Origin of the sequence: Klebsiella pneumoniae subsp. pneumoniae HS11286, assembly GCF_000240185.1 — a bacterium.
Taxonomy (GTDB): Bacteria; Pseudomonadota; Gammaproteobacteria; order Enterobacterales; family Enterobacteriaceae; genus Klebsiella; species Klebsiella pneumoniae.
This window is the reverse complement of record NC_016845.1, coordinates 4540318-4652361: the sequence shown is the minus strand read 5'-3', so window position 1 is coordinate 4652361 and position 112044 is coordinate 4540318. Positions and strand designations below refer to the sequence as shown.

General features: G+C 56.9%; 116 protein-coding genes and 1 tRNA gene (2 of these 117 cut by a window edge). 65 read left to right on the top strand and 52 right to left on the bottom strand.

From position 1 onward, the window contains the following. The 3 genes from KPHS_46280 to KPHS_46260 form a co-directional block, all read right to left on the bottom strand. Nucleotides 1-294 carry the beginning of a dihydroxyacetone kinase ADP-binding subunit gene (locus KPHS_46280; RefSeq protein YP_005228928.1) on the bottom strand. Its footprint begins 339 nt before the window's first position, so the window shows 294 of its 633 coding nt (coding positions 1-294); its start codon is at nt 292-294; the stop codon falls past the left edge of the window. A gap of 10 nt (nt 295-304) precedes the next feature. Next, nucleotides 305-1375 carry a dihydroxyacetone kinase subunit DhaK gene (locus KPHS_46270; RefSeq protein YP_005228927.1) on the bottom strand — a complete coding sequence of 357 codons (1071 nt, stop codon included), beginning with the start codon at nt 1373-1375 and terminating at the stop codon, nt 305-307. A gap of 155 nt (nt 1376-1530) precedes the next feature. Further along, nucleotides 1531-1716, bottom strand: a complete 186-nt coding sequence (locus KPHS_46260; protein ID YP_005228926.1) for a hypothetical protein — start codon at nt 1714-1716, stop codon at nt 1531-1533. Nucleotides 1717-1985: 269 nt separating this feature from the next. On the opposite strand from KPHS_46260, the gene KPHS_46250 reads away from it, so the two are divergent. Together KPHS_46250 and KPHS_46240 are read left to right on the top strand one after the other, a co-directional pair. Further along, nucleotides 1986-3083: a putative glycerol dehydrogenase gene (locus tag KPHS_46250; RefSeq protein YP_005228925.1), complete on the top strand. Its 1098-nt coding sequence runs from the start codon at nt 1986-1988 to the stop codon at nt 3081-3083. Nucleotides 3084-3184: 101 nt separating this feature from the next. Then, nucleotides 3185-5110 (top strand): glycerol metabolism operon regulatory protein, encoded by a 1926-nt coding sequence (locus KPHS_46240; RefSeq protein ID YP_005228924.1) that lies wholly within the window; start codon nt 3185-3187, stop codon nt 5108-5110. On the opposite strand, the gene KPHS_46230 is transcribed toward KPHS_46240, so the two are convergent. The 4 genes from KPHS_46230 to KPHS_46200 are packed head-to-tail and all read right to left on the bottom strand — an operon-like array spanning nt 5088 to nt 7726. Beyond that, a complete protein-coding gene (locus tag KPHS_46230) occupies nt 5088-5618 on the bottom strand; it encodes a cob(I)yrinic acid a,c-diamide adenosyltransferase (RefSeq protein YP_005228923.1) in 531 nt (176 codons plus the stop codon). The genes KPHS_46240 and KPHS_46230 overlap by 23 nt on opposite strands. After that, the gene (locus KPHS_46220; protein YP_005228922.1) at nt 5619-5972 is read right to left on the bottom strand and encodes a glycerol dehydratase-reactivation factor; all 354 of its coding nucleotides are present in this window, start codon (nt 5970-5972) and stop codon (nt 5619-5621) included. A gap of 20 nt (nt 5973-5992) precedes the next feature. Next, complete coding sequence (locus KPHS_46210; protein ID YP_005228921.1) at nt 5993-7156, bottom strand: 1,3-propanediol oxidoreductase; 1164 nt, start codon at nt 7154-7156, stop codon at nt 5993-5995. Between the two features lie 21 nt (nt 7157-7177). After that, nucleotides 7178-7726: a DhaG protein gene (locus tag KPHS_46200; protein YP_005228920.1), complete on the bottom strand. Its 549-nt coding sequence runs from the start codon at nt 7724-7726 to the stop codon at nt 7178-7180. A gap of 293 nt (nt 7727-8019) precedes the next feature. Between KPHS_46200 and KPHS_46190 the strand changes: the two genes are divergently transcribed. From KPHS_46190 to KPHS_46150, 5 genes are read left to right on the top strand one after another with little or no spacing between them, the layout of a single operon-like run. Then, nucleotides 8020-9687: a glycerol dehydratase gene (locus KPHS_46190; RefSeq protein YP_005228919.1), complete on the top strand. Its 1668-nt coding sequence runs from the start codon at nt 8020-8022 to the stop codon at nt 9685-9687. A gap of 12 nt (nt 9688-9699) precedes the next feature. Next, nucleotides 9700-10284 carry a glycerol dehydratase gene (locus KPHS_46180; protein ID YP_005228918.1) on the top strand — a complete coding sequence of 195 codons (585 nt, stop codon included), beginning with the start codon at nt 9700-9702 and terminating at the stop codon, nt 10282-10284. A gap of 2 nt (nt 10285-10286) precedes the next feature. Next, complete coding sequence (locus KPHS_46170) at nt 10287-10712, top strand: glycerol dehydratase small subunit (RefSeq protein YP_005228917.1); 426 nt, start codon at nt 10287-10289, stop codon at nt 10710-10712. 12 nt (nt 10713-10724) lie between these two features. After that, nucleotides 10725-12548: a glycerol dehyrdratase activator gene (locus KPHS_46160; protein ID YP_005228916.1), complete on the top strand. Its 1824-nt coding sequence runs from the start codon at nt 10725-10727 to the stop codon at nt 12546-12548. Between the two features lie 53 nt (nt 12549-12601). Continuing rightward, nucleotides 12602-13405, top strand: coding sequence for a putative major Intrinsic protein channel, glycerol diffusion (locus KPHS_46150; protein ID YP_005228915.1), 804 nt, complete (start codon nt 12602-12604; stop codon nt 13403-13405). Between the two features lie 51 nt (nt 13406-13456). Here the strand turns inward: KPHS_46150 and KPHS_46140 are convergent, their stop codons facing one another. Together KPHS_46140 and KPHS_46130 are read right to left on the bottom strand one after the other, a co-directional pair. Beyond that, nucleotides 13457-13762 carry an acid-activated periplasmic chaperone HdeB gene (locus KPHS_46140; RefSeq protein ID YP_005228914.1) on the bottom strand — a complete coding sequence of 102 codons (306 nt, stop codon included), beginning with the start codon at nt 13760-13762 and terminating at the stop codon, nt 13457-13459. 26 nt (nt 13763-13788) lie between these two features. After that, nucleotides 13789-14364: an HdeD family acid-resistance protein gene (locus tag KPHS_46130; protein ID YP_005228913.1), complete on the bottom strand. Its 576-nt coding sequence runs from the start codon at nt 14362-14364 to the stop codon at nt 13789-13791. Nucleotides 14365-14604: 240 nt separating this feature from the next. Here KPHS_46130 and KPHS_46120 point away from each other — a divergent pair, with 240 nt between their 5' ends. Further along, a complete protein-coding gene (locus KPHS_46120; protein YP_005228912.1) occupies nt 14605-15276 on the top strand; it encodes a YfdX like protein in 672 nt (223 codons plus the stop codon). Nucleotides 15277-15366: 90 nt separating this feature from the next. On the opposite strand, the gene KPHS_46110 is transcribed toward KPHS_46120, so the two are convergent. Together KPHS_46110 and KPHS_46100 are read right to left on the bottom strand one after the other, a co-directional pair. Beyond that, nucleotides 15367-18609, bottom strand: coding sequence for a putative sensor protein EvgS1 (locus KPHS_46110; RefSeq protein ID YP_005228911.1), 3243 nt, complete (start codon nt 18607-18609; stop codon nt 15367-15369). Between the two features lie 4 nt (nt 18610-18613). After that, nucleotides 18614-19228 carry a DNA-binding transcriptional activator EvgA gene (locus KPHS_46100; protein ID YP_005228910.1) on the bottom strand — a complete coding sequence of 205 codons (615 nt, stop codon included), beginning with the start codon at nt 19226-19228 and terminating at the stop codon, nt 18614-18616. 301 nt (nt 19229-19529) lie between these two features. Between KPHS_46100 and KPHS_46090 the strand changes: the two genes are divergently transcribed. Further along, nucleotides 19530-19895 (top strand): hypothetical protein, encoded by a 366-nt coding sequence (locus KPHS_46090; RefSeq protein YP_005228909.1) that lies wholly within the window; start codon nt 19530-19532, stop codon nt 19893-19895. Between the two features lie 68 nt (nt 19896-19963). On the opposite strand, the gene KPHS_46080 is transcribed toward KPHS_46090, so the two are convergent. Both KPHS_46080 and KPHS_t00550 read right to left on the bottom strand, forming a co-directional pair. Further along, complete coding sequence (locus KPHS_46080) at nt 19964-20236, bottom strand: hypothetical protein (RefSeq protein ID YP_005228908.1); 273 nt, start codon at nt 20234-20236, stop codon at nt 19964-19966. 535 nt (nt 20237-20771) lie between these two features. After that, nucleotides 20772-20847, bottom strand: a tRNA-Met gene (locus KPHS_t00550). Between the two features lie 124 nt (nt 20848-20971). On the opposite strand from KPHS_t00550, the gene KPHS_46070 reads away from it, so the two are divergent. Beyond that, on the top strand, nt 20972-21478 hold the full coding sequence (locus tag KPHS_46070; protein YP_005228907.1) for a G/U mismatch-specific DNA glycosylase: 507 nt from the start codon (nt 20972-20974) through the stop codon (nt 21476-21478). Nucleotides 21479-21577: 99 nt separating this feature from the next. On the opposite strand, the gene KPHS_46060 is transcribed toward KPHS_46070, so the two are convergent. The 3 genes from KPHS_46060 to KPHS_46040 all read right to left on the bottom strand — a co-directional run bounded on the left by KPHS_46060 (nt 21578) and on the right by KPHS_46040 (nt 25710). Next, nucleotides 21578-23419, bottom strand: a complete 1842-nt coding sequence (locus KPHS_46060; RefSeq protein ID YP_005228906.1) for an RNA polymerase sigma factor RpoD — start codon at nt 23417-23419, stop codon at nt 21578-21580. A gap of 218 nt (nt 23420-23637) precedes the next feature. Further along, complete coding sequence (locus KPHS_46050; RefSeq protein ID YP_005228905.1) at nt 23638-25383, bottom strand: DNA primase; 1746 nt, start codon at nt 25381-25383, stop codon at nt 23638-23640. 111 nt (nt 25384-25494) lie between these two features. Beyond that, complete coding sequence (locus KPHS_46040; RefSeq protein YP_005228904.1) at nt 25495-25710, bottom strand: 30S ribosomal protein S21; 216 nt, start codon at nt 25708-25710, stop codon at nt 25495-25497. A gap of 237 nt (nt 25711-25947) precedes the next feature. Between KPHS_46040 and KPHS_46030 the strand changes: the two genes are divergently transcribed. Continuing rightward, nucleotides 25948-26961 carry an O-sialoglycoprotein endopeptidase gene (locus tag KPHS_46030; RefSeq protein YP_005228903.1) on the top strand — a complete coding sequence of 338 codons (1014 nt, stop codon included), beginning with the start codon at nt 25948-25950 and terminating at the stop codon, nt 26959-26961. Nucleotides 26962-27005: 44 nt separating this feature from the next. Here KPHS_46030 and KPHS_46020 read toward each other — a convergent pair whose 3' ends face one another. The 8 genes from KPHS_46020 to KPHS_45950 form a co-directional block, all read right to left on the bottom strand. Then, nucleotides 27006-28613, bottom strand: a complete 1608-nt coding sequence (locus KPHS_46020) for a permease, cytosine/purine, uracil, thiamine, allantoin family (RefSeq protein ID YP_005228902.1) — start codon at nt 28611-28613, stop codon at nt 27006-27008. A gap of 153 nt (nt 28614-28766) precedes the next feature. Continuing rightward, the gene (locus KPHS_46010) at nt 28767-29384 is read right to left on the bottom strand and encodes an urease accessory protein UreG (RefSeq protein ID YP_005228901.1); all 618 of its coding nucleotides are present in this window, start codon (nt 29382-29384) and stop codon (nt 28767-28769) included. 8 nt (nt 29385-29392) lie between these two features. Next, nucleotides 29393-30067, bottom strand: a complete 675-nt coding sequence (locus KPHS_46000) for an urease accessory protein UreF (protein YP_005228900.1) — start codon at nt 30065-30067, stop codon at nt 29393-29395. 1 nt (nt 30068) lies between these two features. Further along, on the bottom strand, nt 30069-30545 hold the full coding sequence (locus KPHS_45990; protein ID YP_005228899.1) for an urease accessory protein: 477 nt from the start codon (nt 30543-30545) through the stop codon (nt 30069-30071). A 9-nt stretch (nt 30546-30554) separates the two neighbouring features. Next, on the bottom strand, nt 30555-32258 hold the full coding sequence (locus KPHS_45980) for an urease subunit alpha (protein ID YP_005228898.1): 1704 nt from the start codon (nt 32256-32258) through the stop codon (nt 30555-30557). Further along, nucleotides 32251-32571 carry an urease subunit beta gene (locus KPHS_45970; protein YP_005228897.1) on the bottom strand — a complete coding sequence of 107 codons (321 nt, stop codon included), beginning with the start codon at nt 32569-32571 and terminating at the stop codon, nt 32251-32253. The genes KPHS_45980 and KPHS_45970 overlap by 8 nt, the downstream gene beginning before the upstream one ends. Before the next feature lie 9 nt (nt 32572-32580). After that, the gene (locus KPHS_45960) at nt 32581-32883 is read right to left on the bottom strand and encodes an urease subunit gamma (protein ID YP_005228896.1); all 303 of its coding nucleotides are present in this window, start codon (nt 32881-32883) and stop codon (nt 32581-32583) included. 9 nt (nt 32884-32892) lie between these two features. Then, nucleotides 32893-33717: an urease accessory protein UreD gene (locus KPHS_45950; protein YP_005228895.1), complete on the bottom strand. Its 825-nt coding sequence runs from the start codon at nt 33715-33717 to the stop codon at nt 32893-32895. Between KPHS_45950 and KPHS_45940 the strand changes: the two genes are divergently transcribed. Continuing rightward, nucleotides 33707-33853, top strand: coding sequence for a short-chain dehydrogenase (locus KPHS_45940; protein ID YP_005228894.1), 147 nt, complete (start codon nt 33707-33709; stop codon nt 33851-33853). The genes KPHS_45950 and KPHS_45940 overlap by 11 nt on opposite strands. A gap of 10 nt (nt 33854-33863) precedes the next feature. On the opposite strand, the gene KPHS_45930 is transcribed toward KPHS_45940, so the two are convergent. Together KPHS_45930 and KPHS_45920 are read right to left on the bottom strand one after the other, a co-directional pair. Further along, nucleotides 33864-33983, bottom strand: a complete 120-nt coding sequence (locus KPHS_45930; RefSeq protein ID YP_005228893.1) for a hypothetical protein — start codon at nt 33981-33983, stop codon at nt 33864-33866. Nucleotides 33984-34114: 131 nt separating this feature from the next. Then, nucleotides 34115-34732 (bottom strand): glycerol-3-phosphate 1-O-acyltransferase PlsY, encoded by a 618-nt coding sequence (locus KPHS_45920; protein YP_005228892.1) that lies wholly within the window; start codon nt 34730-34732, stop codon nt 34115-34117. 107 nt (nt 34733-34839) lie between these two features. On the opposite strand from KPHS_45920, the gene KPHS_45910 reads away from it, so the two are divergent. Together KPHS_45910 and KPHS_45900 are read left to right on the top strand one after the other, a co-directional pair. Next, a complete protein-coding gene (locus tag KPHS_45910; protein YP_005228891.1) occupies nt 34840-35223 on the top strand; it encodes a dihydroneopterin aldolase in 384 nt (127 codons plus the stop codon). A gap of 140 nt (nt 35224-35363) precedes the next feature. Beyond that, nucleotides 35364-36242, top strand: a complete 879-nt coding sequence (locus KPHS_45900) for an undecaprenyl pyrophosphate phosphatase (RefSeq protein YP_005228890.1) — start codon at nt 35364-35366, stop codon at nt 36240-36242. An 11-nt stretch (nt 36243-36253) separates the two neighbouring features. On the opposite strand, the gene KPHS_45890 is transcribed toward KPHS_45900, so the two are convergent. Both KPHS_45890 and KPHS_45880 read right to left on the bottom strand, forming a co-directional pair. Then, complete coding sequence (locus KPHS_45890) at nt 36254-37495, bottom strand: tRNA nucleotidyl transferase (RefSeq protein YP_005228889.1); 1242 nt, start codon at nt 37493-37495, stop codon at nt 36254-36256. A gap of 61 nt (nt 37496-37556) precedes the next feature. Further along, nucleotides 37557-38177, bottom strand: a complete 621-nt coding sequence (locus KPHS_45880; RefSeq protein ID YP_005228888.1) for a putative signal transduction protein — start codon at nt 38175-38177, stop codon at nt 37557-37559. A 214-nt stretch (nt 38178-38391) separates the two neighbouring features. On the opposite strand from KPHS_45880, the gene KPHS_45870 reads away from it, so the two are divergent. The 3 genes from KPHS_45870 to KPHS_45850 are packed head-to-tail and all read left to right on the top strand — an operon-like array spanning nt 38392 to nt 44040. Next, complete coding sequence (locus KPHS_45870; RefSeq protein YP_005228887.1) at nt 38392-39690, top strand: inorganic triphosphatase; 1299 nt, start codon at nt 38392-38394, stop codon at nt 39688-39690. 20 nt (nt 39691-39710) lie between these two features. Then, entirely contained in the window at nt 39711-42548 is a 2838-nt protein-coding gene (locus tag KPHS_45860) for a bifunctional glutamine-synthetase adenylyltransferase/deadenyltransferase (protein ID YP_005228886.1), read from the top strand. 58 nt (nt 42549-42606) lie between these two features. Next, on the top strand, nt 42607-44040 hold the full coding sequence (locus tag KPHS_45850) for a bifunctional heptose 7-phosphate kinase/heptose 1-phosphate adenyltransferase (protein ID YP_005228885.1): 1434 nt from the start codon (nt 42607-42609) through the stop codon (nt 44038-44040). A gap of 77 nt (nt 44041-44117) precedes the next feature. Here KPHS_45850 and KPHS_45840 read toward each other — a convergent pair whose 3' ends face one another. After that, on the bottom strand, nt 44118-44267 hold the full coding sequence (locus KPHS_45840; protein ID YP_005228884.1) for a hypothetical protein: 150 nt from the start codon (nt 44265-44267) through the stop codon (nt 44118-44120). Between KPHS_45840 and KPHS_45830 the strand changes: the two genes are divergently transcribed. Beyond that, a complete protein-coding gene (locus tag KPHS_45830; protein ID YP_005228883.1) occupies nt 44259-44456 on the top strand; it encodes a glycogen synthesis protein in 198 nt (65 codons plus the stop codon). The two genes, KPHS_45840 and KPHS_45830, sit on opposite strands and share 9 nt — an antisense overlap. A 35-nt stretch (nt 44457-44491) precedes the next feature. On the opposite strand, the gene KPHS_45820 is transcribed toward KPHS_45830, so the two are convergent. Next, entirely contained in the window at nt 44492-44764 is a 273-nt protein-coding gene (locus KPHS_45820) for an accessory factor UbiK family protein (protein YP_005228882.1), read from the bottom strand. A gap of 377 nt (nt 44765-45141) precedes the next feature. On the opposite strand from KPHS_45820, the gene KPHS_45810 reads away from it, so the two are divergent. Continuing rightward, entirely contained in the window at nt 45142-45795 is a 654-nt protein-coding gene (locus KPHS_45810; protein YP_005228881.1) for a 3,4-dihydroxy-2-butanone 4-phosphate synthase, read from the top strand. 61 nt (nt 45796-45856) lie between these two features. Here the strand turns inward: KPHS_45810 and KPHS_45800 are convergent, their stop codons facing one another. After that, the gene (locus KPHS_45800; RefSeq protein YP_005228880.1) at nt 45857-46627 is read right to left on the bottom strand and encodes a Zinc transporter zupT; all 771 of its coding nucleotides are present in this window, start codon (nt 46625-46627) and stop codon (nt 45857-45859) included. Nucleotides 46628-46813: 186 nt separating this feature from the next. Between KPHS_45800 and KPHS_45790 the strand changes: the two genes are divergently transcribed. Then, nucleotides 46814-47605, top strand: coding sequence for a putative enzyme with dioxygenase domain (locus KPHS_45790; RefSeq protein ID YP_005228879.1), 792 nt, complete (start codon nt 46814-46816; stop codon nt 47603-47605). Nucleotides 47606-47649: 44 nt separating this feature from the next. On the opposite strand, the gene KPHS_45780 is transcribed toward KPHS_45790, so the two are convergent. The 3 genes from KPHS_45780 to KPHS_45760 all read right to left on the bottom strand — a co-directional run bounded on the left by KPHS_45780 (nt 47650) and on the right by KPHS_45760 (nt 51124). After that, complete coding sequence (locus tag KPHS_45780; RefSeq protein ID YP_005228878.1) at nt 47650-48810, bottom strand: putative glutathione-like synthetase; 1161 nt, start codon at nt 48808-48810, stop codon at nt 47650-47652. Between the two features lie 5 nt (nt 48811-48815). Continuing rightward, a complete protein-coding gene (locus KPHS_45770) occupies nt 48816-49487 on the bottom strand; it encodes a DUF1190 family protein (protein ID YP_005228877.1) in 672 nt (223 codons plus the stop codon). A 167-nt stretch (nt 49488-49654) separates the two neighbouring features. Continuing rightward, nucleotides 49655-51124: an outer membrane channel protein gene (locus tag KPHS_45760; RefSeq protein ID YP_005228876.1), complete on the bottom strand. Its 1470-nt coding sequence runs from the start codon at nt 51122-51124 to the stop codon at nt 49655-49657. A 196-nt stretch (nt 51125-51320) separates the two neighbouring features. On the opposite strand from KPHS_45760, the gene KPHS_45750 reads away from it, so the two are divergent. The 5 genes from KPHS_45750 to KPHS_45710 are packed head-to-tail and all read left to right on the top strand — an operon-like array spanning nt 51321 to nt 55725. Continuing rightward, complete coding sequence (locus KPHS_45750; RefSeq protein ID YP_005228875.1) at nt 51321-51953, top strand: adenosine diphosphate sugar pyrophosphatase; 633 nt, start codon at nt 51321-51323, stop codon at nt 51951-51953. Further along, complete coding sequence (locus tag KPHS_45740) at nt 51950-52372, top strand: DUF1249 family protein (RefSeq protein ID YP_005228874.1); 423 nt, start codon at nt 51950-51952, stop codon at nt 52370-52372. The genes KPHS_45750 and KPHS_45740 overlap by 4 nt, the downstream gene beginning before the upstream one ends. Nucleotides 52373-52396: 24 nt before the next feature. After that, nucleotides 52397-53224 (top strand): cyclic 3',5'-adenosine monophosphate phosphodiesterase, encoded by an 828-nt coding sequence (locus KPHS_45730; protein ID YP_005228873.1) that lies wholly within the window; start codon nt 52397-52399, stop codon nt 53222-53224. Next, the gene (locus tag KPHS_45720) at nt 53224-53799 is read left to right on the top strand and encodes an esterase YqiA (RefSeq protein YP_005228872.1); all 576 of its coding nucleotides are present in this window, start codon (nt 53224-53226) and stop codon (nt 53797-53799) included. The genes KPHS_45730 and KPHS_45720 overlap by 1 nt, the downstream gene beginning before the upstream one ends. Before the next feature lie 30 nt (nt 53800-53829). After that, the gene (locus KPHS_45710) at nt 53830-55725 is read left to right on the top strand and encodes a DNA topoisomerase IV subunit B (protein YP_005228871.1); all 1896 of its coding nucleotides are present in this window, start codon (nt 53830-53832) and stop codon (nt 55723-55725) included. Between the two features lie 72 nt (nt 55726-55797). Here the strand turns inward: KPHS_45710 and KPHS_45700 are convergent, their stop codons facing one another. From KPHS_45700 to KPHS_45670, 4 genes are all read right to left on the bottom strand, one after another. Next, nucleotides 55798-56112 (bottom strand): antibiotic biosynthesis monooxygenase, encoded by a 315-nt coding sequence (locus tag KPHS_45700; protein ID YP_005228870.1) that lies wholly within the window; start codon nt 56110-56112, stop codon nt 55798-55800. Between the two features lie 80 nt (nt 56113-56192). Continuing rightward, the gene (locus tag KPHS_45690) at nt 56193-56774 is read right to left on the bottom strand and encodes a modulator of drug activity B (RefSeq protein YP_005228869.1); all 582 of its coding nucleotides are present in this window, start codon (nt 56772-56774) and stop codon (nt 56193-56195) included. A 106-nt stretch (nt 56775-56880) separates the two neighbouring features. Beyond that, complete coding sequence (locus tag KPHS_45680) at nt 56881-58230, bottom strand: integral membrane sensor signal transduction histidine kinase (protein YP_005228868.1); 1350 nt, start codon at nt 58228-58230, stop codon at nt 56881-56883. Then, the gene (locus KPHS_45670) at nt 58227-58886 is read right to left on the bottom strand and encodes a putative 2-component transcriptional regulator (RefSeq protein YP_005228867.1); all 660 of its coding nucleotides are present in this window, start codon (nt 58884-58886) and stop codon (nt 58227-58229) included. The genes KPHS_45680 and KPHS_45670 overlap by 4 nt, the downstream gene beginning before the upstream one ends. 150 nt (nt 58887-59036) lie before the next feature. On the opposite strand from KPHS_45670, the gene KPHS_45660 reads away from it, so the two are divergent. The 7 genes from KPHS_45660 to KPHS_45600 all read left to right on the top strand — a co-directional run bounded on the left by KPHS_45660 (nt 59037) and on the right by KPHS_45600 (nt 68075). Continuing rightward, nucleotides 59037-59432: a YgiW/YdeI family stress tolerance OB fold protein gene (locus KPHS_45660; protein YP_005228866.1), complete on the top strand. Its 396-nt coding sequence runs from the start codon at nt 59037-59039 to the stop codon at nt 59430-59432. A gap of 77 nt (nt 59433-59509) precedes the next feature. Then, nucleotides 59510-60379, top strand: a complete 870-nt coding sequence (locus tag KPHS_45650) for an AraC family transcriptional regulator (protein YP_005228865.1) — start codon at nt 59510-59512, stop codon at nt 60377-60379. A gap of 121 nt (nt 60380-60500) precedes the next feature. After that, nucleotides 60501-62759, top strand: coding sequence for a DNA topoisomerase IV subunit A (locus KPHS_45640; protein ID YP_005228864.1), 2259 nt, complete (start codon nt 60501-60503; stop codon nt 62757-62759). 191 nt (nt 62760-62950) lie between these two features. Further along, a complete protein-coding gene (locus KPHS_45630; protein YP_005228863.1) occupies nt 62951-63688 on the top strand; it encodes a 1-acyl-sn-glycerol-3-phosphate acyltransferase in 738 nt (245 codons plus the stop codon). Between the two features lie 83 nt (nt 63689-63771). Beyond that, nucleotides 63772-65184: a repressor protein for FtsI gene (locus KPHS_45620; RefSeq protein ID YP_005228862.1), complete on the top strand. Its 1413-nt coding sequence runs from the start codon at nt 63772-63774 to the stop codon at nt 65182-65184. 33 nt (nt 65185-65217) lie between these two features. Continuing rightward, on the top strand, nt 65218-67548 hold the full coding sequence (locus tag KPHS_45610) for a radical SAM domain-containing protein (RefSeq protein YP_005228861.1): 2331 nt from the start codon (nt 65218-65220) through the stop codon (nt 67546-67548). Beyond that, nucleotides 67548-68075: a GNAT family N-acetyltransferase gene (locus tag KPHS_45600; protein YP_005228860.1), complete on the top strand. Its 528-nt coding sequence runs from the start codon at nt 67548-67550 to the stop codon at nt 68073-68075. Before KPHS_45610 ends, KPHS_45600 begins: the two co-directional genes overlap by 1 nt. Nucleotides 68076-68110: 35 nt before the next feature. On the opposite strand, the gene KPHS_45590 is transcribed toward KPHS_45600, so the two are convergent. Beyond that, nucleotides 68111-68938, bottom strand: coding sequence for a 2,5-diketo-D-gluconate reductase A (locus KPHS_45590; protein YP_005228859.1), 828 nt, complete (start codon nt 68936-68938; stop codon nt 68111-68113). A 145-nt stretch (nt 68939-69083) separates the two neighbouring features. Continuing rightward, a complete protein-coding gene (locus KPHS_45580) occupies nt 69084-70247 on the bottom strand; it encodes a putative alcohol dehydrogenase (protein YP_005228858.1) in 1164 nt (387 codons plus the stop codon). A 196-nt stretch (nt 70248-70443) separates the two neighbouring features. Here KPHS_45580 and KPHS_45570 point away from each other — a divergent pair, with 196 nt between their 5' ends. Continuing rightward, nucleotides 70444-71343: an AraC family transcriptional regulator gene (locus tag KPHS_45570; RefSeq protein YP_005228857.1), complete on the top strand. Its 900-nt coding sequence runs from the start codon at nt 70444-70446 to the stop codon at nt 71341-71343. Nucleotides 71344-71393: 50 nt separating this feature from the next. On the opposite strand, the gene KPHS_45560 is transcribed toward KPHS_45570, so the two are convergent. Together KPHS_45560 and KPHS_45550 are read right to left on the bottom strand one after the other, a co-directional pair. Next, the gene (locus tag KPHS_45560) at nt 71394-72053 is read right to left on the bottom strand and encodes a DedA family protein (RefSeq protein ID YP_005228856.1); all 660 of its coding nucleotides are present in this window, start codon (nt 72051-72053) and stop codon (nt 71394-71396) included. A 131-nt stretch (nt 72054-72184) separates the two neighbouring features. After that, nucleotides 72185-73372 carry a cystathionine beta-lyase gene (locus KPHS_45550; RefSeq protein ID YP_005228855.1) on the bottom strand — a complete coding sequence of 396 codons (1188 nt, stop codon included), beginning with the start codon at nt 73370-73372 and terminating at the stop codon, nt 72185-72187. 42 nt (nt 73373-73414) lie between these two features. Here KPHS_45550 and KPHS_45540 point away from each other — a divergent pair, with 42 nt between their 5' ends. The 8 genes from KPHS_45540 to KPHS_45470 all read left to right on the top strand — a co-directional run bounded on the left by KPHS_45540 (nt 73415) and on the right by KPHS_45470 (nt 79922). Continuing rightward, the gene (locus KPHS_45540; RefSeq protein ID YP_005228854.1) at nt 73415-73630 is read left to right on the top strand and encodes a hypothetical protein; all 216 of its coding nucleotides are present in this window, start codon (nt 73415-73417) and stop codon (nt 73628-73630) included. After that, nucleotides 73623-74354: a TonB-system energizer ExbB gene (locus KPHS_45530; protein ID YP_005228853.1), complete on the top strand. Its 732-nt coding sequence runs from the start codon at nt 73623-73625 to the stop codon at nt 74352-74354. Before KPHS_45540 ends, KPHS_45530 begins: the two co-directional genes overlap by 8 nt. 6 nt (nt 74355-74360) lie before the next feature. Further along, nucleotides 74361-74786 carry a biopolymer transport protein ExbD gene (locus KPHS_45520; RefSeq protein YP_005228852.1) on the top strand — a complete coding sequence of 142 codons (426 nt, stop codon included), beginning with the start codon at nt 74361-74363 and terminating at the stop codon, nt 74784-74786. A gap of 204 nt (nt 74787-74990) precedes the next feature. Beyond that, nucleotides 74991-76409: a putative permease of the Na+:galactoside symporter family gene (locus KPHS_45510; RefSeq protein YP_005228851.1), complete on the top strand. Its 1419-nt coding sequence runs from the start codon at nt 74991-74993 to the stop codon at nt 76407-76409. Between the two features lie 13 nt (nt 76410-76422). After that, nucleotides 76423-77946, top strand: a complete 1524-nt coding sequence (locus KPHS_45500) for a putative glycoside hydrolase (RefSeq protein ID YP_005228850.1) — start codon at nt 76423-76425, stop codon at nt 77944-77946. A gap of 106 nt (nt 77947-78052) precedes the next feature. Continuing rightward, nucleotides 78053-78547, top strand: coding sequence for a TIGR00645 family protein (locus KPHS_45490; RefSeq protein YP_005228849.1), 495 nt, complete (start codon nt 78053-78055; stop codon nt 78545-78547). Nucleotides 78548-78668: 121 nt separating this feature from the next. Further along, nucleotides 78669-79556, top strand: a complete 888-nt coding sequence (locus KPHS_45480; protein YP_005228848.1) for a dienelactone hydrolase family protein — start codon at nt 78669-78671, stop codon at nt 79554-79556. A 78-nt stretch (nt 79557-79634) separates the two neighbouring features. Continuing rightward, nucleotides 79635-79922, top strand: coding sequence for a DUF2623 domain-containing protein (locus tag KPHS_45470; protein ID YP_005228847.1), 288 nt, complete (start codon nt 79635-79637; stop codon nt 79920-79922). Between the two features lie 72 nt (nt 79923-79994). On the opposite strand, the gene KPHS_45460 is transcribed toward KPHS_45470, so the two are convergent. Both KPHS_45460 and KPHS_45450 read right to left on the bottom strand, forming a co-directional pair. After that, nucleotides 79995-80861: a putative S-transferase gene (locus KPHS_45460; protein ID YP_005228846.1), complete on the bottom strand. Its 867-nt coding sequence runs from the start codon at nt 80859-80861 to the stop codon at nt 79995-79997. A gap of 47 nt (nt 80862-80908) precedes the next feature. Continuing rightward, nucleotides 80909-81469 (bottom strand): thioredoxin domain-containing protein, encoded by a 561-nt coding sequence (locus tag KPHS_45450; protein YP_005228845.1) that lies wholly within the window; start codon nt 81467-81469, stop codon nt 80909-80911. A gap of 20 nt (nt 81470-81489) precedes the next feature. Between KPHS_45450 and KPHS_45440 the strand changes: the two genes are divergently transcribed. The 3 genes from KPHS_45440 (at nt 81490) to KPHS_45420 (ending at nt 84881) form a co-directional block, all read left to right on the top strand. Further along, on the top strand, nt 81490-81612 hold the full coding sequence (locus KPHS_45440; RefSeq protein ID YP_005228844.1) for a hypothetical protein: 123 nt from the start codon (nt 81490-81492) through the stop codon (nt 81610-81612). A gap of 232 nt (nt 81613-81844) precedes the next feature. Next, nucleotides 81845-83554, top strand: coding sequence for a bifunctional glutathionylspermidine amidase/glutathionylspermidine synthetase (locus tag KPHS_45430; protein YP_005228843.1), 1710 nt, complete (start codon nt 81845-81847; stop codon nt 83552-83554). A 145-nt stretch (nt 83555-83699) separates the two neighbouring features. Continuing rightward, nucleotides 83700-84881: a putative aminotransferase gene (locus tag KPHS_45420; protein YP_005228842.1), complete on the top strand. Its 1182-nt coding sequence runs from the start codon at nt 83700-83702 to the stop codon at nt 84879-84881. A 176-nt stretch (nt 84882-85057) separates the two neighbouring features. Here KPHS_45420 and KPHS_45410 read toward each other — a convergent pair whose 3' ends face one another. The 3 genes from KPHS_45410 to KPHS_45390 all read right to left on the bottom strand — a co-directional run bounded on the left by KPHS_45410 (nt 85058) and on the right by KPHS_45390 (nt 86479). Further along, a complete protein-coding gene (locus KPHS_45410; RefSeq protein YP_005228841.1) occupies nt 85058-85246 on the bottom strand; it encodes a hypothetical protein in 189 nt (62 codons plus the stop codon). Between the two features lie 199 nt (nt 85247-85445). Beyond that, nucleotides 85446-85790 (bottom strand): hypothetical protein, encoded by a 345-nt coding sequence (locus KPHS_45400; protein ID YP_005228840.1) that lies wholly within the window; start codon nt 85788-85790, stop codon nt 85446-85448. 86 nt (nt 85791-85876) lie between these two features. After that, a complete protein-coding gene (locus KPHS_45390; RefSeq protein ID YP_005228839.1) occupies nt 85877-86479 on the bottom strand; it encodes a short chain dehydrogenase in 603 nt (200 codons plus the stop codon). Nucleotides 86480-86576: 97 nt separating this feature from the next. Between KPHS_45390 and KPHS_45380 the strand changes: the two genes are divergently transcribed. Further along, on the top strand, nt 86577-87488 hold the full coding sequence (locus KPHS_45380) for a LysR family transcriptional regulator (RefSeq protein ID YP_005228838.1): 912 nt from the start codon (nt 86577-86579) through the stop codon (nt 87486-87488). Here the strand turns inward: KPHS_45380 and KPHS_45370 are convergent, their stop codons facing one another. Together KPHS_45370 and KPHS_45360 are read right to left on the bottom strand one after the other, a co-directional pair. Beyond that, nucleotides 87489-88637, bottom strand: a complete 1149-nt coding sequence (locus tag KPHS_45370; RefSeq protein YP_005228837.1) for a cystathionine-gamma-lyase — start codon at nt 88635-88637, stop codon at nt 87489-87491. A 10-nt stretch (nt 88638-88647) separates the two neighbouring features. Then, the gene (locus tag KPHS_45360; protein ID YP_005228836.1) at nt 88648-90024 is read right to left on the bottom strand and encodes a cystathionine-beta-synthase; all 1377 of its coding nucleotides are present in this window, start codon (nt 90022-90024) and stop codon (nt 88648-88650) included. 644 nt (nt 90025-90668) lie between these two features. Here KPHS_45360 and KPHS_45350 point away from each other — a divergent pair. The 9 genes from KPHS_45350 to KPHS_45270 all read left to right on the top strand — a co-directional run bounded on the left by KPHS_45350 (nt 90669) and on the right by KPHS_45270 (nt 99695). Next, the gene (locus KPHS_45350) at nt 90669-90962 is read left to right on the top strand and encodes a putative CopG family helix-turn-helix protein (protein YP_005228835.1); all 294 of its coding nucleotides are present in this window, start codon (nt 90669-90671) and stop codon (nt 90960-90962) included. Between the two features lie 65 nt (nt 90963-91027). Beyond that, nucleotides 91028-91444 (top strand): GNAT family N-acetyltransferase, encoded by a 417-nt coding sequence (locus KPHS_45340; RefSeq protein YP_005228834.1) that lies wholly within the window; start codon nt 91028-91030, stop codon nt 91442-91444. Between the two features lie 703 nt (nt 91445-92147). Beyond that, a complete protein-coding gene (locus tag KPHS_45330) occupies nt 92148-92741 on the top strand; it encodes a hypothetical protein (protein YP_005228833.1) in 594 nt (197 codons plus the stop codon). A gap of 96 nt (nt 92742-92837) precedes the next feature. Continuing rightward, the gene (locus KPHS_45320; RefSeq protein YP_005228832.1) at nt 92838-92990 is read left to right on the top strand and encodes a transposase; all 153 of its coding nucleotides are present in this window, start codon (nt 92838-92840) and stop codon (nt 92988-92990) included. 669 nt (nt 92991-93659) lie between these two features. Beyond that, entirely contained in the window at nt 93660-94532 is an 873-nt protein-coding gene (locus KPHS_45310; protein ID YP_005228831.1) for a chromosome partitioning ATPase, read from the top strand. Between the two features lie 375 nt (nt 94533-94907). Continuing rightward, nucleotides 94908-96275, top strand: coding sequence for a replicative DNA helicase (locus KPHS_45300; protein YP_005228830.1), 1368 nt, complete (start codon nt 94908-94910; stop codon nt 96273-96275). Beyond that, nucleotides 96272-97894 (top strand): transcriptional regulator, encoded by a 1623-nt coding sequence (locus KPHS_45290; protein ID YP_005228829.1) that lies wholly within the window; start codon nt 96272-96274, stop codon nt 97892-97894. The genes KPHS_45300 and KPHS_45290 overlap by 4 nt, the downstream gene beginning before the upstream one ends. After that, entirely contained in the window at nt 97894-98478 is a 585-nt protein-coding gene (locus tag KPHS_45280; protein ID YP_005228828.1) for a DUF2857 domain-containing protein, read from the top strand. Before KPHS_45290 ends, KPHS_45280 begins: the two co-directional genes overlap by 1 nt. Continuing rightward, the gene (locus tag KPHS_45270; protein YP_005228827.1) at nt 98478-99695 is read left to right on the top strand and encodes a helix-turn-helix domain-containing protein; all 1218 of its coding nucleotides are present in this window, start codon (nt 98478-98480) and stop codon (nt 99693-99695) included. The genes KPHS_45280 and KPHS_45270 overlap by 1 nt, the downstream gene beginning before the upstream one ends. 84 nt (nt 99696-99779) lie before the next feature. On the opposite strand, the gene KPHS_45260 is transcribed toward KPHS_45270, so the two are convergent. Next, entirely contained in the window at nt 99780-100655 is an 876-nt protein-coding gene (locus KPHS_45260; protein YP_005228826.1) for a hypothetical protein, read from the bottom strand. A gap of 181 nt (nt 100656-100836) precedes the next feature. Here KPHS_45260 and KPHS_45250 point away from each other — a divergent pair, with 181 nt between their 5' ends. Continuing rightward, complete coding sequence (locus KPHS_45250; RefSeq protein YP_005228825.1) at nt 100837-102165, top strand: WG repeat-containing protein; 1329 nt, start codon at nt 100837-100839, stop codon at nt 102163-102165. A 660-nt stretch (nt 102166-102825) separates the two neighbouring features. Then, nucleotides 102826-103311: a hypothetical protein gene (locus KPHS_45240; RefSeq protein ID YP_005228824.1), complete on the top strand. Its 486-nt coding sequence runs from the start codon at nt 102826-102828 to the stop codon at nt 103309-103311. A 75-nt stretch (nt 103312-103386) separates the two neighbouring features. On the opposite strand, the gene KPHS_45230 is transcribed toward KPHS_45240, so the two are convergent. Next, a complete protein-coding gene (locus tag KPHS_45230; protein YP_005228823.1) occupies nt 103387-104088 on the bottom strand; it encodes a nucleotidyl transferase AbiEii/AbiGii toxin family protein in 702 nt (233 codons plus the stop codon). A gap of 164 nt (nt 104089-104252) precedes the next feature. Next, nucleotides 104253-105338, bottom strand: coding sequence for a hypothetical protein (locus KPHS_45220; protein ID YP_005228822.1), 1086 nt, complete (start codon nt 105336-105338; stop codon nt 104253-104255). 393 nt (nt 105339-105731) lie between these two features. Between KPHS_45220 and KPHS_45210 the strand changes: the two genes are divergently transcribed. The 9 genes from KPHS_45210 to KPHS_45130 all read left to right on the top strand — a co-directional run. Continuing rightward, complete coding sequence (locus KPHS_45210) at nt 105732-106454, top strand: TIGR03761 family integrating conjugative element protein (RefSeq protein ID YP_005228821.1); 723 nt, start codon at nt 105732-105734, stop codon at nt 106452-106454. Continuing rightward, nucleotides 106447-106584: a hypothetical protein gene (locus KPHS_45200; protein YP_005228820.1), complete on the top strand. Its 138-nt coding sequence runs from the start codon at nt 106447-106449 to the stop codon at nt 106582-106584. Before KPHS_45210 ends, KPHS_45200 begins: the two co-directional genes overlap by 8 nt. A gap of 586 nt (nt 106585-107170) precedes the next feature. Further along, nucleotides 107171-107623 carry a DUF3577 domain-containing protein gene (locus KPHS_45190; RefSeq protein ID YP_005228819.1) on the top strand — a complete coding sequence of 151 codons (453 nt, stop codon included), beginning with the start codon at nt 107171-107173 and terminating at the stop codon, nt 107621-107623. 123 nt (nt 107624-107746) lie between these two features. After that, on the top strand, nt 107747-108316 hold the full coding sequence (locus tag KPHS_45180; protein YP_005228818.1) for a type IV B pilus protein: 570 nt from the start codon (nt 107747-107749) through the stop codon (nt 108314-108316). Further along, nucleotides 108316-109056 carry a hypothetical protein gene (locus KPHS_45170; protein ID YP_005228817.1) on the top strand — a complete coding sequence of 247 codons (741 nt, stop codon included), beginning with the start codon at nt 108316-108318 and terminating at the stop codon, nt 109054-109056. The genes KPHS_45180 and KPHS_45170 overlap by 1 nt, the downstream gene beginning before the upstream one ends. Before the next feature lie 113 nt (nt 109057-109169). Beyond that, the gene (locus KPHS_45160) at nt 109170-109787 is read left to right on the top strand and encodes a TIGR03759 family integrating conjugative element protein (RefSeq protein ID YP_005228816.1); all 618 of its coding nucleotides are present in this window, start codon (nt 109170-109172) and stop codon (nt 109785-109787) included. After that, nucleotides 109766-110335 carry a transglycosylase SLT domain-containing protein gene (locus tag KPHS_45150; RefSeq protein YP_005228815.1) on the top strand — a complete coding sequence of 190 codons (570 nt, stop codon included), beginning with the start codon at nt 109766-109768 and terminating at the stop codon, nt 110333-110335. The genes KPHS_45160 and KPHS_45150 overlap by 22 nt, the downstream gene beginning before the upstream one ends. Continuing rightward, nucleotides 110332-110844: an integrating conjugative element protein gene (locus KPHS_45140; RefSeq protein ID YP_005228814.1), complete on the top strand. Its 513-nt coding sequence runs from the start codon at nt 110332-110334 to the stop codon at nt 110842-110844. The genes KPHS_45150 and KPHS_45140 overlap by 4 nt, the downstream gene beginning before the upstream one ends. 37 nt (nt 110845-110881) lie before the next feature. Beyond that, on the top strand, nt 110882-112044 hold the 5' portion of the coding sequence (locus tag KPHS_45130; protein ID YP_005228813.1) for a TraG-family protein. 937 nt of this gene lie beyond the right edge of the window; the window shows 1163 of its 2100 coding nt (coding positions 1-1163); it begins with the start codon at nt 110882-110884; the stop codon falls past the right edge of the window.

Below are 112044 nucleotides of genomic sequence, written 5' to 3'. Positions count from 1 at the left end.
GTGGGCCTGGGTCACCTGCGCGGCGCGAATGAAGAAGGTGCCGAACAGCGGGCCGCTGGCGCCGCCGACGTTGGAGAGCAGCGTCATGCCGGTGTTTTTGAGGATAAAGCCAATATCTTTATCGGCAATCGACGGCAGCTTTTCGACCACTTTACTGAAACCGCGGTGCATATTGAGACCGTGGTCGGCGTCGCCAATCTCTTTATCGAGGCCGGTGAGAAAATCGCTCTCTTTGGTGAAAATATCGCCGCAGCGGTACAGCCAGTCGACGATTTGCGTTCTGTTCAGTGACATGTCGTGCTCCTTAGTTTCCCCAGTTCAGCGCCGGGGTGTGAACCGGGGCGTCCCATAGCGTCAGCGTCTCGTCATCCACTTTCAGCAGAGTGATGGAGAAGCCCGCCATATCCAGCGAAGTACAGTAGCTGCCGATGAGGTTGCGTTCGATGATGATGCCGGACGCTTCGCAGCGCTGGGCAAGGCGGTTATACACGCCATACAGTTCGGAAAGCGGAGTGGCGCCGAGGTTATTAACCAGCGCGATAACCCGGTCGCCGTTTTGCAGCGCGGTTTTGCTCTGCTGCACTTCCTGCCACGCGCCCTTGACGGTATCCCACTGGCGCAGCGTGCGGCTGTAAGCGCCGTTTTCCAGCAGGGTATCGAACATCTCATCGACGGTTTGGTCCAGCGAGCTGAAGCGGCGGCGGTCGATGCCCGGCTCGCCGTGAATGCCGACGCCGAACTCCATCTCGTCATCTTTCAGCGTAAAGGAGGGCTGCCCGGCAGCCGGTACGGTGCAGGCGCCGAGGGCGATACCAATCGAGTGGCCGAGATTGTTCAGGCGGCGGCCCAGTTCAGCGCAGGCTTCCAGCGAGTCGCCGCGCTCGGCGGCGGCGCCGACCAGTTTTTCGATCAGTACGGTGTTGGCGACGCCGCGACGACCGGCGGTATAGAGGCTGTCTTTCACCGCCACGTCGTCGTCGACCACCACGGTGGTGACTTTAATGCCGCTCTCATGCAGCAGCTCGGTGGCGGTCTCAAAATTCAGGATGTCGCCGGTATAGTTTTTGATAATTAGCAAGACGCCTTCGCCGCCGTCAATTTGCATCGCGCATTCAAACATTTTGTCCGGCGTCGGCGAGGTGAAGATTTCTCCCGGACAGGCGCCGGAGAGCATGCCCTGGCCGATATAGCCGCAGTGCATCGGTTCATGTCCGCTGCCGCCGCCGGAGAGCAGGGCCACCTTGCCAGCCACCGGCGCGTCGGTGCGGGTCACATACAGCGGGTCCTGATGCAGGGTCAGCTGCGGATGGGCTTTAGCCAGCCCCTGTAATTGTTCATTCAGTACATCTTCAACACGGTTAATCAGCTTTTTCATTATTCAGTGCTCCGTTGGAGAAGGTTCGATGCCGCCTCTCTGCTGGCGGAGGCAGTCATCGCGTAGGGGTATCGTCTGACGGTGGAGCGTGCCTGGCGATATGATGATTCTGGCTGAGCGGACGAAAAAAAGAATGCCCCGACGATCGGGTTTCATTACGAAACATTGCTTCCTGATTTTGTTTCTTTATGGAACGTTTTTGCCGAGGATATGGTGAAAATGCGAGCTGGCGCGCTTTTTTTCTTCTGCCATAAGCGGCGGTCAGGATAGCTGGCGAAGCGGGTGGGAAAAAATTTTTTGCTGATTTTCTGCCGACTGCGGGAGAAAAGGCGGTCAAACACGGAGGATTGCAAGGGCATTATGCGGCAAAGGAGCGGATCGGGATCGCAATCCTGACAGAGACTAGGGTTTTTTGTTCCAATATGGAACGTAAAAAATTAACCTGTGTTTCATATCAGAACAAAAAGGCGAAAGATTTTTTTGTTCCCTGCCGGCCCTACAGTGATCGCACTGCTCCGGTACGCTCCGTTCAGGCCGCGCTTCACTGGCCGGCGCGGATAACGCCAGGGCTCATCATGTCTACATGCGCACTTATTTGAGGGTGAAAGGAATGCTAAAAGTTATTCAATCTCCAGCCAAATATCTTCAGGGTCCTGATGCTGCTGTTCTGTTCGGTCAATATGCCAAAAACCTGGCGGAGAGCTTCTTCGTCATCGCCGACGATTTCGTAATGAAGCTGGCGGGAGAGAAAGTGGTGAATGGCCTGCAGAGCCACGATATTCGCTGCCATGCGGAACGGTTTAACGGTGAATGCAGCCATGCGGAAATCAACCGTCTGATGGCGATTTTGCAAAAACAGGGCTGCCGCGGCGTGGTCGGGATCGGCGGTGGTAAAACCCTCGATACCGCGAAGGCGATCGGTTACTACCAGAAGCTGCCGGTGGTGGTGATCCCGACCATCGCCTCGACCGATGCGCCGACCAGCGCGCTGTCGGTGATCTACACCGAAGCGGGCGAGTTTGAAGAGTATCTGATCTATCCGAAAAACCCGGATATGGTGGTGATGGACACGGCGATTATCGCCAAAGCGCCGGTACGCCTGCTGGTCTCCGGCATGGGCGATGCGCTCTCCACCTGGTTCGAGGCCAAAGCTTGCTACGATGCGCGCGCCACCAGCATGGCCGGAGGACAGTCCACCGAGGCGGCGCTGAGCCTCGCCCGCCTGTGCTATGATACGCTGCTGGCGGAGGGCGAAAAGGCCCGTCTGGCGGCGCAGGCCGGGGTAGTGACCGAAGCGCTGGAGCGCATCATCGAGGCGAACACTTACCTCAGCGGCATTGGCTTTGAAAGCAGTGGCCTGGCCGCTGCCCATGCAATCCACAACGGTTTCACCATTCTTGAAGAGTGCCATCACCTGTATCACGGTGAGAAAGTGGCCTTCGGTACCCTGGCGCAGCTGGTGCTGCAGAACAGCCCGATGGACGAGATTGAAACGGTGCTGGGCTTCTGCCAGCGCGTCGGCCTGCCGGTGACGCTCGCGCAGATGGGCGTCAAAGAGGGGATCGACGAGAAAATCGCCGCGGTGGCGAAAGCTACCTGCGCGGAAGGGGAAACCATCCATAATATGCCGTTTGCGGTGACCCCGGAGAGCGTCCATGCCGCTATCCTCACCGCCGATCTGTTAGGCCAGCAGTGGCTGGCGCGTTAATTCGCGGTGGCTAAACCGCTGGCCCAGGTCAGCGGTTTTTCTTTCTCCCCTCCGGCAGTCGCTGCCGGAGGGGTTCTCTATGGTACAACGCGGAAAAGGATATGACTGTTCAGACTCAGGATACCGGGAAGGCGGTCTCTTCCGTCATTGCCCAGTCATGGCACCGCTGCAGCAAGTTTATGCAGCGCGAAACCTGGCAAACGCCGCACCAGGCCCAGGGCCTGACCTTCGACTCCATCTGTCGGCGTAAAACCGCGCTGCTGACCATCGGCCAGGCGGCGCTGGAAGACGCCTGGGAGTTTATGGACGGTCGCCCCTGCGCGCTGTTTATTCTTGATGAGTCCGCCTGCATCCTGAGCCGTTGCGGCGAGCCGCAAACCCTGGCCCAGCTGGCTGCCCTGGGATTTCGCGACGGCAGCTATTGTGCGGAGAGCATTATCGGCACCTGCGCGCTGTCGCTGGCCGCGATGCAGGGCCAGCCGATCAACACCGCCGGCGATCGGCATTTTAAGCAGGCGCTACAGCCATGGAGTTTTTGCTCGACGCCGGTGTTTGATAACCACGGGCGGCTGTTCGGCTCTATCTCGCTTTGCTGTCTGGTCGAGCACCAGTCCAGCGCCGACCTCTCCCTGACGCTGGCCATCGCCCGCGAGGTGGGTAACTCCCTGCTTACCGACAGCCTGCTGGCGGAATCCAACCGCCACCTCAATCAGATGTACGGCCTGCTGGAGAGCATGGACGATGGGGTGATGGCGTGGAACGAACAGGGCGTGCTGCAGTTTCTCAATGTTCAGGCGGCGAGACTGCTGCATCTTGATGCTCAGGCCAGCCAGGGGAAAAATATCGCCGATCTGGTGACCCTCCCGGCGCTGCTGCGCCGCGCCATCAAACACGCCCGCGGCCTGAATCACGTCGAAGTCACCTTTGAAAGTCAGCATCAGTTTGTCGACGCGGTGATCACCTTAAAACCGATTGTCGAGGCGCAAGGCAACAGTTTTATTCTGCTGCTGCACCCGGTGGAGCAGATGCGGCAGCTGATGACCAGCCAGCTCGGTAAAGTTAGCCACACCTTTGAGCAGATGTCTGCCGACGATCCGGAAACCCGACGCCTGATCCACTTTGGCCGCCAGGCGGCGCGCGGCGGCTTCCCGGTGCTACTGTGCGGCGAAGAGGGGGTCGGGAAAGAGCTGCTGAGCCAGGCTATTCACAATGAAAGCGAACGGGCGGGCGGCCCCTACATCGCCGTCAACTGCCAGCTATATGCCGACAGCGTGCTTGGCCAGGACTTTATGGGCAGCGCCCCTACCGACGATGAAAATGGTCGCCTGAGCCGCCTTGAGCTGGCCAACGGCGGCACCCTGTTTCTGGAAAAGATCGAGTATCTGGCGCCGGAGCTGCAGTCGGCCCTGCTGCAGGTAATTAAGCAGGGCGTGCTCACCCGCCTCGACGCCCGGCGCCTGATCCCGGTGGATGTGAAGGTGATTGCCACCACCACCGTCGATCTGGCCAATCTGGTGGAACAGAACCGCTTTAGCCGCCAGCTGTACTATGCGCTGCACTCCTTTGAGATCGTCATCCCGCCGCTGCGCGCCCGACGCAACAGTATTCCGTCGCTGGTGCATAACCGGTTGAAGAGCCTGGAGAAGCGTTTCTCTTCGCGACTGAAAGTGGACGATGACGCGCTGGCGCAGCTGGTGGCCTACTCGTGGCCGGGGAATGATTTTGAGCTCAATAGCGTCATTGAGAATATCGCCATCAGCAGCGACAACGGCCACATTCGCCTGAGTAATCTGCCGGAATATCTCTTTTCCGAGCGGCCGGGCGGGGATAGCGCGTCATCGCTGCTGCCGGCCAGCCTGACCTTTAGCGCCATCGAAAAGGAAGCTATTATTCACGCCGCCCGGGTGACCAGCGGGCGGGTGCAGGAGATGTCGCAGCTGCTCAATATCGGCCGCACCACCCTGTGGCGCAAAATGAAGCAGTACGATATTGACGCCAGCCAGTTCAAGCGCAAGCATCAGGCCTAGTCTCTTCGATTCGCGCCATGGAGAACAGGGCATCCGACAGGCGATTGCTGTAGCGTTTGAGCGCGTCGCGCAGCGGATGCGCGCGGTCCATGGCCGTCAGCAGGCGTTCGAGCCGACGGGACTGGGTGCGCGCCACGTGCAGCTGGGCAGAGGCGAGATTCCTCCCCGGGATCACGAACTGTTTTAACGGGCCGCTCTCGGCCATATTGCGGTCGATAAGCCGCTCCAGGGCGGTGATCTCCTCTTCGCCGATCGTCTGGCTCAGGCGGGTCAGGCCCCGCGCATCGCTGGCCAGTTCAGCCCCCAGCACGAACAGCGTCTGCTGAATATGGTGCAGGCTTTCCCGCAGCCCGGCGTCGCGGGTCGTGGCGTAGCAGACGCCCAGCTGGGATATCAGTTCATCGACGGTGCCGTAGGCCTCGACGCGAATATGGTCTTTCTCGATGCGGCTGCCGCCGTACAGGGCGGTGGTGCCTTTATCCCCGGTGCGGGTATAGATACGATACATTCAGTTTCTCTCACTTAACGGCAGGACTTTAACCAGCTGCCCGGCGTTGGCGCCGAGCGTACGCAGATGATCGTCGCTATCGGTGACGTGTCCGGTAGCCAGCGGCGCGTCCGCCGGCAGCTGGGCATGAGTGAGGGCTATCTCGCCGGACGCGCTGAGCCCGATACCCACCCGCAGGGGCGAGCTTCTGGCCGCCAGGGCGCCCAGCGCAGCGGCGTCACCGCCTCCGTCATAGGTTATGGTCTGGCAGGGGACCCCCTGCTCCTCCAGCCCCCAGCACAGCTCATTGATGGCGCCGGCATGGTGCCCGCGCGGATCGTAAAACAGGCGTACGCCTGGCGGTGAAAGCGACATGACGGCCCCCTCGTTAACACTCAGAATGCCTGGCGGAAAATCGCGGCAATCTCCTGCTCGTTGCCTTTACGCGGGTTCGAGAACGCATTGCCGTCTTTCAGAGCCATCTCCGCCATGTAGGGGAAGTCGGCCTCTTTTACCCCCAGATCGCGCAGATGCTGCGGAATACCGATATCCATCGACAGACGCGTGATAGCGGCGATGGCTTTTTCCGCCGCGTCGAGAGTGGACAGTCCGGTGATATTTTCGCCCATCAGTTCAGCAATATCGGCGAATTTCTCCGGGTTGGCGATCAGGTTGTAGCGGGCCACATGCGGCAGCAGGACAGCGTTGGCCACGCCGTGCGGCATGTCGTACAGGCCGCCCAGCTGGTGCGCCATGGCGTGCACGTAGCCGAGGTTGGCGTTATTGAAAGCCATCCCGGCCAGCAGAGAAGCATAGGCCATGTTTTCCCGCGCCTGCAGATTGCTGCCGAGGGCCACGGCCTGGCGCAGGTTGCGGGCGATGAGGCGGATCGCCTGCATGGCGGCGGCGTCCGTCACCGGGTTAGCGTCTTTGGAGATATAGGCCTCTACGGCGTGGGTCAGGGCATCCATCCCGGTCGCCGCGGTCAGGGCGGCCGGTTTACCGATCATCAGCAGCGGATCGTTGATAGAGACCGACGGCAGGTTGCGCCAGCTGACGATCACAAACTTCACTTTGGTTTCGGTGTTGGTCAGGACGCAGTGGCGGGTGACCTCGCTGGCGGTGCCGGCGGTGGTGTTGACCGCGACGATAGGCGGCAGCGGGTTGGTCAGGGTCTCGATTCCGGCATACTGGTACAGATCGCCCTCATGGGTGGCGGCGATGCCGATGCCTTTGCCGCAATCGTGCGGGCTGCCGCCGCCCACGGTGACGATGATGTCGCACTGTTCGCGGCGAAACACGGCGAGGCCGTCGCGCACGTTGGTGTCTTTCGGGTTCGGCTCGACGCCGTCAAAGATCGCCACCTCGATCCCGGCCTCCCGCAGATAATGCAGGGTTTTGTCCACCGCGCCATCTTTAATTGCCCGCAGGCCTTTGTCGGTGACCAGCAGGGCTTTTTTCCCCCCCAGCAGCTGGCAGCGTTCGCCGACTACGGAAATGGCGTTGGGGCCAAAAAAGTTAACGTTTGGCACCAGATAATCAAACATACGATAGCTCATAATATACCTTCTCGCTTCAGGTTATAATGCGGAAAAACAATCCAGGGCGCACTGGGCTAATAATTGATCCTGCTCGACCGTACCGCCGCTAACGCCGACGGCGCCAATTACCTGCTCATTAAAAATAACTGGCAGGCCGCCGCCAAAAATAATAATTCGCTGTTGGTTGGTTAGCTGCAGACCGTACAGAGATTGTCCTGGCTGGACCGCTGAAGTAATTTCATGGGTACCTTGCTTCAGGCTGCAGGCGCTCCAGGCTTTATTCAGGGAAATATCGCAGCTGGAGACGAAGGCCTCGTCCATCCGCTGAATAAGCAGCGTGTTGCCTCCGTGGTCAACCACGGAAAACACCACCGCCACGTTGATCTCAGCGGCTTTTTTTTCCACCGCCGCCGCCATTTGCTGGGCGGCAGCCAGGGTGATTGTCTGAACTTGTTGGCTCTTGTTCATCATTCTCTCCCGCACCAGGATAACGCTGGCGCGAATAGTCAGTAGGGGGCGATAGTAAAAAACTATTACCATTCGGTTGGCTTGCTTTATTTTTGTCAGCGTTATTTTGTCGCCCGCCATGATTTAGTCAATAGGGTTAAAATAGCGTCGGCAAAACGTAATTAAGGGCGTTTTTTATTAATTGATTTATATCATTGCGGGCGATCACATTTTTTATTTTTGCCGGCGGAGTAAAGTTTCATAGTGAAACTGTCGGTAGATTTCGTGTGCCAAATTGAAACGAAATTAAATTTATTTTTTTCACCACTGGCTCATTTAAAGTTCCGCTATTGCCGGTAATGGCCGGGCGGCAACGACGCTGGCCCGGCGTATTCGCTACCGTCTGCGGATTTCACCTTTTGAGCCGATGAACAATGAAAAGATCAAAACGATTTGCAGTACTGGCCCAGCGCCCCGTCAATCAGGACGGGCTGATTGGCGAGTGGCCTGAAGAGGGGCTGATCGCCATGGACAGCCCCTTTGACCCGGTCTCTTCAGTAAAAGTGGACAACGGTCTGATCGTCGAACTGGACGGCAAACGCCGGGACCAGTTTGACATGATCGACCGGTTTATCGCCGATTACGCGATCAACGTTGAGCGCACAGAGCAGGCAATGCGCCTGGAGGCGGTGGAAATAGCCCGCATGCTGGTGGATATTCACGTCAGCCGGGAGGAGATCATTGCCATCACTACCGCCATCACGCCGGCCAAAGCGGTCGAGGTGATGGCGCAGATGAACGTGGTGGAGATGATGATGGCGCTGCAGAAGATGCGTGCCCGCCGGACCCCCTCCAACCAGTGCCACGTCACCAATCTCAAAGATAATCCGGTGCAGATTGCCGCTGACGCCGCCGAGGCCGGGATCCGCGGCTTCTCAGAACAGGAGACCACGGTCGGTATCGCGCGCTATGCGCCGTTTAACGCCCTGGCGCTGTTGGTCGGTTCGCAGTGCGGCCGTCCCGGCGTGTTGACGCAGTGCTCGGTGGAAGAGGCCACCGAGCTGGAGCTGGGCATGCGTGGCTTAACCAGCTACGCCGAGACGGTGTCGGTCTACGGCACGGAAGCGGTATTTACCGACGGCGATGATACTCCGTGGTCAAAGGCGTTCCTCGCTTCGGCCTACGCCTCCCGCGGGTTGAAAATGCGCTACACCTCCGGCACCGGATCCGAAGCGCTGATGGGCTATTCGGAGAGCAAGTCGATGCTCTACCTCGAATCGCGCTGCATCTTCATTACCAAAGGCGCCGGGGTTCAGGGGCTGCAAAACGGCGCGGTGAGCTGTATCGGCATGACCGGCGCTGTGCCGTCGGGCATTCGGGCGGTGCTGGCGGAAAACCTGATCGCCTCTATGCTCGACCTCGAAGTGGCGTCCGCCAACGACCAGACTTTCTCCCACTCGGATATTCGCCGCACCGCGCGCACCCTGATGCAGATGCTGCCGGGCACCGACTTTATTTTCTCCGGCTACAGCGCGGTGCCGAACTACGACAACATGTTCGCCGGCTCGAACTTCGATGCGGAAGATTTTGATGATTACAACATCCTGCAGCGTGACCTGATGGTTGACGGCGGCCTGCGTCCGGTGACCGAGGCGGAAACCATTGCCATTCGCCAGAAAGCGGCGCGGGCGATCCAGGCGGTTTTCCGCGAGCTGGGGCTGCCGCCAATCGCCGACGAGGAGGTGGAGGCCGCCACCTACGCGCACGGCAGCAACGAGATGCCGCCGCGTAACGTGGTGGAGGATCTGAGTGCGGTGGAAGAGATGATGAAGCGCAACATCACCGGCCTCGATATTGTCGGCGCGCTGAGCCGCAGCGGCTTTGAGGATATCGCCAGCAATATTCTCAATATGCTGCGCCAGCGGGTCACCGGCGATTACCTGCAGACCTCGGCCATTCTCGATCGGCAGTTCGAGGTGGTGAGTGCGGTCAACGACATCAATGACTATCAGGGGCCGGGCACCGGCTATCGCATCTCTGCCGAACGCTGGGCGGAGATCAAAAATATTCCGGGCGTGGTTCAGCCCGACACCATTGAATAAGGCGGTATTCCTGTGCAACAGACAACCCAAATTCAGCCCTCTTTTACCCTGAAAACCCGCGAGGGCGGGGTAGCTTCTGCCGATGAACGCGCCGATGAAGTGGTGATCGGCGTCGGCCCTGCCTTCGATAAACACCAGCATCACACTCTGATCGATATGCCCCATGGCGCGATCCTCAAAGAGCTGATTGCCGGGGTGGAAGAAGAGGGGCTTCACGCCCGGGTGGTGCGCATTCTGCGCACGTCCGACGTCTCCTTTATGGCCTGGGATGCGGCCAACCTGAGCGGCTCGGGGATCGGCATCGGTATCCAGTCGAAGGGGACCACGGTCATCCATCAGCGCGATCTGCTGCCGCTCAGCAACCTGGAGCTGTTCTCCCAGGCGCCGCTGCTGACGCTGGAGACCTACCGGCAGATTGGCAAAAACGCCGCGCGCTATGCGCGCAAAGAGTCACCTTCGCCGGTGCCGGTGGTGAACGATCAGATGGTGCGGCCGAAATTTATGGCCAAAGCCGCGCTATTTCATATCAAAGAGACCAAACATGTGGTGCAGGACGCCGAGCCCGTCACCCTGCACGTCGACTTAGTAAGGGAGTGACCATGAGCGAGAAAACCATGCGCGTGCAGGATTATCCGTTAGCCACCCGCTGCCCGGAGCATATCCTGACGCCTACCGGCAAACCATTGACCGATATTACCCTCGAGAAGGTGCTCTCTGGCGAGGTGGGCCCGCAGGATGTGCGGATCTCCCGTCAGACCCTTGAGTACCAGGCGCAGATTGCCGAGCAGATGCAGCGCCATGCGGTGGCGCGCAATTTCCGCCGCGCGGCGGAGCTTATCGCCATTCCTGACGAGCGCATTCTGGCTATCTATAACGCGCTGCGCCCGTTCCGCTCCTCGCAGGCGGAGCTGCTGGCGATCGCCGACGAGCTGGAGCACACCTGGCATGCGACAGTGAATGCCGCCTTTGTCCGGGAGTCGGCGGAAGTGTATCAGCAGCGGCATAAGCTGCGTAAAGGAAGCTAAGCGGAGGTCAGCATGCCGTTAATAGCCGGGATTGATATCGGCAACGCCACCACCGAGGTGGCGCTGGCGTCCGACGACCCGCAGGCGAGGGCGTTTGTTGCCAGCGGGATCGTCGCGACGACGGGCATGAAAGGGACGCGGGACAATATCGCCGGGACCCTCGCCGCGCTGGAGCAGGCCCTGGCGAAAACACCGTGGTCGATGAGCGATGTCTCTCGCATCTATCTTAACGAAGCCGCGCCGGTGATTGGCGATGTGGCGATGGAGACCATCACCGAGACCATTATCACCGAATCGACCATGATCGGTCATAACCCGCAGACGCCGGGCGGGGTGGGCGTTGGCGTGGGGACGACTATCGCCCTCGGGCGGCTGGCGACGCTGCCGGCGGCGCAATATGCCGAGGGGTGGATCGTACTGATTGACGACGCCGTCGATTTCCTTGACGCCGTGTGGTGGCTCAATGAGGCGCTCGACCGGGGGATCAACGTGGTGGCGGCGATCCTCAAAAAGGACGACGGCGTGCTGGTGAACAACCGCCTGCGTAAAACCCTGCCGGTGGTAGATGAAGTGACGCTGCTGGAGCAGGTCCCCGAGGGGGTGATGGCGGCGGTGGAAGTGGCCGCGCCGGGCCAGGTGGTGCGGATCCTGTCGAATCCCTACGGGATCGCCACCTTCTTCGGGCTAAGCCCGGAAGAGACCCAGGCCATCGTCCCCATCGCCCGCGCCCTGATTGGCAACCGTTCAGCGGTGGTGCTCAAGACCCCGCAGGGGGACGTGCAGTCGCGGGTGATCCCGGCGGGCAACCTCTACATTAGCGGCGAAAAGCGCCGCGGAGAGGCCGATGTCGCCGAGGGCGCGGAAGCCATCATGCAGGCGATGAGCGCCTGCGCTCCGGTACGCGACATCCGCGGCGAACCGGGCACTCACGCCGGCGGCATGCTTGAGCGGGTGCGCAAGGTAATGGCGTCCCTGACCGGCCATGAGATGAGCGCGATATACATCCAGGATCTGCTGGCGGTGGATACGTTTATTCCGCGCAAGGTGCAGGGCGGGATGGCCGGCGAGTGCGCCATGGAGAATGCCGTCGGGATGGCGGCGATGGTGAAAGCGGACCGTCTGCAAATGCAGGTTATCGCCCGCGAACTGAGCGCCCGACTGCAGACCGAGGTGGTGGTGGGCGGCGTGGAGGCCAACATGGCCATCGCCGGGGCGTTAACCACTCCCGGCTGTGCGGCGCCGCTGGCGATCCTCGATCTCGGCGCCGGCTCGACGGATGCGGCGATCGTCAACGCGGAGGGGCAGATAACGGCGGTCCATCTCGCCGGGGCGGGGAATATGGTCAGCCTGTTGATTAAAACCGAGCTGGGTCTCGAGGATCTTTCGCTGGCGGAAGCGATAAAAAAGTACCCGCTGGCCAAAGTGGAAAGCCTGTTCAGTATTCGTCACGAGAATGGCGCGGTGGAGTTCTTTCGGGAAGCCCTCAGCCCGGCGGTGTTCGCCAAAGTGGTGTACATCAAGGAGGGCGAACTGGTGCCGATCGATAACGCCAGCCCGCTGGAAAAAATTCGTCTCGTGCGCCGGCAGGCGAAAGAGAAAGTGTTTGTCACCAACTGCCTGCGCGCGCTGCGCCAGGTCTCACCCGGCGGTTCCATTCGCGATATCGCCTTTGTGGTGCTGGTGGGCGGCTCATCGCTGGACTTTGAGATCCCGCAGCTTATCACGGAAGCCTTGTCGCACTATGGCGTGGTCGCCGGGCAGGGCAATATTCGGGGAACAGAAGGGCCGCGCAATGCGGTCGCCACCGGGCTGCTACTGGCCGGTCAGGCGAATTAAACGGGCGCTCGCGCCAGCCTCTCTCTTTAACGTGCTATTTCAGGATGCCGATAATGAACCAGACTTCTACCTTAACCGGGCAGTGCGTGGCCGAGTTTCTTGGCACCGGATTGCTCATTTTCTTCGGCGCGGGCTGCGTCGCTGCGCTGCGGGTCGCCGGGGCCAGCTTTGGTCAGTGGGAGATCAGTATTATCTGGGGCCTTGGCGTCGCCATGGCCATCTACCTGACGGCCGGTGTCTCCGGCGCGCACCTAAATCCGGCGGTGACCATTGCCCTGTGGCTGTTCGCCTGTTTTGAACGCCGCAAGGTGCTGCCGTTTATTGTTGCCCAGACGGCCGGGGCCTTCTGCGCCGCCGCGCTGGTGTATGGGCTCTATCGCCAGCTGTTTCTCGATCTTGAACAGAGTCAGCATATCGTGCGCGGCACTGCCGCCAGTCTTAACCTGGCCGGGGTCTTTTCCACGTACCCGCATCCACATATCACTTTTATACAAGCGTTTGCCGTGGAGACCACCATCACGGCAATCCTGATGGCGATGATCATGGCCCTGACCGACGACGGCAACGGAATTCCGCGCGGGCCGCTGGCGCCGTTGCTGATTGGCTTGCTGATCGCCGTGATCGGCGCGTCGATGGGGCCGCTAACCGGCTTTGCGCTGAATCCGGCGCGCGACTTCGGTCCAAAACTGTTTACCAGTCTGGCCGGGTGGGGCTCGATCGCCTTTACCGGTGGGCTGGCGATCCCTTACTTTCTGGTGCCGCTGCTGGCGCCGGTGGTGGGGGCGATTATCGGGGCGTTTTTGTATCGCAAGCTTATCGGCCGCCATCTGCCGTGCGAATGCGGTATCGATGAGTAAAGCGGGACCCGCCGCAGCGCGGCGGGTTTCCCCGGCCTGATGCCGGGGGGGTTATTTTTTGATGACCGCGCTGAGATCGCCAAGTTTAGCGGCGGGGTTCTTGTGGCACTCCTGCAGCATTTTCGGTACCGAAACGGTCTCGACTTCATGCCAGTCAACATAGTCGCCGCCGCTAAAGTCGGTGTTGCGATTCACTACCCAGAAGGCCACCGGGGTCATGCTTTTTGGGTTCATATCCATAAATTCCTGACAGGTCATATTCTGCGGCGTGGTTTCCTCAACCGCGAACGCCGGGCTGGTCATCAGACAGAATGTGGTAGCCGCCACGGTCAATACGAGTGCTTTAGGTAAATTCATTTTCTTCTCCAGTGACAAAATAGGGCTTAAGCCTGAGCGTGCTTCATTTTATTGCGCAGGACCAACAAGCCGATGGCGCTAAATATCATTTCAACGCCGATAAAGGCGGTAATAAATAACCAGCTTTGCTGCGGGTTCATGGCCAGCCACAGGCAGGCGATAAGTAAATCCAACAGGCCGATAAAAATATTCCAGCCAGCGCCGCTTTGTTTGCGGGTTTGACATCCGTTAACGATGCGGGAAATACCGCCGAGAACAAATAAAAAGCCAAATAAAATGGCCAGACTGCTCATACCGTTGAGAGGATTGACGACAAAGCTCAGGCCGAGCACGATCCAGGCGATGGCGAAGATCAGCGCCACCAGGCGTGATTTCCAGTGCTGCTGGCGGAAGACAATCAGGCTGTACAGCGAATAGAAGCCGCAGATCATCAATAACATGCCGGTTACTGTGGCGAGATACCAGCCGGCGACCAACGGCCAGGCCAGACAACAGGCTCCGCAGATAAACAGCAATACCGCCATCAGGCAGGCATGCCGTTTATATCGAATGAAGACGCGTGGGCTAAACGCATTTAAGGTGTAATGGCTAAACATAAACATAATTGCTCCGCAGATCCCGGTTGGCGGCCTGACGCTGAATAAAAAGCGTGAGGGTTTATTCAGCGGGCCAAAAGAAAGGTCTGAGGAAAATAGTAGGCCGCGCGATCGGCAGGCGTAAATAAGAGCGCCGAGGCCACTTTATACGCCTGGTCTGACAGCTGTCAGACCAGGCCCGCAATATTACTTCCGGGCTCTGATTCTCAATGCCCGCGATATTTTTTAAGCTGGCTGCGTTTGGTGATGCTTACCGATTTTAATCAGGAGTCAACGATGAAAAAAGTCATTCTGGCGAGCCTGCTGGCAACCATGATGAGTACCTCTCCGGTATGGGCAACAGATAGCGCGACGGCAGCGCCAGCCGCGCCAGCCGCGGCAGCCACGACGCAGGTACAGAAAGAAGCCGCCGATGTGCTGCAGGTGGCGGTGCAGGGCGCGAATGCGATGCGCGACATCCAGTTCGCCCGTCTGGCGCTGTTCCATGGCCAGCCGGATAGCGCCAAAAAACTGACAGACGACGCCGCCGCGCTGCTGGCCGCCGATGATGCCAGCTGGGCGAAGTTTGTGAAAACTGATGCTAAAGCCAAAATGATCGCCGATCGCTATGTGATCATTAACGCCTCTATCGCCCTGTCTGAAGACTATGTGGCCACGCCGGAAAAAGAGAGCGCTATCCAATCCGCCAACGAAAAGCTGGCGAAAGGCGATCAGAAAGGGGCTATCGATACCCTGCGTCTGGCCGGTATTGGCGTGATTGAGAACCAGTATCTGATGCCGCTTAACCAGACCCGTAAGGCGGTAGCGCAGGCGCAAGAACTGCTGAAAGCCGGTAAATATTACGAAGCGAATCTGGTGCTGAAGGGCGCTGAAGAGGGCATTGTGGTGGATAGCGAGATGCTGGTGGCAGGCAACTGATACTTGTTCCACCCTGAGAGAGCGCAGAGGAAAAAACTGACAAGGATGTCCCCTTAACGCTCGGGCAGGCGGACTGCCCGAGCGGAACGGCTAGCGGCCGATCAGGGCGTCGATTTCGCCATCGATCTCGCGCATGACGCCGGTGATGCGCTGTACCACCTCCAGACAGCTTGCCGGCGTCAGCGAATCAGGCCGCTTTGCCTCAAAAGGGGCGCACAGTTGTTGTAGCGCAGTAATCCCCAGAATTTGTGCTGAACCGTGCAGACGGTGCAGCGCCCGCAGAAAAATCTGCGGCTCATGCCGGGCGATTGCCTGTCCGGCAGCCTGTAAATCCGCGGCCGACGCATCGCGGAACGTCTCCAGCATCTCATTCATCAGCGCCTGGTCTCCCCCCGTATTCTCGCTCAGCACGCTGAGCTTCAGGTGCCGGGTAGCGTGAGGTGATGCGCGGCCCACCGCTAAACGGCTGAGCTCATGACTCAGCGTCTGGACCGACACCGGCTTAAACAGACACATATTCATGCCGCTGGCCAGACACGCCTCCCGCGACTGCGGCAGCGCGCTGGCAGTCACGCCCCAAATTACCAGGCCCGGATAGCGACGGCGTAGCGAGGCCGCCAGCGCCAGGCCATCTTTCTTCGGCATATTGAGGTCTGTTATCAGCAGATCGTAATGTTTGCTGGCGAGCTTATTCTCTGCCTCTTCACCGTCGCAGGCTTCATCGACGCTATAGCCGATAGTGCTGAGCTGGCGCTTGAGCAGTAGCCGGTTGGTGGGGTGATCGTCCGCTATCAGTATCGCCAGCCCGGGTAGAGCCTGCGGTCTGGCGGGCGACGCCTGCGGCGCGTGGATCGCGCAGCGGCTCGCCTTGACCGGCAGCGTGATGGTGAAAGTGGTCCCCACGCCCGGACGGCTGACCATCTCCAGGCGACCCTGCATCAGCGCAACCAGCTCTTTGCAAATGACCAGCCCCAGTCCGGAGCCGGTCTGCTGGCGTCCCTGGCGCGCCTGGGCATAGCGGTGGAAGAGGGTGGCCTGCTCTGCTTCACTGATCCCGCAGCCGCTGTCGCTAACCATGAGGGCCAACTCTCCCTGTGTCTCATTCGCCGGCGTCAGCCGGCAGGAGACCTGAATTGCGCCTTCGACGGTAAACTTCAGCGCATTGCCAATGAGATTATTGAGGATTTGCCGTAGCGCCTGCGGGTCGACCCACAGCATGGTCCCTTCCTGCAGCGCGTTATGGTAGTGCAGATCGATGCCCTTTTGCTGCGCCAGCGCGTCGAAGGTATGACACTGCTGCGACACTAACTGTGCGACATCGCTCCACTGCGGGGTAACCTGGTATTTTCCCGATTCAATCTTGTCGATATCAAGAATATTGCCGATAAGTCCCAGCAGGGTTTGCGCCGTCGACCCCGCCAGCTCGATCGCCTCTTTACGCTGGCCGCCGTTCAGCTCCGGTTTCGCCAGCAGCTCCAGAAAGCCGACGATGGCGCTCACCGGCGTGCGCAGCTCGTGGCTCATGCTGGCCAGAAAGCGGCTCTTGGCTTTTGTCGCCTGAATCGCTTTGTCTTTTTCGCGCTCCAGCGCACAGGAGAGGGCCTCCTTCTGCGCCAGCTCCTCCTCGAGCCGCTGCTGGGAGTCTTTACGTTTGCGCACTTCCCGACACAGGGAGAGTCCCCAGCCGAGGCTGATGGCGATCAGCACCAGCGCAAAGGCGATCAGCTGGTAAAACTGGCGGCTGTACTGGCTCCAGTTCTCTATTTGCTGACTGGAGATTTTCGACCACTTCTCGGTCATCTGCAGAATATCCCGTGGCGGAATAACCTGCAGCGCTTTGTTAAGAATGGCGGCCAGCACCGGTTCATCGCGCGGGATGGCCAGCCGAATGGCCGCGACGGGGAGTCCATCAATGCGGGTGTAGTGCAGACCCTGTGGATAGTAGTGGTCGATCATATAGCGGGCGGAAAGCTCCGAGGCTACGGCGGCATCCACTTCGCCTTCCTCTACCATCTTCATGGCGACGCCAACGTTATCCGTTTCCACCCAGTTAATCAGCGGAAAACGCGCTTTCAGATCATGGGCGGCGATAGGCCCGACCGGCAGGGCGATCCGTGCCGAGCGCGTCAGCAGATGCTGGTCGGGGGCGCTGCCGCGGGCGACCAGCACAAAGGCCACGTTAATAAGCGGATCGCTGAGGGTGACGTAGGCCTGCGGCTGTGGGGTCAGGGTGGCGGCGGGCATGATCGCCCAGTCCTCTTTTTCCATGCGCTTTGCCAGAGCCTGACGGTTGCGCACCAGAATAGGGTCAAACTGCAGGCCGGTCTGGAGTGAGACAATATTCAGCATATCGGCCATGATGCCGCGCAGTTCATCCTCGTTATCCACCAGGGTAAATGGCGGAAAATAGGGGTTCACCAGCAGGCGGACGCGACGATGCTTCTGCACCCAGCGCTGTTCTTCGGGGCTAAAGGTAAGCGGGGTATTGAGAAACGACAGATCGCCACGGTTGAGCCAGTTTTGCATGATCCGCATCGCGGTGTCGCTGTCGACGGCATGGATAAAACGGTCGAAGAGTTGATGCAGCTCTGGCCGATCGTCACGGGTGACAAAGCGGTTGTGTTGCTCCTGCTGACGAAAATAGTGCGCGATAACCAGCGATTGCGAGAAATATTTCGAGATGCAGTGGCCAGTGGTGATGTTGTTGCCGATAAAATACTGATTCTCGCCGCTGACCACCGAGGCGAGAGCCTGATAGTCGCTATCATAAAGGGTGATTTTGGCGTTGGGAAACGCCTGCTGAATAATATCGAAAAAAGCGCAATCGCGGGTGCAGGCCAGCGTGACGCGGCGGTCAGTGGTCAGCGGCGGCAGAGGGGATTTCAGCGAGGTGACCAGCGTCGGCCAGGTTTTAAGCAGCGGCGCGGATTGATCCAGGCCCGGGGCGAGCGCATCCCGGTGCGCCACCTGAGTGAGCAGGGTATCCACCTGGCGGTCGGCCAGGGCGGTGAGCGCCTGCTGCTCGGTGTCATACTGGCGGATAATCACCTTCAGTCCGAGGCTGTGCGCCATCAGCGCCAGATAGTCGGCGTTAATGCCCTGATAACTTTTCTCGTCGCCGTCATAGACGATGGGCGTCCTCTCGGGAAGCCAGGTCCCGACGGTCAGCGTCGGCTGCGCCGCCAGCCATGCTTTCTCCTTACCGCTAAGCGGGATATCGATCGCCGCGATATGAGAATGGCTCTTCAGCTCCAGCTGTTTCATGGCATACGCGGCAGGCGAGAGGCTCAGCGCCAGCCCGACAACGACGGATAAAATAAGACGAACCGCCATGCCATCACCCTATTTTATTGCGTTGCGCAAAGTCATATAGCTCAAGCAGGGTGCTGCAGCCTAATTTATCCATCAGACGGACCTTATAGGTACTTACCGTTTTATTGCTGATATTCATTTTGCTGCCGATGGTGGTGTAGTCGACGCCGCTGAGAATATAGCGGAACACCTTCATCTCCTGCGTTGACAGCGTATCCAGCCGGTTCTGATCGGTGATGCCGTGGGTGCAGAAGCGTTCCAGTGAAAAGGGGAAATAGCTGTAGCCATTATTGGCTGCGTCGATTGCGGCGAGGATATTATTCATTCCCTCTTTTTTACTCACAAAACCATTTGCTCCGCAGTCGGCGCTGCGTTTGCCGTAGAACAGTTCATTCTTAGCGGAAATGATGATGATTGTTCCCTGGTAGCGGCGTTTGCGCAGCTGCTCCAGCACCTCGATACCGCTGAGCTCTGGAATATCGACGTCGACGATGAGCAGGTCAGGCTGCATGCTTTCCGCGGTCTGCACGGCATGAGCGCCGCTGTCGAGCTCTGCCGCGACGGTAATACCGTTGCTGTCGAGAAGGTTGCGAATGGCGATACGTGCCAATGGATGATCGTCAATGATTATCGCATTCATGGGGGCGTAAATCCTGATATGAAAAAAGAAGGGCGATGCCTGGTGCAGGTGCGGCGGGGGTTATTTTTATCGATGCCGTTATAAGGCGTAATTGTAACACAAATCGTTTTGGGCCAGGGGAATATTGTGGAGCTGAGCCAGACGAATATATTTGCATAGCTGGATGACAGCTGTAGGAACGGGCGTTCACTTGCTTCAGCGCGGTCTGCTGTTAAAAAAAATGCAAACGATTAATCTGCTCTTATTAAGGTGAGTTCTCGGGAATATCGTCCGGCGACAACTGGCAGGTAAAATAATAACAATGGCGAAAGAAAAACGCGCCTTCTGGCGAAAATGGGTTTGGAAACATCTGATGGCAGGAATAACAGTACTGGCAATGAGTAGCGCCGCGGTGGGAAAGGATGTCGTCCCCGATGAGGCGCGGACCCGAGATATGATGCGCTGTCAGGATTATCTGCAACTGGATCCGCGCGCCTGGACGCCGATGGTGATTTGGCTGATGAACGATCCTTTTTCACTGGAGCCGCCGGAGTGGACCGACTTCCATGAAGCCGAGCTGGTGCTGACGCCGATCCTCACCGAAATCTGCCGTCAGGAGCCGGATGTCTGGCTCACCTCGCTGCGGGAACGGCTCAATTCTTATCAGCAGGTGCGGTCGCTGAACTAAGCGACCGCGGTAAAACGGCAGAAAAAGTGACTAAATGCGCAGTTAGCGGCCTTCTTCTGCGCAAAGGCTCAGCAGCGGCCCGCTTTTTGCGACAGGGCGTCGCAGGTTTTGCTCGCTAGCGTCGGGTTGGCGCCGGCGCAGATGGCATCCGAGACGGTGCTACCGCCGCCCAGCGGGATCAGCCTGTAAAGCTTCGGCTCGGCGGCCTTCGTCACATAGCAGCGATGGCTGGTTTTGCCGATGGTGACTACAAAGTTGGTTTTCACATCCTGCTGCCTCGCATCGGAAATTGACACCTGCGAAGCATCGACATTAAAAGCAAACGCGGCGGCCTCTTTCATTTTCCGTCGTCATGGGTGGTTTAGCTACGCAATTCATTAATAACAGTGCCAGACAGGTACTGATTGATATATCCCGTATTTTCATCATTTCATCCTTTTTGTAAGTCAGCGGGTTATATATAAGAGCGGGGGGAGGAACGCGTTGATTTCGATCAGCTGGCGCAGGCTATGGTTATTTTTCGGAAATTGACCTGTGTTGTTACATTTATCGTGAGTAGTATGAATTCCAGCATTGCAGGAATGAAAGATATTTCAAGACTACGTTGCGTAGTTAGACAGAAGTCAACAGGAGTGCGGCGGTTATGGGCTGCCCGAGATGCTCTGAGCAATATTTTGCTAAGGCAGAATGCTATCTGTTTTAGCGTAAGCGCAAATTTTCCCTGCGTTATAACGGACTTTTTATCCTCTTAATGGGATAGCGACAACACGCTAAGCCATGCGCGCTGCTCAGCGGTTTGTGGTGCCATTTTAAAATTCAGGAACAAAAAAGCCACTCTTTCGAGTGGCTTAATTATATGATTTTAAAGCTAAAATTTGGTGGCCCCTGTTGGGTTTGAACCAACGACCAAGCGATTATGAGTCGCCTGCTCTAACCACTGAGCTAAGGGGCCGTGGCGAGGGATTATAAAGTAACTGGCGATTGCAATCCAGCGTAAAGCGCGCAGCTGCTGTTTTTATAAACAATGCATTTTCAATCCTTTATAATCATGTTTTAGCCATACAGCCGGAGAAAACATGATTAGCGATATCCTTGCGCCGGGCCTGCGCGTTGTCTTTTGCGGTATCAACCCGGGGAAGTCCTCCGCCCATACCGGCTTTCATTTTGCCCATCCTGGCAATCGCTTCTGGAAGGTCATCCATCAGGCCGGGTTCACCGATCGGCAGCTCAGGCCGGAAGAGGAGCTGCAGCTGCTGGATACGCGCTGCGGCATCACCATGCTGGTAGAGCGTCCGACGGTGCAGGCCAGCGAGGTCGCCTTGCAGGAGCTGCGCAGCGGCGGCCGTGAGCTGGTGCGGAAAATTGAGGAGTATCAGCCGCAGGCCCTGGCGGTGCTCGGCAAGCAGGCCTTCGAGCTGGCCTTTAACCAGCGCGGCGCGAAGTGGGGGAAACAGGCCATGACCATCGGGACGACCCAGGTGTGGGTGCTGCCTAATCCCAGCGGCTTAAACCGGGCGACGCTCGATAAGCTGGTGGCGGCCTATCGTGAACTGGACGATGCCCTGGCAACCCGCGGCCAGTAGCGGAGAGAGGCGACTTTCCCCGGATGGCCACCTGAACGCCATAAAAAAAGCTCCCCGTAGGGAGCTTTTTAACAGGCTGTAGACGATGCCCCGCGACGATTAATCGTCGAGGAAGCTACGCAGCACTTCAGAACGGCTCGGGTGGCGCAGTTTACGCAGCGCCTTCGCTTCGATCTGACGGATACGTTCGCGGGTAACGTCGAACTGTTTACCCACTTCTTCCAGCGTGTGGTCGGTGTTCATGTCGATACCGAAACGCATACGCAGCACTTTCGCTTCACGAGCGGTGAGGCCGGCCAGCACGTCATGCGTTGCCGCGCGCAGGCTCTCGGTGGTCGCAGAATCCAGCGGCAGCTCGAGGGTGGTATCCTCGATGAAATCCCCCAGATGCGAATCTTCATCGTCGCCGATCGGCGTTTCCATGGAGATAGGCTCTTTGGCGATCTTCAGCACTTTACGGATTTTGTCTTCCGGCATCAGCATACGCTCAGCCAGCTCTTCCGGGGTCGGTTCACGGCCCATCTCCTGCAGCATCTGACGGGAGATACGGTTGAGCTTGTTAATGGTCTCAATCATATGCACCGGAATACGGATGGTGCGCGCCTGGTCCGCGATAGAGCGGGTGATGGCCTGACGGATCCACCAGGTGGCGTAGGTCGAGAACTTGTAGCCGCGACGGTATTCGAACTTATCGACCGCTTTCATCAGACCGATGTTGCCTTCCTGAATCAGGTCGAGGAACTGCAGACCGCGGTTGGTGTATTTCTTGGCGATAGAGATAACCAGACGCAGGTTCGCTTCAACCATCTCTTTCTTCGCACGACGGGCTTTCGCTTCGCCGATGGACATGCGACGGTTGATATCTTTAACCTGCTCGATGGTCAGGCCGGTCTCTTCTTCAATCTGCTGCAGCTTCTGCAGGCCGCGCTGCACATCTTCTTTCACTTCCAGCAGCTTCTCAGACCACGGCTTGTTCATTGCCACCGCGGCGTTGAACCAGGTTTCGCTGGTTTCGTTGCCGGTGAACAGGGTGATGAAGTTTTTCTTCGGCATTTTGCACTGCTCAACGCACAGCTTCATGATGATACGTTCCTGAGTACGAACGCGATCCATCATGCTGCGCATGCTGTTGACCAGGTAATCGAACTGCTTCGGCACCAGGCGGAACTGCTTGAAGACTTCAGACAGCTTCAGGATCTCTTCCTGGGCGGCGGCATGGCTACGACCTTTGGCTTTGATGGTGTCGCGCGTCAGCTCGTACTGGGTACGCAGCTCGGCGAATTTCTCACGGGCCAGCTCTGGGTCGATGCTGTTGTCGTCATCGCTGTTGTCGTCGGCGTCTTCATCTTCGTCTTCGTCTTCGTCGTCATCCATCTCTTCCTGAGACAGCTCGGAGCCAACGTGGGTGGCGGTTGGCGCCATATCTTCTTCGGCGTTCGGATCGACGAAACCGGTGATCAGATCGGACAGACGGGCTTCTTCCGCTTCAACGCGGTCGTACTGCTCAAGCAGGTAGGTGATCGCTTCCGGATATTCGGCAACGGAGCACTGCACCTGATTGATGCCGTCTTCGATGCGTTTGGCGATGTCAATTTCGCCTTCACGGGTCAGCAGCTCTACGGTACCCATTTCACGCATGTACATACGCACCGGGTCGGTCGTGCGCCCGATTTCGGATTCCACGCTGGAGAGCACCTGCGCGGCGGCTTCGGCAGCATCTTCATCCGCGGTGTTTTCGGCAAGCATCAGATCATCGGCATCCGGTGCTTCTTCCATCACCTGAATACCCATGTCGTTGATCATTTGGATGATGTCTTCGATCTGATCGGAATCGACGATATCTTCCGGCAGATGGTCATTGACCTCGGCATAGGTCAGATAGCCTTGCTCCTTACCACGTTGGACAAGAAGCTTCAGCTGTGACTGCGGGTTTTGCTCCATAAGACGGTATCCACACTTAATTCGTTTGATTGGTGTCGGCAGACGGGCTGTCGACATTTAAAGCGAGGGCGTACTTATATTATTGCCGCTGCGCCTCTGCGCGGCTGTCGGGGGCTTCCCGATCGATACTCGGCACTTAAGCCGTTAAATACTTTTCCTTCACGTTGTTCTGCGTTTTCTTACTGCTTTGATACAACGTGAAGGATATTGTCTGTCATTTATTTTTTCGCCAGCTCCTGGCTGATGGTCCAGAGCTCCCGGCGTTCTTCACTGCTTAAACCGTGTGTGCGATCGCGAGCTATCAACTCTTCCTGTCGCAGTTCCAGCAGTGAATCAAACATATGGTTGAGCGAGTCGGTGAAGGTTTGTTCAGCGATGTCTTTATCTGCTATATCGTCCCACATCGACAGTTTTTCAAGGGTTGCCGCCTCTTTTGTGCCGCGATATTGCTCTAAAAGTTGCCCGGTTGTCAGACCAGGCTGCGCCAGACAGCTCTTCACCAGTTCGTTGAACAGGCTCAGTCCCGGCATTTTGCGCGAGTCCAGTCCCTCCAGCGGCGGGACTAACGGCGCCAGATCCGGGTTTTGCACCAGCAGTCCTATCAGTATACGCATGGTCGTGCGTTTTAGCTGCGGTGCGGGACGCGGCGCGCCATTTTCCGCCTGTTTTGGCATTAATCGTTCAAGCTGCGCGTCATCTAAAATGCCCAGCTTATTGCCCAACTCCTGACGCAAATAGATGCGCAGCGTTTCGCCCGGGACCTGGGTTATCAGCGGCAGCGCCAGCGTGCTCAGCTGCGCGCGCCCGTCCGGAGTACTCAGATCGACCTGCGGCAGCAGGCTGTTAAACAAGAACGTGGAGAGCGGCTGAGCCTGCTCCATCCGCGCCTCGAACGCCGCTTTGCCCTCTTTACGCACCAGCGTATCCGGGTCTTCGCCGTCAGGCAGAAACATAAAGCGTAGCTGGCGACCATCGGTCATGTACGGCAGCGCCGTCTCCAGCGCGCGCCAGGCGGCATCGCGGCCGGCCCGGTCGCCGTCGTAGCAGCAGATGACGTTATTCGTCACCCGGAACAGCAGCTGGATATGGTCGGCCGTGGTCGAGGTACCCAGCGAGGCCACGGCATAATTAATGTCGTACTGCGCCAGCGCCACGACGTCCATATACCCTTCGACAACCAGCAAACGCGGTGGTTCGGGGTTATCCTGCTGCGCTTCATACAGGCCATACAGCTGGCGGCCTTTATGGAATATGTCGGTTTCCGGGGAGTTCAGATACTTCGGCAGGGCATCGCCCAGCACCCGTCCGCCAAACCCAATCACCCGGCCTCGCTTATCGCGGATGGGGAACATCACCCGTTCGCGGAAGCGGTCGTAACTGCGTCCCTGATCGTTGGTGACCAGCATGCCGGCATCAATAAGCGACTGGCGGTTTTCCTGATTGCCGCCAAACCGTTTTAAAACGTTATCCCAACCTGGGGGAGCATAGCCGATGGCAAAGCGCGTAATCACCTCGCTGCTTAACCCCCGTTTCGCCAGGTACTGGCGCGCAGGATCGGCGGCGGGCTGCATCAGAGACTGTTGATAAAACGCATTCAGACCATCCAGTAACTGGTAGAGGTTCTGCCGTTGATGGCGCTCTATCTGGCTGGGTCCGTTGCCTGCTTCATAAGGCACTTCGAGGTTGTGCATGGCGGCCAGCTCTTCGACCGTTTCCACGAACTCGAGCTTGTCGTAGTTCATCAGGAAGTCGATAGCATTGCCGTGCGCCCCGCAGCCGAAGCAGTGGTAAAACTGTTTTTCACCGTTGACGGTGAAAGAGGGGGTTTTTTCGTTATGGAACGGACAGCACGCGTGAAAATTTTTGCCCTGCTTTTTCAGCTTTACCCGCGCATCGATCAGATCGACGATGTCGGTTCTGGCAAGCAGATCGCTAATAAATACACGTGGAATTCGTCCAGCCATAAGCCCCGTTATTTCTGATGACTATAAACGAAAATAAGCCGCGCATTCCTTTCGGAAGCACGGCCTTACAACTACAACTCGGTCTGAATTGAGAGCGTCGCTCTCAACAGATTAGTACAGACGAGTACGGCGTGCGTTTTCGCGAGCCAGTTTCTTCGCGTGACGTTTCACTGCAGAAGCTTTAGCGCGCTTACGTTCGGTAGTCGGTTTTTCATAGAACTCACGACGACGAACTTCCGCCAGAACACCTGCTTTTTCGCAGGAACGCTTGAAGCGACGCAGAGCTACGTCGAACGGCTCGTTTTCACGTACTTTAATTACCGGCATGTGCCTCTCACCTTTGATTAATTCGGTTTGCCGCTGGCCGCAATGCCAGCTTATTTCAAAATGGTGCGGAATTTTACTGCAACTACTGCTGCTTTGTAAAGCACCGGCGCCTTTTTTGAAAGGGACTTTTATAAGGGTGAGGAGTATACACGAAGAGAGCACCAGGGGTGAGCAAAGTTTTACATCGCCGGTCATTGGACCTACACTGCGCGGTATTGAAGCGAGGTAAAACAACTCATGCGTGTACTGGGCATTGAAACATCCTGCGATGAAACCGGCATCGCGATTTATGACGACCAGCAAGGTCTGTTAGCCAACCAATTGTATAGTCAGGTGAAACTGCATGCGGATTACGGCGGCGTGGTGCCGGAGCTGGCATCGCGCGACCACGTGCGCAAAACGGTGCCGCTGATCCAGGCGGCGCTGAAAGAAGCCGGTCTGACGGCGAAAGATATCGACGCCGTCGCCTATACGGCGGGTCCAGGCCTGGTCGGCGCGCTGCTGGTCGGGGCGACCGTTGGCCGGTCGCTAGCCTTCGCCTGGAACGTGCCGGCGATCCCGGTACACCATATGGAAGGGCATCTGCTGGCGCCGATGTTGGAAGATAATCCGCCGGCGTTCCCGTTCGTCGCGCTGCTGGTTTCCGGCGGCCACACCCAGTTGATTAGCGTCACCGGTATTGGTCAGTATGAACTGTTGGGCGAGTCGATTGACGATGCGGCGGGCGAAGCCTTTGATAAGACGGCGAAGCTGCTGGGACTGGATTATCCCGGCGGGCCGATGCTGTCGAAAATGGCGTCCCAGGGCACCGAAGGCCGCTTTGTCTTCCCGCGGCCGATGACCGACCGTCCGGGGCTGGACTTCAGCTTCTCCGGCCTGAAGACCTTCGCCGCCAACACCATTCGCAGCAACGGCGACGATGAGCAAACCCGCGCCGACATCGCCCGGGCGTTTGAGGATGCGGTCGTCGATACACTAATGATTAAATGTCGCCGCGCGCTGGAGCAAACCGGCTTTAAGCGTCTGGTGATGGCGGGAGGCGTGAGCGCCAACCGTACCCTGCGGGCGAAGCTGGCGGAGATGATGCAAAAACGCGGCGGCGAGGTGTTCTACGCCCGCCCTGAGTTCTGTACTGACAACGGCGCGATGATCGCCTACGCCGGCATGGTGCGTCTGCAAACCGGCGCCAAAGCCGAGCTCGGCGTGACGGTTCGCCCGCGCTGGCCGCTGGCCGAGCTGCCTGCCGCCTAACGCATCCTGAAACAGGCCGACGTCACGTCGGCCTGCCTTCCTGACTACTCCATACTTTTACACAGCGAGCAGATGGCTCCCTGATGCTTGTGCGAGTGCATCACGTCCGGGCGCTCGTACTCTTCCTCACAGCTAACGCATTGATACACGGTGGTGGAGGCGTTCCCCGCCGCGTCATAGCGCGGCTCGGCGATGCCGTCATCCACCTGCTTAATATAGTAGCGCCCGCGGGTAAGGAGCCCCATCAGCGGGGTCATGACAAAGGCAACGACCAGCGCAATCAGCGGCGAGAACGGCGCCAGCGTCGCCCCCAGCAGACCGAAGAAGGCGCAGATCGACAGCCCGGCGGCCAGACCAAAGGAGACCACGCCCACCGGGTTAACGTTGTAGATCATGCCGCGGCGATACTCCGGCTGCGCCGGCGCCAGCTTGAGCAAGCCTTTATTAAAGGAGATGTCGGTCGCCACCACCACGACCCAGGCGATAGCGAAGTTGGAGTAAAAGCCGAGGATCCACGACAGGGCGCTGAACATATCGCCTTCCATCAGCGCCAGGGCAATCGCCAGGTTGACCACCACAAAAATAATCCGTCCCGGATAGCGTTTGGTGGTGCGGGTCCAGGCGCTGGTCCACGCCAGCGAGCCGGAGTAGGCATTGGTGACGTTAATTTTGATCTGCGAGATCACCACCAGCACCACCGCCAGCGTCAGGGCCAGCCAGCCGGGCACCAGGTTATCGAAGACGCTGACGAACTGCTGCACCGGTTCGGTATTGTGCACCGCCGGGAAACGGGTCAACAGATAGAAGCCGAGGAAGGCGCCGATGATCTGTTTGATCGCCCCTAACACCACCCAGCCCGGACCGGCGGAAAAGACCGCCAGCCACCAGCTTTTACGATTCTCCGCGGTCTTAGGCGGCATAAAGCGCAGGTAATCAATTTGCTCGCCAATCTGCATGATCAGCGACAGGCATACCCCAGCGCCGAGCATGATGGCGGTAATATCCACCGTCGACGCGCTGTTTTTACCGGCGAAATGCAGGAAGCCGTCCACCAGCTGCGGATCTTTGACAATCAGCCACACCACCGGCACCACCATCAGCACCAGCCACAGCGGCGTGGTCCACACCTGCAGGCGGGTCAGGGCTTTCATGCCATAGACCACCAGCGGGAGCACCATCAGGGTGGCGATCAGATATCCCATCCACAGCGGGATCCCGAGGCCCACCAGCAGGCCCTGGGCCATGATCGAGCCTTCGAGGGCGAAGAAGATAAAGGTGAAGCCGGCAAAAATAATGCTGGTGATCACCGAGCCGAAATAGCCGAAGCCAGCGCTGCGGGTGATCAGGTCAAGGTCAATGTTGTAGCGCGCGGCGGTGATCGCCAGCGGAATGCCGGTGAGGAAGATCACCAGCGCCGCCACCAGGATCGAATAGATGGCGTTGCTGGTGCCCCAGGCCATACCGATGCTGGCGCCGATGGAAAAGTCGGCCAGATAGGCGATGCCGCCCAGCGCGGTGACCGCGACGACGCCCGGACCCCAGCGGCGGAAGCTCAGCGGGGCGTAACGTAAGGTGTAATCTTCTAAGGTTTCCCGGGTACCGGAAGTCCGCGTTGTCGCGGGTAATTCAGGGTTAAGATCCAGTGATGACATAGTCATTCCTTAATGGTTAGGCATGACTTGAATTAGCAAACCTTATGCCATATTGCAGGGCAGGCGTGGCGCGGAGGTGGAGGCAGGATGATATAAAGAGAGAGCAGAGGCTGCACCATCCGGACGCGCTTGCGCCCGGCTGGTGCAACAGGCCTATTTGCCAAGCATGCCTTTGTCTTCGAGGAAGGCGATAATGGTGCTCAGGCCGTCGCCCTGCTTCAGATTGGTGAAGGTCCATGGGCGATCGCCGCGCATACGCTGGGTATCGCTCGCCATCACCTCCAGCGACGCGCCCACATAGGGGGCAAGGTCGGTTTTATTGATCACCAGGAAATCGGATTTGGTGATCCCCGGTCCGCCTTTGCGCGGGATCTTCTCCCCTTCGGCCACATCGATGACGTAGATGGTCAGATCCGCCAGCTCCGGGCTGAAGGTGGCGCTCAGGTTATCGCCGCCGCTTTCCACGAAGATAAGGTCGAGGTTACCGAACTTTTCACTCAGCGCTTCCACGGCGGCGAGGTTCATTGAGGCATCTTCGCGGATCGCCGTATGCGGGCAGCCGCCGGTTTCCACACCGACGATGCGTTCAGGCGCCAGCGCGCCCGCTTCGGTGAGGATGCGCTGATCTTCTTTGGTATAGATGTCGTTAGTGACCACCGCCAGCTGCCAGGTATCGCGCATCGCTTTACACAGCGCTTCCAGCAGAGCGGTTTTACCGGAGCCGACCGGGCCGCCGACGCCGACGCGCAGCGGGTGTTTATAAGAGTTCATGGCTTCTCCTAGGAACGGAATAATCGAGAGTATTGGGTTTCATGCCGGGCAGAGGCGATGGCGGCGAGCGGGGTGGCCGATCCGATATCGCCGTCCGGCGCGGCCAGCGCGCGGGGCATCTCGGCCGCGTAGTGGTCACAAAGACGTAAAATCAGCTGCTGGGCGGCCTGCTGGCCGAAGGGGACCAGCTTGACGCCGGCCATCACGGCGCTCTCAATCCAGCTATAGCCCAGGCTGAGGGCCATCTCGGGCAGGGCGATACGCCAGCGCACGCCGAGCCAGGCCATCCCGGCGAGCTGGCTTTGCTGGCACAGGGAGCGCCACGGCGGCGGACAGTCCGGCTGCCAGTCGCTCAGCAGACGGGCAAACGCCGCGCCGCGGTTGCGCTCTTCCTCCCGCAGTTCACGAGTTTCCCGGCAGGCCAGCAGATAGGCGGTCCAGCGCTGGGCCGCAGCGATATCGCCTTGTTCGCAGGCGCGGTACAGGCGGGCGAACAGCGGCAGGTCAACGGTAAAAAAGCCTTCCGTCATCTGGCGTCGCTGCCAGCGCTCGAAGGCCGCGACGTCCAGCACCCAGCCGGCTTCCACAGCCCACTCCAGCCCCTGGGACCAGCTGTAACCCCCTACCGGCAGGTTGCTGCTGGCCAGCTGCATCAGCCGCAGGCGTTGTTCCGCTGTCGACATGCTAGTGGCTGTGAGCGTGGTGGTCATGATGAGCATGATGATGACCGTGGCTCTCGCTGGCGTAAGCGCCGGCTTCCGGCTCGAACGGCAGCTGGCCAAAGGTCACCGTCAGGCCGAACTGGCGCAGCATATCGTCCAGCACGTGATCGTGATGGTAGCGCAGCTCGCCCGGCATAATCTGCAGCGGCACGTGACGGTTGCCGAGGTGGTAGCAGGCCTTCGCCAGCATAAAAGGATCGTCGCAGCGCACTACCGACACCCCTTCATCAGCGGCAATCACCTGCACAAACTCGGTGCCTTCTTCGTTGCTGAGCACATCGCCGCCGCGCAGCAGCAGGCCGCGGGGCAGCAGCAGGCCGGCTTCCCGGCCATCGTTGAGGGTGACCTTAACCCGGCTTTTGACGCGAACATCAATCGGCAGCGTAACGCTGGCGGTCGCGGCGGCGGGGATCTCCAGACGTTGAGTTAAATAAAGCATCCGCTCTCCTTAAAACAGAAAATATCGTTGCGCCATCGGCAGAACGTCTGCCGGCTCGCTGGTGATAAGTTCGCCATCCACCCGCACCTCATAGGTCTGGGCGTCGACGGTGATGTTAGGCTGCAGGCTGTTGTGCACCATGTCGGCTTTCTGCACCGTACGGCAGCCTTTCACCACGGCGATCGCGCTGCGCAGGTTCAGCCGCTCGGCAACGCCATTGGCTGCCGCCGCCTGCGACAGGAAGGTGAGGCGGCAGTGATGGCGGGCGCTGCCCAGCGCGCCAAACATCGGGCGGTAGTGCACCGGCTGCGGGGTCGGAATAGAGGCATTGATATCGCCCATCGGCGCGATGGCGATCATGCCGCCTTTGATCACGGTGGCCGGTTTCACGCCGAAGAAGGCTGGTGACCAGACCACGAGGTCAGCCAGCTTACCCACCTCAATGGATCCGACTTCGTGTGCGATGCCGTGGGTCAGCGCCGGGTTGATGGTGTATTTGGCGATGTAGCGCTTCACGCGGAAGTTGTCGTTATCCCCGGTCTCCTCCGCCAGCGCTCCGCGCTGCACCTTCATGCGATGCGCCACCTGCCAGGTGCGGAGAATCACTTCCCCGACGCGGCCCATGGCCTGCGAATCGGAGGAGGTGAGCGAGAAGGCGCCGAGATCGTGCAGCACGTCTTCCGCAGCGATGGTTTCCCGGCGAATGCGCGACTCGGCAAAGGCCACGTCCTCAGCGATGTCCGGGTCCAGATGGTGGCAGACCATCAGCATATCGAGATGTTCATCGATGGTGTTGAGGGTGTAGGGCAGCGTTGGGTTGGTGGACGACGGCAAAATGTTCGGGTGGGCGCAGGCGGTGATGATGTCTGGCGCATGGCCGCCGCCGGCCCCTTCGGTATGGAAGGTGTGGATGGTGCGCCCGCCGATGGCGGCGAGGGTGTCTTCCACAAAACCGGATTCATTCAGGGTGTCGCTGTGCAGGGCGACCTGGATGTCCATTTCATCGGCGACGGTTAACGCACAATCGATCGCCGCCGGGGTGGCGCCCCAGTCCTCATGGATCTTCAGGCCAATAACGCCCGCCGCCACCTGCTCGCGCAGGGCATCCGGCTGAGAAACGTTGCCCTTGCCCAGCAGGCCGATATTGACCGGCAGGCTGTCGGCCGCCTGCAGCATGCGTGAGATATACCACGGGCCCGGGGTGCAGGTGGTGGCATGGGTGCCCGCGGCCGGGCCGGTGCCGCCGCCGACCATGGTGGTCACGCCGGAGACCAGCGCCTCTTCCGCCTGCTGCGGACAGATCCAGTGAATATGGGTATCGATCCCGCCGGCGGTGACAATTTTTCCTTCGGCGGCAATCACTTCCGTCGAGGCACCGATGGGGATGGTGACGTTGGGCTGGATGTCGGGGTTACCGGCTTTGCCGATGGCGAAGATCCGGCCGTCCTTCACGCCGATATCGGCCTTAACGATCCCCCAGTGATCGACGATCAACGCGTTGGTGAGCACCAGGTCGACACAGTCGGCGGCCAGCATCTGCCCCTGGCCCATGCCGTCGCGGATCACTTTGCCGCCGCCGAATTTGACCTCTTCCCCGTAGGTGGTCAGATCGTCCTCCACCTCGATCCACAGCTCGGTATCCGCCAGGCGCACCTTGTCGCCGACGGTGGGGCCGAACATATCGGCATAGGCCTGGCGTGAAATATTACTCATCGTTTACCTCCAGAGGGCCCATGACCTCGCCGCGGAAGCCGAAGACGGCGCGGTGACCGGCGAAGGCCACCAGCTCGACCTCGCGTTTCTGGCCGGGTTCAAAGCGTACCGCCGTGCCCGCCGGGATATTCAGGCGATAGCCGGCGGCCTGCTGACGGTCGAACTTCAGCGCCGGGTTAACCTCGGCGAAATGGTAGTGCGAACCGACCTGAATCGGCCGATCGCCGTGGTTCTCAACGACCACGCGACAGGTTGCCCGGCCGGTATTCAGGGCTATCTGACCGGGCTTAACGTGATATTCACCGGGGATCATGGCGCTACCTCAGATAATCGGGTTGTGAACGGTGACCAGCTTCGAGCCGTCCGGGAAGGTGGCTTCGACCTGGATATCCGGGATCATTTCCGGGACGCCCTCCATCACCTGCTCGCGGGTCAGGACATGACGGCCTTCCTCCATCAGCGAGGCCACGCTTTTGCCGTCCCGAGCGCCTTCCATAATAAAGGCGCTGATCAGGGCCACGGACTCCGGATAGTTGAGCTTCAGGCCGCGGGCCAGGCGACGCTCCGCCACCAGCGCGGCGGTAAACAGCAACAGCTTGTCTTTTTCTCGGGGGGTCAGTTCCATAACGTTCTCTTAAGTCAGCCAGATTCGGGGAAGTACGGGAGATTTACCGGTGAGATGAGGGCGCAGAAACTGCCATACGTCGCGCATCACCCGCTGGCAAATCAGATTATCGTCACTGAGGAAACGCACCGTCAGCAGGCGGTCGGTCAGGCTGGCGCCGGCGTAGAGGCCGAGCGGCGCCAGCGCGTCGCGCACCCCGTCGAGCAGGGCATCGGTAGCCGGATAGCACAGCAAAGTGCCGACCCAGGGACGTTCGGCGACGCTGGAGAGCTCTCCCTCCTGCAGCTGCAGGCGCTCGACCAGCAGCGGCTCATCGTCCACCCATACCTCCAGCCGGTTGCTGAGGGTGCCGTGGCTGAAGGTTTCGCCAATCACCGGGCGGCCAAGGCAGAGCAGATCCCAGGCCAGCAGCCTGCTGGAGGCGCAAAGATGAAAGGTAGTAAACAGCCGGGCATTCGCCCCGGGAAAGAAGATGGCATCCTGCGGGAGCCACTCCAGGGTCGCCTGCGGGGCAAGGGTCAACTGCTGGCGAACTAGCGCTTGCGCGCCGCTGCTGCGGTAAAACTTGCTGGCGCCAGGCATGGTTATCAGCGTATGGCAGCCGGGGGCAAGGTGCGCGCTAATTGTCAGCTCATCACCGCCGACGATGCCGCCGGGCGGGTGAAGCAGATAGAGGTGACAGGTCTCTTCTTCCGGGTAAAACGGGCGCTGGACGGTCAGCGGGCCGACGTGTTGGGCGCTGGCGAGAACGGTCTTGCCGCCGGCCTGGTGAAAGCGGAGATCCAGCGTAGCCTGCCAGCCTTTTTTGAGTGGTGGTAACACGGTGCCGTGCAATGTTGCGCCCCTGCAAAATCAAGATAAAACAGCAGCAATGAGTATTGATCGGCGGGAGTTTATCCCGGTCATACGAAACGCTTATGTCATCCGTAACCCGGAGCGTCGCGACGGGCGCGAGGGGAAAGCGGCATAACCGCTCCGGATTATTCACCCGGATAATCTTTGCCGTCAATATCCTGATCCGCAGCCTGGGCGCGGCGGAAAAGGCGGCGGATCGGGTTGCGCTGCGCCGCCAGCCGCCAGCGCAACTTTTGCCTTTCCATGCTGCTAACGTATTGTTACAAAAGGGGGAGGCGGCGATGATCGCCTTTGATGGCGAGGAGGCGTAAAAGGGCGGATGAAAGGCGCGATTAGCGCAGGGGAGTTCCCCGGCTGGCGGAGCCGGGAGGGGAGATTACTTCTGCTCTGGCGTTTTTTTCTTCTTCACGCGGGTCCAGATTTTGCTCTCCTGGCGGCGCCACAGACGCTGAATGTTGTCGTGATGGCGCAGGAGGATCAGGCAGGAGAGCATCGACACCGGAAAGGTGTACTGCGGTTTGAACCACCAGACGTAGAACGGGGCGATCAGCGCGCTGACGATAGCGCCCAGGGAAGAGTAACCGCTGAGCAGGATGGTCAGCAGCCAGGTCCCGGCCATCACCCCGGTCAGATCGAGCCCGATGGGGGCGATAGCGCCGAAGGCCGTGGCGACGCCTTTACCGCCGCGGAAATGAAAGAAGACTGGCCAGATATGGCCCACGCAGGCGGCAATCGCCACTAACCCCAGCCAGAACGACGTAAGGCCCAGCGCCCAGGCGCCCCACACCGGGAGCATGCCCTTCAGCACATCAAAAATAAGTACCGCTACGGCCGCCCCTTTTCCGCCAATTCGTAGTACGTTAGTGGCCCCGGGGTTGCCTGAGCCGCTGTCGCGTGGGTCGGGCAGGCCAGCAAGGCGACATACCAGAATGGCGCTGGAAATGGAGCCGCAGAGGTAGGCGAGGAGTACCAGTCCAGGCGCGATTGCACTCATAACGCTGTTCCGTTTTGAAAATGTCGTTGTATTCTCTGCATCTGTGGATAATACGCATAATTCGCCGGAAGTGGTATCCGGTTTAGCTAAAAAGCAGGCAGGGCGTGATGGATATTGTATTTATAGAGCAACTTTCGGTAATCACCACCATCGGTGTTTATGACTGGGAACAAACCATTGAGCAGAAGCTGGTGTTCGATATCGAAATTGCATGGGATAACCGCAAGGCGGCCGCCAGCGATGATGTCAGCGATTGCCTCAGCTATGCTGATATCAGCGAGCGCGTGATCGCGCATGTGGAGGGGGGGAAATTTGCGTTAGTGGAGCGGGTGGCGGAAGAGGTGGCCGACCTGCTGCTGGAAACATTCCAGTCGCCATGGGTGCGCATAAAAGTCAGCAAACCTGGCGCCGTGGCTCGCGCGGCAAACGTCGGGGTGATTATTGAACGTGGCCTTAATCTGAAACAAAACTTTTCAGGTCATACTTGTTAAACAAATTGCGTTTATACCGGTCATAGCATCCGGTCATCAGGCAATTTTACTGGCGATGTCCTTCCAGAACGGTGGACGAATCCGTGTGTACTTACTGTACGCTGCGGATTACGCGCGCTCTGGCAGCCGGGTTGTGCCTGTTGAACGATACCGTGTTCCTGGTTTTTTCATTTTACTTTTTTAAAGGGTTTAATTGGATGAGCGATATACACTCGCTGCTGGTGGCGGCAATATTGGGTGTGGTTGAGGGTTTGACAGAGTTTTTACCTGTTTCCAGTACCGGTCATATGATTATTGTTGGTCACCTGCTGGGGTTTGAAGGTGATACCGCAAATACCTTTGAAGTGGTGATTCAGTTAGGTTCGATACTCGCCGTGGTGGTGATGTTCTGGCGTCGCCTGTTCGGCCTGATCGGCATCCATTTCGGGAAACCGCCGGCGCATGAAGGCCAGGGCAGCGGCCGTTTGTCGCTTATCCATATCCTTCTCGGCATGATCCCCGCGGTGGTGATGGGGCTGATTTTCCATGACACCATTAAATCCTTGTTTAACCCGGTGAACGTGATGTACGCCCTGATTGTCGGCGGCGTATTGCTGATTGCAGCGGAAGTGCTGAAGCCGAAACAGCCGCGCGCGGTCGGGATTGACGATATGACCTACCGTCAGGCGTTCGTCATCGGCTGCTTTCAGTGCCTGGCGCTGTGGCCAGGTTTCTCCCGCTCGGGGGCGACTATCTCCGGCGGCATGCTGATGGGCGTCAGCCGCTATGCGGCCTCGGAGTTCTCTTTCCTGCTGGCGGTACCGATGATGATGGGCGCCACCGTGCTGGACGTCTACAAGAGCATCGGCTTCCTGAACATGGGCGATGTCCCGATGTTCGCCGTCGGCTTCGTGATGGCGTTTATCGTGGCGCTGATTGCGATTAAAACCTTCCTGCAGCTGATCAAACGGATCTCGTTCATTCCGTTCGCTATCTACCGCTTTATCGTCGCGGCAGCGGTGTACGTGGTCTTCTTCTAAGGCCTGCGCCCTCAGCCTTGCGGCTGGGGGCAACGCTGTTCCTTCCACTGCGCTACCGCCGCAATTCTCCGCCGCGTCAGCTCCTCGCGAATTTCCGCCCCTTTAAAGCCCGCCGCCACGACCTCTTTAGTGGAGACCGACTGCGCCACTTCCCAGGCCTCCAGCAGCAGGCGCCCCTGCGGGTAATCGCTGGCCTCGAAACCGGTGCGTCCGCGGACGTCGGCTTCGCTGGTGAGCGCGATCTGCTGCACGCGCTGCGGTTTGCGCCACGCGTCAATGCTGTCGAAGAGTTTGACAAGGGTTTTCGGCTGCAGAATTGGCAGGGTGTGGATTAGGTCATGGTACTCCGCCACCAGTTTCGCGAGATCGCGGATATCGTTCGGCACCCGCAGACGCGCGCAGAGCTGCTCCACCAGCTTGACTCCCGCCGGACCATGGCCGTGGTGACGCGGCCAGAGCGCCTTCGGCGTCAGCCCTTTGCCGAGGTCATGGCACAGGGTGGCGAAACGTACGTCGACATCCGGCGACAGCATCGCGGCCATCGTGACGGTCATCAGGGTGTGCAGGCCGGTGTCGATTTCCGGATGCCATTTCGCCGGGGCCGGCACGCCGTACAGGGCGTCAATCTCCGGGAACAGCACCTTGAGGGCCTGACAGTCGCGCAGCGTCTGGAAAAAGACCTGCGGGTTGCGAGTAGTTAATGCGCTTTCCGTCTCTTTCCACACCCGCTCCGGCGTTAAATGCGCCAGCTCGCCGGCCTCAACCATCGCGGCCATCAGGGCCTGAGTCTCTTCGGCAATGCGAAAACCGAGGTGGGCGTAGCGGGCGGCAAAGCGCGCGACGCGCAGCACGCGCAGCGGATCTTCACTAAACGCGGGAGAGACATGGCGCAGCAGGCGCTGACGGAGATCGTTCTGTCCGCCGTAGGGGTCGATAATTGCGCCGTCGGCATCCTGGGCGAGGGCGTTGACCGTCAGGTCGCGGCGCAGCAGATCGGCTTCGAGGGTGACGTCCGGGGCGGCATAGCAGGTAAAACCGGTATAGCCCGCGCCGGATTTGCGCTCGGTGCGGGCCAGGGCATACTCTTCCCGGCTTTGCGGATGGAGGAACACGGGAAAATCGCGGCCTACCTGTTGATAGCCCGCGTCTAGCATCTGTTGCGGGGTGGCGCCCACCACCACCCAGTCTCGGTCTTTGACCGGCAGCCCTAGCAGCGCGTCACGCACCGCGCCACCGACCAGATAACTCTTCACGCCTGATTCTCCCGTATCCGTTTTTCGCAAGATGATACGTAAGTCTGGCAGAGAAGACGAATTAGTTCATCCACCGGTCTTTACGTTTGCGGCTTGGCACCAGATGCGGCAGCACCAGACCGAGCAGCAGACCGACGCCCAGCACACCGCCGCCGTACATAAACCACTGCATGATAATGGTGCGCTGTTTATCATCAAGCTGCAGATTTGCCGCATTCACCTTCTTCTGCGCGACAACCAGCTCGTTTTTCAACTTTTGGTTCTCGTCCTTCAACGCGTTAATCACGCTGTCGCTGCCGGCGACTTTCTTCTGCATATCCGCCGTGCGCTGGTTCCAGGTGGCATCGATGTTATTCAGCTTATCGGTCAGCGTCTTGACCTGGTTTTCCAGATCCGGGACGCGGGTGCGCAGGCTGGGCTCGTTGCTCAGCTCTTTCAGCGGGATCCAGGCGGTACGGCCGTTGCTATCGCGAATTTGCGCGTAACTGGTGCTGTCGTTCGTTTGCAGTACCGACACTTCTTCCCCGGCGTTGATGGTGCCGACCAGACGATAATTATCGCCCGGGCCGCTGCGAACCCAGGTGTTCAGCTCATCGGAAACGTAGCGCTTTTCTTCTGCGTGAACCGCCGTGGCGGCGCTAAGCGCGAGCAAAGTAAAAGTAATCAGGCGTAATTTTGGCATCAGGTCATCGTTTGGTCATAAAAAGTGGAACGATAGTAGAGGCATCGCCAGAGCGACGCAAAGTTTTCCGCCACAATCGGAATCATCCAAGAGGTGGCCCGGCAAAAAGCGCGTTGCATGGCGATTCACCGCAAAATACTATCTACTGACAAAAAATATCGTCGTAAGTTCGCCGCAATTTGTCGGCGCAGCACAGAAGCGGAAGAATTCAGTCATGGCTCAAGAAATCGAACTCAAGTTTATCGTCGCTCAGGATGGGGTAGAGACGCTGCGCGAGCAGCTCAATGCGCTCGAGGCGAAACATACGCCCGCGGGCCAGTTGCTGAACATTTATTACGAAACCGCCGATAACTGGCTGCGTCGTCACGATATGGGCCTGCGCATCCGCGGCGATCAGGGGCGTTATGAGATGACGCTGAAAATCGCCGGTCGGGTGGTCGGCGGCCTGCACCAGCGCCCGGAATATAATATTCCACTGGATAAACCGGAGCTGGCGCTTGAGCGCCTGCCGGCGGAGGTCTGGCCGCAAGGGGAACTTCCGGCCGCGCTGGCGGAGCATGTCCAGCCGCTGTTCAGCACCGATTTTGCCCGTGAACGCTGGGTGATCCAGGAAGGAAAGAGTGAGATTGAGATTGCCCTCGATCGCGGCGAAGTAAAGGCGGGCGAACATCAGGAGCCGATCTGCGAACTGGAGCTGGAGCTGCTCGCCGGGGAGACCGCCGATCTGCTGCGCCTCGCGCATCGTTTGCTGGAGAGCGGCGTCCTGCGTCAGGGGAGCCTGAGCAAAGCCGCGCGCGGGTATCATCTGGCGCAAGGTAACAATGAGCGTCCGGTGACCCGGCTGGCGGTGCTGCCGGTGGCAGCGAAGGCCAGCGTGGAGCAAGGGCTGGAGGCGGCGCTGGAGAGCGCCCTGGCGCATTGGCTGTATCACGACGAGATCTGGCTGCGCGGCAACGCAAAAGCCAAAGCGGAAATTCTGCTGGCGATAGCCCGCGTGCGCCATGCCCTCGTGCTGTTCGGCGGCATCGTGCCGCGTAAGGCGACCACCCACCTCCGCGCGTTGCTGAACGACGCCGACGCCGTTCTGCTGGCTGCGGACACCGCCGACGAAGCGTTATTCCGCACCGAGGTCGTTGGCGCCAAACTGGCCCTGACCGAATGGCTGGTCCAGCGCGGCTGGCGTCCGTTCCTCAACGAGGCGGGAGAGAAAAAAATAGCCGGCTCGTTCAAACGGTTTGCCGATATTCACCTCTCGCGGGTGGCGGCCGAGCTGCGCAGCGCCGTGCAGCATCTGGCGGTAGAAGATGCCGCTGACCAGTTGCCGAAGCTGTCCCGCGACATCGACAGCGTCCAGCTGCTGGCGGGCGCCTATGGCGACGCCGTCGCGCCGTGGCTGGAGAACTGGCAGGAACTTCAGCGTGCGATAGAGCATGACGACCGCAGCGTGTTTGAATATTTCCGTCGCCAGGCGCTGGCTGCCGAGCCGTTCTGGCTGCATAGTGGAAAACGATAATTACAGGCCAGGGAGCCCTTATGATGCCGCTTTCTCCGCAGTTACAGCAGCACTGGCAGACGGTCGCTGACCGTCTGCCAACGGATTTTCCCGTTGCCGAACTGAGCCCACAGGCCAGGTCGGTGATGGCATTCAGCGATTTTGTCGAACAGAGTGTGATCGCTCAGCCGGGCTGGCTGAATGAGCTTGCGGACTCCGCGCCGGCGGCGGAAGAGTGGCGGCATTACGAAGCCTGGCTGCAGGAGCGCCTGCAGGCCGTCACTGACGAAGCGGGGTTGATGCGAGAGCTGCGTCTCTTCCGCCGCCAGATGATGGTCCGCATCGCCTGGGCGCAGGCGCTGTCGCTGGTGCGCGAAGAAGAGACGCTGCAGCAGCTGAGCGTCCTGGCGGAGACCCTGATTGTCGCCGCCCGCGACTGGCTGTACGCCGCCTGCTGTAAAGAGTGGGGAACGCCATGCAACGCCGAGGGTCAGCCGCAGCCGCTGCTGATCCTCGGGATGGGAAAGCTGGGCGGCGGCGAGCTGAACTTCTCTTCCGATATCGATCTGATCTTTGCCTGGCCGGAGCATGGCGCCACCCGCGGCGGCCGCCGCGAGCTGGATAACGCCCAGTTCTTTACCCGCCTGGGGCAGCGGCTTATCAAGGCGCTCGACCAGCCGACGCAGGACGGCTTTGTTTATCGGGTGGACATGCGCCTGCGGCCGTTTGGCGACAGCGGGCCGCTGGTGCTCAGCTTTGCGGCGCTGGAAGATTATTACCAGGAGCAGGGGCGGGACTGGGAACGCTACGCGATGGTGAAAGCGCGGATCATGGGCGATAACGACGGCGCCTACGCCAGCGAACTGCGCGCGATGCTTCGCCCCTTCGTCTTCCGCCGCTATATCGACTTCAGCGTGATCCAGTCGCTGCGTAACATGAAAGGCATGATCGCCCGTGAAGTGCGGCGTCGCGGGCTGAAAGACAACATCAAGCTCGGCGCCGGCGGCATTCGTGAAATTGAATTTATCGTTCAGGTCTTTCAGCTGATCCGCGGCGGTCGCGAACCTGCGCTGCAGCAGCGCGCGCTATTGCCGACACTGGCGGCGATTGATGAGCTGCATCTGCTGCCGGAAGGCGACGCGACGCTGCTGCGCGCGGCCTATCTGTTCCTGCGCCGGCTGGAAAACCTGCTGCAAAGTATCAACGATGAACAGACCCAGACCCTGCCACAGGATGAACTGAACCGCGCCAGACTGGCGTGGGGGATGCATACCGATGACTGGGAGACGCTGAGCGCGCAGCTGGCGAACCATATGGCCAACGTACGGCGGGTGTTTAATGAACTGATCGGCGATGACGAGGCTCAGTCGCCAGATGAGCAGCTGGCCGAGTACTGGCGCGAGCTGTGGCAGGATGCGCTGGAAGAAGATGACGCCAGTCCGGCGCTGGCGCATTTAAACGACGCCGACCGCCGCAGCGTGCTGGCGCTGATTGCCGATTTCCGCAAAGAGCTGGATCGGCGCACCATCGGCCCGCGCGGCCGCCAGGTGCTGGATCAGCTGATGCCGCATCTGCTGAGCGAAATCTGCTCGCGCGCCGATGCGCCGCTGCCTCTGGCGCGGATCACGCCGCTGTTGACCGGCATCGTCACCCGCACCACCTATCTTGAACTGCTGAGCGAATTCCCCGGCGCGCTGAAACACCTGATTACGCTCTGCGCGGCATCGCCGATGGTCGCCAGCCAGCTGGCGCGCCACCCGCTGCTGCTGGATGAGCTGCTGGATCCCAACACCCTCTATCAGCCGACGGCGACCGATGCCTATCGCGACGAGCTGCGTCAGTATCTGCTGCGGGTGCCGGAAGAGGATGAAGAGCAGCAGCTGGAGGCGTTGCGCCAGTTCAAGCAGGCGCAGCAGCTGCATATCGCGGCGGCGGATATCGCCGGCACCCTGCCGGTGATGAAGGTCAGCGACCATTTAACCTGGCTTGCCGAAGCGATCCTCGATGCGGTGGTGCAGCAGGCATGGGGGCAGATGGTGGCTCGCTACGGCCTGCCGACCCACCTGCACGATCGCCAGGGGCGCGGCTTCGCCGTCGTCGGCTACGGTAAGCTCGGCGGTTGGGAGCTGGGCTACAGCTCCGATCTCGACCTGGTGTTCCTCCATGACTGCCCGGCGGAGGTGATGACCGACGGCGAGCGGGAGATTGACGGCCGTCAGTTCTACCTGCGGCTGGCCCAGCGGATCATGCATCTGTTCAGCACCCGCACCTCGTCCGGTATTCTCTACGAAGTGGACGCCCGGCTGCGCCCTTCCGGCGCGGCGGGGATGCTGGTTACCACCGCTGACGCGTTTGCCGACTATCAGCAGAACGAGGCCTGGACGTGGGAGCATCAGGCGCTGGTGCGCGCCCGCGTGGTCTATGGCGACCCGGCGTTGCAGGCGCGCTTTGACGCCATTCGTCGCGATATCCTGACCACCCCGCGGGAGGGCGCAACCCTGCAGACCGAGGTTCGCGAGATGCGCGAGAAGATGCGCGCCCACCTCGGCAACAAGCATCCCAATCGTTTTGATATCAAAGCCGATGCCGGCGGGATCACGGATATTGAATTTATTACCCAGTATCTGGTCCTACGCTATGCCAGCGACAAGCCGAAGCTGACCCGCTGGTCTGATAATGTGCGTATTCTCGAGCTGCTGGCGCAGAACGACATCATGGACGAAGAGGAAGCGCGCGCCTTAACGCACGCGTACACCACCTTGCGTGACGCGCTCCATCACCTGGCCCTGCAGGAGCTGCCGGGACACGTGGCGCCAGAGGCCTTCAGCCGGGAGCGCGAGCAGGTCAGCGCCAGCTGGCAGAAATGGCTGATGGCTTAACTATAAAATCGGGTGTGCTATTATCGCGCGCAAAGTTTGCGTCTCGCAGGAGAGAGTCATGAAAGTAACGCTGCCGGAGTTTGAACGTGCAGGAGTGTTGGTGGTGGGTGATGTGATGCTGGACCGCTACTGGTACGGCCCCACCAGTCGTATTTCCCCGGAAGCCCCGGTGCCGGTGGTGAAGGTGGAAAATATCGAAGAACGTCCTGGCGGCGCGGCAAACGTAGCGATGAACATTGCCTCGCTGGGGGCAACCTCGCGCCTGGTGGGATTGACCGGGATTGATGACGCCGCCCGCGCGCTGAGCCAGGCGCTGGCCAACGTCAATGTGAAGTGCGACTTCGTCTCCGTCCCGACTCACCCGACTATCACCAAGCTGCGGGTGCTGTCGCGCAATCAACAGCTGATCCGCCTCGACTTTGAAGAGGGCTTCTCCGGCGTCGATCCGCAGCCGATGCACGAGCGCATTCAGCAGGCGCTGGGCTCTATTGGCGCGCTGGTCCTTTCGGACTATGCCAAAGGGGCGCTGACCAGCGTCCAGACCATGATCCGACTCGCACGCGAAGCGGGCGTGCCGGTGCTGATCGATCCGAAAGGCACCGATTTCGAACGCTATCGCGGCGCGACGTTGCTCACCCCGAACCTCTCTGAGTTTGAAGCGGTGGTGGGCAAGTGCCAGGATGAAGCGCAGATCGTTGAGCGCGGCATGAAGCTCATCGCCGAATTCGAACTGTCGGCGCTGCTGGTGACGCGCTCTGAGCAGGGGATGACGCTGCTGCAGCCGGGGCGTCCGCCGCTGCATATGCCGACCCAGGCCCAGGAAGTGTACGACGTGACCGGCGCCGGCGACACGGTGATTGGCGTACTGGCGGCGACCCTGGCGTCCGGCAACACCCTGGAAGAGGCCTGCTATTTCGCTAACGCCGCGGCGGGCGTGGTGGTCGGTAAGCTGGGTACATCCACCGTTTCCCCTGTCGAGCTGGAAAACGCGGTCCGCGGCCGGGCTGAGACCGGCTTTGGCGTGATGAGCGAAGAGGAGCTCAAACAGGCGGTTGCGGCGGCGCGCAAGCGCGGCGAGAAAGTGGTGATGACCAACGGCGTCTTCGACATTCTGCATGCCGGTCATGTCTCCTATCTGGCGAATGCGCGCAAGCTGGGCGACCGTCTGATCGTGGCGGTCAACAGCGATGCCTCCACCAAACGTCTGAAAGGCGAAACCCGCCCGGTGAACCCGCTGGAACAGCGGATGATCGTGCTGGGGGCGCTGGAAGCCGTCGACTGGGTGGTCTCCTTCGAAGAAGATACTCCGCAGCGCCTGATCGCTGGCATCCTGCCGGATCTGCTGGTCAAGGGCGGCGACTACAAACCGGAGCAGATCGCCGGCAGTGAAGAGGTCTGGGCGAACGGTGGCGAAGTGCTGGTGCTCAACTTTGAAGATGGCTGCTCAACTACCAATATTATTAAGAAAATACAAAAAGATAGCGACAAATAAGCTTTTCGCTATTCACCGGTTTGTACGGTGAAGCATCACGGCCTGCGATAGACGTATCGCGGGCCGTTTTTATTTAATCATGTGGAAAATGATTTAGCGCAATAAATAATCATGTTAAGCGCATTTTTCGTACAAATCGCGTTAAGGTAAGCGTAAATACTGAAGTGAGTAAAAGGCATATGACTGATCAGAACATCCACCGCTGAAGGAGTATGCGCATGAACCATAACGATATGTATTCAATGAAGAATTTTGATTTTTTGGCGCGGAGTTTCGCCAGAATGCACGCCCAGGGCCAGCCAGTTGATCTTCAGGCCATTGTCGGCAATATGGATGAAGAACATCGTGAATGGTTTTGCCAGCGCTATGAACTGTACTGTCGCCAGGTGAGTAGTCAGGCGGAAGCCGCCCATTAAGCCAAACGCAAAACGGGCCCCAAGGGGCCCGTTTTTTACTGCTGCTCTTCGCTGCCCGGCGTCGCCGCCGGGCGGTTTTCGAGGTCATTCAGGCGCTGCTCCAGCAGCGCCAGTTTTTCCCGGGTCCGCAGCAGCACCTGAGTCTGCACGTCAAACTCTTCGCGGCTAACCAGATCCAGACGGGTCAGCTGCGACTGTAGCGCCTGGCGGATTTTCTTCTCAACATCCTCACCCAGATCGCGAAGTCCTTTTGGCATCGACTCATGGACCTGGCGGGCGATTTGTTCAATTTTTTTCGGGTCAATCATGGTGGTTTCCTGCTCGGGTCGGATGATTGATCATTGTAGTGCGAACCAGGCCGCCTATAAACCAGAAATGTTTGAAGCTTATGCATTGCCGAGGATAGTCAATAGCGTTATAGTTATCTCGCTTATTCTCAGGGCGGGGCGAAATTCCCCACCGGCGGTAAATCAACCATGGCGTTGAAAGCCCGCGAGCGCTTCCCGTGACTACGGGAAGGTCAGCAGATCCGGTGTAATTCCGGGGCCGACGGTTAAAGTCCGGATGGGAGAGAGTAACGGCACAGTCGGGCCCAGGCCCGCTCGCGTTGACTTTTGCCGCTAAACCGGCGCTCCTAAGACTGCCCTGATTCTGGTAACCATAATTTTAATGAGGTTTTTTTACCATGAATCAGACGCTCCTTTCTTCTTTTGGTACCGCTTTTGAACGTGTGGAACACGCTTTGAACGCCCTGCGCGAAGGCCGCGGCGTGATGGTGCTTGATGATGAAGACCGTGAAAACGAAGGCGATATGATCTTCGCCGCTGAAACCATGACCGTTGAGCAGATGGCGCTGACCATTCGTCACGGCAGCGGCATTGTGTGCCTGTGCCTGACCGAAGAACGCCGCAAACAGCTGGATCTGCCGATGATGGTAGAGAACAACACCAGCGCCTACGGCACTGGCTTCACCGTGACCATCGAAGCGGCCGAAGGTGTGACCACCGGCGTCTCCGCTGCCGACCGCGTGACCACCGTCCGCGCGGCCATCGCCGACGGCGCGAAACCTTCCGATCTTAACCGTCCAGGTCACGTCTTCCCGCTGCGTGCGCAGCCGGGCGGCGTACTGACCCGCGGCGGCCACACCGAAGCCACTATCGACCTCGTGACCCTGGCTGGCTTTAAACCAGCAGGCGTGCTGTGCGAGCTGACCAATGACGATGGCACCATGGCCCGCGCGCCGGAGTGCATCAAGTTCGCTCAGCAGCACAATATGGCGGTAGTCACGATTGAAGATCTGGTGGCCTATCGTCGCGAACATGAGCGTAAAGCCAGCTAAATAGCGGTTCGCTACGCCCGAGCACAGCCCACTTGTTAGTGGGCTGTGTTGTTTCTGCGCTTTAACCGATGCCCATCGTCTGGAGTACCACCAGGCTCAGCCCCATGACCGACATCCCGCACAGGACGCCGTAGCTTGGATTGCTTTGCGGATCGATCTCTTTCGCCAGCGGCATCAGTTCATCGACCGACAGCGCCACCATAATTCCGGCGACGGCAGCCATGATCGCGCCCATCACCAGCGGCGAGACCAGGCTCCCCAGAATCAACCACGCCAGCACGCCGCCCAAAATTTCCGCCATGCCGGAAAGCCCGGCCCAGAGCACCGCTTTGCTGCGCGAGCCGGTGGCGGCATACACCGGTCCGGCAACCGCCAGTCCTTCCGGAATATTGTGCAGGGCGACGGCAAGGGCGACGCCCATGCCAAGCTCGAGGTTGTTGCTGGCCGTGACATAGGTGGCGATCCCTTCCGGAAAGTTATGCAGGCTGATCCCCAGCGTCAGAAGAATAGCGGTGCGGCGTAAGTTGCGCGGGCGCGGCATGGCGGGAGTCATCAGATCCTGCGGGTGGGCGTGCGGCAGCAGGCGGTCAAGGCCAAAGTAGCCCAGCAGGCCGACAACAAACATTCCGTAGCCGAGCAGCGGCGACATGCCCTCGGCGGCCAGCGCGGCAGGCAGCATTTCCATCAACGAAATCAATAGCATAATCCCGGCGGCAAAGCCGAGGGAGAAGCCAAGCAGGCGGTTAGAGGGTTTCTGGCCAATCACGCCGAATATGGCGCCAATGAAGGTTGCGCTACCGGCTAACAGCGTCAATATTAAGGGTGATGACATCGCTTCTCTCCCTGTGAAAATAATTACATACGAGTATATTGCCTGAGGATGCGCGTACGGGACACGTCCCTTTACCGCGAATTACATTCAAATTTTCTGACGATCATCATCATGGTTATCTGAGTTTATCCTGGCGCAAAAGCGCGTAATGTGAGCACATCACATTGACACCCTAAGGATATCATCATGTCCCGTACCCGAATGCCCGCGTTGTTTCTCGGCCATGGCAGCCCAATGAACGTGCTGGAAGACAACCGTTATACCCGCGCCTGGGCTCAACTGGGCGAAACCCTGCCGCGTCCGAAAGCGATCGTGGTGGTCTCTGCGCACTGGTTTACGCGCGGTACGGGCGTAACGGCGATGGAGACGCCGAAGACCATTCATGACTTCGGCGGTTTTCCGCAGGCGCTGTATGACACGCATTATCCGGCGCCGGGCTCTCCGGCGCTGGCGCAACGGCTGGTGGAGCTGCTCTCGCCGGTGCCGGTCACCCTCGATACAGAAGCCTGGGGATTTGACCATGGATCGTGGGGCGTGCTGATTAAAATGTATCCGCAGGCGGATATCCCGATGGTTCAGTTGAGCATCGACAGCACCAAACCGCCGGCCTGGCATCTCGAAATGGGGCGGAAGCTGGCCTCGCTGCGTGATGAAGGCATTATGCTGGTGGCCAGCGGCAACGTGGTGCATAACCTGCGCACCGCCCGCTGGCATGGCGAGAACACGCCGTACCCTTGGGCAGAGTCCTTCAATAACTACGTGAAAGCGAATCTGCAATGGCAGGGGCTGGACGAGCAACACCCGCTGGTTAACTACCTGGCACACGAAGGGGGCTCGCTCTCCAATCCGACGGCGGAGCATTTCCTGCCGCTGCTGTATGTCCTGGGGACGTGGGATGGCGTTGAGGCGATGACGATCCCGGTCGATGGCATCGAGATGGGCTCGCTGAGCATGCTGTCGGTGTTGGTTGGCGCCTGATGATAGCGCGCTCCGGCGGCATTTACCGTCGCCGGAGCGCGGCATTATTCGACGAAAATGTGCGGATAGAAGCGCGACAGATCCTGGGTGATCAGCGCCCGGTCTTCGCGAATACCGATCCCTGCAGGCTGGTCGTTGATGAGCCAGCTGCCAATCAGCGTATAGCTATCGCCAAACTTCGGCAGCGGGTAAAACGCCTGCACGATGGTGCCTTCTTCCCCGTACGGGCCTTCTACTGCCTCCACCACTTTGCCATTTTCAACGATCGACACGTTAGCGCCTTCGCGGGAGAAGATTGGCTTAATGACGTACTTCTCCATCTCCGGGTGAGCATCTTCGCTGAAGTAGGCCGCCAGCAGATTAGGGTGATTGGGGAACATCTCCCACAGCATCGGCAGCAGCGCCTTGTTGGAGATAATGCTTTTCCACGCCGGCTCCAGCCAGCGTACGCCAGCGTCTTCCAGCTTGGTGGAGAACATCTCCCGCAGCATAAACTCCCACGGATAGAGCTTGAACAGATTGCCAATCACCTGATCCTGCAGATCGGTAAACTGGCCTTTTTCGCCCAGGCCGATATCTTCAACGTAGAGGAATTCCGTCGCCAGCCCCGCTTCAGCGGCGCAGTCCTGCAGATACTGCACGGTACCGCGATCTTCAACGGTATCGCGGCAGCAGGCCATATGCAGCAGCTGAAAGCCAAACTGCTCGCGCAGCTCGCCGAAGCGATCGATCAGCTTTTCCTGCAAACTGTTGAACTGGTCGCTGCCCGCCGGCAGCTTGCCGGCGTTGAGCTGATCTTCCAGCCAGATCCACTGGAAGAAGGCCGCTTCATACAGCGAGGTCGGGGTGTCGGCATTGTTCTCCAGCAGCTTCGGTTCGCCGATGCCATCCCAGGCCAGGTCGAGACGTGAGTAGAGCGACGGCTGGTTGGTTTTCCACGACTGGCGCACAAAACCCCAGGTGTGTTTAGGGATGCGGAATTTGGTCATCAGCTCATCGCTGGCGATCACTTTTTCCACCACCTGGAGGCACATCTGATGTAGCTCAGCGGTGACCGCTTCCAGCTTTTCCACCTGCGCGAGGGTCAGCTTGTAATACGCCTCTTCGCTCCAGTAGGGCTCGCCGTACATGGTATGGAAGTTGAAACCGTACTCGGTCGCTTTCTCGCGCCAGTCCGGGCGCTCGGTAATACTGACTCTTTCCATGTTGCTTAGCCGCCCATTGAGCGAGAAGAGGACGTTGAGCCTGCGGCGCTACGCTGCATGGTCGACTGTTTCGCTACCGACTCGCCAAAGCCGCCGCGGGTGACGGTGGTGGTTGTGGCTGGCTTCGGCGCCATCGCAGTTTTCGGCACGTTCATGGTGCGGCCCGGCTGGGCGGCACCATAGCTCTTGCCGCTGGCGTCAGTGTACTGACCGTAGGCCGGGCTGGCCGGATTTTTCGAGCTGAACAGCGGCTGCTGTTGCGCCATGCCGCCGCCCATCAGGCGGCCCATCATGTAGCCGGCCATCAGCGGCATCCAGAAGCTGCCGCTGCTTTGCGCCTGCGCCTGGTTTTCCGGGGCGACGCCCGCCTGGGCTGGCGTCTGCTGGCACTGGCCTTCGCCAAACTCGGCGACGCAGTCTTCGCGGGTGGCATACTTCGGCGCAGTGCGCTCTGCCTCTTTTACCGCGTTGGTGTAGGCCGTGGTGCATTCGGCTGCTTTGCCAGGGTTGGCGGCGGAGCAGTCATCGGCGTTCTGGTACAGCGACACCGTTTCGTCGCTTTTTTCACAACCGGCGAGCATAAAGACCGCGGTAACGGCCAGCGCGACCGGCGTCAGATGGCGTGCGCTCCAGCTTTTGCGGAACGACGAATGATTAATATTTTTTGTCCGTTTCATATTTGTCTTCCAGGACCCAGTGGTATGGCGTGTGTTAACGCTCAGGATAGAGGATGAGTGGTGGAAAATGAAGCGAAGAGGGGCGCTAAGCGGGGGATCTTTACGTTGCCTTACGTTTAACGCATCGCCTGTCCGACGGACAGGCGATGCGCATCACAGTATGAGAATTACTGACGGAACGGATTGCTGCCGCTGCTCTGGGTGGTCCGTGCGGACGCCGGCTTCACCGCCGCGGTAGTGTTGCCGTAGCCATCAGCGGTGGCATCCTGTTGCGGATTTTCCGGCGCGACGCTATCTGCGGAGGTGGAGATGGGTTTACCCAGCGTGTTGTTCAGGGCGACCAGATCCTGCTCGTTCAGGGTACCTAACGCCGACTTAATGTTCAGCTCGTTGATCAGGTAGTTGTAGCGCGCATTCGAGAGCTGCTGCTTAGCGTTATACAGCGTAGTGGTGGCGTCGAGGACGTCAACGATAGTACGCGTACCCACCGAGTAGCCAGCTTCCATGGCATCCAGGGAGCTTTGCGCAGAGACCACCGCCTGTTTGTAGGCGTTGATGCTGCTGATGGAGGCATTCACGTTGTTAAACGATGAACGCACAGTCTGCACGACGCTGCGGTGGGCGCTTTCCAGCTGCTCGCTGGCGCCAACGAAGTTGTATTGTGCCTGCTTGACCTGCGAGGTCACCGCGCCGCCCTGATACAGTGGCAGAGAGAAGTTCAGGCCGATTTGGTTCTGCCCGTTATCACTGTCGTTGTAGGCGAGCGGGGTATTGGTTTTCGAACCGTTGTAACGCGTATTCGAGACCCCGGTAGAGGCGGAAAGGTTCAGGGTCGGCAAATGGCCGTCCTGCGCCTGACGAATCTGCTCGCGGGCCAGGTCCTGGCTCAGACGCGCCTGCAGCAGTGACAGGTTGCGGTTCTCCGCTTCCTTCAGCAGGGCGTTGACCGCCTGCGGCTTGTTGGTTTTGAAGCCGTTCACGTTCAGGGAGGCCAGCTCCGGATAGTAATTACCGGTGACTTGACGCAGTCCTTCGACGGCGTTGTCGAGATCGTTACGCGCGGTGACTTCGTTCGCCAGCACGGCATCGTATTGTGAACGGGCGTTCTGTACGTCGGTGATCGCCACCAGGCCTACGTTAAAGCGCTGCGTGGTTTGATCCAACTGGCGGTAAATAGCCTGTTTCTGCGCTTCGGTATAGGAGAGCGTGTCGATGGCGGCCAGCACTTTAAAATAGGCCGTCGCGGTATTCAGAATCAGTGTTTGCTGATCGGTCTGATACGTGACATCCTGAATCCCTGCCGTTTTTTCCTGCAGCGTCAGGGCGCGCCATTTCGACATATCAAACAGAACCTGCGTTAACTGCAGCGAACCGCTGGTGACGTTAGAGTTGACGCCGTTGCTGTCGCGATAGCCATTGGTATAGGTATAATCCGCTCCCAGCCCAAGCTGAGGCAGTAATGGACTGCGCGCTTCGTTGATCTTTTCGAACGCGGCGTCACGATCGGCTGCCGATTTACGCAGATCGGGGTTGCTGATGCGTGCCTGCTGGTAAACCTGAAGCAGGTTTTCCGCCTGGCTCATGGCGCTGAACCCGGTCAGGCTCAGGCCGATAAGAATGGGGAGCAATTTCTTCATTTGCATTCCTTGTTGTGAAGCATTTAGCGCTGGTCTAATTCTAAGAAAAATTCCGCTGATTGTATCGATTCTGCCGCCGTAAAAAGTTGGCGTTACGTGCCATCCGGCGGTAATTTGCACCAATCTAACATACGGGCCGTAAAACGGTAGCCAAACGGTTTGGAAATCCCTAATTTCAGATTCGCAGGACATGACAATGAGCAAACCCACGCAGCAGGGAATTACCTTCTCCAAAAATGATGTAGAAATTATTGCACGCGAAACGCTATATCGTGGTTTTTTTTCGCTCGATTTATACCGTTTTCGCCACCGCCTGTTTAACGGCGGCATGAGTGGCGAAATCACCCGTGAAATTTTTGAGCGCGGGCACGCCGCCGTCTTGCTACCCTTTGACCCGGTGCGCGACGAAGTGGTGCTGGTCGAACAAATCCGTATCGCCGCCTATGATACCAGCGAGAGCCCGTGGCTGCTGGAGATGGTCGCCGGCATGATTGAAGCGGGTGAAACGGTGGAAGATGTTGCCCGTCGGGAAGCGCTGGAGGAGGCCGGGCTTGAAGTTGGGCGGACGAAACCAATATTAAGCTATCTGGCCAGTCCCGGCGGCACCAGCGAACGGTTATCGATCCTGGTGGGAGAAGTTGATGCATCGACGGCAAAAGGCATTCACGGCCTGGCCGAGGAAAACGAGGATATTCGGGTGCATGTGGTGAGTCGGGAGCAGGCTTACCAGTGGGTAGAAGAGGGGAAAATCGACAACGCAGCCTCTGTCATCGCCTTGCAATGGCTGCAATTGCATTATCACAATTTACGAAATGAGTGGACAAAATGAAGCGTTATACACCTGACTTCCCTGAGATGATGCGCCTGTGCGAGACCAACTTCGCGCAGTTGCGCCGCCTGTTGCCGCGAACGGATGCAGCGGGTGAGAAGGTAAGCTATCAGGTGGGAAGCGCGCAGTATCGGTTAACGATAGTTGAATCGACCCGCTACACTACTCTGGTGGCAATAGAGCAGACTCTGCCTGCAGTGAGCTACTGGAGCCTGCCATCGATGACCGTCCGCCTCTACCATGACGCCATGGTGGCCGAAGTGTGTTCGAGTCAGCAGATCTTTCGCTTCAAAGCGCGATATGATTATCCTAATAAAAAGTTGCATCAACGCGACGAAAAGCATCAAATTAACCAGTTTTTGGCCGACTGGCTGCGTTACTGTTTAGCACATGGAGCGATGGCGATTCCGGTTTGTTAGCGTCGTTAAACCTAAGGACACCATTTGGAAAGCCTGTTAAACCTACCTCTGGCTGGTGAGGCCAGAGTCAGGATATTACAAATTACTGATACTCACCTGTTTGCTGAAAAGCATGAAACGTTGTTAGGCATCAATACCTGGGATAGCTATCAGGCCGTACTGTCGGCCATTCATGCCTCACAGCGTCCATGCGATCTGATTGTCGCAACAGGCGATCTGGCGCAGGACCACTCCTCCGCGGCCTATCAGCATTTTGCTGAGGGCATCGCGAGTTTTGCTGCACCCTGCGTCTGGCTACCGGGCAACCATGATTTCCAGCCGGCGATGTACAGCACCCTGCAGGAGGCGGGCATTTCCCCTGCCAAGCGCGTGTTTCTCGGCGATCGCTGGCAGATCCTGCTGCTCGACAGCCAGGTGTTTGGCGTTCCCCATGGCGAGCTGAGCGACTTCCAGCTGGAGTGGCTCGAACATAAGCTGGCGGAGGCGCCGGAGCGCTATACCTTACTCCTGCTGCACCATCATCCGCTGCCGGCCGGCTGCAGCTGGCTGGATCAGCATAGTCTGCGCAATGCCGGCGCGCTGGACAGCGCGTTGAGCGCCTGGCCGCGGGTGAAGCATCTTTTGTGCGGCCATATTCATCAGGAACTGGATCTCGACTGGAATGGCCGGCGCATGATGGCGACGCCGTCGACCTGCGTCCAGTTTAAACCGCACTGTGCCAATTTCACTCTGGATACGGTGTCACCGGGCTGGCGCTGGCTGGAGCTTCACCCTGACGGGACGCTGACCACCGAAGTGTGCCGCCTGGAAGGCGCCGCGTTTCATCCGGATATTGCTTCAGAAGGCTACTGATGGCGACGCTCCTTTATCTGCATGGCTTTAACAGCTCTCCGCGCTCGGCGAAGGCGACGGCGTTAAAGACCTGGCTGGCGCAGCACTATCCTGAGATCACCATGGTGGTGCCGGAGTTGCCGCCTTACCCGGCGGAAACGGCGGAGCTGTTGGAGTCCATCGTGCTGGAGCACGGAGGCGAGCCGCTGGGGGTCGTAGGGTCGTCGCTGGGCGGCTACTACGCGACCTGGCTTTCGCAGTGCTTTATGCTGCCGGCGGTGGTGGTTAACCCGGCGGTGCGGCCGTTTGAACTACTAAACAATTTTCTCGGCCACAATGAGAATCCATACACCGGGCAGCAATATGTGCTAGAGTCTCGCCATATTTACGATCTCAAAGTCATGCAAATCGACCCGCTCGAAGCGCCGGATTTACTCTGGCTGCTGCAGCAGACCGGGGATGAAGTGCTTGATTACCGCCAGGCCGTTCATTACTACGCCTCTTGCCGGCAGACGGTAGAGGAGGGCGGTAATCACGCATTTGTCGGCTTTGACGATCATTTCACTCAGATTATCGAATTTCTCGGCCTGCGCTAAACGGCCCTGAACGACCTACGAATACACACCATGACGCAATCTTCATATAATGCTGATGCCATTGAGGTACTCACCGGGCTAGAGCCGGTGCGCCGCCGTCCGGGCATGTATACCGACACCACTCGTCCTAACCATCTTGGTCAGGAAGTTATTGATAACAGTGTGGATGAAGCGCTGGCAGGCCACGCCAAACGCGTGGAAGTTATCCTTCATGCCGACCAGTCCCTGGAGGTCATTGACGATGGTCGTGGGATGCCGGTCGACATCCACCCGGAAGAGGGCGTGCCAGCGGTTGAGCTGATCCTCTGCCGGCTGCATGCGGGCGGTAAGTTTTCCAATAAAAACTATCAGTTTTCCGGCGGCCTGCACGGGGTGGGGATCTCGGTAGTCAACGCCCTGTCAAAACGCGTGGAGGTCAACGTGCGTCGCGACGGTCAGGTCTACAGCATCGCCTTTGAAAATGGTGAAAAAGTGGAAGACCTGCACGTCACCGGCACCTGCGGCAAACGCAATACCGGGACCAGCGTCCATTTCTGGCCGGACGAAAGCTTCTTCGACAGCCCGCGCTTTTCCGTTTCACGTCTGACCCACCTGTTAAAAGCGAAAGCGGTGCTGTGCCCGGGCGTGGAAATTGTTTTCCGCGACCAGGTGAACAACAGCGAGCAGAGCTGGTGCTATGCCGATGGCCTGAACGATTACCTGAGCGAAGCGGTGAACGGCCTGCCGCTGCTGCCGGAAAAACCATTCGTCGGCGCCTTCTCCGGCGAGACGGAGGCGGTGGACTGGGCGCTGCTGTGGCTGCCGGAAGGCGGCGAACTGCTGACCGAGAGCTACGTGAACCTGATCCCGACTATGCAGGGCGGGACGCACGTTAACGGTCTGCGTCAGGGGCTGCTCGACGCGATGCGTGAGTTCTGCGAGTACCGTAATATCCTGCCGCGCGGCGTGAAGCTGTCAGCGGAAGATATCTGGGATCGCTGCGCGTACGTGCTGTCGGTGAAGATGCAGGATCCGCAGTTCGCCGGGCAAACCAAAGAGCGCCTGTCGTCGCGCCAGTGCGCGGCGTTCGTCTCCGGCGTGGTGAAGGACGCCTTCAGCCTGTGGCTGAATCAGAACGTGCAGGCCGCGGAGCTGCTGGCGGAGATGGCCATCTCCAGCGCCCAGCGCCGTCTGCGCGCGGCCAAAAAAGTGGTGCGCAAAAAGCTGACCAGCGGTCCGGCGCTGCCGGGTAAGCTAGCGGACTGTACCGCCCAGGATCTGAACCGTACCGAGCTGTTCCTCGTCGAAGGGGATTCGGCGGGCGGCTCAGCCAAGCAGGCGCGCGATCGCGAATATCAGGCGATCATGCCGCTGAAGGGCAAGATCCTTAATACCTGGGAAGTCTCTTCCGATGAAGTGTTAGCTTCGCAAGAAGTGCACGACATTTCGGTGGCGATTGGTATTGACCCGGATAGCGATGATTTAAGCCAGCTGCGCTACGGTAAAATTTGTATTCTGGCGGATGCGGACTCCGATGGTCTGCACATTGCCACCCTGCTGTGCGCGCTGTTCGTAAGACATTTCCGTACCCTCGTGAAAGAGGGGCACGTCTATGTGGCGCTACCGCCGCTGTACCGTATCGACCTCGGTAAAGAGGTTTACTACGCGCTGACGGAAGAAGAAAAAACCGGCGTGCTGGAGCAGCTAAAGCGCAAGAAGGGCAAGCCAAACGTCCAGCGCTTTAAAGGGCTCGGTGAGATGAACCCGATGCAGCTGCGCGAAACCACCCTTGACCCGAATACCCGCCGCCTGGTGCAGCTGGTGATAAGCGATGAGGACGAGCAGCAGACCACGGCGATAATGGATATGCTGCTGGCCAAAAAGCGTTCGGAAGATCGTCGCAACTGGCTGCAGGAGAAGGGCGATATGGCGGATCTGGAAGTGTAAGTCTGTACGCTGCGCCAGACGTAAAAGGGAGCCTCAGGCTCCCTTTTTCATGGCATTACTGAGTCGGCGGACTTAAACGCCAGCCTGCAGAATACGGATGCTGGTCTCCAGCACATCGCCTTTGACCGCTTCCGACCAGGCTTTCATGTGCGGGGTTTGCAGGTGTGCTTCAAGATGCGCGACGCTTTCCCACTGCTCGACCATGACGATAGAGTCGGGCGCTGTGGTCTGGAAGCTGACGCCGGCGGCATGATCCACCAGCGGGGCATAGCCGTGGCAGCCGGCCTCCTGCAAAACGGTCGGAATAATTTTCGCGAACTGATCGAGAACCGCCTGGCGGTGGTGCTGGCCCGGGCGGGTACGGATTTCTGCAATCACTGTTAACATGGTTAACTCAACTCCTTCTGTGTGGATCTCGTCATACTCCAGGTTCGAATAACTCGAAATATGTAGAGCTAGACCTCTAGTTAACCAAAAATTTCCGCCAGATGCTTGCGATATTCTGCGATATACCGTGGGACATCAGGCATTTTAATCACGTCGTTGGCGATAAAGGTTGGCAATGCCTCCATGCCGAGGAACTGATTGGCTTTATGGAACGGCAGGTAAACGCCGTCAACGCCGACGCCGTGGAAGAACTGGTCTTTGTCGGTGAAGGCTTCCATCGGCGCGTTCCAGGTCAGAGAAAGCATATATTTTTTCCCCTGCACCAGGCCGCCTGAGCCATATTTTTTGCTGGCGTCGGAGCGGGTACGGCCATCGCTGGCGTACAGCGAGCCGTGGCCTTCGGTAAAGACGTCATCCATATATTTTTTCACCGTCCACGGAGCGCCCATCCACCAGCCCGGCATCTGCCAGATCACCACATCGGCCCACAGGAAATTCTGTACTTCTTCTTTTACGTCGTACTCGCTTTCGGCGCGAACGCTTTTAACATCGTGCCCGGCGTCGCGCAGATAACTCTCCGCGACCTCGGTCAGGGTGTCGTTCAGTTGACCATTAGAGTGCGCGAACTTTTTCGCCCCATTGATAATCAGGATGTTGCTCATTTTTTACCCTCATATATGAAAATTTGCCGACGATCTTACCCCGCGAAGCGGGGCAGTAAAATGAGCAAAATGTGCAAAGTCTTTTGCCAAATGAGCAATAATCTCGCTACCAGTACACGCGGGCCTCGAAGCCGCCGTCGCGCGCGTTGGCAAAATCAACCTGCATGCCGTGCAGCGAGGCGATGCGCCGGACGATCGACAAGCCCAGGCCGCTGCCCGGCGCCTCCTGCCCCGGCGGGCGATAAAAACGCTCGCCAATGCGCGAGAGCGCCTGCGGGTTAATGCCTGGGCCGTTATCGCGCACCCGGAACTCGCGGGCGTTGAGCGTGATATCGACCTGGCTGCCGCACGGGCTATATCGTACGGCGTTATCCAGCAGATTGCGCACCAGCAGACTGAGCAGCAGCGGCTGGCCGGTGCGGACGATATGGCTGGCATTAAGATGCAGGCGCAGCTCAATCCCGGACTGCTGCGCCGGGTGATACATCTCCATCACTGCCGACTGCAGCAGATCGGCGATAGCGACCTGCTGCACATCATCCAGTTGGGCGAGCGAGTCCAGCCGCGACAGCGTCAGCAGCTGATCCACCAGTCGGGTGGCGCGATCGATCCCCTGGTGGAGCTGATCCAACGCTTTCTCACGCCCTTCGGGATCGTCCAGGGAGAGTTGGGCGACTTCGGTCTGCACCTTCAGCGCCGCCAGCGGGCTGCGTAGCTCATGGGCGGCATCAGAGGTAAACCGACGCTCGCGCAGCATGGCGTCGTGAGTGCGTCGGAACAGCTGATTCAGCGCTTCGACCAGCGGGCGAACTTCGGCGGGGATCTTCTCCACGCTGAGCGAATCCGCCGAGTCCGGCGCGCGCAGGCGCAGCGTGCGCGCCAGATTTTTCAATGGCGCCAGCTCGCGGCTTAACAGCACGATGAGCAGCACGAACATCAGCGGCAGGGCAACCATCCACGGGGTGAGCTGCGAGGTCACGATATCCATCGCCATTTCGCGCCGGTAATCCCACTCCTGGCCGACGGCGATGCGGTAGCGGCCGTCGGCGGTGGTTAACCACAGGAAACGCCACTCGTCATCGTCGTCACGCAGATAGCCATCGCTGAATCCCTCGCGCTGCGAATTCCACTGAATATCCTCTCCGTTCTCGCCGTCATTAAGCACCATTTTGCCGTCGCGGGTGAAGATGGCGAACGCCAGCGCGTCGTCGTCGATGTGCCCGTGGCGTACCTTTTTCTTTTCCCCGAGCAAGGCGGGCGGGGCGCGCAGTTCATCGAAATGCATGACGCTCAGGCGGCGAGCGAACAGCAGCTGCTGGGTATCGAACAGCTTATCCAGCTTTTTGCTGGTCTGCTGCCAGGCGATAACGCTGGCCATTCCCCAGGCGGCGGTGGTCAGTACGGCAAACAGCAGCGTCAGGCGCAGGCGCAGGCTCAGGCGGGCAAGTCGTTTCATGCGTCACCCAGGGTATAGCCGATGCCGTGGACGGTACGGATAAAGTCGCTGCCGAGCTTGCGGCGCAGATGATGGACGTGAACTTCCACGGCGTTGCTGGAGACCTCGTCGTCCCAGGTGTAGAGCTTTTCCTCGATAAGCTTACGCGGCAATACGCGCCCGGCGTTGCGCATAAGCAGTTCCAGCAGGGCGAACTCCTTCGGCTTCAGCGCCAGGCTTTCGCCGTCGAGGCTGGCGGTTAAGCGGTTCGGATCGAGGATCACCTTGCCGTGGCGCAGTTCGCTGCTGCTCTGGCCGTGCGCGCGGCGGATCAACGCTTCGAGGCGCGCTGCCACCTCAATCAGGGCGAAAGGTTTGCACAGGTAGTCATCGGCGCCCAGGCGCAGGCCCTCCACCCGCTGGCTGAGGGCATCGCGGGCGGTGAGGATCAGCACCGGCTCATGGCGGCCTTTATCGCGCCATTCGCGCAGAATATCGAGGCCATCGATGCCGGGTAGGGTGAGGTCAAGGATTGCGGCGTCGTAGGGGGCGCTGTATAAGGCATTTTTGCCCTCCAGCCCGGCGGTAAACCAGTCAATGCTAAAGCCCATTTTGCTCAGCCCGGCTTTGATGCCGTCGCCGATAAGCTTGTCATCTTCCACCAGTAATATGCGCATGTTTCCCTCCGACGATCCCGTTTCTTTGCGCAGTAAACCGCGTTGAAGCGGGTGATGTACAGCATTAAAATTTCTTTTTTCCGCTTAAGAAGTCGTTAAGTTTTGTCGGGCGTAATAGGAGCCATACCAACACAAAAGGGAGAATATAAGATGAAAAAAATTGCTGCGATGACCGCGATTATTGCTTTAGTTTCCATGCCGGTACTGGCCGCCGGGCAGGGAGGATTCACCGGACCGTCTACTACCACTACCACCCAGGCTGGCGGCTTCACCGGGCCGAGCGGCGCGGTGACCACCGTGGCGAACGCCAAGTCGCTGCGTGATGACACCTGGGTGACCCTGCGCGGTAAAATCGTCGAGCGCATCTCTGATGACCTGTATAAATTCCAGGATGCTTCCGGGGTGATCAATGTCGATATCGACCACAAGCGCTGGAACGGCGTGACCGTCGGCCCGCAGGACACAGTAGAAATTCAGGGGGAAGTCGATAAGGACTGGAACTCGGTAGAAATCGACGTTAAACAGATCCGTAAAATCGCGCCATAAGTCTCCGTCGGATAAGCGCAAGATCGGTCAGGAATCGCGATCCTCGCTCTGTCAGAGTATGTCGCGAGGAGGAGACGATGAACGATATTAAGGCCAGCCCGGCGTATGTCGGGCGCTTCCAGCGCGTCTGTAGGTACATTGCGCGCCATCTTGATGAGCCGCTGTCGCTGGAGACGCTGAGCGCGATAGCGCACAGTTCGCCTTACCATTTTCACCGGCAATTTAGCGCTTATACCGGCATTCCATTGTACCGGTATATTCAGTGGTTGCGTCTGCGACGCGCCTGTTGGCGCCTGGCGTTCAACCCCCGCGATAAAGTCATCGATATTGCCCTTGATGCCGGATTTCAGAATGCGGAGTCGTTCAGTCGTGCCTTCCGTACCGCGTTTGACCAAAGCCCGACCCAATTCCGTCAACAACCGGACTGGGCCGAGTGGCATCGACGCGTACCGAAACATACGCTACAGGAGCAAACGTCGATGGACGTCAACATTATTTCGTGCCCCTCCACCCGGATAGCCGTACTGCAACATCGCGGTAGCCCGGACCTTGTCAACGCCACCGCCGCGCGTTTTATCGCCTGGCGTAAGACGAGCGGACTATCGCCCGTCGCCACCAGCGATACCTGGGGGATCGCCTGGGACGATCCGCAGACCACCCCGCAGGAGGCATTTCGTTTTGATATCTGCGGTACGGTCGATCGGCCGGTTGGTGAAAACGCCTTTGGCGTGATTAACGGCGAAATCCCCGGCGGACGCTGCGCCGTCGTGCGCCATCACGGCTCGCTGGACACGCTGGCGAACAGCGTTTGGTTTCTCTATCGCGACTGGTTACCCGCTTCAGGCGAGACGTTACGGGATTTTCCGGTGTACTTCCGTTACCTCAATTTTGTCCATGAGGTGGCTGAGCATGAACTGCAAACCGATATTTATCTGCCGCTGGCCTGATTAAGCGTGACGGAATCCTCAGCCGATCTCACGGCCTGTGACTCAGGGCGTGAGATCGGGTATTATCGCGGGTAGTTTTGCCGTCCGAACGGTCGGTACCCAGATTGAGGATCCACGATTAATGAGCGATATGGCAGAGCGCCTTGCGCTGCATGAATTTACGGAAAATGCTTACCTGAACTACTCCATGTACGTGATCATGGACAGGGCATTACCGTTTATTGGCGATGGCTTAAAACCGGTCCAGCGTCGCATCGTCTATGCGATGTCCGAGCTGGGGCTGAACGCCAGCGCGAAATTCAAAAAGTCCGCCCGCACCGTCGGCGACGTGTTGGGTAAATATCACCCGCACGGCGACATCGCCTGCTATGAAGCGATGGTGCTGATGGCGCAGCCGTTCTCTTACCGCTATCCGCTGGTGGATGGTCAGGGAAACTGGGGGGCGCCGGACGATCCCAAATCTTTCGCCGCCATGCGTTACACCGAATCCCGCCTGTCGAAGTATGCCGAGCTGCTGCTCAGCGAGCTGGGGCAGGGGACGGTCGACTGGGTGCCAAACTTTGACGGCACGCTGCAGGAGCCGAAAATGCTGCCAGCGCGTCTGCCGAACATCCTGCTGAACGGCACCACCGGCATCGCGGTAGGCATGGCGACCGATATTCCTCCGCACAACCTGCGGGAAGTGGCCAAAGCGGCGATTACGCTGATTGAGCAGCCGAAAACCACCCTCGACGAACTGCTGGATATCGTACAGGGGCCGGATTTCCCGACCGAGGCGGAGATCATCACCTCGCGGGCGGAAATTCGCAAAATCTACCAGAACGGGCGCGGCTCAGTGCGCATGCGTGCGGTGTGGAGTAAAGAGGACGGCGCGGTGGTGATCAGTGCGCTGCCGCATCAGGTCTCCGGCGCCAAAGTGCTGGAGCAGATTGCGGCGCAGATGCGCAATAAAAAGCTGCCGATGGTTGACGATCTGCGCGACGAATCGGACCACGAAAACCCGACCCGTCTGGTGATTGTCCCGCGCTCCAACCGGGTGGATATGGAACAGGTGATGAACCACCTGTTCGCCACCACCGATCTGGAGAAGAGCTACCGCATCAACCTCAATATGATCGGCCTTGACGGCCGCCCGGCGGTGAAAAACCTGCTGGAGATCCTCAGCGAGTGGCTGGTGTTCCGTCGCGATACCGTGCGTCGCCGTCTAAACCATCGGTTAGAGAAAGTGCTGAAGCGCCTGCATATCCTCGAAGGTTTGCTGGTGGCGTTTCTTAATATCGATGAAGTGATTGAGATCATCCGCACTGAAGATGAACCGAAGCCGGCCCTGATGTCGCGCTTTGGCATCAGCGAAACCCAGGCGGAAGCGATTCTGGAATTAAAACTGCGCCACCTCGCCAAACTGGAAGAGATGAAGATCCGCGGCGAGCAGAGCGAGCTGGAAAAAGAGCGCGACCAGCTGCAGGCGATTCTGGCGTCTGAACGTAAGATGAACAACCTGCTGAAAAAAGAGCTGCAGGCCGATGCCGATGCCTTCGGCGACGACCGTCGCTCGCCGCTTCACGAGCGTGAAGAAGCGAAAGCGATGAGCGAGCATGACATGCTGCCGTCTGAGCCGGTGACTATCGTTCTGTCGCAGATGGGCTGGGTGCGCAGCGCCAAAGGACACGACATTGACGCCCAGGGCTTGAGCTATAAGGCGGGCGACAGCTGGAAAGCCTCGGCGAAGGGCAAGAGCAACCAGCCGGTGGTGTTTATCGATACCACCGGACGCAGCTATGCCATCGATCCGATTACTCTGCCTTCCGCGCGTGGCCAGGGTGAACCGCTTACCGGCAAACTGACCCTGCCGCCGGGCGCGACCGTGGAGCATATGCTAATGGAAAGCGACGATCAGAAACTGCTGATGGCTTCCGACGCGGGCTACGGTTTCGTCTGTACCTTCAACGATCTGGTGGCGCGCAACCGTGCCGGTAAAGCGCTAATCACCCTGCCTGACAACGCGCACGTGATGCCGCCGCTGGTGATTGAGGATGAGTCCGATATGCTGCTGGCCATCACCGCCGCCGGGCGGATGCTGATGTTCCCGGTCAGCGATCTGCCGCAGCTGTCGAAAGGCAAGGGCAACAAAATTATCAGCATTCCGGCGGCGGAAGCCGCAGCCGGCCAGGACGGTCTGGCACATCTGTTTGTTCTGCCGCCGCAGAGTACGCTGACCATTCACGTCGGCAAACGGAAGATCAAACTGCGTCCGGAAGAGCTGCAAAAAGTCACCGGCGAGCGCGGCCGCCGCGGTTCGCTGATGCGCGGGCTGCAGAAAATTGACCGCGTGGAAATTGACTCGCCGCGTCGTGCCGCGGCAGGCGATAGCGAAGAGTAAGCGCGTCTCCTCCCGTCTTTGACGGGAGGAGACGAAAAAATGCCGCAAAATCGTTGTTTATTCAGGCGTTGCGATTAACAATGTCCATCATCAGGGACCCAGGAAGAACGGTCCCGGCCTGCGCAGAACTTGTGAGCCTGCCTTCTGCCAGCAGCGAATAATTCTAAGCGGTTTGGGTTTTAGAGGTAGCTATGCTATTCATTTTTCGAGTAATTTTCGTGGTCATTTATTGCATCGTAGTGTGCGTACTTGGCTGTCTGTACTGCTTGTTCAGCCCACGTAATCCAAAACACGTTGCCACTTTCGGCCATCTGTTTGGCCGTTTATCTCCGGTATTTGGCCTCAAGGTAGAGCTACGCAAACCCGCCGACGCGGAAAGCTATGGCAACGCGATCTACATCGCTAACCACCAGAACAACTATGATATGGTGACGGCGTCGAATATCGTGCAGGCTCCGACGGTCACCGTAGGTAAAAAGAGCCTGCTATGGATCCCGTTCTTTGGCCAACTGTACTGGCTGACGGGCAATTTGCTGATTGACCGTAATAACCGAACCAAAGCGCACGGCACTATTGCCGAAGTCGTCAACGCTTTTAAAAAGCGTAAAATTTCGTTCTGGATGTTCCCGGAAGGGACCCGTAGCCGCGGCCGCGGCCTGCTGCCGTTTAAAACCGGGGCTTTTCACGCGGCTATTGCCGCTGGGGTGCCGATTATTCCGGTGTGTGTCTCGAATACATCGAATAAAATAAAGCTCAATCGCTGGAACAACGGTCTGGTGATTGTGGAAATGCTGCCGCCGGTAGATACCACTCAGTTTGGTAAAGACAACGTGCGCGCGCTGGCGACGCATTGCCGCGAGCTGATGGCCGCCAAAATCGCTGATCTGGACAACGAAGTGGCCGAGCGCGAAGCGGCTGGAAAGCAATAAGACAGGAAACGCCGCCAACGCGCGCGTATTGCTGGCGGGAAACGAATTCCCTTTTTCATTTGTCAGTATGTCATGGAGTTAATATGTCACTCAGTCGGCGTCAGTTTATTAAGGCTTCCGGCGTAGCGCTGTGCGCTGGCGCCGCGCCGCTGAAGGCCCATGCCGCCGGCCAGCAGCCTGCGCTGCCGGTTCCGCCGCTGCTGGAATCTCGTCGCGGCCAGCCGCTGTTTCTGACGCTGCAGCGTTCCCACTGGTCGTTTACCCCCGGCACCCGCGCCCCCGTCTGGGGGATCAATGGCCGCTATATGGGGCCGACGATCCGCGTCTGGAACGGAGACGACGTCAAGCTTATCTACAGCAACCGCCTGACGGAGAACGTGGCGATGACCATCCGCGGTCTGCAGGTGCCTGGCCCGCTGATTGGCGGCGCGGCGCGCATGATGTCGCCGAACGCCGACTGGGCGCCGGTGCTGCCTATCCGCCAGAGCGCGGCGACGCTGTGGTATCAGGCCAACACGCCGAACCGGATGGCGAAACAGGTTTACAACGGTCTGGCGGGCATGTGGCTGGTGGAAGACGAGGTCAGCAAGAACCTGCCGATCCCTAACCACTATGGCGTCGATGACTTCCCGGTGATTATTCAGGATAAACGGCTGGATAACTTCGGCACGCCGGAATATAGCGAACCGGGCAGCGGCGGCTTTGTGGGCGACACGCTGCTGGTTAACGGCGTGCAGAGCCCGTATGTTGAAGTGTCGCGCGGCTGGGTGCGCCTGCGCCTGCTGAACGCTTCCAACTCCCGGCGCTATCAGCTGCAGATGAGCGATGGCCGACTGCTGCATGTGATTTCCGGCGATCAGGGATTCTTGCCGGCGCCGGTTTCGCTCAAGCAGCTATCGCTGGCCCCGGGGGAGCGGCGTGAAATTCTGGTCGATATGACTAACGGCGATGAAGTATCCATTACCTGCGGCGAAGCGGCGAGCATCGTCGACCGTATCCGCGGTTTTTTTGAACCGTCAAGCATCCTGGTCTCCACGCTGGTGCTGACGCTGCGTCCGACCGGGCTGCTGCCGCTGGTGACCGACAGTCTGCCGGTGCGCCTGCTGCCGACCGAGCTGCTCTCCGGTACGCCGATCCGCAGCCGGGATATCACCCTTGGCGACGATCCGGGCATCAACGGCCAGCTGTGGGATCCGCAGCGTATCGATATCACGGCGCAGCAGGGGACCTGGGAGCGCTGGACGGTGCGCGCCGACCGCCCGCAGTCGTTCCATATTGAAGGGGTGATGTTCCAGATCCGTAATGTCAACGGCTCGTCTCCTTTCCCGGAAGATCGCGGCTGGAAGGACACCGTGTGGGTCGACGGGCAGGTTGAGCTGCTGGTCTATTACGCTCAACCGTCGTGGCCGCACTTCCCGTTCCAGTATCTGAGTCAGACGCTGGAGCTTGCCGATCGCGGCTCGATCGGCCAGATGCTGGTGAATCCCGCGCCGTAACCTCTTTGACCCTGGCCGGCGCACGGTCAGGGTTTGAGAAAATCCTCCTTCATTTCCACTATCATTCCGGCTTATAATCCACGCCCTTTTGGTTATTTTTTTATCATTTTCCCCGGAAGCAATATGAGCGCAATATCCCTGATCCAACCGGATCGTGACCTTTTTTCCTGGCCGCAATACTGGGCTGCCTGTTTTGGCCCTGCGCCTTTTTTACCGATGTCGCGTGAAGAGATGGATCAACTTGGCTGGGATAGCTGCGACATTATTCTGGTTACCGGCGACGCCTATGTCGACCACCCGAGCTTCGGGATGGCTATCTGCGGCCGCATGCTGGAAGCGCAGGGTTTCCGGGTTGGGATCATCTCCCAGCCTGACTGGAACAGCAAAGACGACTTTATGCGTCTGGGAAAACCGAACCTGTTCTTCGGCGTGACCGCCGGCAACATGGACTCAATGATCAACCGTTACACCGCCGACCGTAAACTACGTCATGACGATGCCTATACGGCGGGTAACGTGGCGGGCAAACGTCCGGACCGCGCTACCCTCGTCTATACCCAGCGCTGTAAAGAGGCGTGGAAAGATGTGCCGGTGATCCTCGGCGGCATCGAAGCCAGCCTGCGTCGTACCGCCCACTATGATTACTGGTCCGACACCGTGCGCCGCTCGGTGCTGGTGGACTCCAAGGCCGATATGCTAATGTTCGGCAACGGCGAGCGTCCGCTGGTGGAAGTGGCTCATCGCCTGGCGATGGGCGAAACCATCGACCAGATCCGCGATGTGCGCAATACCGCCATCATGGTGAAAGAGGCGCTGCCCGGCTGGAGCGGCGTGGACTCCACCCGTCTGGATACGCCCGGTAAAATTGACCCCATCCCGCATCCGTACGGTGAAGATCTGCCGTGCGCCGATAACAAACCGGTCGCGCCGAAAAAACAGGAAGCGAAAAGCATTACTGTGCAACCGCCGCGGCCCAAACCGTGGGAAAAAACCTATGTGCTGCTGCCTTCCTTCGAGAAGGTGAAAGGCGATAAGGTCCTGTACGCTCACGCCTCGCGCATTTTGCACCACGAAACCAACCCCGGCTGCGCCCGGGCGCTGATGCAAAAGCACGGCGAGCGCTACCTCTGGATCAACCCGCCGGCAATCCCGCTCTCCACCGAAGAGATGGACAGCGTCTTCGCGCTGCCGTACAAGCGGGTGCCGCATCCTTCCTATGGCGATGCGCGTATTCCGGCGTATGAGATGATCCGCTTCTCAATCAACATCATGCGCGGCTGCTTCGGCGGCTGTTCGTTCTGCTCGATCACCGAGCACGAAGGACGCATAATCCAGAGCCGTTCTGAGGATTCGATCATTAATGAGATCGAAGCCATTCGCGACACCGTGCCCGGCTTTACCGGGGTGATCTCCGATCTCGGCGGGCCAACGGCCAACATGTATATGCTGCGCTGTAAATCGCCGCGCGCTGAGCAGACCTGCCGCCGTCTCTCCTGCGTCTATCCGGATATTTGCCCGCACATGGATACCAACCATGAGCCGACGATCAATCTTTATCGCCGCGCTCGCGAACTGAAGGGCATCAAGAAGATCCTTATCGCCTCCGGGGTACGCTATGACATCGCGGTCGAAGATCCGCGCTATATCAAAGAGCTGGCGACCCACCACGTCGGCGGCTATCTGAAGATCGCCCCGGAGCATACCGAAGAGGGACCGCTGTCGAAGATGATGAAGCCGGGAATGGGCAGCTACGACCGCTTTAAAGAGCTGTTCGACACCTATTCGAAGCAGGCGGGTAAAGAGCAGTATCTGATCCCGTACTTTATCTCCGCTCATCCGGGGACCCGTGATGAAGATATGGTGAACCTGGCGCTGTGGCTGAAGAAGCATCGCTTCCGTCTCGACCAGGTGCAGAACTTCTATCCGTCGCCGCTGGCGAACTCGACCACCATGTATTACACCGGCAAGAACCCGCTGGGTAAAATTGGTTATAAGAGCGAAGAGGTGGTGGTGCCGAAGGGCGATAAACAGCGCCGTCTGCACAAAGCGCTGCTCCGCTACCACGATCCGGCAAACTGGCCGCTGATCCGTCAGGCGCTGGAGGCGATGGGCAAGAAGCACCTGATTGGCTCCCGTCGCGACTGCCTGGTGCCAGCGCCAACCCTGGACGAAATGCGTGAAGCGCGTCGCCAGAACCGCCATACTCGTCCGGCGCTGACCAAGCACACGCCGATCGCCCATCAGCGCCAGACGCCTGCCGCTGCGGGCGCGAAAAACGCGTTAAGCCGAAGGCCGTATCACGCTAAGCGGCTGGCCCGGCGGGATCGCTCGCCGGGAACATCTGTGAAAAAAGGAGAGAGGTGATGACGCCGGTCATCCTGTCGCGACAACAACTGGACCAGCTCTGGGAGATAGACCGCAGCGAAATTATCGATACGCTCTACCGTCTCGATAACGGTCAGCTGCGGGCTTATCGGGAATATTATGACGTGCGTGGCTGGGACCCTCACGATCGTCAGGTTTATACTCCGATTCACGAGGCCTGTTACGATCGCGGCGGTATTTTTTTCGCCTTTTTTGACGATGAGCAGATGATTGCCGCAGCGGCGCTGGATACGCTGCCTCGCGGCATGAATGGCGAGCTGCGCCAGCTATTATTCTTTTATGTCGGGGCGGGAAAGCGCGGCCAGGGCTGGGGGCGGCGACTGTTTCAGTATGCCCTGCACCAGCTGCCAGAAATGGGGGCGTCCGGCCTCTATATCTCGTCGATCCCCAACAAAAACACCGTCGATTTTTATCTGGCTCAGGGATGTCGCTTAGCGGATAAGCCCGACCCGGCGCTGTTTGCGCTGGAGCCAGAGGATATTCATCTGGTCTGCCATCGCCTTTAACGCTGAGGCGCTAAAGGCGATGGCAAGAGAGAGCATTACCCGCCAAACTGATCCGGGTCAGGACCGAGACGTTTACCCTGGTCCAGCTTCGCGATCGCTCCCAGCTCATCTTTGTCGAGACGGAAGTCCCAGACGTCAAAGTTTTCCGCAATACGCGACGGCGTGACGGATTTCGGGATCACCACCAGACCGCTGTCGAGATGCCAGCGGATGACGATTTGCGCCGGCGTTTTGCCGTACTTATCGGCGAGCTGGTGGATGACTTTTTGATCGAAGACGCCTTCGCCGCCCTGGGCCAGCGGGCTCCAGGATTCGGTCTGGATCTTGTGGGTGGCGTTCCACGCGTGCAGCTGACGCTGCTGCATAAGTGGATGGAGTTCTATCTGATTGATCACCGGGGCGACGCCGGTTTCATCAATCAGCTTCTGCAGATGCGGTACCTGGAAATTACACACGCCAATGCTTTTGGTCAGCCCCTGCTGCTGCAGCTCGATCAACGCCTGCCAGGCCTCGACGTAATGGCCGATAGCCGGTACCGGCCAGTGGATTAAATAGAGATCCACATAGTCCAGCTTCAGTTTGCTGAGGCTCTCTTTCAGCGCCTCGTGCGGCCGTTTTTGATCGTCGTTCCACAGCTTAGTGGTGATGAAGAGCTCATCGCGGTTGACGCCAGCGCTGTGCAGCGCATTGCCGACGCCGGTCTCATTTTGGTACGCGGCGGCGGTGTCAAAAGAGCGATAACCGACTTCCAGCGCCTTATGAATGGCGGAGACGACTTCCTCGTTGCCAGCTTTCCACACGCCGAGACCCAGCTGCGGCATCAGGTTGCCGTCGTGCAGTTTTATAACGGTTGGATGTGTCATGCCTTCCTCCTGTTAATGAACTCGGCGAAGCAGGATCCGCCGAGGGGTAGCATTAAGTCTGGACGAAATAGCTAAAAACGGTAGTAAAAACACCTCTCCCCGGCGTTTGTTTAACGTAAGGAGAGGTGAATCAGGCGGGGAGCGCTTAGCGTGCAGCCTCGTAGATACGGCGGCTGACGTCCAGGGTGATATCCTGATGTTCGCCCAGTTTAGTCATGCCGTGCTCTTCCAGTTTCGCCAGCAGCGCCGGGATGGAGCTACCGTCGAGACCGTAATCGGAAAGGCGGGTCGGCACGCCCATCTGCTCGAAGAACTGACGCGTTGCGGCGATGGCGGCATCGATACGTTGGTCGTCAGAGCCTTCGGTAATATTCCACACGCGCTCGGCATACTGCAGCAGCTTCTCGCGCTTGGCATCGCGTTTCTCATTCCACAGCGCCGGCAGCACGATAGCCAGCGTCTGGGCGTGATCCAGGCCGTGCATCGCCGTCAGCTCGTGGCCGAGCATATGCGTCGCCCAGTCCTGTGGCACGCCTGCGCCGATCAGGCCGTTCAGCGCCTGCGTCGCCGCCCACATAATATTGGCGCGCACGTTATAGTTCTCCGGTTCCTGCAGGGCTTTCGGGCCATCCTCGATCAGGGTCAGGAGAATGCCTTCGGCGAAGCGGTCCTGGATTTTGCCGTCAACCGGGTAGGTCACGTACTGCTCGAGGGTATGGACGAAGGCGTCAACCACGCCGTTCGCGACCTGGCGCGGCGGCAGGGTATAGGTATAAACCGGATCGAGGATCGCGAACTGCGGCTGGACGTGCGAAGACATAAACGCGCGTTTGTCGCCGGTGGTTTTCCGCGATATGACCGCGCCTTTGTTGGATTCAGAACCGGTCGCCGGCAGAGTCAGTACCGAGCCCATTGGAATGGCGCTGGCAATTTTGCTGCCATAGGTTTCCAGAATTTCCCACGGATCGATATCCGCGTCGTAGTGGGCTGCTGCAGCGATAAACTTGGTGCCATCCAGCACCGAACCGCCGCCGACCGCCAGCAGGAAGGTCACTTTCTCTTCCCGGGCGAGTTTCACCGCATTCATCAGGGTTTCGTAAGACGGGTTCGGCTCGATGCCGCCAAATTCAAGGACATCCAGGCCATTCAGAGCGGTGAGGACCTGATCCAGGACGCCTGTTTTTTTGACGCTGCCGCCGCCGTAGGTGATCAGTACGCGGGCTTCCGCCGGGATCTGTTCACGCAGCTTTTCAATCGCGCCTTTGCCAAACAGAATGCGGGTTGGGGTATGCAGGTCGAAATTATTCATTGCTTAAGTCCTCCAAAGAGTAAAACCGTCGACAGGGACGATACCGCTGCCCGATGAAGGTTATTGTGGTCCTGGCGCCGTTGACCCTCAATGCACATTCCTGCCGATGTCTTGCCTATTTCTCCATATGGCTGGAGAATTTGTAGCGGCCTGCGCACAATGTACAGGTGAAGAAACATCGGGAGAGACGGTGGCAATGCAACACGCAGAGATATGTCGGACATTAACGGAGAAGATTAACCTGCTGAAAGATAAGCACGAAATGTTAAGTTCGTTGCTGCCTGACGTCCGTTTGCTGTACGGAACGCAACCGGGGCCCCGGACGCCGGTGATGTATCAGCCGGGGATCGTTTTTCTCTTTTCGGGCCATAAAATTGGTTATATCAATGAGCGGACTTTTCGCTACGATACAAACGAATATTTACTGCTGACCGTGCCGCTACCTTTCGAGTGCGAAACCTTTGCCACCCCGGAGGTGCCCCTCGCCGGGATGCGCCTGAACGTCGATATCCTGCAACTGCAAGAGCTGCTGATGGATATTGGCGAAGATCCGCTGTTTCAGCCCGCGGTCGCCTCCAGCGGGATAAACTCCGCGGTACTCTCGGAGGATATTCTGTGCGCTGCCGAACGGCTGCTTGACGTGATGGAGCGGCCGCTGGACGCACGGATCCTTGGCAAGCAAATCGTCCGCGAAATTCTGTATTATGTGCTGACGGGGCCCTGCGGCGGCGCGCTGTTGGCGCTGGTCAGCCGGCAGACCCACTTCAGCCTGATAAGTCGCGTGCTCAAGCATATCGAAAGCCAGTACACCGAAAACCTCAGCGTCGATCGGCTGGCGGCGGAAGCGAATATGAGTGTGTCAGCGTTTCACCATAATTTTAAAGCGGTGACCAGCACTTCTCCTTTGCAGTATCTGAAAAACTACCGTTTGCATAAAGCACGAATGCTGATGATCCATGACGGCATGAAGGCCAGCGCGGCGGCGATGCGCGTGGGATATGAAAGCCCTTCGCAGTTCAGCCGCGAGTTTAAGCGCTACTTCGGTTTGACGCCGGGAGAAGACGCCGCGCGTATTCGCACGATGCAGGGGATGTAATACCGGGAAAGGGCGGCCGGGCGGGCGCAGGCCCCCCCGGCAGGTAAGCGTCAGGCGCTGCAATATTTCTTTTTAATGACCACGAACAGCGTGCCGAGCAGGCCAGCCAGCAGCAGGGCAATCGGCAGGATCATCAGACAGGTCATCACCTGATCTTCATGGCGCTTCACAAACGGGATCATGCTCAGCGCATAGCCAAGACCCGTCACCACACAGACCCACAGCAGGGCGCTCAGCCAGTTGAAGAACTGGAAGCGGCGGTTCGGCAGGCCAGAAATCCCGGCCATGGTTGGCAGCAGGGTGCGGACAAACGCCAGAAAACGGCCCGCGAGCAGCGCCAGCAGGCCGTGGCGGTCAAACATGCAGGTGGCGCGCTGATGGTACTTATGCGGCAGATGCGCCAGCCAGCCTTTCACCGTTTGCGTATTGCCCAGCCAGCGCCCTTGCACATAGCTCAGCCAGCAGCCGAGGCTGGCGGCGGCGGTCAGAATGGCGATAGTGGGCACAAAGTCCATGACGCCTTTAGCAATCAGCGCGCCGGCGAGCAGCAGCAGGCTGTCTCCCGGTAAAAAGGAGGCGGGCAGCAGCCCGTTTTCCAGAAACAGGGTCGCGAACATAACCAGATATACAACGCCCACAACGTGAGGGTTCGCCAATGCGGCAAAATCATGTTGCCACAGCGCGGCGACAATCTCTTGAATGACAACCATGGACTTTCCTAAGTGGTACCGTATTGTTGACTAGTGTACTCCTGAAGAGGCCCGAGCACCTTGATCCCGGGCGCAACAAAAGCGGCCGCTTTGCTAAAAAGCGTCCGCTATTGTTGCCACTGACTGTCACTTTACACGATACGCGCGAAGCCCGCTGCTAAATCCGCCTGCAGATCGTCAACATTTTCGAGACCAATGTGCAGGCGGATCAGCGTGCCGCTGAAGTCGACTTCAGCATCCGGTCGAATGTGGGCGATTTGCTCCGGCTGGTTGGCGAGAATCAGCGACTCAAAGCCGCCCCACGAATAGGCCATACTGAACAGGCTGAAATTGTCGAGGTACTCCGCCAGTTCGGCATCATTGAGGCGCTTGCTGAGCACAAACGAGAATAGCCCGCTGCTGCCGGTGAAATCACGTTTCCAGAACTCATGACCTTTACTGCCGGGCAGGGCGGGGTGGTTTACCCGCGCCACCTGCGGGTGCTGCGCCAGCCACTCGGCGATGCGCAGGCTGCTTTCATGATGCTGACGCAGGCGCACGCCCAGGGTGCGCAGGCCGCGGCTGGTCATATAGGCAGTATCGGCGTCCAGCATTTGCCCCATCAGGTAGGCATTTTCACGCAGCTGCGGCCAGCAGCGCGCGTTCGCCACCGCGGTGCCCACCATGGCGTCGGAATGGCCGATCAGGTATTTGGTGCCTGCCTGAATGGAAATATCAATGCCAAAATCCAGGGCTTTAAACAGGATCCCCGCCGCCCAGGTGTTATCGATCATGATAATCGCTTCCGGGGCGACCTGACGCACGGCGGCGACTATCGCCGGCACATCGTGCACTTCCATGGTGATCGAGCCGGGCGATTCGAGGAACACCACGCGGGTCTCAGGGCGAACCAGACGGGCGATATCGGCGCCGATTAAGGGATCGAACCAGCTGGTGGTGACGCCGAGTTTGGCGAGAATTTTGGTACAAAAGTCCTGGCTTGGCTCATAGGCGGTATTGGTCATCAGCACATGGTCGCCTTGCTCGACAAACGCCAGGATAGTGTTAGCCACCGCCGCGGCGCCGCAGGGGAAGAGGGCGCAGCCGGCGCCGCCTTCCAGCTCGCACATCGCTTCCTGCAGCGAGAAATGGGTCAGGGTGCCGCGACGACCGTAGAACAGCTCGCCGTTGGCCCGATTGCGGGTGGCGTGCTTTTTGGCCTCGACGGTGTCGAAAACCAGCGATGACGCGCGCTGGATAACGCTGTTCACTGAGCCCTGGGTGTACTTTTTGCTCCGCCCGGCGTTGACCAGCGCGGTATCAAGATGTTTATCAGCCATGTTGACGAACCTGTTTTTATACGTCTGGACGTCTAAACTAACATGAATCTGCTTTTCTGTACCAGCGCACCGCCGATACAGGCGAAAATTTTACCAGGCCCGCGGTTAGCCGCTTTTTTACTGCGTAAGCGCAAGGAAAATAAACGTGATTTGCTGCACAGTGTAAATACTAATGAGAACCACTATCAATTCGATGTCGTTTTGATATTATTGTGGGCAGATTTTGTGATTATCGTCGTGGAGATAGAGCGTGGGTAATAATTTGATGCAGGCGGATCTCTCCGTTTGGGGTATGTATCATCATGCCGATATTGTCGTTAAGGTGGTGATGATTGGCCTGATTCTGGCGTCGGTCGTCACATGGGCCATCTTCTTCCGTAAAGGGGCGGAAATCCTCGCCAGCAAGCGTCGCCTCAAACGTGAACAGCAGCAGCTGGCGGAAGCCCGCTCTCTCGATCAGGCCAGCGATATCGCCAGCGCCTTTGAGGCGAAAAGCCTCACCACCCAGCTTATCAATGAAGCGCAGAACGAACTCGAACTCTCTGCCGGTGCCGAAGACAATGAAGGCATCAAGGAACGAACCGGTTTTCGCCTTGAGCGCCGCGTTGCGGCGGTTGGTCGCCATATGGGGCGCGGTAACGGCTATCTGGCGACCATCGGCGCCATTTCCCCGTTTGTGGGCCTGTTTGGTACCGTCTGGGGCATCATGAACAGCTTTATCGGCATCGCCCAGACCCAGACCACCAATCTTGCGGTGGTAGCGCCGGGCATCGCAGAAGCGCTGCTGGCGACGGCCATCGGCCTGTTCGCCGCCATCCCGGCGGTGGTCATCTATAACATCTTCGCCCGCATGATCGGCAGCTACAAGGCCTCGCTCGGCGACGTCGCCGCTCAGGTACTCCTGCTGCAAAGCCGCGATCTGGACCTCAGCGCCAGCGGCGTGAAGCCGGTGCGCAGCGCGCAGAAATTACGGGTAGGTTGATCGGCTATGGCGATGCGTCTTAATGAAAACCTGGACGATAACGGCGAAATGCATGAGATCAACGTGACGCCGTTTATCGACGTCATGCTGGTTCTGCTGATTATCTTTATGGTGGCCGCGCCGCTGGCGACGGTCGACGTGAAGGTCAATCTGCCTGCCTCCTCCAGCCAGCCGCAACCGCGACCGGAAAAACCCATCTACCTGTCGGTGAAGGCGGATAAGAGCATGTTCCTCGGCAACGACCCGGTTACCGAAGCGAATATGATTAACGCCCTGGATAGCCTGACCGCCGGCAAAAAAGATACCACCGTCTTCTTCCGCGCGGATAAAACCGTCGATTACGAGACGATGATGAAAGTGATGGATACCCTGCATCAGGCGGGCTATCTCAAGATCGGGCTGGTGGGCGAAGAGACCGTCAAAGCGAAGTAACCTCCCCCTTTCCACTTTTCTTCTCAGGCTGGCCTTGCGCCAGCTTTTTAATAGGTGACGCAATAACTTGTAAGACCAATCTTATAGATGTGTGACAACTTTCTCAGTTAACAGAAAACATAAACCCGATGCGAAAAATGACAATAGGATAGTTTTTATCCTGCCTCTACAGTGAATACCACTTCATCTGAGAGGGATTATATTGTGAATCACGATAATAAACTGTCATTTGCGGAGAAGCTGGGATATGGCATGGGGGATGCAGCCTGCGGTATCGTTTACTCTTCGGTAACCATGTTTCTGACATGGTTTTATACGGATATTTACGGGCTTTCTGCTGCCGCAGTCGGAGTGATGTTCCTGGTGACGCGGGTTCTGGATGCGATTACCGATCCGCTAACCGGCATTGTTGCAGACCGTGTAAAGACCCGCTGGGGCCATTTTCGCCCGTGGCTTATCTGGTTTGCCGTACCTTATGCCGTGCTGGCGGTAATGACCTTCACGACTCCGGAATTTGGCGCATCGGGTAAACTGGTTTATGCCTACCTGACCTACACCTTACTCATGCTGTGTTACACCTTTATCAATATTCCCTACTGCGCATTGGGCGGAGTCATTACGCGTGATGAGAAGGATCGCCTTTCAGCCCAGTCATATCGTTTTACGATCTCATCTCTGGCCGGTCTGATGGTTTCTGTCGCAACCCTGTTCCTGGTGGATTTTTTCGGTAAAGAAAATAAGCAGTTTGGTTTTCAGGCGACAATGGGAATCATGGGCGCGATCGCTATTGTAATGCTGGCTTTTTGCTTCTTCTCTACCAAAGAACGCGTGGCTCCAGCTGTTGAACAGCAGGGGAGCATACGCGAAGACCTCCGTCAGCTGCTGGCGAATGACCAGTGGCGTATTGTGGCGATAATTACTTTTTTCTCCAGTATGGCCGGGGTTATGCGCAGCGCCGCCACGCTCTATTATGCAACCTACCTGATGTTAGGCGGTGTGGAGTCAGCGGCGGGAACGGCCATGAAATCAGCATTTGTTTCCACCAGTGTCGTTGGCACGATTATCGGCAGCATCGCCGCCGGATGGCTGGCCAAGCGCTATCGCGCGGTATCGCTGTTTAAAAATATCAACCTCCTGCTGGTCCTGGTTGGCGTCGTAATGTTCTTTGTGCCGCCGACCTGGCTGCCGGTGGTGTTCCCTTTATACTTCCTGGTCGGCTTCTTCCATCAGATGTACCAGCCGTTTAAATGGAACATGATGGCCAACGCTGCCGATTATGGCGAATGGAAGTTTGGCCGTCGCATCACGGGATTATCCTATTCCGGTAATCTGTTTGCTTTGAAAATGGGCATGGCGGTTGCTGGCGCCGCCGTAGGTTTTTCGCTTGGGCTATTTGGCTATCAGGCGGGCGTAACGGCGCAGACTCCGCTGGCGACAATGGGAATTGTGGGGCTGTTAACCCTCGGTCCATCACTATCTTACCTGCTCCTGTGGTGGCTGGCGCGTTTCTATAAGCTGGATGACAAAATGATGCAGACAATTCAGCGCGAGCTGTCCATGCGTCAGCAGCAGGGGCATTCAGAGACGCATTTGCCGCTAAACGCCGTTCCGGAAAAGGCTTGAGGAGATGCGAAATATGACCCCTTCTGAATACCAGAATCCTATCTTATGCGCCGATTATTCCGACCCGGATATCGTGCGCGTAGGCGATGATTTCTTTATGGTCTCTTCCAGTTTTAACCATGTGCCCGCTTTACCGATCCTGCATTCAACGGACCTGGTTAATTGGACTATCATCAACCACGTTATGGATGAACTGCCGCTACCTGGTTATGACCGGTATCAGCCGGGTAAGGGCGTATGGGCGCCGTCGATTCGCTGGCACGATGGCAAGCTGTGGGTCTGCTTCAGCACGCCAGATGAAGGTATTTTTATCTGCCATACCGAGGATCCGTGGGGGGAATGGAGCGCTCCGCACTGCCTGCGCGAGGCCAGAGGTTGGATAGATCCCTGCCCGTTCTGGGACGACAATGGTCAGGCCTGGTTGGTACATGCCTTCGCCCATAGCCGCAGCGGCATCAAGCATAAACTGCAGTTGTTTGCGATGGCGCCGGACGCCAGCGAATTGCTGGGCGAAGGGCAGATTATCTATGACGGCTGCTGCGATTTACCTACCCTTGAGGGGCCAAAGGTTTATCAACGCGCCGGTTGGTACTACATCTTTGCTCCTGCGGGCGGGGTTGAAAATGGCTGGCAGACGGTACTGCGCGCGCGCCAGATGACGGGGCCCTGGGAAGCCAAAAACGTGCTTTTCCAGGGAAACACCTCGATAAATGGACCACATCAGGGCGGCTGGGTGGAGGGTGAGGAGGGCGAATGCTGGTTTGTTCATTTCCAGGACTTACACCTCTATGGCCGCGTGGTTCACCTCCAGCCGATGTCCTGGGGTAACGATGGCTGGCCGCGTATCGGTGAGCAGATTGGCAACTGCGGCGTCGGACAGCCGGTTTTACGTTGGCCGCGTCCTAAAGGGTTAACGCCTTCACCGGCATTGGCGCCGCAAACCAGCGACTATTTTGCGCAAGGCCAACCGGGAATACAGTGGCAGTGGCAGGCTAACCCCAGCCCTGAGTGGCTGCTGCCAGCGAAAGGCGAACTTCGATTACGCTGCGTCCCATTATCCGAAGTCGATGGACAGAGAGCGTTATACTGGGCGCCGCAGCTGTTGCTGCAGAAATTCCCGGCGCTAACTTTTAGCGCGAAAACAAGCGTAACGTTATATGCCGCTCAGGACGGTGATGCCGGAGGCCTGATCGTATACGGCGAACGCTACGCCGCTTTGCTGGTGGAGTTTGGGCAAGGGGGTTACCGGCTCGTGTGGCGACACGGTTGGATGAGCGATGCGGGCGTGGTGCGCGAAACTCGTCAGGTTCTTGCTGAGCTTAAGTGCGGCAAGTGTCAGCTGCAGGTGGCCGTAGGCGAAGGCGGCCTGTGTCAATTTTCCTGGCGAGCCGAGGAGGAGTGGCGGAAGGTTCCTCTTTGTTTTGCTGCCGGGAAGGGAAAATGGGTCGGCGCGAAATTTGGCCTGCTGGCTGCTTCAATGGTTGGCCTACAAAGCGAGGGCTACTCCGCTTTGCAGGACTTTGAGGTCATACTTTAAAGAAACCGTTTCTGGCCGCCTGTAGATGACGCTGGCGGCTGATGTTGCATAAGCGTAACCCTGTTGCGATATAATGGCGGCCGTTTATGTTAACTGACAGGATCTTATGGAACGCTTTCTGGAAAATGCTATGTACGCCTCGCGCTGGCTGCTGGCGCCGGTTTATTTTGGCCTCTCGCTCGGTCTGATTGCGCTGACCATCAAATTTTTTCAGGAGATCTTCCACATACTGCCGCATATTTTTAGCGTCAGTGAGTCGGATATGATTCTGACCCTGCTGTCGCTGGTGGATATGACCCTGGTGGGCGGTTTGCTGGTGATGGTGATGTTCTCCGGGTATGAAAATTTTGTCTCGCAGCTGGATATTAACGAGGGTAAAGAAAAACTCAGCTGGCTGGGCAAAATGGACGCGACTTCGCTGAAAAATAAGGTTGCCGCCTCCATCGTGGCGATCTCCTCTATTCACCTGCTGCGGGTGTTTATGGATGCGAAAAACGTCCCGGACAATAAGCTGATGTGGTACGTGATTATCCACCTGACCTTCGTGCTTTCGGCCTTTGTGATGGGCTACCTTGATCGTCTGACCAAAGTGAAACACTGATCCCTTCTCTCCCGGCGGTGTTAGCCGCTGGGCTGTTTCTCCCCGTTTCATGCTTTTCTGGGCTGGCGTATGTCCGGGCTTCTGCTTTGCTTAAAGAGCGCTTAACAACGGAGGCAGGGTAATGACGCGATTAACGGCCAAAGATTTCCCGCAGCAGTTGCTCGAATATTATGACTACTATGCCCACGGCAAAATCAGTAAACGCGAGTTTCTCCAGCTGGCGGGGAAATATACTGTCGGCGGGATGACCGCGCTGGCGCTGTTTAATCTGCTGAAGCCCGACTATGCCCTGGCAGAGCAGGTACCGTTCACCGACCCGGATATCCGCCCGGAGTATATTCATTATCCCTCTCCTGACGGTCACGGCGAAGTGCGGGCTTACCTGGTGACGCCGACAAAAATAGCCGACAAAGCGCCCGCTGTGGTGGTGGTGCATGAGAACCGCGGCCTGAACCCCTATATTGAAGATGTAGCCCGGCGGGTAGCGAAAGCGGGGTATATCGCGCTGGCGCCGGATGGCCTGAGCGCCGTCGGCGGCTATCCGGGGAATGATGATGAAGGCCGCGCCCTACAGCAGAAAGTCGATCCCGTGAAGCTGATGAATGATTTTTTTGCGGCGGTCGCGTTTATGGCGAACTATCCACAGGCGACGGGGAAGGTCGGTATCACCGGTTTTTGCTACGGCGGCGGCGTCAGCAACGCGGCAGCGGTGGCGATCCCCGAGCTGGCCTGTGCGGTGCCGTTTTACGGTCGCCAGCCGCCGCTGAAGGAGGTCGATAAAATTAAAGCACCGCTGCTGCTGCACTATGCCGGCCTCGATAGCGGCATTAATGAAGGCTGGCCTGCCTATGAACAGGCGTTGAAGGAACACCATAAAGTCTACGAGGCCTATTTCTATCAGGGCGTGAATCACGGCTTTCATAATGATTCCACGCCGCGCTACGATCGGGCTGCGGCTGATCTGGCCTGGCAACGCACGCTGGCATGGTTTGAGAAGTATTTACGCTAGCGCAACCGTCATAAATAGCGCTACCGCTCGCTCAAAAAAACGCTATATAATTTATTATATAACGATTGGGAGGGCGCGATGGAAAATCATTTTGGCAAAGGCTTAATGGCGGGGCTACAGGCATCCTATGCTGACACCGCCGCGCATGCGGCGAATTTTTGCGCCGACTATAAACGCGGGTTTGTGCTCGGCTACTCGCACCGCATGTTTGAAAAAACCGGCGACCGCCAGCTCAGCGCCTGGGAAGCGGGGATCCTCACCCGTCGCTATGGCCTTGACAGAGATATGGTGATGGATTTCTTCAAAGAAGGTGGGTCGGGTATGGCGATGCGCTATTTTCTGGCGGGCTATCGGCTGGAAAGCTAAACAGGACGGCTTCGCAGGCGGAACCGTCCTGTGGTGGGAACCCTTTCCCGTCAACGGGAAAGGGTGAAGACCTTACGCCTGGCGCTTATCTTCCGTTTGGGTGTCAAAGTCTCGGGCATCATGGCGCTCATGCAGCTGCTCATTGAGCGGGCCGTTGGTGCGGTTGACGATGCGTCCGCGCTTGACGGCCGGGCGGTTGCCGACATCCTGCGCCCAGCGCAGCACGTTTTTATAGCTCCCGGCGTCGAGGAACTCCGCCGCGTTATAGACATTGCCCAGCACTACGTTGCCATACCACGGCCAGACAGCCATATCGGCGATGGTGTACTCCTCGCCGGCCACATAGCGACCGCGGGCGAGCTGTTTGTCCAGCACGTCGAGCTGGCGTTTGGCTTCCATCGTAAAGCGGTCGATCGCGTACTCGATCTTCACTGGCGCATAGTTATAGAAGTGGCCGAAGCCGCCGCCGAGGAACGGCGCCGCGCCCTGCAGCCAGAACAGCCAGTTGAGGGTTTCGGTGCGACCGGCAGGATCTTTCGGCAGGAAGAAACCAAATTTTTCCGCCAGATAGAGAAGAATGTTGCCGGACTCAAATACCCGGGTCGGCGGCGTGGTGGAATGGTCGCTGAGGGCCGGGATCTTCGAGTTCGGGTTGATCTCGACAAAGCCGCTGGAAAACTGATCCCCTTCGCCAATGCGTATCAGCCAGGCGTCGTACTCCGCGCCGCTGACGCCCAGCGCCAGCAGCTCTTCAAGCATGATCGTCACCTTCTGGCCGTTGGGTGTACCGAGTGAGTATAGCTGGAGCGGATGGGTTCCTACCGGCAGGACGCGTTCATGAGTCGCGCCGGAAACGGGACGGTTGATGTTGGCGAACGCGCCGCCGCTGTTTTGCTTCCATTCCCACACTTTTGGTGGCTGGTAGTTTTGCTCTGACATGCTGGTTTGCCTTTTTCGTGGATGTACAAAAAGTGTAGCAGGTGACCTCAGGCCATAATCCGCGCGGCCCACACGCTGACATCATCGCCGCTGCCCAGATCCGGCTGCACCAGGCCGTTGACCATAAAGGTCGGCGAGACATGGATGCCGTTCTGACGGGCGTATTTACTGTGCCACTTGATCACGTCCTGCAGCTCCGGGCGGGCAAAGGCGGCCCCCAGCAGCACGTGACTGTAGCGTTCAATGCGCTCAATGATTTGCTGCGGCGTGGCGTTCATGTTCGGCCCGCTGCAGTGATCGGTAAACTCAAACTCTTCCCGATGGTCGGCCACGGCCTGCATCACCTTATGCGCCTGCTCTCTGCCGTGCGGCAGGGTGGACGCGGCGAGGATGCAGCGGACGATAACCCCGGAGAACAGATGCCACGGCTGCGACTGCAGGCGTATCTTGATGGTCACGTTATCGGCGCCGACCTCATCGAGCAGATCGTCGAGTTTATTAAACGCGCGGACAGAGTAGGGGCAGGTGGGCTCAAGGAACACCTCAAACGTCCGCGGGCCGTGTCCCCAGACCAGCGGTTGGGCATTCAGATGCGAGGGTGTGCTCATTGTCGACTCCTGATGTTGCGTTGTTTTTTTGTTATATCACCGATAACGATATCACTTTTGTTTCCGGCTGCAGGGTTATTTTCCTTAACGGCACGATTAGCGAAACGAATGAGTGGTATCATCGTTACACCTCTGTCTGGTAAGTGCCTGCGGCAGGATAAGAAGAGGGAGTTTTGTTTCGCCAACTGCCCGGGCTGCATTAATTTGAGGTCAGGCTAAATGAGCAAAGGATCGACAAGCAGTGACGCCCCGTTTGGGACATTGTTAGGCTATGCACCCGGTGGCGTAGCGATTTATTCATCGAATTACAGTAGCTTAAATCCGCAGGACTACCCGGATGACGCGACGTTTCGCAGCTACATCGGCAATGAGTATATGGGGCATAAATGGCAGTGCGTGGAGTTTGCGCGCCGCTTTCTGTTCCTGACCTATGGCTTTGTCTTCACCGATGTGGGGATGGCTTATGAAATCTTCTCCCTGCGTTTCCTGCGCGAAGTGGTCAATGACAATATTTTGCCGCTGCAGGCCTTCGCCAACGGCTCCCGCCGTCCGCCTATCGCTGGTTCGCTGCTGATCTGGCAGAAGGGGGGCGAGTTTAAGCACACCGGCCATGTGGCGGTGATCACCCAGCTTGTCGGCAATAAGGTGCGTATCGCCGAGCAGAACGTGATTCACTCGCCGCTGCCGCAGGGCCAGCAGTGGACCCGCGAGCTGACCCTCGAGGTCAACGACGGCCGGTACACCATCAAAGATACCTTTGCCGATACCGAAATTTTAGGCTGGATGATCCAGACCGCTGATACCGAACACAGCCTGCCGCAGCCGGTGCTGCCGGGCGAGGCGATGGCCATCAAAGGCGCGCGGCTGCCAAACAACGGCCAGTTTCGCGGTAAATGGCTGAACGAGAAAGACCCGTTGCAGAAAGCCTACGTGGCAGCCAACGGTCATTTCATCAACCAGGATCCCTATCAGTATTTCACCATCAGCGAAAGTGCCGAACAGGAGCTGATCAAAGCCACCAACGAGCTGCACCTGATGTATCTGCACGCCACCGATAAGGTGATGAAGGATGACAACCTGCTGGCGCTGTTCGATATTCCGAAAATTCTCTGGCCTCGTCTGCGCCTCTCGTGGCAGCGCCGCCGTCATCATATGATCACCGGGCGCATGGATTTTTGCATGGACGAGCGCGGGCTGAAGGTGTACGAGTACAATGCCGATTCCGCTTCCTGCCATACCGAAGGCGGGCTGATCCTCGAACAGTGGCTGAAGCAGGGCTACTACGGCACCGGCCACAATCCGGCGGAAGGTCTGCTCGATGAGCTGGCGGGGGCGTGGAAACACAGCCGGGCGCGGCCCTTCGTCCACATCATGCAGGACAAGGATCTGGAAGAGAACTACCACGCGCAGTTTATTCAGCGTTCGCTGACCCAGGCCGGTTTTGAGAGCAAAATTCTCTTTGGTCTTGATGAGCTGCGCTGGGACGCTGCCGGTCAGCTGATCGACGCCGACGGGCGGCTGGTCAACTGCGTCTGGAAAACCTGGGCATGGGAAACCGCCATTGAGCAGGTGCGCGAAGTCAGCGCCGAGGAGTACGCGGCGGTACCGATTCGAACCGGACATCCGCAGAATGAGGTGCGGCTGATTGACGTCCTGCTGCGTCCTGAAGTATTGGTATTCGAACCCCTGTGGACGGTGATCCCCGGCAACAAAGCCATTCTGCCGGTGCTGTGGTCGCTGTTCCCGCATCATCGCTATCTGCTGGATACCGATTTTGAGGTTAACGACGAGCTGGCGAAAACCGGCTATGCGGTGAAGCCTATTTCCGGGCGCTGCGGGAACAATATCGACCTGATCGGCCCTCAGGATGAACTTCTGGATAAGACCAGCGGCCAGTTTGTCGATCGCAAGAATATCTACCAGCAACTGTGGTGCCTGCCGAAAGTGGACGGTAAGTACATTCAGGTGTGCACATTTACCGTCGGCGGTAACTACGGCGGTACCTGCCTGCGCGGCGATTCGTCGCTGGTGGTGAAAAAAGAGAGCGATATCGAGCCGTTAATCGTTTTGAAAGACAAAGCATGACGTACGAAACCCGGGTAGCGGCATACCCCTGTCCGGGTGACAACGTACTGAAAAGGATAGCCCCGGCATGGTAAGCGCCGCCGGGGAGCACCTGCAACAAAGCCAAGATAATTAACACAACAACAAGACAGAAAAGGAAAATAGTATGCACGATCGGCGTCTCGCCGCCCGCGCGGGTGAACTCAAGCCCTCCGCCGTCCGCGAACTTCTCAAGCACAGTAAACTGCCCGGCGTGATTTCGCTTGGCGGCGGCATTCCGGCCCCGGAACTGTTTGATACCGAAGGCCTGGAGCTGGCGGTGCAGAAGGTGATGAGCGAGCGTTTTAATGACGCATTCCAGTACGGTCTGACGGAAGGCTACCCGCCGCTGCGCCAGGCGGTGAGTGAAATTTGCCACTCCCGTGGCGTCGCCTGTTCAGCCGCCCAGGTCTATATCACCTCCGGCTCCCAGCAATCGCTGGATATCGTTGCCCGTACGCTGCTCGATCCGGGCGATACTATCGTCGTTGAGCGTCCCACTTATCTGGCGGCGCTGCAGGTATTTCAGCTGGCGCAGGCCAATATTCTCAGCGTTGACACCGACGATGACGGGATGCTGGTGGAGCAGCTGGCCGACCTGCTGGAGACCACCCGCGTCAAAGCTGTTTACCTGGTGCCGACGTTCGGCAATCCCGGCGGCAAAACGCTGAGCGAGGCGCGTCGTCGCCGGTTGGTTGAGCTGGCGAAAAAATATGATTTCGTCATTCTGGAAGACGATCCCTACGGCGAAATTAGCTTTACAGACGCCGTTCGGCGCCCGCTCTATCAGCATGCTGTCGAGCTGAGCTGTGAAGATCAGGTGGTTTACACCTCGACTTTTTCGAAAATCCTCGCGCCAGGGATGCGCATCGGCTGGATCGTCATGCCGGACTGGCTGGCGCAGCAGACGGTGATTGTGAAGCAGGCGGCGGATCTGCATACCAATATGCTGTCGCAGGTGATCACTGCGGAATACCTCAGTCTGAACCGGCTGGATAACCAGATTGCGTTGATTCGCGAAGACTACCGCAAGAAGTGCGTGGCGCTGGCCGATGCGCTGGAAAGCCGCCTTGGCGAGCACCTGGAATTCAGCCGCCCGCAGGGGGGGATGTTCCTGTGGGCGCGTTTCCGCTATCCGTTCGATACCATGGAATGGATGAAGAAAACGCTGGAAAACGGCGTGGTGTACGTCCCGGGTGAAGCGTTCTATCACGATAAGCCGGATACCCGTACCCTGCGTCTTTCTTACTCCACGGTGTCAGAAGCCGGATTGCTGACGGCCGTTGAGCGGCTGGCGGCCTCCCTGTAACGTCTCTGCTGTGCGCCGCTTTTCGGCGGCGCGCAGCCCTGCGTGACGTTAACGTCCAGCGCAGGGTCAATCCGTTTCGGCGATCCGGTCATCGAGCCAGACCAGCATCAGCGCTGCGAGAAAAGCCAGCGCAAAGGTTCCAATAAACAACCACATAGACGTCCCTCGCGGGTTAATTATTTTGCTGATTCTACCGGAGAGCGATCGTTGCGGTCGGCGATGGAGATTTTAGTTCCGGCGGAATGGCTGGCGAGAGAGAAAAAGTCATCGGCATCAATATCGAAGTTAAGAATAATTTCCCTGTATTTTCCACCGTTAATTAACGCTTTGGCTTCTTTAACACTACTGGCAATAATGACAGGCATCAGTTTTATCTCATTTTGAAAACTGTGAAGCAAAATAAGAGTTAGTTCGTACCAGATCAACTACTTTTTATCGTATTCCGCCGCAGAAAAAACGTCGTACTGTGACGCGACGACGACCGGATATTTTGTGACAGCGATCCGGTCATCAACAGCACAATCTTATTCGACGCTGGCGATATGCTGCAATTTTGCCAACTCGTCAGGATGATTTCCCCTGTTGTTTTTCGCGCAATATCTCGCCGCAGCGCTGCTTGTCCTGACGCAGCACCTGCTGTTCCTGCGGGCTGAGCTGGCGCCAGGTATCCAGCATCCGCTGCCCCAGCGCCGGAAGGTAATGGGTTTTATGCAGCGCGTAGTCAGAATTTCCCCCCTCGACGATATTCTGCATATCGTGGAGGAACTGGCGGCTGTCGTCATGATCGATTATGCAAAATACCGCCCGGTAGTAAGCTTCATCTTCCTCGGTGTAATGCGGGGTGAACCACCAGACCAGCAGCGCGATAAGCGCCAGTAGCGGGATAATTAAGGATAATTTTTTCAACATCAGTTTTTCGGCCGGAGACAATCAGCCGTCAGTGTACCTGCAACGACGGCCTGATGTAAGCGCCGGCCCCGGCGGGCCGGCACAGGCTAGTAGCCGACCGGGTAGATGCGGCCGGTCTGAACGCCTTCAATGCTGCGGCGATAGGCCTGCGCCACGGCGGCGGCGGGAACACTGGGGAAGCCTGGGAAAAAGTCGCCGTAGGCCGCCAGCGACTCGCTGAGCACGGTGGGGCTGATGAGATTGATGCGGATCCCGCGCGGCAGCTCGCAGGCGGCGGCGCGAACAAAGCCTTCCAGACCGGCGTTGACCGTCGTGGCATTGACCCCCTGAGCAATGGGTTCCTGCGCGACAATACCGCTGACCAGGGTAATCGACCCCCCGTCGCGCAGAAAATGCTGGCCGACCAGCGCCAGGCGAATTTGCCCCAGCAGCTTGTCCTGCAGACCGAGGTTGAACTGGCTGTCGGTCATGGTGCTTAACGGCCCAAAGTGCAGATTGCCGGTGGTGGAGACGATGGCATCTACTTCACCCGTTTGGGCAAATAGCGCCTCGACGCTCTCCTGCGAGGTGATATCCACCTGATAATCTCCCCGGGTGCGGCCGACGCGGATAACGTCATGTCTCTGACTCAGTTCTTCGCTGACCGCGCGACCGATGGTGCCGCTGGCACCGATAACGATAATTTTCATGGCAGACTCCTGATGAGGTGAGAGGCTATTTTTTAATAAAAGTAATCTCGGATAAACTGGCTAAAAGTTAGAACATTACTAACCAGAGGTTAGCAATATGGACAAATTACGAGGGATGGAGACGTTTATTGCCGTGGTGGAGTGCGGCAGCTTTACCGGGGCGGCGTCGCGCCTGGGGCTGTCGGCGGTGATGGTTGGGAAATATATCGCCCAGTTGGAAAGCCAGCTGGCGACGCGTCTGCTGGAGCGTAACACCCGACGCCAGAGCCTCACCGACGCCGGGCGAGTCTATTTTGACGAAGCGAAACGGGTGATGGAGCAGGTCTCCATCGCCGAAAGCGCGGTCGAGCGGCTGCGGCTGGCGCCGGCCGGCACCCTGCGGGTGAGCGCTCCCACCTCGTTCGGCGCCAGCGTGATCGCGCCCCTGACCGCCACCTTCCTGCAGGTCTGGCCTGCGGTCCGGGTGGAACTGGATCTGACTAACCGGATGGTCGATCTGGTGGATGAGGGGTTCGATCTGGCGATCCGTATCGGCGAGATCCATCAGGAGGATCTGGTGGCTCGCTACCTGGCGCCGTATCGGATGGTGATCTGCGCCGCGCCGGCTTATCTGGCGCGTTACGGGACCCCCGGGACGCCAGAGGATCTCGCCGATCATCTCTGCCTGTCCCATACGGTCTGGACCGCCCGCAACGAGTGGCGGCTGCCGGGCGTAGAGGGAGAAGTGCGCTGGAAACGCGATGCGGTTTTGCGCTGCAACGATGGCTACGCGCTGCGCCAGGCGGCGATCGCCGGGGCCGGGCTGCTGATGCAGCCGGAGGTACTGCTGGCCGATGCGCTGGCCAGCGGCAGCCTGGTGCGCGTGCTGGAGGCGTGGACTCCGCAGCCGCGGCCTGTGCATCTGCTCTGGCGCCAGGATCGTCGGCCCCTGCCGAAGCTGACGCAGTTTATCGCCCACCTTCAGCAGGGAATGGCCGACGCGCTGACAACGACCCGCGCGTCGGAATAATCACTCCGCCCGCAGCGCCTGCTGCCAGTCGGCAATCAGATCGTGAGGATCTTCGATCCCCACCGACAGGCGGATCAGCTGCGGTGTGATACCGTTCGCCAGGCGTTTCTCCAGCGGGATCGAGGCATGGGTCATGCTGAAGGGCTGGCTCACCAGACTCTCCACGCCGCCCAGGCTCTCCGCAAGCGTAAACCAGCGCAGCTTGCTGATGATGCGCTCGGCGTAACCTTCATCGCCCTTCACCACCACCGAAATCATGCCGCCGGGCAGGGCCATTTGCTGGCGCGCCAGCTGATGATGCGGGTGCGAGGCCAGCCAGGGAAACCAGACTCGCTCCACTTCCGGCTGCTGTTCCAGCCATTCGGCGAGCTGCAGCGCGTTCGCGCTGTGGCGCTCCATCCGCAGCGCCAGGGTACGGATGCCGCGCAGCGTCAGGAAGCTGCTGAACGGGTCAAGCACGCCGCCTACCGCATTCTGCAGATAGCCAAGCTTTTCCGCGAGCCCGGAGTTATCGCCAACCACCGCCAGGCCGGCGACGACATCGGAATGGCCGTTGAGGTACTTGGTCGCGGAGTGCACCACAATATCAAACCCATGCTCCAGCGGGCGATGGATCGCCGGCGAAGCAAAGGTGTTATCGGCGACGCTGATCAGGTTATGGCGGCGCGCGATGGCGGCGATGGCGCTGAGATCCGCGAGCTTCAGCAGCGGGTTGGTGGGCGTTTCCACCCAGATCATGCGCGTATCGGGGCGGATCGCCGCTTCAATTCCCGCCAGGTCGTCGGGTTTCACCCAGCTCACCTGCAGACCAGCGCTACGGCGGCGAACGTTTTCCAGCAGGCGGTAAGTGCCGCCATACACATCATCGACCGCCACCAGATGACTGTCCTTATCCAGCAGCTCCAGCACGGTGGAGATGGCGGCCAGCCCGGAGGCGAACGCGTAGCCGCGCGTGCCGTTTTCCAGGTCGGCGATCGCCGTCTCCAGCGCGTGACGGGTGGGATTCCCGCTGCGGGAATATTCATAACCGGTATGCTGCCCCGGCGCTGGCTGAGCAAAAGTGGAGGTGGCATAAATCGGCGGCATCACTGCGCCATGGCTGTCGGTGAAGGTTCCGCTATGTACACTCAGGGTGTGGATAGATGACATAAAAAATTCCTTATTGTGCGACTCGGTTACGCCAGGCGGTCAATACATCGCTGCGGGTGACCAGGCCAAGAAAACGCGTGTTGTCAGCGATCACCGCCACCAGACCGCGATCGAGAATGGCCTGCAGTTCACTCTCTGGCGCACGCTTATCGAGAGTTTCAACATGGCGGCTCATCGCTTCGCTGACCGGCAGGGAGAAGCGTTGGCGATCGCCCTGTACGTGGCGGATCAAATCCCACTCATCGACGATGCCGACCACGCGGCCATCCTCCAGTACCGGCAGTTGGGAGATGTCATACAGCCGCATGCGGGTAAAGACCGCGGCCAGGGTGTCGTCCGGCGCGGCCGTGACGGTAGCGCCTTCGTCATGGCGCAGGGCGATAAAATCACTGAGATCGCCCTGTTCGGGGCGGGCGATCAGTCCTTGCTGGCGCATCCAGTCGTCGTTGAACATTTTGGACAGGTATTTATTGCCGCTGTCGCAGGCGAAGGTTACTACCCGTTTCGGACGGCTTTGTGCCCGGCAGTAGCGCAGCGCGGCGCTGAGCAGGGTGCCGGTGGAAGAGCCGGCCAGCACGCCCTCAACCTGCAGCAGCTGGCGCGCGGTGTGGAACGCTTCGCGGTCGCTGACGCGATACGCGGTATGTACCCCCTCCAGCCTGGCCAGCGGCGGGATAAAATCTTCGCCGATCCCTTCGACCAGCCAGGATCCCGTTTCGCCGTAGCGTCCGGTATCGACCTGATCGGCAAGGATCGAACCCGCCGGATCGGCGAGAATAAATTCCGTTTTCGGCGAGTGCTCAGCAAACCAGGCCTGAAGCCCACCCAGCGTGCCGCCGGAGCCGACGCCGACGACGATGGCGTCGATGTCGCCCTCCAGCTGCTGATAAAGCTCCGGCGCAGTGGAGGTGGCATGGGCCAGCGGATTGGCGTCGTTATTAAACTGGTCGATATAAAAGGCGCCCGGCGTTTCATCGGCAAGGCGGCGGGCATAATCCTGGTAGTAGGCCGGGTGGCCTTTATTGACGTCGGAGCGGGTGAGCAGCACCGTCGCGCCCAGCGCCCGCAGGTGAAAGATTTTCTCGCGGCTCATTTTGTCCGGCACCACCAGGATCAGGCGGTAATTTTTCTGCGCCGCAATCAGCGCCAGACCGAGGCCGGTATTGCCGGCGGTGGCTTCGATAATCGTTCCCCCGGGCGCCAGTTTTCCCTGGCGCTCGGCTTCATTAATCATCGACAGCGCAACCCGATCTTTAATTGACCCGCCGGGGTTCTGATTTTCCAGTTTTAAAAACAGACTGCAGGGCCCGGTATCCAGTTTGTGCAACTGGAGCAGGGGAGTATGACCGATCAGGTCGCTCACGGAATGAAACAGTGACATAACCATTTACCCACTCGTTTAAGATATTTTTGCATACTAGAACTGTGAAAACGGTTATTTAAAGAATATTTCTCTGTCATTTAGCGCAAAATGGAATATAAGATGCTATTTGGCCATCTGGAGGGAAAGCAGGGCAGCCACCTGGGCGGATCGATTTCCAGAAAAGGGCGTTTTTAGCCGCTTTTAGCGGGAAAATGGCGATTTTAATCAGTGTGTTATCTGATATCTGAAAATGTGTTTGCGAAAAGATTCTATGGAGAATAGGCCTGCGCTTGTCGTTAACTAGCAGCGGGCTGGCCAGGAGAAAAACGCAGCAGGGAAATCACGGGTTAACGCAGTTCGATGGAGAGTCCGGATGCAGAAAAGCAAAAACCCGCCTTGTGGGCGGGTTCTTTAAATAGTGGTGCCCGGACTCGGGAACATTCAGTACTCTATTAACTTGAAATTTATCATAAATCTGTTTTTGGTTGATTATCAAAACTCAGATTTAGACCCATAATTTTACTTTCAAATCAAAATACTAGATTTGAATATTTAAAGGCATGTCCGGTTCGATACTCCGATTCGATTCCTTATAAATTTATCGTAATGACATCTGCGTTACGCGTGTTGTATACTTAATATCCACAGAAACACAAGAGGACAAGACGATGCCAGCCGCAAACAGCATGTCCATAAAACGCGAAACGTTAAATCTGCGCATTAAACCTGCCGAACGCGATCTTATTGATCGGGCGGCGAAAGCCAGAGGGAAAAACCGCACAGACTTTGTGCTGGAGGCCGCCCGCGCTGCCGCTGAGGAAGCGCTGATTGAGCAACGCATCATTATGGCCGATCCGCAGGCTTATCAGGAATTTCTCGCTCGTCTGGATCAGGCTCCTGCACCTAATGCCGCACTGCGTAAAACTATGCAGACCCCTGCGCCGTGGGAACAGGAAGAATGATCTCGGCACCAGAACCGCTTCATGCCGGGCATATTCTTACCCCGTTTTGCTGCGGTATAGATTCCATGGATCACTGGCTGAAACAGCGGGCGATGAAAAATCAGGTTACTGGCGCATCCCGCACCTTTGTCTGCTGCGACGACGCGAAGGTGATGGCTTACTACTCACTGGCTTCCAGCGCTGTGACGACAAATACTGCGCCGGGTCGTTTTCGCCGCAATATGCCTGCCCCGATCCCGGTTGTGGTACTGGGTCGTCTGGCGGTGGATAAATCACTACATGGGAAAGGTGTCGGGCGGGCCCTGGTACGTGATGCCGGGCTGCGTGTGATTCAGGTGGCGGAGACTATCGGCATTCGCGGGATGCTGGTTCACGCCCTGTCGGATGAAGCACGGGATTTTTACCTGCGGGTGGGGTTTGAGCCGTCGCCGATGGATCCGATGATGTTGATGGTGACGTTGAGGGATTTGGTTAATGCCTGATGGGTATTATTTATAATTACAAGGGAATCTGAAGTGTTTGTTAAACCCGTAGCGATTCAGTCCCACATGTATCGTCGGTCAGATTATCAACCTGGGACCACGGTCCCATCTGCTCATTTTAGTACTATTTAGTCTGTGACTATGGTCCCAACTGACGGTCAGAAGGCTTCCAACTGTATGTCAAATTTATGCATAACAGTCTGAACCAAGTAATGCAGATTTGTCGTACCGTGACTGGCTATCAAGCTCTTTGAACGCGAATAGACGTGGATGCAGATCTAAGTAATAAGCTCCCCGCTGTAGCTGGGAAAATCCGACAAAGGATGTTCTATATGGACTCACAGGATGTATTGTATATCGTCCGATGTTACGGCGTCGTCAAGCGGTCCTTTACCGCTCCAGGTCACCAATTAGCATATGGAAGCTTAAAGGTCGCCGATGGCGAACTAGATAAGGTTGCCTGCAAAATTCACCGCACAGGTGAAAACAGCCCAGTTAGTCACGACAAGCCATAAAATTAAAATGAATTGACGACGCCGTGCAAATCACATTTTATCGCCGCTATGAACGCTGTGTTCCGGAAACGGCAAAACGGGGAGGGGATGAATAAACCTGCATGTTCTAAGTAATAATTTGTTGCTATGTTGAACGCGAAGGATGATAATTGCTAACAGGAAGCTAATATTACTAAAGGGAAATTTAGATGCCTTCAATTCTCGCAAGGTTGTCAGTTTGTATTATTCTGTCATTGTTTATGGTTTCTTGTTCGGGAAGTTTTGATAAAACTATTGATTATCAAGACGCTAAACAGATGCCCGGCTATGGGTATATAGTCATGGATTTCAGACTGGCAAATGAAATGGCGTATGGCAATGGCTATATTCCAGGAAAAACAAACTATACAATTTCTTATAAAAATAAAGGTGATATTTTTTTTGTTGATATTCAGCATGCTGATTTTCGTAATAGAATATTAAAGGCATACATACCATATATGAAAGGCTATACCTTAATAGGTATAGGGAGAAGTTATTGGTATCCTTTTTTTAGATGTGATAAATGTGACAATGAGCCACAGTTAAAATTTTTATATATAAACATTGTAAAATCAGTGGATGAAGCATGGTGTAGTGAAACAACTTATAAAAATTTACGATCATTTAATGCAATGGACGGTTGCTCCCAAATGGTAGGTGTAGAAGAATCTAGAAAAGTTACAGGAGATGTTCTTATCACCCCAGAATTAAAATCTGATTTCCAGGGGATGTTCACCCCTTATCTGAAGCCAGGACGTTAATCACGAGGCTCTTAAGTTGATCTCCTCCCAGAAAAGAGTGACAGGATAAACTGAAGTCTACGGTTTTTCTTCCATCTCACAGAGAGGCATATCGCCATGAAAAAGACCCGTTATACCGAAGAACAGATTGCATTTGCACTGAAGCAGGCCGAAACCGGCATCTGTGTCGGGGAAGTCTGCCGAAAGATGGGCATTTCTGAAGCCATTTTTATAATTAGAAGAGAAATTCGCTGCTCTGGGCGTAACTGAACTTGAATTGCGTCGTCTGCGGCAACTGGAGGATGAAAATCAGCGGCTGAAAAAGCTTGTGGCTATAAGACCTACCGGGGCGGAGTCAGCTCACCCTCAGTTGTACCCTCGCAATGGACATGATGCGGGTTGAAGTTGATTGAGTTGGGTGGAGTTAAGGGATTGAAGAGATGTTGATTTCTGCGGGCTTGGAATGCAAAAACGGACCTCCGTGGAGGTCCGTTGCTATGAATTTGGTGCCCGGACTCGGACTAACGCCGCAGGCGTTGAACAGCGCGCGTGCCGCGCTGGCCCCGAAGGGGTGAGCCGCTGTGCGGCGAATAATCGAACGCAGTTCGATGGAGAGTCCGGTCGTAGAAAAGCAAAAACCCGCCTTGTGGGCGGGTTCTTTAAATAGTGGTGCCCGGACTCGGACTAACGCCGCAGGCGTTGAACAGCGCGCGTGCCGCGCTGGCCCCGAAGGGGTGAGCCGCTGTGCGGCGAATAATCGAACGCAGTTCGATGGAGAGTCCGGCTACAGAAAAGCAAAAACCCGCCTTTTGGGCGGGTTCTTTAAATAGTGGTGCCGGACTCGGAATCGAACCAAGGACACGGGGATTTTCAATCCCTGAGTTTTGACGACAAGCTTATGAATGTCATTTGTAAAGCGAAACTGCAACAGGTGACATTATGCAAGTTATATCAATCATTTCAACTAAAGGCGGTGAGGGTAAATCTACTCACGCGGCTAACCTTTCTGGATTTTTGGCCGACGCTGGCCTAAAGACTTTGCTGATAGACGGCGACTACGCGCAGCCTACGGCATCAAGCTACTATTCTCTGCGCTATGAAGCGCCCTGTGGTCTGTATGAACTTCTCATGCAGACAGTCGATCTGAACGCCCCAGAGCAAATTATTTCCCATACCAGCGTGAGCAATCTGGACTTGATCGTCTCTAACGATCCCCACGAACAGCTTAAAACCTCAATGATGCACGCGCCGGATGGGCGGATCCGCTTACGTAATTTGCTCCAGCACCCGCTGTTTAATGCTTATGATGTCGTGGTGATCGATTCACAGGGCGCGCGCTCTATTATGCTGGAGCTGGTATTACTGGCGACCAACCATACGGCGTTAGCCATGATAAAGCCGGTGGTACCGGACGTTCGGGAGTTTCTGCGCGGCACGATCCCGTTGCTGGAAGGGTTACTGCCATATCGGGGATTCGGTATTGTATTGCCGCCGGTAAAGGTGTTGGTTAACTGTATGGACTACACCACCTTGGCAAAAGACGCGCTGGAGGCGCTCAGTAACATCATTGCCGAAGGATCTTATAGCAGCGCAGATATTTCCGTTAGCCTGCTCGATACCCATATTTACGATCTGGACGTCTACAAAACCGGGCACAGTCTGGGGCAGCCTGCTCATCGCCTTGAATACCACACCGATCGCAAGAGCCTGCCTGCCGCACGCACGATGCATGATTTAGCCTGCGAGCTTTTCCCTGAATGGGTGGAACGGTTTGCCTCAGTTCTTCAGGTTCAGCCAAAAGGGGATAAATGATGCGCCAGTCTTATCTCCCTCTTTTTCGTGCATGTTGTCAGTGTACCTATCCCGACCCTGCATTAAGGACAGACGAGATCATCGTGTTCTTTGAGGCTGAAGATCGCGTGCGGGCATCTAAAAAAATAGTTCGTCTGTTGGCGGATCTATGGGGATGCAGAGAGTCATTCGTCGAAGTCTGGAATCTTGAAGACGAGCATGAGCTGGTACTGTCGAGCGTTAACGTCAGTGTGTCAAGGTACTGGATGATGCTTGAAATTGGTTCCGGGCCATCCGGGCCAGTCTATATTGACGTGAAGCGCGATGGCTATCCGCTTTTGTTGGTATCTCCCCGCAAGTTACAACAGTTGTATCAGGCGTTGGGGGAGGTACCCCATGAATAATGCCCAGCGCCTTTTACCCCCTCATTCTATTGAGTCTGAACAATCCGTTCTTGGCGGCCTGATGCTGGATAACGATCGTTGGGATGACATCGCGACGATCGTTTCCGCCGATAATTTTTACGTCCGCCCGCATCAACTCATTTTTAACGCTATGCATGACCTGCTGATGCAGGGGAAGCCCGTCGATCTGATCACGCTTAGCGAACATCTCGAACAGCGGGGAGTTTTGGAACAGGTCGGCGGCTTCGCTTATCTGGCTGAAATGTCGAAGAACACACCTTCCGCAGCGAATATCGTTGCGTATGCGGAGTACGTCGCCAGTTATGGCCGTCAGCGCCAGCTTTTAGCGTTGGGGCACGATATTGTTGGTCAGGCCGGGGATGTGCGTACCGACGTGGCAATGCTGATTGATGATATCGAGCAGCGTCTGTTTGCGATAGCCGAGCAGCATGAACAGGGCGGCGTAGCCGATCTGCCGGAGGCTTACGGCCAGTTTCTCGATAAGCTGGAACAACGTTGTCAGAGCCAGACGTCAGTAACGGGAACGCCTACCGGATTTCAGGATCTTGATGAAGTAACCAGCGGTCTCCAGCCCGGGGATCTGGTTTTACTGGCAGGGCGTCCGTCAATGGGGAAAACCGCGCTTGGGTTAGCGCTATGCGAAGCCGCACTTAACGTAAACGCTGGGCCGGTGCAGGTTTTCAGTCTGGAAATGCCGGTCGATCAGCTTCTGGCGCGCTTTACCGCAATGCTGGGGCGTGTTCCGCTTCAGCATATTCGCAGTGGCGATCTGTCCGAAAATGAATGGGGACGTATAAGCAGTGCGGCAAGCTGCCTGCTGTCATGGAAAGATCGACTACTGATTGATGACAGTAGTTATTTAACGCCGACTATGCTGCGCTCCCGGGTTCGCAAGTCGGTACGCCAGTTCGGACACCCTGCGCTGATTCTGGTGGATTATCTTCAGCTTATGCGTAGTCCCGGGCAGGAAAATCGCACGCTTGAGATAGCCGAGATTTCCCGGGCGCTGAAGTCGCTGGCGAAAGAAATGCGTTGCCCGGTCGTGGCGCTGTCGCAGTTAAATCGCGACTTGGAAAAACGCGCCAACAAGCGGCCTAATAACGGCGACCTGCGTGATTCTGGCGCACTGGAGCAGGATGCCGACCTGATTATGTTTGTTTATCGGGACGAAGTGTATGACCCGCAAACGATGGATAAAGGTACTGCTGAAATCATCATCGGCAAGCAGCGCAATGGACCGGTAGACACGGTAAAAGTACGCTATCAGGCCGATATTACCCGTTTTGAAGACTTTCCTTCCGGTGCTTACAGCTTGGGTTACGGGAGGACTGCTGAATGAAAAGCAGCAATATGAAGGCGGCGTTACTGAAACGGGGGAGGGAACCGGCTGCGGTTGGGAACGTAGCCGTATTGCCGGTTGCTGAAATGCCAATGGTGCTGATGCTGGAGCAACTGCGCCCAAACCCGGATAACCCACGCACAACCCGCAATCCTAAATACGAAGAGATCAAGTCATCTATCCATGCCCGTGGTCTGGATTCGGTTCCGAAAGTGACCAAAAACCCTGACAGCGCCGAAGATGTTTATATATTCAGCGATGGCGGGAATACCCGCTACGCTATTTTGTCCGAGCTGTATCAGGAAACCGGCGACGAACGTTTTCGCCGCATTCAGTGCATATTCAAGCCATGGCCGGGACGTCTGAAATGCGTTATCGGCCATCTGGCGGAAAACGAGATGCGCGGCGATCTCTCGTTTATCGAAAAGGCGCTGGGCGTTGCTAAAGCACGCTCCATTTATGAAGAGCAATTTGAACGTAAAGTCACCCAGCAAGAACTTGCGGATCTCCTGACCGGAGAGGGCTACCGGGTTACGCAGTCTAATATCAGCCGTATGGAATATGCGGTCACGCACCTTTTCCCTCACTTATCTTCGCTGTTCTATATGGGGTTGAGTCGGACGCAAGTGCTCCCGTTAATCAATCTCTACAGCGCGGCGGAAAAGGGCTGGAAGGTGCTGTGTCAGGAAAGCGCTGTACTCCCGTTAGCCCCATCGTTTGAGGTGGTTTTTGCCAGTGCCTGTAGCAGGCTGGAGCTGACGGCTCTTACCGATTACTCGCTGGAGTACCTGAAAGATGAGTTAATGGGTGAGCTCGTGAAAGCGCTGCCGGATCCCACAATCACCTGGGACCGTTGGCTGATTGAGTTGGATCCGGCAGAGCAGCAGCGTCGGCAGCTTTTTGGCAGCCCTGAACAAACTTATGTGCCTGAGCCTGAGGGGCCGCCAGAGCACGCGCCGCCACCCTCACCATCAAAATCACGCGGGCCGCAGTCACCTCCCGCAACGGCGGAAAATAAGGCTCCCGCAACGCAGGAGGTACTGAATGAGAGAGGGGAAGGGTGTTTTCCCGATCTTCACCCTGCTGCTGGCGTCGAGTTGCAGCCGGACATGTTTGGCGGTGAGCCCGTTTTGTCCGGTGAAGCATTTGCCGAAGCATCACCGGGCGTGTCCGAGCCGTCAGGCGCATTTCAAACCAGTGTCAGCTCCATTGCTTTTGCCGCTGCCGGGCTGGAACCGGTAGCGGATATCTGGCATATCCCGTCATTGCAGGACGATATTGAACATCTACAGGATATGGCGTTTCGGCTGGCGTTCGAGCTTGCCGAAGCGCTGGAGATCGGCGAACTGGTGATTGAGGATAAATCGCCCCTGAGTTCCGGCTTTCGCATTATCGACGAGCCTATGTACAGCGCCCATTCGGGCAGGCAGCTTCTTTCCCTCTTTTCTTCCGACAGCACCGCGCTGGCGGCATCTGCATTCTCTATGTTGGTCGTGGGAGCGCCTGAAGTGGGGGGCGAACCTCTGCTGGACGATATCGCGGTAGTGAAATATTTCCGCCTGATACGGATCCTGCGCCGCCTGCATGAGTTACAGCGGCTGACCGGGGGAGGTGAATAATGACGTGGGAGGGGAAAACCATGATTGCAGGTATAGCGACCAACGCCCTGTTGACGCAACTGATAATGGAACTGAAGTCCGGCAGTATCCGCCGCTGCGAGGCGCTGGGTATGACCATGGAAGAGATTCAGGCGTTGAACCGGCTCAGCATCGAGGATTTGCATTACCTGATCAGCACGCCGGTATCCATTCTGACCGTGTGCATCAACCACGCCAATCTCAAAATGCTGATGGAACAGGCGCAGCGGGAACGGCAGCGCGCTCAGCGGATCGATCGTGCGCTGGCGCTGGGTGGTTCTATTGAACTGATGCAGCGCTACTTCGGTTTAACGCCTGCGGAAGTCAGCACCCGACGCCGTTTAAGCGGCATCGAAACCCGGCAGGGGCGTTGCCATAACCCTACGGAAGAAGAAGAGCTGGCCGTCTGGGAACAGTGGAAAGCCGCACAGATTAGCAATCTGGCTTCGCTGGAGGCGCTGGATGTGATGATGTTGATTGCAGAACAACATGACATTTCCCTCACGGTCATCTGGACGTTGGCGAAAAGCTGGATGGAACTCTCTCCGTCAATGGGGAGGGCATAGTGGCGTTTCCCGTAGACGGCGTTATCCAGTTCACGCTGAATAAGATGAATGAACGCATCCGGCAGCATGCGGAAGGTGCGCCGGTGAACGAGCAAAGTGGCTTAATCTTTATGGGGAACGTGCATGACGCCGTTCCCCGGCGGCTTTTTCTGGATAGCCGTCTTTCCGCATTGGATAAGATGGCATGGGTCATGATCCGTTTATATGCGCAAAGTAACGAAGGAGCCGTCTTTCCCACCTATGACGAGCTACAGCTTCAGCTTGCCTCTCCCCATGCGGGGAAGGCGTCGCGGGAAACGGTAAGCCGCGCGTTATTAATGCTGAGGCTTACTGGTTGGCTAAGCCTGTGTAAACGCGTGCGCGACGCTTCCGGACGCATTCGCGGCAATATCTACGCCCAGCACGATGAGCCGCTCAGCGCGCATGATGCCGAGGTTTTCGATCCGGGCTGGCTGGATGCTGTAGAAGAGGCCTGCCGACACGGCAATCGGACGGTTCGCCTGACGGCGCTAGCGGTTCTTCAGTCGCTAAAATCCGATAGTGCAATGCGTCACCGTCATTCGCGAGTCGCCATAATTGAAGTGCGCCTTTCGGGCTACCAGTCACCTCAGGCGATGGCAAACTCTCGCCGTGAGCAGGATGAACTGACGCATGCACAAAACCGAACTCAGTCAGAATCACCCGGTTCGGAAACCGAACTCAGTACCCAAATGGGAGAAAATAAGCCGGGTTCGGATCCCGAACTAAGCCGAAAAACAAGGGGTTGCGACCCAGTTCGGAAACCGAACCGTTACGTAATACGTACTTCTACACAGTGTGTAGAAAAAAATACGTATACCGCGCCTGCGCACGACCCGGAGCAGCGGCTGCGTTGGCCGACCGATCTCTTGGCGACGATCACTACCGCAGAGCGGGATGCTCTGGAGCCGCAGCTTCTGGCGCTACCCGAGCAACTGGGCCAAGAGTTGCTGAGCGATGTAGGAAAACGCCTGCAAAGCGGCGAAGTACGCAACGCGGCGGCCTACCTGATTGGCACGCTGAAGCGGGCGAAGCAGGGGCAGTTTAATCGCCTGCTAAAGGGGAATGAGGCTCCGATGGCCCCTGAGTCCACTGGAGCCGAGTCAGCTTCATCCTTCGCCGCTGAGCGAGCCGGAAGGGCCAGCCCTGACGCCGTCGCTGGCGTGATGGCGAAGCTGAGGGAGATGTATACTCAGTGATGATTGGTTAAAAAATAGGCTTTATGCGGGCCGCATAAAGTATGAAAAATAACCTCTTCTTTGATAAGGGTTACAATTTTGATGTCATTTACTGCGTGCTGACTCTTTGGCGAATTTATCTGACCAGACAACGGGTCTACCCCAGAAATTATCCCGATTCACCAGAGTATTATCCAGTTGGGTATCGTTGAAAGACATGTAACTGCAAACCCATACCCACTGTCGGTAAGGCGTTGCGCTGAGGCCATCTCCAGTAATGCTTAGCATGAACCTGTCTACTATCTGTGTGGTGCCGGGTGCACATACTACGCAGTAAATGCTGCGAGTAGTCTTATTCACGCCTTTAATACTGGTCATATAGTATGTTTCAACAGCTTGAATATCTTGCCAGTCAAAAACTTTTTCTACTGGGCGCGTAGGGAGGAAAAAAGGGAATTTAAATAGCGCGGTGAGCGTTTCCGCCAAATGCCAGACGTGCAGGTTAACGTAATCATAGACGTAAACCTTACCTGTTTTACGGTTGAAACGTAATGGATAATCTTTGGGGGCGAACAGGAAGTAGTTAAAGGCGGTAAGGCTAATAATGAGTAATGCGATAAAGGTAACGAGTGCCAATACTAAGATACCTCTCCCCTTGCGATCTGAATCGGTGTAGCCCTTAATAATTTCTCCGATATCTATGGTACACAGAAAAAAAATCACGAAGGACAGCACGGATAGAGCCATAAGACCAGTCAATACCTGGAATAACAGGTGGTGATATCGAGCATTGGGACGGCGGCGCGAGATTTCGCAATAATCATCATTCACAAATAGCAATGTTTCATTGTGCTTCAGCTTATCGCTATCACTATTCAGGGCTTGCATAACGGAAGCGCTGTTATTCCATTTGCTGAGATCTTGGCTCCAGTGAGGGAGCTGCGGCGTATATTTTGATGCATTGATTTTTGTACCGTTCATGCATTGCTTCCTTTCATCATAATCATCGGTTCGGAGGGTTTGAATGATAGTTTATAGTGTGTTCAACTATAGGGAAAATTCTGTTCTCTCACAATGATATGAGGGATGAATGATTCCGTTGCGGACGGTATTGTTGGGCTCTAAAATTTGCCAACAATTTTTTTAATTACAGGGGGAAGACATGTTAAAACATTCATTGGCAATAGCAACGTGCTTGGCTTTTTCCAGTTCAGTCATGGGTAATGAAGCAAATTTGTTATATACCAACACGATGCAATTCCCTTATAAGCATAATGCTGATGGATATATGGTCTTTGACATTCATGGAAAGTTAGTGGTTCCGCCTGAGGGGCATTTTGATACGCTAAACTATATGGCGGAGCGATGGCTGGCTTTTTCTGGGGAAAATTTATATATATATGATGAATCTGGCAAGCTAATTATTAAACGCACTGGTCAAGATCCCGTATATTTAGGAGGTGATCTTCTATCCATCCGTGTCGATACAGGTAAACGTATATTGATTAACAATAACGGTGTCAATCTTTCTGAAAATACGTTTGATGACATTCGTCCTTTTAATCCTGATATAGCTGTAGCTAAAATTGGCGTTTACGATAAACATAAAAAAATTGATTATCGTTACGGCTATATAAATACTCATGGAGAATGGGTGATTCCTGCAACATATACTGCTGCGAGTGATTTTAACAATGGTTTTGCTGTAGTATCTAGAGACGAAAAACAAATAATAATAAATGCATCAGGCGATATAACTACTATTGTACCCAATAAAATAAAAATGGAACCTTTGAATAATGGGTATTGGTTGAAAACATTTTTGAAAAATAGTAAAGGAAAACAAATATCTATTAGTAATGAAATTATAAAAAATAAAGATGAGGTTGTGGTTAAAAATGTCAATCCTGTACTTGTTGCCAAAGATTCTTTTTATCTCTCAGGTGCTTATAAGAATGAATATTATGGATTGCTAAATACTGATTCAGGAACAGTCATTCCCAAGCTTAAAACTAGTGATTTTGATAAGGCTAATGATACCATAAGCTATATAGCAAATATCAGCAATGGTGACCTGTTTTGGTTAAAAAGACGTTATTCCTATAGATTATATAATTCACAAGGCTTAATGCAATTAGAGGGATATTATAATGATGTCAAGCCTTTTTATGGTGACCATGCTTGGGTCGTACTTCCAAATGAAAGTAATTGGGTTTTAATTGATTATTTTGGTAATGTTGTTAGTGAAGCTTGGGGGAAGATTGAAACCATTGCTTATGGTAATAATATCATCACCTATGCATATAAAGATGATGATGATCGGACCATGTATATTTTAGATTCATCTGGAGATGTTGATTACATTGAAAGGAAGTATGATATTTGGCAGGAAAGAAAGTGTGATAAAACCATCTCTGTGTTATATGATGATAAAAATAGAGTTATTTGGCCAAAAGATCCTTTAATTGAATGTTTAAATGGGTTGGATTGAAAATATATTTATAAATAGAATCCATTTTATCAACGTGGTAATAAAGTATGCTTAATCATCCATTTTATTTCCACACATTTTGAGATTTCCGAATTGGCCTGAGTATCAGGGTAGTTTAATCGCTTGCTAAAAGGAAATGGTATTCTGATAGTATCTGAGCTCCTCAGGAGCCAAGCCCGCTTCATCCTTTTCCGTCGAGCAAGCGGGAAGGGCCAGCCCTGACGCTAGCGTGATGGCTAGGCTGCGGGAGATGTGTGCTCAACGATAATTGGTTAAAAAAATAGGCTTTATATCGGTCGCATAATTTATACAGGAATAATTTGTAACATAGGGTTGGTGATTGGCATACTACTCCCATAAGGATAACTGGTTTATAAGTAAGGGGTTCTCATGGGACATTATGATATACAACAGGTATGCTTGAATGGTCATCAGGTAACTGCCAACTATAGTAGCTCACCTGAATTCAGGAGAGATTTCTGCGCTACTTGTGGGGAAAAAACGATTACGCGATGCCCTTCATGTAATCACCATATTCCTGGTGAGTATCAGGTTAGTGGCGCTTTTTACGTAGGGACGACAGATACTCCGGAATATTGTGAGCATTGCGGAGCTGCTTTCCCTTGGACAGAAAAGAAGTCAAAACTAATTTCATCTTCATTGAAAGCATCCTCTGTCTCTAATGACTATTTTGGTCTGGTTAAAAAGATCTGTTCTCGGTTTCATCTGGTCGCTAACCAACTGAAGACTAGACATAGTAATCGAGAGTCTTTAGTTATTAGCGACGAATATGATGTTCAAGATTTACTTCATGCCCTTTTACATATTTACTTTGACGATATTCGACCAGAAGAATGGACGCCAAACTATGCGGGCGGTAGTTCGCGCGTCGATTTTTTATTGAAAAATGAAGGGATCATTATCGAGGTCAAGAAAACGCGCGCAACCTTAAAAGCAAAAGATATCGGGAGTGAGTTGTTGATTGATTCTCAGCGTTATCGTTCCCATCCTGACTGTAAAAAGCTGCTGTGTTTTGTGTACGATCCCGATGGTTGGATAGCTAACCCCAGAGGGTTGGAAAACGACCTTAACAAAAGTGAAGATGATTTTGAAATAGTGACGCTCATTGTGCCCAAAGGATATTGATGTATTTGTTGGCCTGCCATAGGGATCCTGGGCGAGCAATTTGATATCTGCCCGCCCGGTGGTTATATACCGTACCTAAGATCTTAAGTTAAGAGCACGTAACCAGAGATCTACCTGACCAAATGCATCTTGTTGCCACTGTTCGGGAGTTCTTTCCCCAAGTAGTTTCGTCTCTTCAACAAACTTTCTGACGCTGGTTGGACCATAACCTTCCACCTCGTCGAATTTTTGTGCAATGTATCCGTATCCGATGGCCCCACTTTCTTCAGCAAGTATAGGGAGGCACTCTTGAGCAAGCGCTTCCGGCCCATCCTCATAGTTACGAACGCAGTAATAAATATCATAAGAATCTTTTTGTTTATGCCGACCATTGAGGGCATATCCTTTCATGGCCAGCAGCGCCGGTATTGAGCACACTGCTATTTCCACTGTATTTTTGCCACCCTCTGGCATGGCACCACTAATGGCCACCATCTCATAGAATTTGAGCGCAAGATCGGCACCGTCTGCGCGCTGCACGGCGAAATTACTTATTAAGGGTGGGGCATTTTTAACGAGTTCAGCATCTCTGGGGCGGAGAAAATCGATGATAATATCAATGGCAGGGCCATCGTCAGACGCAGGAATAGTACGCACTAGCTGAAATGCTCTGGTGACGCCCTCTCGCTGTTCATACCCGCAACCCTGCAAACTTTCCACCAAAGTGGCGTATTCACCATCGCCCAGCGCTGTTGAATCCAGATCCAAATCAATATCAAGCGTGCCGACATGCGGCATATCGTCATTGTTAAGAAGCAGCCAAGGTACCGCTCCTCCAATAACAGTGAATTTTCCTTTGTAACTGCCCAGGATCTGTCCTATCTCTATCAGAACGGATTTAACGGCAGCCGTTGTCCGATCTTCATAGTCAGCAGCTGACTGAGGTTCTCTTGTTGTCATAATTACCATTCCATCCATTCATTTCGAAGGTGTTCAGCGGCTTCTTGTCCCCGTTCCCCCTGAACTGTGAGATCAAGGTAGGTCTGTATAACACCTGTAGTGACAATTCCCGGTGCTGGCTCGATAGCATCAAGGAATATACCTTCATCGTTGGGGACCGTTATAGTTACATTGGCGCCCTTTGATGTTGTGCTTAACTTAAGGCCTGATATCAGCCTCTCCATTCCTTTCTCGTCGGCAAAGAAAAAATGCATCCCGGTACGACCATAAGGGGACAGCCACTGGGCGGCAGAAAATGAGGCCAAAATTGCAGATCCTTGCACTTCATCACAACCCAGTAAGTTGCGTAATTGAGACTCCAGCGCGTTGCCGTGCAAAGGTGTATAAAAATTTTTCTTCTTTCCTTGAATTGGGCGATAGTTATCCCGCCACTCATTCACAAGTGCCCCCGGCTTGTTCAGGGTAAGTCCTTCGCTGCTAATGACAGCCCATTCCCTTTCCAACAAATTTTTACGCACATTACTGGCATGGCCAAGACTTACCTTTCCTTCTTCCGACAGTTCGGTGACTTTCCAGGTTCTCAGGGGGTCATTAAGCATCATACGCAACACTTGAGCTGACTTCGGGCTAAACATTGTACGAAGCCCACGTTTTTCAGGCACGGGTTTACCGGGCATACGATGATCGATATAAACTCCTCCAAACTGGAGTTGTGCATTACCCTCCATGTCCAGAAATGCGATATTATTTTCCTGACAAATCTGTCGGGAATCGGCGGACAAATAGGGAGCGAGGAGGACAGGAGTAAGAATCTCCTCTCTGCCATACATATAAGACCGAAGGGTTTTAATCGCTGAGCGCACAAATCTAGGCTGGCCATTGTTTTTTGTTTCGCAGGCAAGCACGTAAGTTGTTTTATCTATCCGGACCTGGATAAGGTAGTCAACACCCTCATCCATGCTGGGACCATCTCCTATTATTTTTACCTTTTCAATAATTGGGATTTGTTCCAGCAGTGACTGTAATCTCAAGATAAGGGGATAGCTGGGGTCTTCAGCTAGTTTCATTGTAACCTCGAATTTCAGCATTCGTTGAAACCATCAATATTGATGAAATCAGTACATTGCTGATTTCTAAGATCAAGCTGATCTAATGGTTTTTTTCACTAGAAATGATGTTTTCATCATATGTTGAAACTAGCACTTTTAGTGAAAGTCAGCAATGATGTCACAAGCATATTTACAAATAAATGTGGAGGAACAGGCGATTACTGAAGGCTCAATAGTGGAACGTCCTCACCTGAAGATGCGCTCATGCCACAAGCACAAAGGCGTTTTTTAGTCTCTGGGACACAAAAGTGGCAGCTCAGATCTGAGCCAATACATTCAATCTTTTTTGATCAAATGAGACTTTCTCATTGTTCACGTAACGACCCATCATTGACCATCCTGACACCCTAAACCAACCAATGGGTTATCACGATGTCGGAAAACTCAAAGCCTCAACACCCCACGCCGGGCGCGCTGCGCTCCGAACTGCGTATAGAACTTCATACCCGCTACGCTATCTCCCTATGGCAAGGCCGTCGCTCTTCAGAGGGCAAGTCGGCCATCATGGGGATGCCGCGCTTCTTCCAGCTTGCTGGCCGAATCAATCAGGACTCCCTGACGGATAACCCTTGGGCGGATGCGACGATGCTGCATCTGGAGAAGCTGATCGGCGCATCGCATCAGCAAATGCAGACATTGCTGGATGAAGTCGATGCGCTTTTTGCTGACATGCCCGGCTCCGTCAAGCTAACGGACTGTATCGCGGAAACGCCGCTCAACGTGGCAGTACACAGCCACACGCCGATTGGCTATCGCTGCGTCTATTTGCTGGTTGGATTCGATCAGCTGGCCCTGCGGGTGTTTCAGGCGCATTTTTTTGGGCTCATCAGCACCCAGACTAAGCAACAATATCTCTCCAGCGCCGGTTATGCGATCAGGCGAATTTACGGGGCGGCTCAGCGCTATCGCTCCGTCGCCGTCACGCGCGCCGACGTACTGGCGAATAACGATACGGCGCAGCAAGCCATTGCTGCGTTAGGCGAAGTGTCGGCATCCGTTGTCAGCGGTCAGGCTCGATCGGGCTTTTCTCCGGCCCTGAATTCACCCGCTTTAACTGTTGCGATCGGCGGTAAAAAGGGGAAAAGGCATGGTTAAAAAACAACCTTTATGCGGCCCGCATAAAGCTCAAAAAACGCACAATTCTGGACGCGCTGCGGGTAAAAATGTCATGCCGTTGAAATATAGTTTCCTCTGGCGTCCTCCCGCAGTGTTTGTTATTTTCTAAGGGTACTGTGTAGCACTCCGTCTCTACGGTTATAGTCGAAGGCGTATGTACTGTTGCAGGTATAGCCTTCAAGGCGCAAAACCTCCGTGAAAACTGCGCCGGGTTCTTCTACTCGCCCCGGAGTGAATATTAAAACCCTTGGTCCTTAGTGCAGATCATGGCGGGTACAGAGTCCTCTGTACCCGTTTAATTTTTTTGACGGTAAAACATTTTCCCCTTCAATTCCTTTCCCTCTTGCTGAAAAAATAAGCGTGCCTATCCGTTGTCTCTGACAACACCCGATGTTGCCGTGACCTGCAAGGCGGCGCTAAATACCTGTCATACTTCAAGTTTCAGGTGCGTTGGCTGCGCTCGCTCACCCCAGTCACTTACTGGAGTAAGCTCCTGGGGATCCCCTCCCTTGCTGCCTTCCTGCAACTCGAATTATTTAAGGTATAGCGGTCAAACCCAGGCCTGTTTAACCTTTTTAAACAGGCGTCGCTTCGGCGATAAGGTATGTATTCACACCCATTCACCCATGAGGGAAATAGCTTCCCTTTTCGGGCTGTTTCTCCCTCTGTCCCGCTTTTATTCAAGGAGAAACACGATGTCTAATGAAACTAATTACTTCAATCTGCACGTAACGGGTCTGGGTTATTTGAACAACGTCAGAGAAGTTCAAACCCGCAACGGCAGTATGCTGTGCTGCTCAATTAATGCGTTAACTGGCGCAACGGATAATCCGGGCTACACCCGTTTTGATATTATGGTCGTCGGCAAGGAGTCCTCTGAACTCATTCTGCGCTGCCAGAAGGCTATTGCAGAGGAAAAGAAGGTGTTGCTTGGCTTTCGGCTCAGCAATCTTTCTGCCGATGTTTTCACGCTGACAAAAGGTGAACACGCCGGTGAAGTTCGCCCCAGTCTTAAAGCCCGGTTAATTAAGGTTAACTGGATCAAGATTGGGTCTGAGATGGTTTATAAAGAAGAAAAACCGGAACCGAGCGTGCCCTCTGCACCGGACGTTCCTTCCCCGAAACAGTTTGGTGATAACCAGTTTTAATACCCCTCCTTTAAGCGCCTTTTCGGCGCTTCTTTTTTTCAGCACGGGAAAACAGTTGTTAATTGAACATGTAAAGAAAGATTCGCACATTGGCGTTTTTCCGCGTCGATAAGAGGATCTTTTATGAAATATCACCGGTATTTGCTCTGCGTGATAGGGGTTATTGTGATTGGCGGCTGCGCGCCAAAGCAAAAGTTACAACAACCAGCGTTATCCCTTTCCAGTACGCTAAACAGCAACGTTCAGTCTGCGGCTGATGATGTTTACCAGCGCGAAAACGCGCCGCAGGTGGTGCGCTACGATCGCTACCTGCTGGTTAGTACCGATCCCAGCGCCGCCCAGCGCGCGCCGCTGGAACAAATCATTGATATCCGCATTCCCGCATCGCTGACGCCGACCGTAGCTGATGCCATGCGCTACGCCTTAAAACAGTCGGGTTACAGCCTCTGCGCCGTCACTTCATCCAATGCCGTTCTGTATAACCAGTCTCTCCCGGCGGTGCATTACCAGCTCGGCCCTATGCGGCTGAACACGGCGCTACAGGTCATGGCGGGTAGCGCCTGGCAACTGGAAGCTGACGACGTACAGCGTATTGTCTGCCATAGCCTGAGGGACGGGTACCAGCTGCCAAAGGCTGAAACATCGCCCTCTCGTTTCCTCACCAAACCAACGTTGAAAGGGAACGCATCATAATGGAAGAAAAAGAACCCAAAAGGGCGGGTAAGCCGTTTCCTCTGCGCAAAGCGGGATGTCTGGCGATGGTGATCGTACTCGGTGCGTCGTCTGCCTTTTTGTGGACGCAGCAGCTGCGCCTGATGCAGTCCTCCGCTGCGTTGGAGCAGCAGTGGCAGACGTTAGCGCAGCAACAGGCCCAGTTTGAACAACGCATTGCTGGGGTAGAAACGCGTCAACAGCAGACAGAACCGCCGAAGCCGTTGGTTAGCGCGGTGACTCAGGAACAGTTAACGCAAGCGCTCGCGGAAAATCGGCAGGAAGTGAACCAGCAGCACGCCCAATTACAGCAGCAAATGACGTCGGTAACGCAGCGCGTTGAGGTGCTGGAGCAGCGCGACGGGGCGCTGTCCGGCCAGTGGCTGGAACTGAAGCAACAGATGGCCGATCTTCTCGCCGGGCGTAAGAGTGCGCTTGCTCCATCATCATCGTCAGCGGTAGCAAATCCCCTGAAAAAGCCGGTTAAGAAGACGGCTGCCAAAGTGATTTCATCCGCATCCGCACCGTTTGTTTTGAATGGCGTTGAGTATCGAGGCGGGGCGCGCTTTGTTTCCGTTACTCCCCGACAGGCCAGCAGTCTGGAACAGGTTCGCTTACTAACCCCCGGCGAGTCGTTTAGCGGCTGGATGTTGCTGACCATCGACTCCCGTCAGGCCACCTTTCGCACGGCGGGGCGCACGCTGACGCTCAGCGTTCATTAAGGAGCGATCGTGAAACGATACTTTTCCCTCTGCTGTTAATCGCCTCTTCTCTCCCTGCCAGCGCAGCGGAAACCGACGCTCAAGCCTGGGCGCATAGCCAGTCGGTAGATACTGTGGCCGGAAAGCTTGAGCAGGCGAACACCCGTAAAAGCGCTCAGACATGGGGACTGACCGACGAGGAGTGGCAACGCTATCAGGCGTTAATGAATGGACGGCGCGGCGTATTCTCTCCCGATCTGGACCCGATTACGGCGCTGGGCATTGAAGCCAGAACGGCGGAAGAGCGCCGCCGCTTTGCCGAACTGTCCGTCCAGCAGGACTTTAAGCGCGTGGAGGCCGAGCTGGCGTTTCAGCGGGAGGTCGACGCGGCGTGGAAACGGCTTTACCCCCATATTCTGCCGATTGGCGCAGGTATGGGCAGCGCGCCAGCTCAGCCCCGGAGTCATGGCCGTCTGGCGCTGTTTGTCAAAGCGGACTGCCCGCCCTGTGATAAAACGCTGACGAAGCTGCTCGCCAGCCAGAAGCCGTTTGATATTTATCTGGTCGGTAGCGAAGGCCAGGACGCGAAGGTACGTGAGTGGGCGAGCAGGCGGCATATTCCCGCTGAACGCGTAAAAACGCGGGCGATTACGCTCAACCATGACGCTGGTCGCTGGCTGAAGTTAGGCAAAGGCCAAATGCCCGTGGTGCTGGAACAGGGGGAAAACGGATGGTTGCCCGTCGCGTTCTGATGTTCCTGCTATTGTTTCCCCCGTTGGCCTGCGCACAGTCGATTCCATCCGGCTACCGTCAGATTGCGGAACAGGAAAACGTACCTGCCGAAGCGCTGTACTCGCTGGCGCTGACCGAATCGGCCAAAAAGCTGGCCCATGGCGTTCGTCCGTGGCCGTGGACCATCAACGTTGCCGGAATCGGGTATCGTTATGCCAGCCGTGATGAGGCCTATCAGGCGTTGCTGGGGTTTATCCGGCGCTATCCCCTGAAGCGAATCGATGTGGGTGTCGCTCAGGTTAATCTGGGCTGGAACGGCAGCCGGTTTTCATCGTATTGGCACGCCTTTGACCCCTACACCAATCTGCGCGTCGCGGCGCGGATCCTACGCGAATGCTACGACGCCCAACCGGGAAGCTGGATGCAGGCCGCCGGTTGTTACCATCATCCTGCGGGCGGCAAGCCGGCCCGCGTCTATAAAGCGGTTGTTCAACGCCATCTGAATACTCTGAACCCGGTAAAGCCCACGGCGGTGAGCTGGGTAGAGCCGAAGAGAAAAACACCATGAAGAGCATTTACCTTTTGGGACTCTGTTGCCTGTTTGGCAATGCGCACGCCGGGCTGAACGTTATTGCCGATTTGGGCGGGGAACCTGCCGCACCTTATTTTGACGGCATTAATAATCAGCCCAATGAATTTGAATCACCAAACCCGCCGGAGGCGGCTGTATTGCCCGCTGCACCCGCGTCACTGGCATCGGTATTGCCAATATCCACGCCTGAATTAACGCCCGGCAGCGTAGAGGCCCGCCGCCTCGGTTTACCAGGGATGCAGCCGATATTTTTGTTGGGTAACGATCCGCTGTCCCGCCGTTGGCTGGATGAACGAAAGGAATCGCTGCGGCAGCTGCGGGCCGTTGGGCTAGTGGTCAATATCGAGGACGAAGCGGCGTTTGGCGAGCTGCAAACGCTGGCCGGTGATATCGAGCTGCTGCCGGTATCCGGCAGCGATCTGGCGAAGCGGCTGGGGTTGCAACACTACCCGGTATTCATCAGCGAAAAGGGAATTGAACAATGAAGCTAATGACACGCCTTCCAATCCGGGAGGCAACCAGGTGAGCGATCGCTATGTGATTGAAGCCCTGCTGCGACCGGCGGTTGAACTGAATACCGCCGTGGTATCCGCCTGCGCCAGCTATGTTTGCGTTACCGCGCCGTGGGCGATTGCTTTAGCGCCCAGCGTTAGCTACGTGATGGCCGGAGCGCTGGGGATATTCGCGATTAAGCGCACCCGCGAAGGGCTGCGGGTACTTCGCTATCGCCGTAATATCCGGCGCTTACCCCGCTACGTGATGACCAGCCGTCAGGTGCCAGTGAGCCAGATGAAGCTGTTCCTGGGAAAAGGCTTTTTATGGGAGCAGCGGCACACGCAGCGCCTGCTGGATACGTTACGCCCGGAGGTCGCCAGATACGTAAACCCTTCCTGGGTTTATCAGGCGGCGCGGCGGGTTGAACAACGTCAGGAATATCGTTTTCCGACCCTGTGCCGGTTACTGGCAAGCGAGAGCGCGTTTAATCCGGTAAGGCCTCTGCCGCCTGTGGGCGGTTTACCGGCGCTGCACGGCATTGAGCTGGATGAAACCAATGTGCTGATGGACCTGCGCGAGCGGGTCGGGCATTTACTGGTGTTGGGCACCACCCGGGTAGGGAAGACGCGCCTGGCTGAGTTACTGATTACTCAGGATATTCGCCGGGGAGACGTGGTGATTGTGTTCGACCCCAAAGGGGATGCCGACCTGCTGAAAAGGATGTACGCGGAGTGCCAGCGCGCCGGGCGCGGCGATGAGTTTCACGTCTTTCATCTGGGCTGGCCGGATATCTCTGCGCGCTACAATGCTGTGGGAAGGTTCGGCAGAGTTTCGGAAGTAGCGAGTCGGGTCGCCGGGCAGCTCAGCGATGCGGGGAACTCCGCCGCGTTTAAAGAATTTGCCTGGCGCTTTGTCAATATCATCGCACGGGCGCTGGTCGCGCTGGGACAACGTCCGGACTTCGCGCTGATCCAGCGCTACGTTAACAACCCCGGCGATCTGTTTGAACACTATTGCGAAAGCTGGCTGAGCCAGCACCATCCCGACCTGTGGTTGACGATAGAAAACCTGACGGCGACGCTGACGGAGCGTGATGTTCCCCGTCATATGGAAGGGCGCTCCCTGCGTGTGGTGGCGATTGAACATGTGCTGGGTAGCGACGCCGGAAAGCGGGTGTATGACCCGGTTCT

What these genes read in the sequence shown, in the direction of transcription:
- KPHS_46270 (YP_005228927.1), bottom strand. Translation starts at nt 1,375, where the DNA reads ATGAAAAAGCTGATTAACCGTGTTGAAGATGTACTGAATGAACAATTA.
- KPHS_46250 (YP_005228925.1), top strand. Translation starts at nt 1,986, where the DNA reads ATGCTAAAAGTTATTCAATCTCCAGCCAAATATCTTCAGGGTCCTGAT.
- KPHS_46240 (YP_005228924.1), top strand. Translation starts at nt 3,185, where the DNA reads ATGACTGTTCAGACTCAGGATACCGGGAAGGCGGTCTCTTCCGTCATT.
- KPHS_46230 (YP_005228923.1), bottom strand. Translation starts at nt 5,618, where the DNA reads ATGTATCGTATCTATACCCGCACCGGGGATAAAGGCACCACCGCCCTG.
- KPHS_46220 (YP_005228922.1), bottom strand. Translation starts at nt 5,972, where the DNA reads ATGTCGCTTTCACCGCCAGGCGTACGCCTGTTTTACGATCCGCGCGGG.
- KPHS_46210 (YP_005228921.1), bottom strand. Translation starts at nt 7,156, where the DNA reads ATGAGCTATCGTATGTTTGATTATCTGGTGCCAAACGTTAACTTTTTT.
- KPHS_46200 (YP_005228920.1), bottom strand. Translation starts at nt 7,726, where the DNA reads ATGGCGGGCGACAAAATAACGCTGACAAAAATAAAGCAAGCCAACCGA.
- KPHS_46190 (YP_005228919.1), top strand. Translation starts at nt 8,020, where the DNA reads ATGAAAAGATCAAAACGATTTGCAGTACTGGCCCAGCGCCCCGTCAAT.
- KPHS_46170 (YP_005228917.1), top strand. Translation starts at nt 10,287, where the DNA reads ATGAGCGAGAAAACCATGCGCGTGCAGGATTATCCGTTAGCCACCCGC.
- KPHS_46160 (YP_005228916.1), top strand. Translation starts at nt 10,725, where the DNA reads ATGCCGTTAATAGCCGGGATTGATATCGGCAACGCCACCACCGAGGTG.
- KPHS_46150 (YP_005228915.1), top strand. Translation starts at nt 12,602, where the DNA reads ATGAACCAGACTTCTACCTTAACCGGGCAGTGCGTGGCCGAGTTTCTT.
- KPHS_46140 (YP_005228914.1), bottom strand. Translation starts at nt 13,762, where the DNA reads ATGAATTTACCTAAAGCACTCGTATTGACCGTGGCGGCTACCACATTC.
- KPHS_46130 (YP_005228913.1), bottom strand. Translation starts at nt 14,364, where the DNA reads ATGTTTATGTTTAGCCATTACACCTTAAATGCGTTTAGCCCACGCGTC.
- KPHS_46120 (YP_005228912.1), top strand. Translation starts at nt 14,605, where the DNA reads ATGCTTACCGATTTTAATCAGGAGTCAACGATGAAAAAAGTCATTCTG.
- KPHS_46110 (YP_005228911.1), bottom strand. Translation starts at nt 18,609, where the DNA reads ATGGCGGTTCGTCTTATTTTATCCGTCGTTGTCGGGCTGGCGCTGAGC.
- KPHS_46100 (YP_005228910.1), bottom strand. Translation starts at nt 19,228, where the DNA reads ATGAATGCGATAATCATTGACGATCATCCATTGGCACGTATCGCCATT.
- KPHS_46090 (YP_005228909.1), top strand. Translation starts at nt 19,530, where the DNA reads ATGGCGAAAGAAAAACGCGCCTTCTGGCGAAAATGGGTTTGGAAACAT.
- KPHS_46080 (YP_005228908.1), bottom strand. Translation starts at nt 20,236, where the DNA reads ATGAAAGAGGCCGCCGCGTTTGCTTTTAATGTCGATGCTTCGCAGGTG.
- KPHS_46070 (YP_005228907.1), top strand. Translation starts at nt 20,972, where the DNA reads ATGATTAGCGATATCCTTGCGCCGGGCCTGCGCGTTGTCTTTTGCGGT.
- KPHS_46060 (YP_005228906.1), bottom strand. Translation starts at nt 23,419, where the DNA reads ATGGAGCAAAACCCGCAGTCACAGCTGAAGCTTCTTGTCCAACGTGGT.
- KPHS_46050 (YP_005228905.1), bottom strand. Translation starts at nt 25,383, where the DNA reads ATGGCTGGACGAATTCCACGTGTATTTATTAGCGATCTGCTTGCCAGA.
- KPHS_46040 (YP_005228904.1), bottom strand. Translation starts at nt 25,710, where the DNA reads ATGCCGGTAATTAAAGTACGTGAAAACGAGCCGTTCGACGTAGCTCTG.
- KPHS_46030 (YP_005228903.1), top strand. Translation starts at nt 25,948, where the DNA reads ATGCGTGTACTGGGCATTGAAACATCCTGCGATGAAACCGGCATCGCG.
- KPHS_46020 (YP_005228902.1), bottom strand. Translation starts at nt 28,613, where the DNA reads ATGTCATCACTGGATCTTAACCCTGAATTACCCGCGACAACGCGGACT.
- KPHS_46010 (YP_005228901.1), bottom strand. Translation starts at nt 29,384, where the DNA reads ATGAACTCTTATAAACACCCGCTGCGCGTCGGCGTCGGCGGCCCGGTC.
- KPHS_46000 (YP_005228900.1), bottom strand. Translation starts at nt 30,067, where the DNA reads ATGTCGACAGCGGAACAACGCCTGCGGCTGATGCAGCTGGCCAGCAGC.
- KPHS_45990 (YP_005228899.1), bottom strand. Translation starts at nt 30,545, where the DNA reads ATGCTTTATTTAACTCAACGTCTGGAGATCCCCGCCGCCGCGACCGCC.
- KPHS_45980 (YP_005228898.1), bottom strand. Translation starts at nt 32,258, where the DNA reads ATGAGTAATATTTCACGCCAGGCCTATGCCGATATGTTCGGCCCCACC.
- KPHS_45970 (YP_005228897.1), bottom strand. Translation starts at nt 32,571, where the DNA reads ATGATCCCCGGTGAATATCACGTTAAGCCCGGTCAGATAGCCCTGAAT.
- KPHS_45960 (YP_005228896.1), bottom strand. Translation starts at nt 32,883, where the DNA reads ATGGAACTGACCCCCCGAGAAAAAGACAAGCTGTTGCTGTTTACCGCC.
- KPHS_45930 (YP_005228893.1), bottom strand. Translation starts at nt 33,983, where the DNA reads ATGGAAAGGCAAAAGTTGCGCTGGCGGCTGGCGGCGCAGCGCAACCCG.
- KPHS_45920 (YP_005228892.1), bottom strand. Translation starts at nt 34,732, where the DNA reads ATGAGTGCAATCGCGCCTGGACTGGTACTCCTCGCCTACCTCTGCGGC.
- KPHS_45910 (YP_005228891.1), top strand. Translation starts at nt 34,840, where the DNA reads ATGGATATTGTATTTATAGAGCAACTTTCGGTAATCACCACCATCGGT.
- KPHS_45880 (YP_005228888.1), bottom strand. Translation starts at nt 38,177, where the DNA reads ATGCCAAAATTACGCCTGATTACTTTTACTTTGCTCGCGCTTAGCGCC.
- KPHS_45870 (YP_005228887.1), top strand. Translation starts at nt 38,392, where the DNA reads ATGGCTCAAGAAATCGAACTCAAGTTTATCGTCGCTCAGGATGGGGTA.
- KPHS_45860 (YP_005228886.1), top strand. Translation starts at nt 39,711, where the DNA reads ATGATGCCGCTTTCTCCGCAGTTACAGCAGCACTGGCAGACGGTCGCT.
- KPHS_45850 (YP_005228885.1), top strand. Translation starts at nt 42,607, where the DNA reads ATGAAAGTAACGCTGCCGGAGTTTGAACGTGCAGGAGTGTTGGTGGTG.
- KPHS_45830 (YP_005228883.1), top strand. Translation starts at nt 44,259, where the DNA reads ATGAACCATAACGATATGTATTCAATGAAGAATTTTGATTTTTTGGCG.
- KPHS_45840 (YP_005228884.1), bottom strand. Translation starts at nt 44,267, where the DNA reads ATGGTTCATGCGCATACTCCTTCAGCGGTGGATGTTCTGATCAGTCAT.
- KPHS_45820 (YP_005228882.1), bottom strand. Translation starts at nt 44,764, where the DNA reads ATGATTGACCCGAAAAAAATTGAACAAATCGCCCGCCAGGTCCATGAG.
- KPHS_45810 (YP_005228881.1), top strand. Translation starts at nt 45,142, where the DNA reads ATGAATCAGACGCTCCTTTCTTCTTTTGGTACCGCTTTTGAACGTGTG.
- KPHS_45800 (YP_005228880.1), bottom strand. Translation starts at nt 46,627, where the DNA reads ATGTCATCACCCTTAATATTGACGCTGTTAGCCGGTAGCGCAACCTTC.
- KPHS_45790 (YP_005228879.1), top strand. Translation starts at nt 46,814, where the DNA reads ATGTCCCGTACCCGAATGCCCGCGTTGTTTCTCGGCCATGGCAGCCCA.
- KPHS_45780 (YP_005228878.1), bottom strand. Translation starts at nt 48,810, where the DNA reads ATGGAAAGAGTCAGTATTACCGAGCGCCCGGACTGGCGCGAGAAAGCG.
- KPHS_45770 (YP_005228877.1), bottom strand. Translation starts at nt 49,487, where the DNA reads ATGAAACGGACAAAAAATATTAATCATTCGTCGTTCCGCAAAAGCTGG.
- KPHS_45760 (YP_005228876.1), bottom strand. Translation starts at nt 51,124, where the DNA reads ATGAAGAAATTGCTCCCCATTCTTATCGGCCTGAGCCTGACCGGGTTC.
- KPHS_45750 (YP_005228875.1), top strand. Translation starts at nt 51,321, where the DNA reads ATGAGCAAACCCACGCAGCAGGGAATTACCTTCTCCAAAAATGATGTA.
- KPHS_45740 (YP_005228874.1), top strand. Translation starts at nt 51,950, where the DNA reads ATGAAGCGTTATACACCTGACTTCCCTGAGATGATGCGCCTGTGCGAG.
- KPHS_45720 (YP_005228872.1), top strand. Translation starts at nt 53,224, where the DNA reads ATGGCGACGCTCCTTTATCTGCATGGCTTTAACAGCTCTCCGCGCTCG.
- KPHS_45710 (YP_005228871.1), top strand. Translation starts at nt 53,830, where the DNA reads ATGACGCAATCTTCATATAATGCTGATGCCATTGAGGTACTCACCGGG.
- KPHS_45700 (YP_005228870.1), bottom strand. Translation starts at nt 56,112, where the DNA reads ATGTTAACAGTGATTGCAGAAATCCGTACCCGCCCGGGCCAGCACCAC.
- KPHS_45690 (YP_005228869.1), bottom strand. Translation starts at nt 56,774, where the DNA reads ATGAGCAACATCCTGATTATCAATGGGGCGAAAAAGTTCGCGCACTCT.
- KPHS_45680 (YP_005228868.1), bottom strand. Translation starts at nt 58,230, where the DNA reads ATGAAACGACTTGCCCGCCTGAGCCTGCGCCTGCGCCTGACGCTGCTG.
- KPHS_45670 (YP_005228867.1), bottom strand. Translation starts at nt 58,886, where the DNA reads ATGCGCATATTACTGGTGGAAGATGACAAGCTTATCGGCGACGGCATC.
- KPHS_45660 (YP_005228866.1), top strand. Translation starts at nt 59,037, where the DNA reads ATGAAAAAAATTGCTGCGATGACCGCGATTATTGCTTTAGTTTCCATG.
- KPHS_45650 (YP_005228865.1), top strand. Translation starts at nt 59,510, where the DNA reads ATGAACGATATTAAGGCCAGCCCGGCGTATGTCGGGCGCTTCCAGCGC.
- KPHS_45640 (YP_005228864.1), top strand. Translation starts at nt 60,501, where the DNA reads ATGAGCGATATGGCAGAGCGCCTTGCGCTGCATGAATTTACGGAAAAT.
- KPHS_45630 (YP_005228863.1), top strand. Translation starts at nt 62,951, where the DNA reads ATGCTATTCATTTTTCGAGTAATTTTCGTGGTCATTTATTGCATCGTA.
- KPHS_45620 (YP_005228862.1), top strand. Translation starts at nt 63,772, where the DNA reads ATGTCACTCAGTCGGCGTCAGTTTATTAAGGCTTCCGGCGTAGCGCTG.
- KPHS_45600 (YP_005228860.1), top strand. Translation starts at nt 67,548, where the DNA reads ATGACGCCGGTCATCCTGTCGCGACAACAACTGGACCAGCTCTGGGAG.
- KPHS_45590 (YP_005228859.1), bottom strand. Translation starts at nt 68,938, where the DNA reads ATGACACATCCAACCGTTATAAAACTGCACGACGGCAACCTGATGCCG.
- KPHS_45580 (YP_005228858.1), bottom strand. Translation starts at nt 70,247, where the DNA reads ATGAATAATTTCGACCTGCATACCCCAACCCGCATTCTGTTTGGCAAA.
- KPHS_45570 (YP_005228857.1), top strand. Translation starts at nt 70,444, where the DNA reads ATGCAACACGCAGAGATATGTCGGACATTAACGGAGAAGATTAACCTG.
- KPHS_45560 (YP_005228856.1), bottom strand. Translation starts at nt 72,053, where the DNA reads ATGGTTGTCATTCAAGAGATTGTCGCCGCGCTGTGGCAACATGATTTT.
- KPHS_45550 (YP_005228855.1), bottom strand. Translation starts at nt 73,372, where the DNA reads ATGGCTGATAAACATCTTGATACCGCGCTGGTCAACGCCGGGCGGAGC.
- KPHS_45540 (YP_005228854.1), top strand. Translation starts at nt 73,415, where the DNA reads ATGAATCTGCTTTTCTGTACCAGCGCACCGCCGATACAGGCGAAAATT.
- KPHS_45520 (YP_005228852.1), top strand. Translation starts at nt 74,361, where the DNA reads ATGGCGATGCGTCTTAATGAAAACCTGGACGATAACGGCGAAATGCAT.
- KPHS_45500 (YP_005228850.1), top strand. Translation starts at nt 76,423, where the DNA reads ATGACCCCTTCTGAATACCAGAATCCTATCTTATGCGCCGATTATTCC.
- KPHS_45490 (YP_005228849.1), top strand. Translation starts at nt 78,053, where the DNA reads ATGGAACGCTTTCTGGAAAATGCTATGTACGCCTCGCGCTGGCTGCTG.
- KPHS_45480 (YP_005228848.1), top strand. Translation starts at nt 78,669, where the DNA reads ATGACGCGATTAACGGCCAAAGATTTCCCGCAGCAGTTGCTCGAATAT.
- KPHS_45470 (YP_005228847.1), top strand. Translation starts at nt 79,635, where the DNA reads ATGGAAAATCATTTTGGCAAAGGCTTAATGGCGGGGCTACAGGCATCC.
- KPHS_45460 (YP_005228846.1), bottom strand. Translation starts at nt 80,861, where the DNA reads ATGTCAGAGCAAAACTACCAGCCACCAAAAGTGTGGGAATGGAAGCAA.
- KPHS_45450 (YP_005228845.1), bottom strand. Translation starts at nt 81,469, where the DNA reads ATGAGCACACCCTCGCATCTGAATGCCCAACCGCTGGTCTGGGGACAC.
- KPHS_45430 (YP_005228843.1), top strand. Translation starts at nt 81,845, where the DNA reads ATGGGGCATAAATGGCAGTGCGTGGAGTTTGCGCGCCGCTTTCTGTTC.
- KPHS_45420 (YP_005228842.1), top strand. Translation starts at nt 83,700, where the DNA reads ATGCACGATCGGCGTCTCGCCGCCCGCGCGGGTGAACTCAAGCCCTCC.
- KPHS_45410 (YP_005228841.1), bottom strand. Translation starts at nt 85,246, where the DNA reads ATGCCTGTCATTATTGCCAGTAGTGTTAAAGAAGCCAAAGCGTTAATT.
- KPHS_45400 (YP_005228840.1), bottom strand. Translation starts at nt 85,790, where the DNA reads ATGTTGAAAAAATTATCCTTAATTATCCCGCTACTGGCGCTTATCGCG.
- KPHS_45390 (YP_005228839.1), bottom strand. Translation starts at nt 86,479, where the DNA reads ATGAAAATTATCGTTATCGGTGCCAGCGGCACCATCGGTCGCGCGGTC.
- KPHS_45380 (YP_005228838.1), top strand. Translation starts at nt 86,577, where the DNA reads ATGGACAAATTACGAGGGATGGAGACGTTTATTGCCGTGGTGGAGTGC.
- KPHS_45370 (YP_005228837.1), bottom strand. Translation starts at nt 88,637, where the DNA reads ATGTCATCTATCCACACCCTGAGTGTACATAGCGGAACCTTCACCGAC.
- KPHS_45360 (YP_005228836.1), bottom strand. Translation starts at nt 90,024, where the DNA reads ATGGTTATGTCACTGTTTCATTCCGTGAGCGACCTGATCGGTCATACT.
- KPHS_45350 (YP_005228835.1), top strand. Translation starts at nt 90,669, where the DNA reads ATGCCAGCCGCAAACAGCATGTCCATAAAACGCGAAACGTTAAATCTG.
- KPHS_45340 (YP_005228834.1), top strand. Translation starts at nt 91,028, where the DNA reads ATGGATCACTGGCTGAAACAGCGGGCGATGAAAAATCAGGTTACTGGC.
- KPHS_45330 (YP_005228833.1), top strand. Translation starts at nt 92,148, where the DNA reads ATGCCTTCAATTCTCGCAAGGTTGTCAGTTTGTATTATTCTGTCATTG.
- KPHS_45320 (YP_005228832.1), top strand. Translation starts at nt 92,838, where the DNA reads ATGAAAAAGACCCGTTATACCGAAGAACAGATTGCATTTGCACTGAAG.
- KPHS_45310 (YP_005228831.1), top strand. Translation starts at nt 93,660, where the DNA reads ATGCAAGTTATATCAATCATTTCAACTAAAGGCGGTGAGGGTAAATCT.
- KPHS_45300 (YP_005228830.1), top strand. Translation starts at nt 94,908, where the DNA reads ATGAATAATGCCCAGCGCCTTTTACCCCCTCATTCTATTGAGTCTGAA.
- KPHS_45290 (YP_005228829.1), top strand. Translation starts at nt 96,272, where the DNA reads ATGAAAAGCAGCAATATGAAGGCGGCGTTACTGAAACGGGGGAGGGAA.
- KPHS_45280 (YP_005228828.1), top strand. Translation starts at nt 97,894, where the DNA reads ATGACGTGGGAGGGGAAAACCATGATTGCAGGTATAGCGACCAACGCC.
- KPHS_45260 (YP_005228826.1), bottom strand. Translation starts at nt 100,655, where the DNA reads ATGAACGGTACAAAAATCAATGCATCAAAATATACGCCGCAGCTCCCT.
- KPHS_45250 (YP_005228825.1), top strand. Translation starts at nt 100,837, where the DNA reads ATGTTAAAACATTCATTGGCAATAGCAACGTGCTTGGCTTTTTCCAGT.
- KPHS_45230 (YP_005228823.1), bottom strand. Translation starts at nt 104,088, where the DNA reads ATGCCGCATGTCGGCACGCTTGATATTGATTTGGATCTGGATTCAACA.
- KPHS_45220 (YP_005228822.1), bottom strand. Translation starts at nt 105,338, where the DNA reads ATGCTGAAATTCGAGGTTACAATGAAACTAGCTGAAGACCCCAGCTAT.
- KPHS_45210 (YP_005228821.1), top strand. Translation starts at nt 105,732, where the DNA reads ATGTCGGAAAACTCAAAGCCTCAACACCCCACGCCGGGCGCGCTGCGC.
- KPHS_45200 (YP_005228820.1), top strand. Translation starts at nt 106,447, where the DNA reads ATGGTTAAAAAACAACCTTTATGCGGCCCGCATAAAGCTCAAAAAACG.
- KPHS_45190 (YP_005228819.1), top strand. Translation starts at nt 107,171, where the DNA reads ATGTCTAATGAAACTAATTACTTCAATCTGCACGTAACGGGTCTGGGT.
- KPHS_45180 (YP_005228818.1), top strand. Translation starts at nt 107,747, where the DNA reads ATGAAATATCACCGGTATTTGCTCTGCGTGATAGGGGTTATTGTGATT.
- KPHS_45170 (YP_005228817.1), top strand. Translation starts at nt 108,316, where the DNA reads ATGGAAGAAAAAGAACCCAAAAGGGCGGGTAAGCCGTTTCCTCTGCGC.
- KPHS_45150 (YP_005228815.1), top strand. Translation starts at nt 109,766, where the DNA reads ATGGTTGCCCGTCGCGTTCTGATGTTCCTGCTATTGTTTCCCCCGTTG.
- KPHS_45140 (YP_005228814.1), top strand. Translation starts at nt 110,332, where the DNA reads ATGAAGAGCATTTACCTTTTGGGACTCTGTTGCCTGTTTGGCAATGCG.